The sequence below is a fragment of the Streptomyces sp. NPDC050743 genome (assembly GCF_044456925.1).
GTDB lineage: Bacteria > Actinomycetota > Actinomycetes > Streptomycetales > Streptomycetaceae > Streptomyces.
Window position 1 is genome coordinate 57,672 of the sequence record NZ_JBITGJ010000015.1, and the last position, 90,046, is coordinate 147,717.

75 protein-coding genes, 1 tRNA gene and 6 pseudogenes (1 of these 82 running past the window's edge) are annotated in these 90,046 nt (G+C 71.2%); 37 read left to right on the forward strand and 45 right to left on the reverse strand.

What is annotated here, in order from left to right; genetic code table 11:
* On the forward strand, nucleotides 1-149 hold the 3' portion of the coding sequence (locus ACIBJF_RS17555; protein ID WP_351803625.1) for a DUF6158 family protein. It extends 109 nt beyond the left edge of the window; the window shows 149 of its 258 coding nt (coding positions 110-258); the start codon falls outside the window, past its left edge; the stop codon is at nucleotides 147-149.
* Between the two features lie 62 nt (nucleotides 150-211).
* Here the strand turns inward: ACIBJF_RS17555 and ACIBJF_RS17560 are convergent, their stop codons facing one another.
* Genes ACIBJF_RS17560 through ACIBJF_RS17575 form a run of 4 tightly spaced genes read right to left on the reverse strand, consistent with a single transcriptional unit; the run spans nucleotide 212 to nucleotide 3,590 of the window.
* Nucleotides 212-754, reverse strand: a complete 543-nt coding sequence (locus ACIBJF_RS17560) for a type 1 glutamine amidotransferase domain-containing protein (RefSeq protein WP_356311900.1) — start codon at nucleotides 752-754, stop codon at nucleotides 212-214.
* Nucleotides 703-1,401, reverse strand: coding sequence for a diguanylate cyclase (locus ACIBJF_RS17565; RefSeq protein ID WP_399174581.1), 699 nt, complete (start codon nucleotides 1,399-1,401; stop codon nucleotides 703-705). The genes ACIBJF_RS17560 and ACIBJF_RS17565 overlap by 52 nt, the downstream gene beginning before the upstream one ends.
* Entirely contained in the window at nucleotides 1,398-1,775 is a 378-nt protein-coding gene (locus tag ACIBJF_RS17570; protein ID WP_399174582.1) for a DUF2795 domain-containing protein, read from the reverse strand. Before ACIBJF_RS17570 ends, ACIBJF_RS17565 begins: the two co-directional genes overlap by 4 nt.
* 18 nt (nucleotides 1,776-1,793) lie before the next feature.
* Nucleotides 1,794-3,590, reverse strand: coding sequence for a thiamine pyrophosphate-requiring protein (locus ACIBJF_RS17575; protein ID WP_399174584.1), 1,797 nt, complete (start codon nucleotides 3,588-3,590; stop codon nucleotides 1,794-1,796).
* Between the two features lie 387 nt (nucleotides 3,591-3,977).
* Here ACIBJF_RS17575 and ACIBJF_RS17580 point away from each other — a divergent pair, with 387 nt between their 5' ends.
* The 3 genes from ACIBJF_RS17580 (at nucleotide 3,978) to ACIBJF_RS17590 (ending at nucleotide 7,354) form a co-directional block, all read left to right on the forward strand.
* Nucleotides 3,978-4,691 carry a hypothetical protein gene (locus ACIBJF_RS17580; RefSeq protein WP_399174585.1) on the forward strand — a complete coding sequence of 238 codons (714 nt, stop codon included), beginning with the start codon at nucleotides 3,978-3,980 and terminating at the stop codon, nucleotides 4,689-4,691.
* Nucleotides 4,692-4,982: 291 nt separating this feature from the next.
* On the forward strand, nucleotides 4,983-6,239 hold the full coding sequence (locus tag ACIBJF_RS17585; protein WP_399174586.1) for an aminotransferase class I/II-fold pyridoxal phosphate-dependent enzyme: 1,257 nt from the start codon (nucleotides 4,983-4,985) through the stop codon (nucleotides 6,237-6,239).
* On the forward strand, nucleotides 6,236-7,354 hold the full coding sequence (locus ACIBJF_RS17590) for an MBL fold metallo-hydrolase (protein WP_399174587.1): 1,119 nt from the start codon (nucleotides 6,236-6,238) through the stop codon (nucleotides 7,352-7,354). Before ACIBJF_RS17585 ends, ACIBJF_RS17590 begins: the two co-directional genes overlap by 4 nt.
* Before the next feature lie 12 nt (nucleotides 7,355-7,366).
* Here ACIBJF_RS17590 and ACIBJF_RS17595 read toward each other — a convergent pair whose 3' ends face one another.
* Together ACIBJF_RS17595 and ACIBJF_RS17600 are read right to left on the reverse strand one after the other, a co-directional pair.
* Nucleotides 7,367-7,984, reverse strand: a complete 618-nt coding sequence (locus tag ACIBJF_RS17595) for a DedA family protein (protein WP_399174588.1) — start codon at nucleotides 7,982-7,984, stop codon at nucleotides 7,367-7,369.
* A 14-nt stretch (nucleotides 7,985-7,998) separates the two neighbouring features.
* Nucleotides 7,999-8,772 carry an MBL fold metallo-hydrolase gene (locus tag ACIBJF_RS17600; RefSeq protein WP_399174589.1) on the reverse strand — a complete coding sequence of 258 codons (774 nt, stop codon included), beginning with the start codon at nucleotides 8,770-8,772 and terminating at the stop codon, nucleotides 7,999-8,001.
* An 84-nt stretch (nucleotides 8,773-8,856) separates the two neighbouring features.
* On the opposite strand from ACIBJF_RS17600, the gene ACIBJF_RS17605 reads away from it, so the two are divergent.
* Nucleotides 8,857-9,294 (forward strand): hypothetical protein, encoded by a 438-nt coding sequence (locus ACIBJF_RS17605; RefSeq protein WP_399174590.1) that lies wholly within the window; start codon nucleotides 8,857-8,859, stop codon nucleotides 9,292-9,294.
* 39 nt (nucleotides 9,295-9,333) lie between these two features.
* On the opposite strand, the pseudogene ACIBJF_RS17610 reads toward ACIBJF_RS17605, so the two are convergent.
* A pseudogene (locus ACIBJF_RS17610) lies at nucleotides 9,334-9,456 on the reverse strand (Clp protease N-terminal domain-containing protein); the annotation flags it as partial.
* A 365-nt stretch (nucleotides 9,457-9,821) separates the two neighbouring features.
* On the opposite strand from ACIBJF_RS17610, the gene ACIBJF_RS17615 reads away from it, so the two are divergent.
* From ACIBJF_RS17615 to dnaK, 5 genes are all read left to right on the forward strand, one after another.
* On the forward strand, nucleotides 9,822-11,996 hold the full coding sequence (locus ACIBJF_RS17615; protein ID WP_399174591.1) for a phage holin family protein: 2,175 nt from the start codon (nucleotides 9,822-9,824) through the stop codon (nucleotides 11,994-11,996).
* 80 nt (nucleotides 11,997-12,076) lie between these two features.
* Nucleotides 12,077-13,138 (forward strand): MoxR family ATPase, encoded by a 1,062-nt coding sequence (locus ACIBJF_RS17620; protein WP_366487786.1) that lies wholly within the window; start codon nucleotides 12,077-12,079, stop codon nucleotides 13,136-13,138.
* An 86-nt stretch (nucleotides 13,139-13,224) separates the two neighbouring features.
* Nucleotides 13,225-14,958 (forward strand): hypothetical protein, encoded by a 1,734-nt coding sequence (locus ACIBJF_RS17625; RefSeq protein WP_399174651.1) that lies wholly within the window; start codon nucleotides 13,225-13,227, stop codon nucleotides 14,956-14,958.
* An 82-nt stretch (nucleotides 14,959-15,040) separates the two neighbouring features.
* A complete protein-coding gene (locus ACIBJF_RS17630) occupies nucleotides 15,041-15,466 on the forward strand; it encodes an OsmC family protein (RefSeq protein WP_055709926.1) in 426 nt (141 codons plus the stop codon).
* 136 nt (nucleotides 15,467-15,602) lie between these two features.
* A complete protein-coding gene (gene dnaK / locus ACIBJF_RS17635; RefSeq protein ID WP_399174592.1) occupies nucleotides 15,603-17,471 on the forward strand; it encodes a molecular chaperone DnaK in 1,869 nt (622 codons plus the stop codon).
* A gap of 63 nt (nucleotides 17,472-17,534) precedes the next feature.
* Here dnaK and ACIBJF_RS17640 read toward each other — a convergent pair whose 3' ends face one another.
* The 5 genes from ACIBJF_RS17640 to ACIBJF_RS17660 form a co-directional block, all read right to left on the reverse strand.
* Nucleotides 17,535-17,942, reverse strand: a complete 408-nt coding sequence (locus tag ACIBJF_RS17640) for a hypothetical protein (protein ID WP_399174593.1) — start codon at nucleotides 17,940-17,942, stop codon at nucleotides 17,535-17,537.
* On the reverse strand, nucleotides 17,939-19,648 hold the full coding sequence (locus ACIBJF_RS17645) for a right-handed parallel beta-helix repeat-containing protein (protein ID WP_399174594.1): 1,710 nt from the start codon (nucleotides 19,646-19,648) through the stop codon (nucleotides 17,939-17,941). The genes ACIBJF_RS17640 and ACIBJF_RS17645 overlap by 4 nt, the downstream gene beginning before the upstream one ends.
* A gap of 158 nt (nucleotides 19,649-19,806) precedes the next feature.
* Nucleotides 19,807-20,616, reverse strand: a complete 810-nt coding sequence (locus tag ACIBJF_RS17650) for an SAM-dependent methyltransferase (protein WP_399174595.1) — start codon at nucleotides 20,614-20,616, stop codon at nucleotides 19,807-19,809.
* Nucleotides 20,617-20,652: 36 nt separating this feature from the next.
* The gene (locus tag ACIBJF_RS17655) at nucleotides 20,653-21,516 is read right to left on the reverse strand and encodes a helix-turn-helix domain-containing protein (RefSeq protein ID WP_399174596.1); all 864 of its coding nucleotides are present in this window, start codon (nucleotides 21,514-21,516) and stop codon (nucleotides 20,653-20,655) included.
* Nucleotides 21,517-21,610: 94 nt separating this feature from the next.
* Nucleotides 21,611-22,441 carry a helix-turn-helix domain-containing protein gene (locus tag ACIBJF_RS17660; protein ID WP_399174597.1) on the reverse strand — a complete coding sequence of 277 codons (831 nt, stop codon included), beginning with the start codon at nucleotides 22,439-22,441 and terminating at the stop codon, nucleotides 21,611-21,613.
* Between the two features lie 42 nt (nucleotides 22,442-22,483).
* Here ACIBJF_RS17660 and ACIBJF_RS17665 point away from each other — a divergent pair, with 42 nt between their 5' ends.
* The 3 genes from ACIBJF_RS17665 to ACIBJF_RS17675 all read left to right on the forward strand — a co-directional run bounded on the left by ACIBJF_RS17665 (nucleotide 22,484) and on the right by ACIBJF_RS17675 (nucleotide 24,762).
* Nucleotides 22,484-23,605, forward strand: coding sequence for an ADP-ribosylglycohydrolase family protein (locus ACIBJF_RS17665; protein ID WP_399174598.1), 1,122 nt, complete (start codon nucleotides 22,484-22,486; stop codon nucleotides 23,603-23,605).
* A 93-nt stretch (nucleotides 23,606-23,698) separates the two neighbouring features.
* On the forward strand, nucleotides 23,699-24,007 hold the full coding sequence (locus tag ACIBJF_RS17670) for a 4a-hydroxytetrahydrobiopterin dehydratase (RefSeq protein ID WP_356311923.1): 309 nt from the start codon (nucleotides 23,699-23,701) through the stop codon (nucleotides 24,005-24,007).
* Between the two features lie 5 nt (nucleotides 24,008-24,012).
* Nucleotides 24,013-24,762 carry a class I SAM-dependent methyltransferase gene (locus ACIBJF_RS17675; RefSeq protein WP_399174599.1) on the forward strand — a complete coding sequence of 250 codons (750 nt, stop codon included), beginning with the start codon at nucleotides 24,013-24,015 and terminating at the stop codon, nucleotides 24,760-24,762.
* A 74-nt stretch (nucleotides 24,763-24,836) separates the two neighbouring features.
* Here the strand turns inward: ACIBJF_RS17675 and ACIBJF_RS17680 are convergent.
* Nucleotides 24,837-25,597: pseudogene (locus ACIBJF_RS17680) on the reverse strand (phytanoyl-CoA dioxygenase family protein).
* 144 nt (nucleotides 25,598-25,741) lie between these two features.
* On the opposite strand from ACIBJF_RS17680, the gene ACIBJF_RS17685 reads away from it, so the two are divergent.
* Together ACIBJF_RS17685 and ACIBJF_RS17690 are read left to right on the forward strand one after the other, a co-directional pair.
* Complete coding sequence (locus ACIBJF_RS17685; protein ID WP_399174601.1) at nucleotides 25,742-26,650, forward strand: class I SAM-dependent methyltransferase; 909 nt, start codon at nucleotides 25,742-25,744, stop codon at nucleotides 26,648-26,650.
* Nucleotides 26,651-26,742: 92 nt separating this feature from the next.
* Nucleotides 26,743-27,444: an SDR family oxidoreductase gene (locus ACIBJF_RS17690; RefSeq protein WP_399174602.1), complete on the forward strand. Its 702-nt coding sequence runs from the start codon at nucleotides 26,743-26,745 to the stop codon at nucleotides 27,442-27,444.
* A 13-nt stretch (nucleotides 27,445-27,457) separates the two neighbouring features.
* Here the strand turns inward: ACIBJF_RS17690 and ACIBJF_RS17695 are convergent, their stop codons facing one another.
* Nucleotides 27,458-28,165 (reverse strand): glycoside hydrolase family 75 protein, encoded by a 708-nt coding sequence (locus ACIBJF_RS17695; RefSeq protein WP_399174603.1) that lies wholly within the window; start codon nucleotides 28,163-28,165, stop codon nucleotides 27,458-27,460.
* A gap of 210 nt (nucleotides 28,166-28,375) precedes the next feature.
* Between ACIBJF_RS17695 and ACIBJF_RS17700 the strand changes: the two genes are divergently transcribed.
* Both ACIBJF_RS17700 and ACIBJF_RS17705 read left to right on the forward strand, forming a co-directional pair.
* Entirely contained in the window at nucleotides 28,376-28,987 is a 612-nt protein-coding gene (locus ACIBJF_RS17700; RefSeq protein WP_399174604.1) for a hypothetical protein, read from the forward strand.
* 300 nt (nucleotides 28,988-29,287) lie between these two features.
* Nucleotides 29,288-29,745: pseudogene (locus tag ACIBJF_RS17705) on the forward strand (transposase); the annotation flags it as partial.
* Between the two features lie 144 nt (nucleotides 29,746-29,889).
* Here the strand turns inward: ACIBJF_RS17705 and ACIBJF_RS17710 are convergent.
* The 3 genes from ACIBJF_RS17710 to ACIBJF_RS17720 form a co-directional block, all read right to left on the reverse strand.
* On the reverse strand, nucleotides 29,890-31,296 hold the full coding sequence (locus tag ACIBJF_RS17710) for a low temperature requirement protein A (protein WP_399174605.1): 1,407 nt from the start codon (nucleotides 31,294-31,296) through the stop codon (nucleotides 29,890-29,892).
* A 585-nt stretch (nucleotides 31,297-31,881) separates the two neighbouring features.
* Nucleotides 31,882-32,079: a hypothetical protein gene (locus tag ACIBJF_RS17715; protein ID WP_399174606.1), complete on the reverse strand. Its 198-nt coding sequence runs from the start codon at nucleotides 32,077-32,079 to the stop codon at nucleotides 31,882-31,884.
* Between the two features lie 250 nt (nucleotides 32,080-32,329).
* The gene (locus ACIBJF_RS17720; RefSeq protein WP_399174607.1) at nucleotides 32,330-33,166 is read right to left on the reverse strand and encodes an aldo/keto reductase; all 837 of its coding nucleotides are present in this window, start codon (nucleotides 33,164-33,166) and stop codon (nucleotides 32,330-32,332) included.
* A 315-nt stretch (nucleotides 33,167-33,481) separates the two neighbouring features.
* On the opposite strand from ACIBJF_RS17720, the pseudogene pqqA reads away from it, so the two are divergent.
* The 7 genes and pseudogenes from pqqA to ACIBJF_RS17755 all read left to right on the forward strand — a co-directional run bounded on the left by pqqA (nucleotide 33,482) and on the right by ACIBJF_RS17755 (nucleotide 43,456).
* Nucleotides 33,482-33,649: pseudogene (gene pqqA, locus ACIBJF_RS17725) on the forward strand (pyrroloquinoline quinone precursor peptide PqqA).
* Complete coding sequence (locus tag ACIBJF_RS17730; RefSeq protein ID WP_399174608.1) at nucleotides 33,646-33,771, forward strand: hypothetical protein; 126 nt, start codon at nucleotides 33,646-33,648, stop codon at nucleotides 33,769-33,771. Before pqqA ends, ACIBJF_RS17730 begins: the two are co-directional and overlap by 4 nt.
* Nucleotides 33,772-33,904: 133 nt before the next feature.
* The gene (locus ACIBJF_RS17735) at nucleotides 33,905-35,116 is read left to right on the forward strand and encodes a glycoside hydrolase family 105 protein (protein WP_399174609.1); all 1,212 of its coding nucleotides are present in this window, start codon (nucleotides 33,905-33,907) and stop codon (nucleotides 35,114-35,116) included.
* Complete coding sequence (locus ACIBJF_RS17740) at nucleotides 35,113-35,898, forward strand: Tat pathway signal sequence domain protein (RefSeq protein ID WP_399174610.1); 786 nt, start codon at nucleotides 35,113-35,115, stop codon at nucleotides 35,896-35,898. The genes ACIBJF_RS17735 and ACIBJF_RS17740 overlap by 4 nt, the downstream gene beginning before the upstream one ends.
* A 13-nt stretch (nucleotides 35,899-35,911) precedes the next feature.
* Nucleotides 35,912-39,157 carry a glycosyl hydrolase family 28 protein gene (locus tag ACIBJF_RS17745; RefSeq protein WP_399174611.1) on the forward strand — a complete coding sequence of 1,082 codons (3,246 nt, stop codon included), beginning with the start codon at nucleotides 35,912-35,914 and terminating at the stop codon, nucleotides 39,155-39,157.
* On the forward strand, nucleotides 39,154-41,403 hold the full coding sequence (locus tag ACIBJF_RS17750) for an alpha-galactosidase (protein WP_399174612.1): 2,250 nt from the start codon (nucleotides 39,154-39,156) through the stop codon (nucleotides 41,401-41,403). The genes ACIBJF_RS17745 and ACIBJF_RS17750 overlap by 4 nt, the downstream gene beginning before the upstream one ends.
* A gap of 22 nt (nucleotides 41,404-41,425) precedes the next feature.
* On the forward strand, nucleotides 41,426-43,456 hold the full coding sequence (locus ACIBJF_RS17755) for a PQQ-dependent sugar dehydrogenase (RefSeq protein WP_399174613.1): 2,031 nt from the start codon (nucleotides 41,426-41,428) through the stop codon (nucleotides 43,454-43,456).
* 16 nt (nucleotides 43,457-43,472) lie between these two features.
* Here ACIBJF_RS17755 and ACIBJF_RS17760 read toward each other — a convergent pair whose 3' ends face one another.
* Complete coding sequence (locus ACIBJF_RS17760; RefSeq protein ID WP_399174614.1) at nucleotides 43,473-45,299, reverse strand: AMP-dependent synthetase/ligase; 1,827 nt, start codon at nucleotides 45,297-45,299, stop codon at nucleotides 43,473-43,475.
* A 366-nt stretch (nucleotides 45,300-45,665) separates the two neighbouring features.
* Nucleotides 45,666-46,532 (reverse strand): LysR substrate-binding domain-containing protein, encoded by an 867-nt coding sequence (locus ACIBJF_RS17765; protein ID WP_399174615.1) that lies wholly within the window; start codon nucleotides 46,530-46,532, stop codon nucleotides 45,666-45,668.
* A 134-nt stretch (nucleotides 46,533-46,666) separates the two neighbouring features.
* Between ACIBJF_RS17765 and ACIBJF_RS17770 the strand changes: the two genes are divergently transcribed.
* Nucleotides 46,667-47,713: a bile acid:sodium symporter family protein gene (locus ACIBJF_RS17770; RefSeq protein ID WP_399174616.1), complete on the forward strand. Its 1,047-nt coding sequence runs from the start codon at nucleotides 46,667-46,669 to the stop codon at nucleotides 47,711-47,713.
* On the opposite strand, the gene ACIBJF_RS17775 is transcribed toward ACIBJF_RS17770, so the two are convergent.
* Both ACIBJF_RS17775 and ACIBJF_RS17780 read right to left on the reverse strand, forming a co-directional pair.
* On the reverse strand, nucleotides 47,663-49,540 hold the full coding sequence (locus ACIBJF_RS17775) for an exo-alpha-sialidase (protein ID WP_399174617.1): 1,878 nt from the start codon (nucleotides 49,538-49,540) through the stop codon (nucleotides 47,663-47,665). The genes ACIBJF_RS17770 and ACIBJF_RS17775 overlap by 51 nt on opposite strands.
* A 129-nt stretch (nucleotides 49,541-49,669) precedes the next feature.
* Nucleotides 49,670-50,587, reverse strand: a complete 918-nt coding sequence (locus ACIBJF_RS17780; RefSeq protein WP_399174618.1) for a zinc-binding alcohol dehydrogenase family protein — start codon at nucleotides 50,585-50,587, stop codon at nucleotides 49,670-49,672.
* 128 nt (nucleotides 50,588-50,715) lie between these two features.
* Here ACIBJF_RS17780 and ACIBJF_RS17785 point away from each other — a divergent pair, with 128 nt between their 5' ends.
* Nucleotides 50,716-51,153, forward strand: coding sequence for a MarR family winged helix-turn-helix transcriptional regulator (locus ACIBJF_RS17785; protein ID WP_399174619.1), 438 nt, complete (start codon nucleotides 50,716-50,718; stop codon nucleotides 51,151-51,153).
* A gap of 19 nt (nucleotides 51,154-51,172) precedes the next feature.
* Nucleotides 51,173-51,700, forward strand: coding sequence for an isochorismatase family protein (locus tag ACIBJF_RS17790; RefSeq protein WP_399174620.1), 528 nt, complete (start codon nucleotides 51,173-51,175; stop codon nucleotides 51,698-51,700).
* 182 nt (nucleotides 51,701-51,882) lie between these two features.
* On the opposite strand, the gene fdhD is transcribed toward ACIBJF_RS17790, so the two are convergent.
* From fdhD to ACIBJF_RS17815, 5 genes are read right to left on the reverse strand one after another with little or no spacing between them, the layout of a single operon-like run.
* Nucleotides 51,883-52,731: a formate dehydrogenase accessory sulfurtransferase FdhD gene (gene fdhD, locus ACIBJF_RS17795; protein WP_399174621.1), complete on the reverse strand. Its 849-nt coding sequence runs from the start codon at nucleotides 52,729-52,731 to the stop codon at nucleotides 51,883-51,885.
* A gap of 7 nt (nucleotides 52,732-52,738) precedes the next feature.
* Complete coding sequence (locus ACIBJF_RS17800; RefSeq protein ID WP_399174622.1) at nucleotides 52,739-53,599, reverse strand: 2Fe-2S iron-sulfur cluster-binding protein; 861 nt, start codon at nucleotides 53,597-53,599, stop codon at nucleotides 52,739-52,741.
* On the reverse strand, nucleotides 53,596-55,413 hold the full coding sequence (locus tag ACIBJF_RS17805; RefSeq protein WP_399174623.1) for an NADH-ubiquinone oxidoreductase-F iron-sulfur binding region domain-containing protein: 1,818 nt from the start codon (nucleotides 55,411-55,413) through the stop codon (nucleotides 53,596-53,598). Before ACIBJF_RS17805 ends, ACIBJF_RS17800 begins: the two co-directional genes overlap by 4 nt.
* Nucleotides 55,414-55,417: 4 nt before the next feature.
* Nucleotides 55,418-57,337, reverse strand: a complete 1,920-nt coding sequence (locus ACIBJF_RS17810; RefSeq protein WP_399174624.1) for a molybdopterin oxidoreductase family protein — start codon at nucleotides 57,335-57,337, stop codon at nucleotides 55,418-55,420.
* Nucleotides 57,334-58,305, reverse strand: a complete 972-nt coding sequence (locus tag ACIBJF_RS17815) for a 2-dehydropantoate 2-reductase (RefSeq protein WP_399174625.1) — start codon at nucleotides 58,303-58,305, stop codon at nucleotides 57,334-57,336. The genes ACIBJF_RS17810 and ACIBJF_RS17815 overlap by 4 nt, the downstream gene beginning before the upstream one ends.
* 227 nt (nucleotides 58,306-58,532) lie before the next feature.
* On the opposite strand from ACIBJF_RS17815, the gene ACIBJF_RS17820 reads away from it, so the two are divergent.
* The 4 genes from ACIBJF_RS17820 to ACIBJF_RS17835 all read left to right on the forward strand — a co-directional run bounded on the left by ACIBJF_RS17820 (nucleotide 58,533) and on the right by ACIBJF_RS17835 (nucleotide 61,854).
* Nucleotides 58,533-59,870: an OFA family MFS transporter gene (locus ACIBJF_RS17820; protein WP_399174626.1), complete on the forward strand. Its 1,338-nt coding sequence runs from the start codon at nucleotides 58,533-58,535 to the stop codon at nucleotides 59,868-59,870.
* Entirely contained in the window at nucleotides 59,845-59,973 is a 129-nt protein-coding gene (locus tag ACIBJF_RS17825; protein ID WP_399174627.1) for a hypothetical protein, read from the forward strand. The genes ACIBJF_RS17820 and ACIBJF_RS17825 overlap by 26 nt, the downstream gene beginning before the upstream one ends.
* Nucleotides 59,974-60,111: 138 nt before the next feature.
* Nucleotides 60,112-61,059: a beta-ketoacyl-ACP synthase III gene (locus ACIBJF_RS17830; protein WP_399174628.1), complete on the forward strand. Its 948-nt coding sequence runs from the start codon at nucleotides 60,112-60,114 to the stop codon at nucleotides 61,057-61,059.
* Nucleotides 61,060-61,176: 117 nt separating this feature from the next.
* Entirely contained in the window at nucleotides 61,177-61,854 is a 678-nt protein-coding gene (locus ACIBJF_RS17835) for a GntR family transcriptional regulator (protein ID WP_399174652.1), read from the forward strand.
* Between the two features lie 154 nt (nucleotides 61,855-62,008).
* Here ACIBJF_RS17835 and ACIBJF_RS17840 read toward each other — a convergent pair whose 3' ends face one another.
* Nucleotides 62,009-63,334 carry an RNA-guided endonuclease InsQ/TnpB family protein gene (locus ACIBJF_RS17840; RefSeq protein ID WP_399174629.1) on the reverse strand — a complete coding sequence of 442 codons (1,326 nt, stop codon included), beginning with the start codon at nucleotides 63,332-63,334 and terminating at the stop codon, nucleotides 62,009-62,011.
* A gap of 27 nt (nucleotides 63,335-63,361) precedes the next feature.
* Here ACIBJF_RS17840 and tnpA point away from each other — a divergent pair, with 27 nt between their 5' ends.
* Nucleotides 63,362-63,793, forward strand: a complete 432-nt coding sequence (gene tnpA / locus ACIBJF_RS17845) for an IS200/IS605 family transposase (protein ID WP_399174630.1) — start codon at nucleotides 63,362-63,364, stop codon at nucleotides 63,791-63,793.
* A gap of 158 nt (nucleotides 63,794-63,951) precedes the next feature.
* On the opposite strand, the gene ACIBJF_RS17850 is transcribed toward tnpA, so the two are convergent.
* From ACIBJF_RS17850 to ACIBJF_RS17870, 5 genes are all read right to left on the reverse strand, one after another.
* Complete coding sequence (locus ACIBJF_RS17850; RefSeq protein WP_399174631.1) at nucleotides 63,952-65,361, reverse strand: OFA family MFS transporter; 1,410 nt, start codon at nucleotides 65,359-65,361, stop codon at nucleotides 63,952-63,954.
* A 1-nt stretch (nucleotide 65,362) separates the two neighbouring features.
* Nucleotides 65,363-66,727 (reverse strand): MFS transporter, encoded by a 1,365-nt coding sequence (locus ACIBJF_RS17855; RefSeq protein ID WP_399174632.1) that lies wholly within the window; start codon nucleotides 66,725-66,727, stop codon nucleotides 65,363-65,365.
* Between the two features lie 124 nt (nucleotides 66,728-66,851).
* A complete protein-coding gene (locus ACIBJF_RS17860; RefSeq protein WP_399174654.1) occupies nucleotides 66,852-68,996 on the reverse strand; it encodes an acetate--CoA ligase family protein in 2,145 nt (714 codons plus the stop codon).
* A 4-nt stretch (nucleotides 68,997-69,000) separates the two neighbouring features.
* On the reverse strand, nucleotides 69,001-70,233 hold the full coding sequence (gene frc, locus ACIBJF_RS17865; protein ID WP_399174656.1) for a formyl-CoA transferase: 1,233 nt from the start codon (nucleotides 70,231-70,233) through the stop codon (nucleotides 69,001-69,003).
* A gap of 11 nt (nucleotides 70,234-70,244) precedes the next feature.
* On the reverse strand, nucleotides 70,245-71,927 hold the full coding sequence (locus tag ACIBJF_RS17870; protein WP_399174633.1) for a thiamine pyrophosphate-binding protein: 1,683 nt from the start codon (nucleotides 71,925-71,927) through the stop codon (nucleotides 70,245-70,247).
* Between the two features lie 234 nt (nucleotides 71,928-72,161).
* Here ACIBJF_RS17870 and sucC point away from each other — a divergent pair, with 234 nt between their 5' ends.
* The 4 genes from sucC (at nucleotide 72,162) to ACIBJF_RS17890 (ending at nucleotide 76,139) form a co-directional block, all read left to right on the forward strand.
* Entirely contained in the window at nucleotides 72,162-73,292 is a 1,131-nt protein-coding gene (gene sucC, locus ACIBJF_RS17875; RefSeq protein WP_399174634.1) for an ADP-forming succinate--CoA ligase subunit beta, read from the forward strand.
* A gap of 11 nt (nucleotides 73,293-73,303) precedes the next feature.
* Nucleotides 73,304-74,185, forward strand: a complete 882-nt coding sequence (gene sucD / locus ACIBJF_RS17880) for a succinate--CoA ligase subunit alpha (RefSeq protein ID WP_399174635.1) — start codon at nucleotides 73,304-73,306, stop codon at nucleotides 74,183-74,185.
* A gap of 112 nt (nucleotides 74,186-74,297) precedes the next feature.
* Nucleotides 74,298-75,878, forward strand: coding sequence for an aldehyde dehydrogenase family protein (locus ACIBJF_RS17885; protein WP_399174636.1), 1,581 nt, complete (start codon nucleotides 74,298-74,300; stop codon nucleotides 75,876-75,878).
* Between the two features lie 176 nt (nucleotides 75,879-76,054).
* Nucleotides 76,055-76,139 (forward strand) — tRNA-Leu (locus ACIBJF_RS17890).
* A gap of 141 nt (nucleotides 76,140-76,280) precedes the next feature.
* On the opposite strand, the gene ACIBJF_RS17895 is transcribed toward ACIBJF_RS17890, so the two are convergent.
* From ACIBJF_RS17895 to ACIBJF_RS17905, 3 genes are all read right to left on the reverse strand, one after another.
* Entirely contained in the window at nucleotides 76,281-77,606 is a 1,326-nt protein-coding gene (locus ACIBJF_RS17895; protein ID WP_399174637.1) for a recombinase family protein, read from the reverse strand.
* A 343-nt stretch (nucleotides 77,607-77,949) separates the two neighbouring features.
* Complete coding sequence (locus tag ACIBJF_RS17900; protein ID WP_399174638.1) at nucleotides 77,950-78,075, reverse strand: hypothetical protein; 126 nt, start codon at nucleotides 78,073-78,075, stop codon at nucleotides 77,950-77,952.
* Nucleotides 78,076-78,381: 306 nt separating this feature from the next.
* Nucleotides 78,382-78,675, reverse strand: coding sequence for a helix-turn-helix domain-containing protein (locus ACIBJF_RS17905; protein WP_399174639.1), 294 nt, complete (start codon nucleotides 78,673-78,675; stop codon nucleotides 78,382-78,384).
* Between the two features lie 873 nt (nucleotides 78,676-79,548).
* Here ACIBJF_RS17905 and ACIBJF_RS17910 point away from each other — a divergent pair.
* Nucleotides 79,549-79,819, forward strand: a pseudogene (locus ACIBJF_RS17910) (4-hydroxy-2-oxovalerate aldolase); the annotation flags it as partial.
* Between the two features lie 78 nt (nucleotides 79,820-79,897).
* Here ACIBJF_RS17910 and ACIBJF_RS17915 read toward each other — a convergent pair.
* From ACIBJF_RS17915 to ACIBJF_RS17960, 10 genes and pseudogenes are all read right to left on the reverse strand, one after another.
* Nucleotides 79,898-80,602: a hypothetical protein gene (locus ACIBJF_RS17915; RefSeq protein WP_399174640.1), complete on the reverse strand. Its 705-nt coding sequence runs from the start codon at nucleotides 80,600-80,602 to the stop codon at nucleotides 79,898-79,900.
* A 4-nt stretch (nucleotides 80,603-80,606) separates the two neighbouring features.
* Nucleotides 80,607-80,930 carry a hypothetical protein gene (locus ACIBJF_RS17920; RefSeq protein WP_399174641.1) on the reverse strand — a complete coding sequence of 108 codons (324 nt, stop codon included), beginning with the start codon at nucleotides 80,928-80,930 and terminating at the stop codon, nucleotides 80,607-80,609.
* Nucleotides 80,927-81,187 (reverse strand): annotated as a pseudogene (locus tag ACIBJF_RS17925) (acetoacetate--CoA ligase); the annotation flags it as partial. The pseudogene ACIBJF_RS17925 and the gene ACIBJF_RS17920, both read right to left, overlap by 4 nt.
* 195 nt (nucleotides 81,188-81,382) lie before the next feature.
* On the reverse strand, nucleotides 81,383-81,691 hold the full coding sequence (locus tag ACIBJF_RS17930) for a hypothetical protein (RefSeq protein ID WP_399174642.1): 309 nt from the start codon (nucleotides 81,689-81,691) through the stop codon (nucleotides 81,383-81,385).
* A gap of 667 nt (nucleotides 81,692-82,358) precedes the next feature.
* A complete protein-coding gene (locus tag ACIBJF_RS17935; RefSeq protein ID WP_399174643.1) occupies nucleotides 82,359-83,798 on the reverse strand; it encodes an SLC13 family permease in 1,440 nt (479 codons plus the stop codon).
* Nucleotides 83,795-84,724 (reverse strand): NAD(P)-dependent oxidoreductase, encoded by a 930-nt coding sequence (locus tag ACIBJF_RS17940; RefSeq protein ID WP_399174644.1) that lies wholly within the window; start codon nucleotides 84,722-84,724, stop codon nucleotides 83,795-83,797. The genes ACIBJF_RS17935 and ACIBJF_RS17940 overlap by 4 nt, the downstream gene beginning before the upstream one ends.
* Before the next feature lie 90 nt (nucleotides 84,725-84,814).
* On the reverse strand, nucleotides 84,815-85,675 hold the full coding sequence (locus ACIBJF_RS17945) for a ketose-bisphosphate aldolase (RefSeq protein ID WP_399174645.1): 861 nt from the start codon (nucleotides 85,673-85,675) through the stop codon (nucleotides 84,815-84,817).
* Nucleotides 85,675-87,132: a four-carbon acid sugar kinase family protein gene (locus tag ACIBJF_RS17950; RefSeq protein ID WP_399174646.1), complete on the reverse strand. Its 1,458-nt coding sequence runs from the start codon at nucleotides 87,130-87,132 to the stop codon at nucleotides 85,675-85,677. The genes ACIBJF_RS17945 and ACIBJF_RS17950 overlap by 1 nt, the downstream gene beginning before the upstream one ends.
* Nucleotides 87,133-87,176: 44 nt before the next feature.
* A complete protein-coding gene (locus tag ACIBJF_RS17955) occupies nucleotides 87,177-87,875 on the reverse strand; it encodes a FadR/GntR family transcriptional regulator (RefSeq protein WP_399174647.1) in 699 nt (232 codons plus the stop codon).
* A 704-nt stretch (nucleotides 87,876-88,579) separates the two neighbouring features.
* Nucleotides 88,580-90,046: recombinase family protein (locus tag ACIBJF_RS17960; RefSeq protein WP_399174648.1), on the reverse strand; the 1,467-nt coding region annotated here is incomplete at its 5' end.

Genomic DNA, 90,046 nt, shown 5'->3' on the forward strand with positions numbered 1-90,046 from the left:
TGCGGACCCACAACGAGCGCATGGCGCAGCTGGAGGGTGAGTATCTGCGCCGCAACCCGCGCCGTCTGGTCAGCGCGGGCCGCACCCGTGAGGGCGCCCGGGAACGGCGGTGCGGCGAGGCGGCGACTCCGGAGGCGACCGGCACCTGAGCGGCCGGGCCGGCACAGGGGCCGGCACAGGGAAGGGCCGGCCCCTCGCGGCAAGCGGCAATTCAGCCCGCCTCACCGGCGAACACGTGCAGGAACGCGTCGCAGAACGCCTTCAGATCGTCCGGCTTGCGGCTGGTCACCAGCTGATTGGACCCGTGGTCGCAGATCTTCACCCGCTCGTCCACCCAGGTGCCGCCCGCGTTGCGGATGTCCGTCCGCAGACTCGGCCAGGACGTCAGCACCCGGCCCCGTACGACGTCCGCCTCCACCAGCGTCCACGGGGCGTGGCAGATCGCGGCGACCGGGCGGCCCTGGTCGAAGAAGTCCTTCACGAACGCCACGGCCTTGTCGTCCATGCGCAGGAAGTCCGGGTTGGCCACCCCGCCGGGCAGCACCAGACCACCGAACGACCCGGCCGACGCCTCGCCGACCACCTCGTCCACATCGAACGTGTCCGCCTTGTCGAGATGGTCGAACGCCTGGATCTTCCCTGGTGCCGTCGACACCAGCACCGGCTCGTGCCCGGCGTCGGAGGCCGCCTTCCACGGCTCGGTCAGCTCGACCTGCTCCACACCCTGGGGCGCCGCGAGAAACGCGATGCGCATGACTCTTCACTCTCCTTCCCTGCCTTGCCCTGCCCTGCCTTCCAGGTGCGCCGCCGGGCCGCCCGCCGGCAGCGCAGCAGCTCCTCGCCGTACGGCAGCACCACGCACAGCCCGATCGCGAGGCCGATCCCGGTCAGATAGCCGGGCGACAGCGGGCGCCGGCGCTTTCGCAGCCGCCAGGCGTCCCTGTCTCCGCCGCCGCCCCGCACCAGCGACCGCACCTGGTCGGCGTGCAGGCACATCAGCGAGGCGAGCGCGCCGAACGGCAGCGACTCCAGGAAGCTGTGGATGTGCTGCTCGACCGGCCTGACCTCCCGGTCGCTGTCGACGGCCGTACGCACGTCCCACAGCGCCGTCGCCTCGTGCACCGCGGCCGCCCCGAGCTGCACGCTCAGCAACAGCGGATTGATCCGGTAGCGCAGGGTCAGCGCGATCGGCAGCCCGACCTCGGCCATCATCAGTGAGTGGATCAACGACTCCTTCGTCCCCGAGGTGTCCTCGATCCGGGTGCGCCGGTGCATCAGCCAGTCGGCGAGCCCCGGCACGAACCAGCCGGGCAGCAGCCCGTACAGCATGAACCGGGTGGTCGCGACGTCGACGTCGACGCCGGCCCCCCTCGCGATATCGGCCGCCTGGTCCTCGCTCATGCGCCGCCCGCCAGCGCCTCGGCCAGCTGCTGCACGTTCGCGTAGCGCGCCGTGTGGGGCAGCCCGGCCACCGCGTCGACCAGTGCGGTCGGCGCGTTCTGCCGGCGCAGCGTCCGGGCCAGGTCACGGGCGGTCGCGGGGAACGAGCCACGGCTCAGGGTGCGGGCCAGCTCCGACCGCACCCGCTCCAGCGACGCCGGAGAGCCGAGGCCGCCCACGGGCCCGCTCCAGACCTCCGGGTCGTCGTCCGCGGCCGGCTCCGGGTCGTGCCACTCCTCCACCCGTGTCGGGTGGCCGGACCTCAGCAGTCCCTTCAGCTCGTGTTTCATCTCATCGTCCCGGTGGACGTTCAGCCGGTCACTGCCTCGCTGCATGGCTACCTCCACAGGGGGCTAGTTCTTGTCCTTGCCGGGCAGGAACTCCTGCATCTTCGCCTTGAAGCCCTGCTTGACCACCGACTTGCGGTCGGTATCCCCCCTCAGAATCGACGCCGCCGTCGCCTCCATCTGCTCCCAGGTCGCGTGCGGCGGGATCGGCGGCACGGCGGGGTCGGTGAGGAACTCGATCACGCACGGGCCGTCGGCCTCCAGAGCCGCGCGCCAGCCCGCCTCCACGTCCTCGGGCTTCTCCACCCGGACGCCGGTCAGACCCAGCGAGCGGGCGAACGCCGCGTACTGCACGTCCGGGATCGCCTGCGACGGCAGGAACGACGGGGCGCCCTCCATGGCGCGCATCTCCCAGGTCACCTGGTTCAGGTCCTGGTTGTTCCACACGCCCACCACCAGCCGCGGATCCGACCAGCGGTCGCGGTACTTCGCCGCCGTGATCATCTCCGCCAGGCCGTTCATCTGCATCGCGCCATCGCCGACCAGCGCGAACACCGGCCGGTCCGGATGCGCGAACTTCGCGCCGATCGCGTACGGCACACCCGGCCCCATCGTCGCCAGCGTCCCGGACAGCGAAGCGCGCATGCCCGGCCGCATCGTGATGTGCCGCGCGTACCAGTTGGCGACCGAACCGGAGTCGGAGGTCAGGATCGCGTTCTCCGGCAGCAGCGGATCCAGCGCGCGGGCCACGTACTCGGGATTGATCGGATCGGCCGACAGACCGGCCCGCCGCTCCATCGTCTCGTGCCAGCGCCGCACGTTCGCGCACACCGTGTCGTACCACTCACGCCCGCCCCGGTCGCTGTTCAGCAGCGGGATCAGCCGGCGCAGCGTCGCCTTCGCGTCGCCGACGAGGTTCACCTCGTACGGGTAGCGCATTCCGATCATGTGCGGGTCGATGTCGATCTGCACGCCGCGCGCCTTGCCGAAGTCCGGCATGAACTGCGTGTACGGGAACGACGACCCGATTGTCAGCAGGGTGTCGCAGTCCCGCATCAGCTCGTACGACGGCCGGCTGCCCAGCAGCCCGATCGGCCCGGTGACGTACGGCAGTTCGTCGCTGAGGACGTCCTTGCCGAGCAGGGCCTTCGCGACCCCGGCGCCGAGCAGTTCGGCGATCTCCTGCACCTCCGCGACGGCACCGGCCGCGCCCTGGCCCACCAGGATCGCCACCTTGTCGCCAGCGTTCAGCACGTCCGCCGCCCGGCGCAGCGCCTCGTCCGTCGGGGTCATGGAGTACTCGCTCATGCCCATGCTGGACGGCACCATCTTGAACTCGTGCGTCGGCGGCGAGTAGTCCAGTTCCTGCACGTCACCGGGGATGATCAGGGCGGTCGGGCAGCGCCGGGCGTAGGCGGTGCGGATCGCCCGGTCCAGCACGTTCGGCAGCTGCTCGGGCACCGTGACCGTCTCCACGAAGTCCGAGGCGACGTCCTTGTACAGCGTGTGCAGATCGACTTCCTGCTGGTAGGAGCCGCCCATCGCGCTCCGGTTGGTCTGGCCGACGATCGCCAGCACCGGCACGTGGTCGAGCTTGGCGTCGTACAGACCGTTGAGCAGATGGATCGCGCCCGGTCCCGATGTCGCGGCGCACACCCCGATACGGCCGCTGAACTTCGCGTATCCGACGGCCTCGAACGCGGACATCTCCTCGTGCCGGGACTGGATGAACCGCGGCCGGTCCTCGGCCCGGCCCCAGGCGGCGAGCAGCCCGTTGATGCCGTCGCCCGGATAGCCGAAGACCTGTTCCACATCCCAGGCGCGCAGGCGCTCGAGGATGTGGTCGGAGACCTTGGTGCTCATGGAGGGACCTCCCCAGTGGGGTGCGAAGCGGACGATCCGGTCAGCACATACCGAGTCACCTGCACCGGGGACGGAAAACCTCTCCGGCGCGTGGACGCGAGACCGCCGGGGCGGCGGTGCGGGTGGCGGAGCGTGCCGGAGCCGCGACCGGCCACCGTTTGTCACCCGGCCGGGCGCGCCCGTCCCGCGAATGGGGTCCGGCCGCGCGCGCGGCGGCGCCGTGCGGGCTGTGATGGCAGCGAGGGCACGCCCTGTGCCCCGTACCCGTGACGCCGTAGGGGCTGCGCCCCCGCACCGCCGTACCGGTGCTCGACGTACTGCCCGCTGTACCGGCGTCCGGCGTACCACCGCCGACCGATCCGCCGTGTCTGCCGAGGAGCCCGTCCCATGCGCCGCACCGCCCGTGCCCTGTCCGTCGCCTTCGTCGCCGGGGCCGTGCTCGCCCTGGCCGGGCCCGCCGCCACCGCCGACGTGGGTCCCGGCACTCCGTACCCGCCCCCCGTCACCGCTCCGACGGTCGTCCCCGACGTGGGTCCCGGCACTCCGTACCCGCCCCCCGTCACCGCTCCGACGGTCGTCCCCGACCCGTGCGCCGCGCCACAGCAGTGCGCCGACCCCCTCCCCGGCCCCGCCGCCACGTGCCGGCCCGGCGAGCCCTGCCAGGACGGTGCGGGGTGCAAGCCGGGGGAGGTGTGCCCGAGCGATCCGGGCTCGGGGTGGTGCAAGCCGGGTGAGGTGTGTCCGAGCGGCCCGAGTGCGGGGTGCAGGCCGGGGGAGGCATGCCCGACCGGTCCGGGGCCGGCGTGCGGGCCGGGGGAGGCGTGCCCCGACGACGGCCACCGGTGCGCGCCGGGCCGCTACGAGCCCTGCCTCGCCGGTCGCCCCTGCGGCGACCCCGACGGCCGGCAGGCCCACGGCACCGACGGCTGCGACCCGCCCACCGTGCAATACGGAGTCGAGGCCGGGACGGGAGGCAGCTTCACCGACTCGGTCCCGGCCCTCGCCGTCGGCGCCGCCCTCATCGCCGCGGCCTGCGGCGGAGCCGGCTACCGGCTGTACGGCGCCCGGCGCGCCGCGGGAGGCCGGTCCACGGACGCGTGACCGGGGCGGCCCCCGTCACGCCCATGGAGTGACGCCCGGCGGGTACACACCTTCCCGAGGGCACCGGCACCGGGCCCCCACACCGACGGACAGCACAGGCCACGGACGACACCGACCGCCGGCGCAAGCCCCGGCAACCCCACAACCCCCACAGCCCAGGCGACACGGCAGAGGCCGGTGACGCGCCCCCACCCCACGCTCCACATCGCAGCCCACGACGACACAGTCCGCCGGCCCGGCCACCCGGCCAGGACCGGCGGCACACGGCACCAGGACCGCGCGGAGGCGGACATGCGGCGGACGGACCCCGAGGGCCACGGCCCCGTCCGCTACGGCCCGCCCCTGCCCGGCGACGGCCTCCCCGTGCTCCCCGAACTCACCGCGGTGCTCGCCGCCGCGGCGAGCCGCGCCGACGCCCAGCCCGTCGGCGGCGCCCCCGCCCTCCTCGAAGCGGCCTGCGGCTACTGGACCCGGCGCGGACTGCCCACCGTCCCCGACCAGGTGGCCGCCGGCCCCGGCGCCCCCGCGCTGCTGCTCGCCCTCACCGCCGCCCTCGCCGGCGACGGCGCCGACATCCTCGTACCGCGACCCTGCGCCGCCTGGTGGGCGCCGTACGCCCGGGTGCTCGGCAGGCCCGCCTACCATGTACCCACCCCCGCCGAGAGCGGCGGCGTCCCCGACCCCTACGCCCTGCTGGAGACCGTCCGACGGGTCCGTGCCGAGGGCGGCGAACCGCGGCTGCTCGTGCTGTCCGTCGCCGACGACCCCACCGCCACCGTCGCCCCGCCGGAACTGCTGCACGAGACGGTCGAGGCCGCCACCGCCGAAGGGCTGCACCTGGTCAGCGACGAGACCTGGCGCGACACCCTGCACGACCCCCACGACACCGTGCTGCTCAGCCCCGCCGAGATGCGGCCCGACCGGGTCACCGTCGTCACCGACCTCGCCGGATCCCTGCTGCCGGCCGGCTGGCCCGCCGCAGTCGCCCGCTTCCCGGCCGCCGAACCCGGCCGGCAGCTCCACGCGCGCGTGCTGGACATCCTCACCGGGCTCGACGCCCGCATCGCCGCGCCGGTCGCCGCCGCGGCCGGCTACGCCCTCGACGAGCCCACGCCCGTCACCGAGCGCCGCGAGGCCGCCGTACGACTGCACGCACGCGTGGCCGCCGCCGCGCACGCCGCCGTCGTCGCCGGCGGCGCGCTCGCCCGCCCCCCGCAGGCCGGCCGCCACCTGTACGCCGACCTCGGCCCGCTGCGCGAAGCCCTCGCCGAACAGGGCGTCGGCGACGCCCAGGAATTGGAGGACCTCCTCACCGCCCGGCTCGGCATGCCCGCACCCGGCGGCCACCGCTTCGGGGACGACCTGGGGGCACTGCGCGTACGACTCGCCACGGGGCCCCTGCTGGGCGGCACCGACGAGGAACGCGCGGAATGCCTCACCTCACCCGCGCCGTTGGAACTGCCGCATGTACAACGCGCGTTGATCCTCTTGACGTCGGTCCTCGACGATCTCCGCGACGACGCTCAGCGAAGGGGGCATCCTCGATGAGGCAGCAGACGCATGAGACCGAGACGCACCAGCCCGAGACGCACGAGCCCGGATCGACGACCAAGACGGCTGCGACGGCCATGGCGACCGCCCCGGCCGCATCGACTCGCTCCACCGGCATCCCGACGCCCCTGGCGCCCCCTTTCCCCCCGCTGGCCGAGCCCCGTCCGCTCGGCGAACACCGTGTGTGGCCACGTACCTTCCACGACCGGCTCACCGCCCCCCTGCCCGGCCTCAAGGCCCTCGCCCGCTTCGCTCGCGAAGGCGCCGTACGCCCCGGTGCCGAAGGCCTCGCGGACATACCCCGGCTTCCCTGCGCTCCCGCCCCGCTGCCCCGCGTCGACACCCGCACCCTCGCCGTCACCTGGGCCGGACACGCCAGCTGGGTGGTGCGGATCGGCGGCCTGACCGTGCTCACCGACCCCGTCTGGTCCCGCCGCATCCTCGGCACCCCGGCCCGTATCACCCCCGTCGGCGTCGCCTGGGACACGCTGCCCCGCGTGGACGCCGTCGTCATCAGCCACAACCACTACGACCACCTCGACGCGCCCACGCTGCGCCAACTCCCGCGGGACACCCCGGTGTTCGTGCCGGCCGGCCTCGGCCGCTGGTTCCGTCGGCGCCGCTTCACCCGCGTCACCGAGCTGGACTGGTGGGAGGGCGCCGAACTGTCCGGCGTCCGTTTCGACTTCGTCCCCGCCCACCACTGGTCCAAGCGCACCCTCACCGACACCTGTCACAGCCTCTGGGGCGGCTGGGTGCTCACCGACTCCGACGGACAGCGCCTCTACTTCGCCGGCGACACCGGCTACGGCCACTGGTTCTCCCGCATCGGCCGCCGCTACCCCGGCATCGACCTCGCCCTCATGCCCATCGGCGCCTACGACCCCCGCTGGTGGCTCAGCGACGTCCACTGCGACCCCGAGGAAGCGGTCCAGGCCACCCTGGACGTGGGCGCCCGCCGTATGGCCCCCATGCACTGGGGCACCTTCATCCTCTCGGCCGAGCCGGTCCTGGAACCGCTGACGAGAGTGCGGGCGGCCTGGGAGAAGGCGGGACTGGAGCGGGAGGACCTGTGGGATCTGCCGGTGGGGGCTTCGAAGGTGCTTGAGTGAGGCGCCCCTGCGCTAGCGGAACCGCCGCACCACACCCGGCATCGCGCTGATCACAACGGTCAGCGCGACCGCCACCACAACCCCCTCCCACGGCTCCTCGAACAGCGAACCCCCCAAAATCCCGATCACCTGGTAGGTGGCCGCCCAGGCCAGACACGCAGGCATGTTTCCCCGAGCGAACCGCCTGAGCGGCCACTCCGCCATCAGGCAGGCCAGCATCACCGGTATCCGCCCCGCGGGGACGAGCCGGGACAACACCAGCACGGCGACCCCGTGTTCGGCCAGCTTCTGCCTCGCCGACGCCAGCCGCGCGTCCGGCGCCCGCGACCGTATCGCCTCCAGCCACCGCGACCCGTTCCGCGACCGCATCCCGCGCCGCCCCAGCCAGTACAGCGCGGCATCTCCCAGGAAGGCCGCGAGCGACGCCGTGACGAACACCAGAGCCAGCGAGAACGGCGCCGTCTGATGGAAGGCCACCACCGCCGCCGAACTCACCAGCGCCCCGGTCGGCACCACCGGGACCAGCGCCCCGATCAGCACCAGCAGGAACAGCGACGGATACCCGATCGCCTGCTGCGTCGACTCCGGCGGCACCGTCGACGTGGTGGACGCGGCGGCCAGCACCGCCACGGAGGCCGGCCACCTCACCGTGCGACCTCCAGCCGCACACTCTCGCCGTGCCCCAGCTTGTGCACCGCCACACCCGGCGTCGCCACGGCCGCGAGCCGCACGAACTCGTCCCCGGGCGCGTGGAACTCGTGCGGGCGCACGGCGTCCATTCCGATCGGCCAGTACGTGCCGTAGTGCACCGGCACGGCCGCCCGCGGCGCCAGCCGCGCCAGCGCCTGCGCCGCCCGCCCCGCGTCCAGATGCCCCTCACCGAGGTACGGCCCCCAGCCGCCCACCGGCAGCAGCGCCACGTCCACCGGCCCCACCCGCTCGGCCATCGCGTCGAACAGCCCGGTGTCCCCGGCGAAGTACGTCCGTGCCTCGCCCTCCACGACATAGCCGAGCGCGGGCGAGCGGTGCGGGCCCACCGGCAGCCGCCGCCCGTCGTGCCGTGCCGGCACCACCCGGACCAGCAGCTCACCGATCCGCACCTCGTCCCCGGGCACCACCTCGGTCACCCGCAGATGGCGCAGCCGGCGCAGACCGGGCACCGCCCGTGGTGCGCCCCGGGGCACGAGCAGGCGCGTGCCCGGGGCGAGCTCCGCCAGCGAGGGCGGATGCAGGTGGTCGGCGTGCAGATGGGAGACGAGCACCACGTCCGCGCGACGGGCCTCGGCCGGCGGCACGGCACCCCGGCGCCGGCGCAGATGAGCCAGCCAGCGCGCGAACAGGGGATCGGTGAGTACACGTATGTTCGCGTCCTGGACCGTGCAGGTGGCGTGACCCCACCAGGTGATCTCCGCCGGCACCCTCTTCGCCTCCTTCACGTGACTCCCCGAAGCCTACGGGCAGGAGTAGGGTCGGCGGCGAAACCCGGAGGTGAGGGGGACGCCATGGGACAGCTGCGGGGTACCTCCGACACGCCCGCGCCCGCGCCGGTGCGGGTCATCGCGATCGCCAGCCTGACGCCGCTGGAGGAACTGGAAGCGGACCCCTTCCTCGTGGACTCCCGCAGCCAGCACGCCATGTGCGCCCGCTGGGCCGCCGAACGCGGGTACGTCATCGCCCGGGAACTCCTCGTCGGCGGACTGCGCTTCGACCACGGCGCGCTGTGGGACGGCGTCCGGCCGGGAGTGGACGTGTTCGTCGCGCCCAGCCTGCGCGTACTCCAGCGGGCCCTGTCCTCGGTCGAGGCGTTCACCGCCGAGTGCGCGCGCCGGGGCGTGCGCGTGGAGACCGTCGGGCGGGCCGAGCCGTCGTACGACGCCCAGATGAAGGCCTGCGTCCACCGCCGGCTGTCCATGCCGACGGCCGGCTACGACGGCCGCTAGCGTCCGCGCCCTGTCCTGGCGCCGGGTCGCGGTGTCCGCTCCCGAAGTGGCCGGGACCCGCACCGCGACGCCTTCCTCGTCGGCGAGAACGCCCATGAGCAGATGCTCGGTGTCGACGACCCGGTGCCCGCGCGTGGCGGCCTCGCGGGCGGCCGGCTCCAGGGCTTCCTTGGCGCGGGTGGTGAAGGCGGGCCGGGGAAGCGGAAGGCTCCGGGGCCGAAGGCGTCGTCGGCGCGACGCCGGATCCCGGCCACGTCGATGTCGAGGGAGGCGAGGGGGTCCTCGGCTGCCTGGCCACCGGTCGCGGCCACGCCGGTCTCGGCCGGCAGCCGCTCGGTCGTCCGCGCGCCTGCCCCAGCTCCGGGCCGTGCCGACCCTGTGGTTCTCGTACGCGTCAGTGCTCCTTGCTGTCGCCTTGCGCCCGCTCGCGTGCTTGTCATGGACCGACTGCCTGGTCCTTGCCGGTGACCCGGCTCGCCAGTCGGGCGGCCGGTGAGTCGTCCACCGTCATGGTGTCAAGGCCCGGTATGACAAGGTGGAGCGAGGCCCGGGCGTCGAGCGGGGCGGGACGTGAGGGGGGACAAGGCGTGCGAGGCGTACGGTGGCGGCGGGTGGCCAGTCAGGTCGGACGCAGCGTCGCCGTATGGGCGGTCTCCACCCTCACCATGCTGGTCCTCGCCGGGCTCCTGCCCGACTTCCAGCTCCAGTCCGCCGACGGTGACAGCGCCACCCGCATCGCCGTCACCGCCGCGCTCGGCGCCGGTGCCTTCGGTGTGCTGTCGGCCGTGGTGTGGCCGCTGCTCGTCCGGCTCCTGCTGCTCGTACCCGCCCTCGTGCTCGGCCTGCTGGTCTTCTTCCTCAACGGTTCCCTGCTGCTGCTCGCCCTGCGCATCAACCCCTCCGGTCATGGCGAGGCGGCTCCCGAGACCGCCGTCATCGTGGCCGCGGTGATGTCCGCCGTGGCCTCGGCCACCGGCGCGGCGCTCGCCGTCCGCGACGACGAGACCTACCGGCGCCGCCTGCACCGCCTCGCCGCCCGCCGCCGCAGATCCGACCCGCCCTGCCCCAGCACCCCCGGCCTCGTCTTCGTCCAGCTCGACGGCGTCGGCCACGACGTCCTCGCCGACGCGGTCCGCAAAGGGCTGATGCCTACGGTCGCGCGCTGGCTGGGGATGGGTGACGGCATACAGCCGACCGGCGACGGCCTGCGGCCGACCCACCGCCTCACCCCCTGGCGCACCGACTGGTCCAGCCAGACCGGTGCCAGCCAGCTCGGCATTCTCCACGGCAGCACCTTCGACATGCCGGCCTTCCGCTGGTACGAGAAGGACCGCGGGGAGGTGATGGTGTGCAATCGGCCGACGAGCGCCGCCGAGCTGCAGCGCCGCGCCATCCTGCATACGGGCGACGGCGGACTGCTCACCGTGGACGGTGCCAGCCGTGGCAACCTCTTCAGCGGCGGCGCCGGTGAACAGGCCCTCGTGCTGTCCATCGCGGCCCGCCGCCGCAGCCGGGAGAACCGTTCCCGCGCCGGGTACTTCGCGTATTTCTCCGACCCCGCGGGCGCCGTCCGCACCGCCCTGTCCTTCGTCGCCGAGGTGGTCCGCGAGATCGGCCAGTCCACCCGCGCCCGGATGCGGAGACAGCGCCCCCGGGTGAGCCGCGGCGGGCTCTACCCGCTCGTCCGCGCCTTCGCCACCGTCGTCGAACGGGACGTCGTCGTCGCGGCGGTGATGGGCGACATGCTCGCCGGCCGCACCGCCGTCTACGCCGATCTCGTCGCCTACGACGAGGTCGCCCACCACTCGGGTCCGCGCAGCCAGGACGCGGAGAAGGTCCTGCAGCGCCTCGACCGCTCCCTCGCCCTCCTCCAGCGGGTCGCCGAGCACGCCCCCCGCCCGTACCGCATCGTCGTCCTGTCCGACCACGGGCAGAGCCCCGGCGAGACCTTCCGCTCCCGCTACGGCCTCACCCTCGGCGACCTGGTCCGGGCCGGCTGCGGGCTGCACGTGCCGCGCAGGGCCGAACACACGCACAGCGGTGCCGAGGCCCGTGCCGCCGTCCGGGCCGCGCTGCGCCGGCCCGTGGAGGAGAAGAGCGAGCAGCACCACCCGGCCCCCGGCTCCGAGCCGATCGTGCTGGCCTCCGGCAACCTCGGCCTGGTGTCCTTCCCGGACGTCCCGCACCGCATGACCAAGGAGGAGATCGACGCCCGCCACCCCGCCCTGCTCACCACCCTCGCCAACCACCCCGGCATCGGCTTCCTGCTGGTGCGCAGCGCGGAGCACGACGGCGTGGTGCTGGGTGCCTACGGCGCCGAGATCCCGTTGGCCCGGCTCGACGACCAGCCCGGCCCGCTGGCCCGGTTCGGTCCCGGCGCCGCCGACGCCGTCCGCCGTACCCACTCCTTCCCGCACACCGCCGACATCATGGTGAACTCCGCCCTCGACCCCGCCGACGGCGAGGTCCTCGCCTTCGAGGAACAGATCGGCTCCCACGGCGGCCTCGGCGGCGCCCAGTCCCACCCGTTCCTGCTCTCGCCGACGGAGCTGTCCGCACCGGCCGACGGCGAGGAGGAACTGACCGGCGCCGAGCAGGTGCACGAGGTGCTGCGCCGCTGGCTGGGCGAGCTGAACGGACCCCAGGTCCCGCTGACCGACGACACCGGCGCCGACGACACCGACGACGAGCGGGCCGCCTGAAATTCGGCTGCGCCCACCCCGCCGGACACCCAGACTGTTCGAGTCGTAGACCACTCGAAGACCCGCAAGGATGTCCAGCGTTGCAGGCTGCCGTCACCGTCACTCCCGCCCGCGTCCCCGAACTCCTCCTCGGCCTCGCCACCGTCCGGCCCGTGTTCCTCTGGGGCGCCCCCGGCATCGGAAAGTCGTCCCTGGTGCGGGAGTTCGCCGACTCGCTGGGCCTCGAGTGCGTGAGCCTGCTCGGTACGCAGCTCGCCCCCGAGGACCTGATCGGCGTGCCGCAGATCCGCGACGGGCGGTCGGTGTTCTGCCCGCCGGAGACGATCGCCCGGGACGAGCCGTACTGTCTGTTCCTGGACGAGCTGAACGCGGCCACCCCGGATGTGCAGAAGGCGTTCTACTCGCTGATCCTCGACCGCCGCATCGGAAACTACGAGCTGCCCGCGGGGTCCATCGTCATCGGCGCCGGGAACCGGGCCACCGACAACGCCCTCGCGCGTCCGCTGGCCTCCGCCCTGGTCAACCGGCTCGCCCATGTCCATCTGGAGGTCTCCGCCACGGACTGGCTGGCCTGGGCCGCCGGAAACGGCATCCACCCGTGGATCCTCGATCACCTCACCGACCGGCCGGACCACCTGTGGTCGAAGCCGCCGAAAACCGAGGAACCGTTTTCCACGCCGCGCTCCTGGCACATGCTCTCCGACGCCCTGCACTCCTTCGGCGCCGAACTGGACGAGCCGACGCTGACCGTCCTCGCGCACGGCACGCTCACGCCCGCGCACGCGACCGCGTTCTGCGGTTACGTCAAGGTCGTGCGCAGCCGGTTCGGGATCGAGGCGATCCTCAAGGGCGACGCCCGCTGGCCGCACCGCATGCAGGACCGGGACCTGCTGTACTACCTCGCCGAGTCGTTCCGCGGCCGGCTCGTCAAGGAACTGCCCGCCAGCAAGGAGCACATGTCGGCGAACGGCCGGCAGATCGCCTACCGGGCCAAGTCGCTGCTGGTGCAGCTCGCCGAGATCTCCGTGGAGGTCGCCCAGACCGTCATCGCCTCCGACACCGACGGCAACCCCGTGCTGCCCTCGTGGTTCCTGGTCGAGGCCGCCCGCGACATGCCCCGCCTGGTGGAGGCCCGACGGTGAGCCGCACCGGGCCGAAGAAGACGGAAACGAAGAAGACGGACCAGAAGAAGAAGCGCGACCTGGCCGGTGAGGCGTTCGCCGAGGGCATGCGGCTGCTGCGGGCCAACCCCGCCCTCGCCGCCGTCGACTTCAGCACCTGCCGCAGCGAGACCTGCACCTTCGCCCCGCACGAGGGCCTGCTCGTCGTCGACTCCGACGCCACCGTGCACGCCCACCCCGACCGGCTCGCCGACCCCGGCGCCTGGGCCTGGGCGCTCGCGCACGCCGCCCTCCACCTCGGCTTCGGGCACCTCCCGGCCGCCAAGGGCCGGCGCGAGCAGCCCGACCGGTACGACCTGGCCGCCCGCTGTGTCGTAGTGAACCGTTTTCTGCTCGGTTTCCCCCTCGGCACCACCCCCGAGGACCTGCCCACCAGCTATCCCGACGGAGACGAGGAACGGCTCGCCGCGCGCTGGCGGGCCCACGGCCTGCCGCCCGCCTACGAGCGCTGCGGCACCGCCGGCGGCGCGCCCGACCAGGTGCTCACCGAATGGCATGCCTGGCAGGGCCCCGTCCCGGACCGGCAGCTGGCCTTCGCCACCGCGCTGACCCGGACCGTGTCCGCCGCGATGGACATGGCCGGCGGCCGCCGGGACTCCCTCGACGGCGAGCGGCTCCCGCAGCGCCCCTGGGAGCGGGCCCTGAGCTGGTTCGTCTCCTCCTACCCGCTGCTCGGCGGCATCGCCGCCGGCGTCGAACTGGTCGCCGACGCCGAACTGGCCCGCGCCCACGGCATCCAGATTGCCGCCGTCGACCCCGAGGCCGGCGAGATCTACATCAACCCGCTGCGCACCTTCGACACCGAGGAGTGGCGGTTCGTCCTCGCCCACGAGATGCTGCACGCCGCCCTCCGCCACGGCGACCGCTGCGGCCCCCGCGACCCCTACCTGTTCAACGTGGCCTGCGACTACGTCATCAACGGCTGGCTGGTCGAGATGCAGGTCGGCACCATGCCGGAGGGCCTGCTGCACGACCCGCGGCTCGCCGGCCTGTCCGCCGAGGAGGTCTACGACCGCATCGCCGGCGACCTGCGCCGCGTCCGCCGCCTGGCCACCCTGCGCGGCAAGGGCACCGGCGACGTCCTCGGCGCCCCGCTCGGCCCGCCCGGCACCTACGTCGACCTGGACGAGTTCTACCGGCGCGGCCTCAGCCGCGGCCTCGACCTGCACCAGGCGCAGGAGCGCGGCTTCCTGCCCGGCGGCCTCGTCGAGGAGATCCGCGCGCTCAGCCATCCGCCGCTGCCCTGGGACGCGCGACTCGCCCGCTGGTTCGACGAGTTCGTGCCTCGCCCGGAGCCCGTCCGGTCCTTCGCCCGCCCGGCCCGCCGGCAGGCGTCCACCCCCGACATCCCGCGCGCGGGCCGCTGGTTCCCGCCCGAGGAGGTGGCCCGCTGCACCTTCGGCGTCGTCCTCGACACCTCCGGCTCGATGAACCGCACCCTGCTCGGCAAGGCGCTCGGCGCGATCGCCTCCTACGCCGAGGCCCGGGACGTACCGGCCGCCCGGGTGGTGTTCTGCGACGCCGCCCCGCACGACGCCGGCTATCTCCCGGTCACCGAGATCGCGGGCCGGGTCCGGGTGCGCGGGCGCGGCGGCACGGTCCTGCAGCCCGGCGTGGACCTGCTGCACCGGGCCGAGGACTTCCCGCCCGCCGCACCGGTGCTGGTGATCACCGACGGCTGGTGCGACGTACTGCGGGTGCGGCGTGAGCACGCCTATCTGATCCCGCAGGGAAGTCACCTCCCGTTCACGCCGCGTGGGCCGGTCTTCAGAGTGCGATGAGCCCCGATGTGATCGGATAGGGGCACGGAAAACCCCCGTAACGGGATCTCACGTCACGGGACCCGACGCGAAAGGAACCATCGTGGCCACCACGCGCACCGCGCACACCGTCTGGGAAGGCAACCTGCTCCAGGGGCACGGCGTCGTCACGTTCGACTCCTCCGGCATCGGCGAGCAGCCGGTGTCGTGGCCGTCGCGCGCCGAGCAGGCCAACGGCAAGACCAGCCCGGAGGAGCTGATCGCCGCCGCCCACTCCAGCTGCTTCTCCATGGCCCTCTCGCACGGTCTGACCGGCGCCGGCACCCCGCCCACCCGGCTGCAGACCAAGGCCGACGTGACCTTCCAGCCGGGCGAGGGCATCACCGGCATCCACCTCACCGTGCGCGGCGAGGTGCCGGGCCTGGACGCGGAGGGCTTCGCGTCGGCCGCCGAGGACGCCAAGAAGAACTGCCCGGTCAGCCAGGCCCTGGCCGGTACGACCATCACCCTGACGGCCGAGCTGGCCTGACGCCCGTACGGCCCTCGATGCCGCGTCCCGCTCCAGGGGCGCGGCATCGCCGTGTCCGGGTACCCGGTTATTGACAGCGCCGCGGGCACGTCCTGTGCTGGGAGTGCGGCAGCGCCCGGGCGGAAGGGGACGGACCATGGCACGTGCGGTCGGGATCGATCTCGGGACGACGAACTCGGTGGTGGCCGTCCTGGAGGGCGGCGAGCCCACCGTCGTCACCAACGCGGAGGGTGCGCGCACCACACCGTCGGTGGTGGCGTTCGCGAAGAACGGGGAGGTGCTGGTCGGCGAGGTCGCCAAGCGGCAGGCCGTGACCAACGTGGAGCGCACCGCCCGCTCGGTGAAACGGCACATGGGTGATGCTTCCTGGCGGTTCCCCGAGCAGGGTTCCGTCGACGGCGGCCGCCTGCGTGCGCAGGAGCTGTCCGCGCGGGTGCTGCAGAAACTGAAGCGGGACGCGGAGGCCTACCTCGGCGAGGACGTCACGGACGCGGTGATCACCGTACCGGCGTACTTCGACGACACCCAGCGGCAGGCCACCAAGGAGGCCGGTGAGATCGCCGGCCTGAAGGTGCTCAGGATCATCAACGAGCCGACCGCCGCCGCCCTCGCCTACGGCCTGGACCGGGGCGACGAACAGACGGTCCTGGTGTTCGACCTCGGCGGCGGCACCTTCGACGTGTCCCTGCTGGAGATCGGCGACGGCGTCATCGAGGTGAAGGCCACCAACGGCGACACCCACCTCGGCGGCGACGACTGGGACCAGCGGATCGTCGACCACCTGGTGAAGCGGTTCAAGGGGAGTTACGGCATCGATCTCGGCACCGACAAGATGGCGGTGCAGCGGCTGCGCGAGGCCGCCGAGAAGGCCAAGATCGAGCTGTCGTCGTCCTCGGAGACCTCGATCAACCTGCCCTACATCACCGCCTCCGCCGAGGGCCCGCTGCACCTGGAGGAGAAGCTGACGCGCGCCCAGTTCCAGGAGCTGACCGCCGACTTGCTCGACCGCTGCAAGAAACCGTTCCACCAGGCCGTACAGGACGCCGGGATCCAGCTGTCCGCGATCGACCACGTCATCCTCGTCGGCGGCTCCACCCGGATGCCCGCCGTCACCGACCTGGTCCGCGACCTCACCGGCAAGGACCCGCACAAGGGCGTCAACCCCGACGAGGTGGTCGCCGTCGGCGCCGCCCTGCAGGCCGGTGTCCTGCGCGGCGACGTCAAGGACGTGCTGCTGCTCGACGTCACCCCGCTGTCCCTGGGCATCGAGACCAAGGGCGGCATCATGACCAAGCTGATCGAACGCAACACCACGATCCCCACGCGCCGTTCGGAGATCTTCACCACCGCCACCGACAACCAGCCCTCGGTCGGCATCCAGGTCTACCAGGGCGAACGCGAGATCGCCGCCTACAACAAGAAGCTCGGCGTCTTCGACCTCACCGGCCTGCCGCCCGCCCCGCGCGGCGTCCCGCAGATCGAGGTGGCCTTCGACATCGACGCCAACGGGATCATGCACGTCTCCGCGAAGGACCTGGCCACGGGCCGCGAGCAGAAGATGACGGTCACCGGCGGTTCCGCCCTGCCCAAGGACGACATCGACCGCATGATGCGGGAGGCCGAACAGTACGCCGAGGAGGACCGCAAGCGCCGCGAGGCCGCCGAGACCCGCAACCAGGCCGAGCAACTCGTCTACCAGACCGAGAACTTCCTGCGGGAGAACCAGGACCGCGTCCCCGCCGACACGCGCGGCGAGGTCGAGACGGCCGCGGCGGAACTGAAGACCCTGCTGGAACAGAACGCCGACACCACCGCCCTGCGCACCGGTGTGGAGAAACTCGCCACCGTCAGCCAGAAGATGGGGCAGGCCATGTACGCGTCCGCCTCCGCCGGCGACCAGAGCGCACAGGAGAGCGCGAGCACGCAGAACACGACCGACGCGGACGGCGTGGTCGACGCGGAGATCGTGGACGACGAGCCCGACAGCAAGGGCGGAGCCGCCTGACACCGCCCGGCCGGGGGCACCTGGGGCCCGCCCGATACCGGCCCGCAGGGGGCGTTCCGGCGTTCACATGAGCGCGGTCAGGTTTCTGATCGCCTCGTGTGCCCATTCCTGCGCGCCCGCCTCCACCCCGGCCGCGGCACCCGTGGCGACCGGGGCAAGCGCCCCCTTGAGGCCGTTCAGCGCACGCCGCAGCCGGCCCGGCTCGGGCCCCCCGGGCCCGCTGATCTCCGCGAGGACCTCCTCGGCCGCGGCCTCGGCGTCCACCCGGTCCTGCTCCGCGAGGCCCGCCTGCGGCAGCTGCCGCACCAGCTCGCCCACGAGCCGGGCGAGCGCCTCGACATCGGGTGCGGCCGCGGTGTCGTTCCGCTGGTTCTGGGTGACGGTCTGGTTGCCCCAGGCGATCTGGCTGCCCGAGACCGGTCCGTGGAACTGCGGACCGCCGTGCGCGTCCCGCGGCTGCGGGTCGGTCATGAGCCGGCTCCGTCCTGTGTGGTCTGCTGCTGGATGACGTGGGTGTTGCCGAAGGCGACCTGGGAGTGCGTGATCGCGCCGGTGAAGACCGGGGCGTTGTAGTTGTTGACGACGGTCGCCGGCGGGGGAGCGGCCGGCTCGGAGAACTGCTCGGCGACACGCAGCGAGGAGTCGAGCGAGACCAGGTCGACGCGGCCGTTGTGCTGGACGGCCATGCCCTCCGGCGCGCCCGTCACAATGCAGTCCACCAGCCGGCCGCCGCTCGTCCCCTGCACCGACACGGCCACCCGGCCGCAGTCGGCGAACCGGCTCCCGGCGACGTCCAGATACGCGGAGTCCGTGGCGCCGAGGCCGGGTCCGTCCGGGCCGGTGACGGACAGGTTCCGGGCGAACAAGGTCGTTCTGCCGATGACGAGGACGCCCATGCCCATCTCGGCGACCTCGCAGTCCTGCACCCGCAGCGTGGACTCCTCGACGGCGGCGAAACCCACGACCCCGCGCCGCGCGGTCACCCCTCTGACCGTGACCCGCGACTGCCCGCCCGCGGCCACGGACCCCATGGTGCAGTCCTGGAACCGGCCGCCGGTCACCTCGGCCGTGGTACCGGCGTCGCCCTGTGTCTCCAGGCCCGCCGTGCAGCGCTCGACCCGCACGTCCTCGAAGACGGCCGAGGATCCCTCCCTGACCCGCAGCGCGACGCTCGGCAGGTTCTCGACGTCGATCCGGCGGAAGCGCGCCCGGGACTTGTCGACGACCGCGACACCGACGTTGCCTCCCACGATCCGGCAGCCCGACACCGCCGGCGCGCCGCCCCGCGTCACGAACACCGACACCGTCCGGGCGTCGACCACCTCGCAGTCCTCGAACGTCCCCAGGCCCGCGTCCGCGACGTTGATGCCCGTGTCCCGGCAGTCGGTGAACACACAGTCGCGGACGACGGGATCGCTGCCGGTCGTCGCCGCGACCCCGTGCTCGGCGTCGCTCACCCGGCAGCCCCGCATCAGGCCCCGGGACTGCCCGGTGAACAGCACGCCCTCGGCCTGTACGGCGCTGATCACGCAGTCCGTCACGGTCATCTCCGCCCGCGTGTCCGCGCACACGGCCGCCTGCCCGGTGCCGGACAGCTGACATCCGGCGAGATCGGCCCGGGCGTCGCTGACCCGCACCCCGTGGATCCGGCTGCCGGTGAACCGGCTGTCGCGGAGGGCGACTCGGCCGCTCTCGATCACCGCGAGCGCGTTGTCGGCGGCGTCGGTGAACCGGCACCGTTCCACACTCCCCGTCGCCCCGGCGAACAGCACCCGCCCGTACCGGAATTCGCTGTCGGTCAGCGTGGCAGCCGTGTCCCGCCGGGCGTGCAGACAGACACCGCCATGCGCCCGGACCGCCACCCGGTCCAGTACGAGGGTGCCCGCGTGCAGGTCGACGACGTCCGCGTCCCGCCCGACCAGCTCCAGACCGCGCACCACCACCGACCCCGCGGCATCCAGCACGGTGCCCCGGACCGGGTTCACCACCACGGAGCCGGGTTCACCGCGCGCGGCGAGCTCGACCTCGCCCCGTACGGCCAGGAACTCCGGGTAATGTCCGGGCTCGATCTCCACCCGCACCGGGCCGCGCCGGCCGGCCGCCGCCCGCAGCGCGGACCCGATGTCCGGATAGGTGCCCCACCGCCCGCGCGGCGCGACCACGAACCGCTTCACCATGCCCGCATTCCCCCGCCGCGCTGATCGATGGCGCCGTCCGCTCGCGGCGACCGATGCTACCGGAGCACTCGCCCCCCGGCCGTCGCCGACCGCAGGCCCAACTGCCGTGGATTCCGGGCACGATGGACCGCATACGGCCGGACACGGACCCGTACGGGTCAGCGCTTGACCGCCACTCCCGCGTACACCGGCACGACCCCCTCCGCCTGGGCCGCCACGTCCACCGGCTCCGGGCGCCAGCCGTACACCGGGATGACGCCGGGGCCGAGCAGCTCCAGGCCGTCGAAGAAGCGGGAGAACTCGGGGATCCTGCGGGGGTGGAAGGGCGTGCCGCTCCTGCGGAACAGCTCCGCCGCCCTGGCCACCCCCTCGGGGCTGAGGTCCTGGGTGACCTGGGTCAGGAGCAGGAAGCTGCCCGGGGCGAGCTCGTCGACGTACCGCTTGACCAGCCCGAACACATCGTCCTCCTGGTCGCCCAGGTAGTGCGTGAGCGCCACCAGGGACAGCGCGACCGGGCGGCCGAAGTCCAGGGACTCGCCCGCCAGCCGCAGGATGGTGCCGGGATCGCGGACATCGGCGTGGATGTAGTCCGTGCTGCCCTCGGCGGAACTCTGCAGCAAGGCCTCGGCGTGCCGCAGCACGATCGGGTCGTTGTCCGCGTACACCACCCTGGACTCCGGGGCCACGCCCTGCGCGACCTGGTGCAGGTTGGGCTCGGTCGGGATGCCGGTGCCGATGTCGAGGAACTGCCGTACGCCCGCCTCGGCCGCCGTGCGGACGGCCCGGTGCATGAACCGGCGGTTGGCGCGCGCCCCGCGCACCACCGTGCCGTCCACGGCGAGGATCTTCCGGGCCAGCTCCTCGTCCACCGGGTAGTTGTCCTTGCCGCCCAGCCACCAGTCGTACACCCGGGCGGGATGCGGGCGGCTGGTGTCGATCGGCGTGGGCGTGGCATCGGGTGCGGTCATACGGCTGTTCCCCCAGGGATCGGTCCGGTCAGGGCGTCACAAGGTCGAGCGGAACTCCCGCAGCAGCGTCCGGGTGCGCTGTGCCGACGCGGCGCGGGCCGTCATGTGGTCCAGCACCTCCAGATGCGCGGCCACCTCGCGGCGGGAGTCCAGGTAGAGGGCGCCGGTCAGGTACTCGGTGAACACCATGTCCGGCAGCTCCGGCTCGGCGAACCGGAACAGCGTGAACGGCGCGTACGTCCCCGGATGCGGGCCTGCCGCGAACTCGGCGACCTGGAGGGTGACCCGGTCCCGCTCGGCGTACTCCAGCAGCCGGTCCACCTGCTCGCGCATCACCTCGCCGCGCATGCTCACCGGGCGCCGCAGCACCGTCTCGTCCATGATCACCCACAGGTGGGGCGGGTCGTCCCCCTCCAGCAGTCGCTGCCGTTCCATGCGCAGCGACACATGCCGTTCCACGCTCTCGGGCGAGGTCTGCCCGATCGTCCCGGCCTCCAGCACCGCCCGCGCGTAGTCCTCCGTCTGCAGCAGACCTGGGATGAAGTGCGGCTCGTAGGAGCGGATGATCCGGGCGGCGCCCTCCAGGCTGACGTACAGGCTGAACCAGTCGGGGAGCACGTCGTGGAAACGCTGCCACCAGCCCGGCTGGTTCGCCTCCTCGGCCAGCCGCACGAACGCGGCCGCCTCCTCCTCGGGCACCCCGTAGGTGTCCAGCAGGACCTGCACGTAGGGGATCTTGAGCGCGACCTCGGCCATCTCCATCCGCCGTACGGTCGCCGACGCCACCCTGAGGACCTTGGCGGCCTCCTCCCGGCTCAGACCCGACGCCTCGCGCAGTTCCTGCAACCGTTTGCCGAGCACCACTTGCCCCACGGTGGGCGCAGCCCGCCGCTCACTCACGCCACGCCCTCCCCTACGCGCCGAAGTACCCGGGCAGTCTGCCATGTGATCCTCTCTCGCACACGAGTCCGATGGGATCCGGTGGCCGGAGCGGTCAAATGGCCAGCGTCTGCAGGTACTTGGCGGTCGCCGGGTCGGCCGGCAGGAACGTCTCGATGGCCAGCTCGGCGACCGTGACGTCCATCGGCGTGTTGAACGTGGAGATCGACGACACGAACGACAGCACGCGGCCGTCGTGCTCGATGAGCAGCGGCAGCGCGAAGTACGGGACGGGCTCGGCCGGTTCGTCACCCCGTGCGTCCTCCGGCACCGGGTAGGCGGCCACCTCGTCGTACAGGGCGCGCAGTCGGTCCGAGCGCTGCAGGGCGATCTGCCGCTCCATCTGCGCCAGCAGATGCCCACGCCACTCGCGCAGATTGCGGATGCGCGGTGCGAGACCCTCCGGATGCAGGGTCAGCCGCATCGCGTTCGGCGGCGACAGCAGTGTCTGCGGCACGCCGTCCAGCAGCATCATGATGCCGCGGTTGGCGGCGACGACCGTGTAACCGGCGTCGACCACCAGCGCCGGATAGGGCTCATAGCCCTGGATGAGGCGTTCCATGCCGTCGCGCAGCGCGTCCAGGGCCGGGTCGTCCAGCGGGGTCTCCGGATAGCGCGGGGCGTAACCGGCCGCCAGCAGCAGTGCGTTGCGCTCGCGCACCGGCACGTCGAGGTGTTCGGCGAGCCGCAGCACCATCTCCTCGCTCGGCCGGGACCGGCCGGTCTCGATGAAGCTGATGTGCCGGGACGAGGAGTCGGCGCGCAGCGCCAGCTCCAGCTGGGAGATCCGGCGCCGCTCCCGCCAGGCGCGCAGCAGCGGGCCGACGCCCTTGTCGGCGGCGGGGGCGGTGGCGGACGCGGAGGGACCGGAAGCGACAATGGCCATACGTCCGACCGTAGTCGAGGAGTTGCTGAGGAGTTGCTTGCGTTGAGCGCGAACGAGCCGTGGTCGAAACCGTGGCGGACCTCGTCCGCCCAGGCGTCCCTTCAGGCCTCGGCCGTCTACCGGGCCAGGGTCCGCGGCTGTCTCCTCGGCGGCGCGGTCGGTGACGCGCTCGGCTATCCCGTGGAGTTCGCCTCCCTGGACCGGATCCGCGCCACCCACGGTGCGCGCGGCGTCACCGGTTTCGTCCCCGGCGCGTACGGCGCGATCGGACTGATCAGCGATGACACCCAGATGACCCTGTTCACCGTGGAGGCACTGATCCAGGCCCACGCACGGCAGCGCGAGAAGGGCATCGGCGGCGCCTGGCCGCTGCTGCTGCGCCAGGCGTACGAGCGCTGGCTTCAGACCCAGTCGAAGCCCGGCCCCGAGCAGCCGGCACCCGAGCAGCCCGGCGCACCGGCCGGCGGCCTGGTCACCGAGGCCTGGCTGTACGCCCGCCGCGCCCCCGGCAACGCGTGCCTGTCCGGCGTGGCCCAGATGTACGCGCCCGACCCGGCGCTCCCGCTGGACGGCACACCGGGCGAGGTCAACCCCGACTCCAAGGGCTGCGGCACGGTCATGCGCTCGGCGCCCTTCGGCCTGGTCGCCTCCGCCGAGGAGGCCTTCGCCATGGCCGCGCGCGGCGCCCAGATCACCCACGGCCACCCCACCGGCTACTACGCGGCCGGCGCGCTCGCCGCGATCGTGGCGCACCTGGTCGGCGGGGAGTCCCTGGAGGGGGCCGTACTGCGCACGCTGCGGCTGCTGGAGCGGCACCCCGGCCACACGGAGACCACGGCCGCCCTGCGCGCCGCCCTGGACCTCGCCGCCGACGGGACACCGACGGCCGAGAAGGTGGAGTCCCTGGGCGCGGGCTGGGTCGCCGAGGAGGCCCTCGCCATCGGCGTGTACTGCGCGCTCGCCGAGCCCGTTGCCGAGCGGGCCCTGCCGCTGGCCGTCAACCACTCGGGCGACAGCGACTCCACCGGCTCGATCTGCGGCAACCTGCTCGGCGCGCGCGACGGCGACACCGGCCTGCCGCACGCCTGGGTGTCCCGGGTGGAGGGCCGGGACCGGATCGCCGCGCTCGCCGACGACCTCGCGGCGGAGTGCGCACACGGCTGACGCGGCCGGCCTCGCGGTGGCGTGGGCACACGCCTGACGTGGCAGGCTGAACCCGTACCCCGTGTTCCCGCCGCCTCGAAGGGAGATTCGGCCATGGCCGTCGAACCGCTGTCGCAGAAGGAGATCGAGGACCGGCTCGCCGAGCTGCCCGGCTGGTCGGTCGACGACGCCGGCCGGCTCACCCGCTCCTACCGCCTCGGCTCGCATGTCGCGGCGGCGGCGCTGGTCATGCACATCGCCGCCGTCCAGGACGAACTGGACCACCACTCCGACCTCACCCTCGGCTACAACACCGTCTCCCTCGGCGTCCACACACACAGCGCGGGCGGCGCACTCACCGAGAACGACTTCGCGCTCGCCCGCAGGGTGGAGGACCTCGCCCCGGGTCACCAAGCACACTGAGGGGCGTGCTCGACTACGACAAGGAAGCCGACGCCTATGACGCGTCCCGCGGCGGCGAGGCCCGCGCCGCGGCGGCCACGCAGGCGGTGCTCGGCCTGATCCCCGAGACAGCGGGCCGACTCCTCGACGTGGCCTGCGGCACGGGCATCGTCACCCGCCGGCTGGCCGCCGGCCGTCCCGGGCTGCGGGTGACGGGCGCCGACCTCACCGCCGCCATGGTGCACACGGCGGCTGCCCGGCTGCCGGGCGCGATCGTACGGGCCGACAGCCGCCGGCTGCCGTTCGGCACCGGCACCTTCGACGCGGTCACCAGCATCTGGCTGCTGCACCTGTTGCAGGACGCCGAGGACGTCCGCGCGATCGTCGCCGAGTGCGCCCGGGTGCTGCGGCCCGGCGGGGTCTACGTCACCACCGTCGACAAGGCCGCGGCGCACGACGTCGGCAGCGACATCGACGCCGTTCTCGCCGCCCGTCCGCGCCGCCCCGCGCGGGACGCCGCCGCCACCGTCACCGCGCACGCCGTCCGGCACGGACTCCGGCCGGCCGGCGGCACCGTGTTCCCCGGCGTCGGCCAGGGCCGCAGCCCCCGCGCCACCATCGCCGACCTGCGCCGCGGCTGGTTCACCCAGCTGCCACCGGGCGAGCCGCGCACCGAGGAGTTCGCCGCGCGCCTGTCCCGCCTCCCGGACCAGGACCGCCCGCGCCCGGACCCGGTGTTCGCGGTGCGCGCGTTCCGCAAACCGATCGGGGGCTGACGGCGGGGGAGGGGGCACCCCGTGGCCGGCACCGCCATCGCCGACGACCCGGTGACCTCCGCCGGGGTCGGCCCCTACCGGCGCAGACCCCGGCGGATCGCCAGCTCCACCGGCGAGTACCCGCCGTGCGGCTCCAGGTCCAGGGGCACCGCCGGATACAGCGGCGGCTGCGCCATGAACCGCGGCCGGGTGCCGTGGTGCGGCTGGGCCGCGTGCACCAGGAACGGATGGCAGAGGTAGACGTCACCGGGGCGGCCGGTGGCGTGGGCGAGCGGGCGGTGGGCCGTGGCCCGGTCCAGCCGGGGACCCAGGTCCAGGATGGACACGCCCGCCTCGCCGTACGGCTTCAGCAGTTTCGGCACGTCCCGGTGCGAGCCGACCCGGATCCGCGTGGCGGCGTCGGCCTCGGTGACCTCGCTGAACAGGAACAGCATCAGCAGGGCGCGGTCCCGTGAGCGCAGGTTGGCGAAGTACCAGCTCTCGCCCTCGGGGAGATAGCTGCCTTCGATGTGCCAGCCGGCGTCGTCCGGCTCCTCGGTGTGCGGGAAGCGGAGCGGGAACGTGCCCAGCGAACGGCGCGGCGCCCATCGGCCCTTGCCGACGAGCCGATCGAACGCCTCGTGCAGCACGGGGGAGTTGGCCGCCGCGTCGAACGGCTCCTGGGCCATGTCCCCGACCCACACCACGGGATCTTCCAGGTGCCGGGATCATCCGGGTCGTAACCGGTTTCCCGCCACAGCAGCCGGGCGCAGTCCTCGGCGACAGGGGCCGGAACCGCACCGTCGATCTTCACGAAGCCGTCGTCGAGGAAGCGCCGCACCAGTTCGTCGTCCACGGAGCCCCATGCTGGCTCCGTGCCCGCTCCGGCGCACCCGGTTTTCTGCCGCACCGGCACCTTTTTTGCGGCACCGGCAACGAAAGTGGCGTCTCCCCGTGCGCCGTCGCACGCTGGCCGCATCCGAGCGAGAGGCTGAGCGACATGGCACACGACCACCAGGCCCACCACGGGCACTCCACACAGCATGGCCACGGTCACACCCACGGCGGCGACGTGGACTGGGCCGCGATGGCGGCGCTGCTGGAGGCGGAGGCCGAGGTGTCTGCCCCGGCGTACGCGCGCGCCCTGGCCTGGCTGGGCCAGGAGGTGACCGAGCCCGGGCTGATCGTGGACGCGGGCAGCGGGCCCGGGGTGATCGCCTGCCTGATGGCGGAGACGTTCCCCGGCGCGCGGGTGGTCGCCGCCGACGCCGCCGAACCGCTTCTGGAGCGCGCCCGGAGCCGGGCCGCCCGCCAGGGCGTCGCCGACCGCTTCGACACCCTCGTCGGCGAACTGCCCGAATCCCTGGTGGAGTTGGACTATCCGGTGGACCTGCTCTGGGCCAGTCGCAGTCTGCACCACCTCGGTGACCAGAGGGCCGCGCTGGCCGCGTTCGGCGCCCGGCTCGCCCCCGGCGGCACGCTGGCCATCCTGGAGGGCGGCCTGCACGCCCGCTATCTGCCCCGCGAGATCGGCTTCGGCCGACCCGGACTGCAGGCCCGCCTCGACGCGGCCCAGGAGGAACGCTTCGCGCGGATGCGCGCCGAGCTGCCCGGCGCGGTCACCGAGACCGAGGACTGGCCCGCCCTGCTGACCGCGGCCGGCCTGAAGCACACCGGCACCCGCAGCTTCCTGCTCGACATCCCCGCCCCTGTCCCGGACCGGACCCGCGCCTTCGTCGCCGCGTGGCTGACCCGCACCCGGGACATCCACGCCGACGCCTTGGACGCCGAGGACCGGTCCACCCTCGACCGTCTCCTCGACCCCGCCGATCCCGGCAGCGTCCACCGGCGCCCCGACGTATTCGTACTGGCGGCGCACACGGTGCACCGGGCGGTACGGCCGGCCTGACCGGGCGGAACCGGCCGCGACACCGGGCACTTGACTTGGAGAGTGCTCCAAGTGATGGACTCCCGGTCTCACCGAGACACAGGGGGACTCACATGAACGACTCTCCGGTCGCACTCGTCACCGGCGGCGCCACCGGCATCGGCGCCGCCGTCGCCCGGCAGCTGCTGGCCGCCGGTCACCGGGTCACCGTCACCGGCCGCACCGAGGCCCGGCTGCGGGACTTCGCCGACGGGCTCGGGAACCCCGGCGAACTGCTGACGGTCGCCGGCAACGCGTCGGCGTTCGACGACGTACAGGATGCCGTCGACCGTACGCTCAAGGCATACGGTCGACTGGACACCGTCGTCGCCAACGCCGGCTTCGCCACCCACGACACCGTCGCCGAGGGCGACCCGGCCGGCTGGACCGAGATGGTGCTCACCAACGTCCTCGGCCCGGCCCTGCTCATCCGGGCCTCCGTGGAGGCGCTGAAGGAGTCCCGCGGCCGGATCGTGCTCGTCGGCAGCGTCGCCGGTTTCGTGAACACCCCGGGCAACCTCTACGGCGCCACCAAGTGGGCGGTCACCGGGCTCGCCGAGAACACCCGGCGCCAGGTCACGGAGTTCGGGATCGGTGTGACGCTGGTCGCCCCCGGCCGGGTGGAGACCCCGTTCTGGGACGGGCTCGGCAGCCTGCCGCCGGGACACCTGCTGACCGCCGAGCAGATCGCCGACTCGGTGGTCTGGGCGATCCGGCAGCCGGCCGGGGTCGACGTCAACACCGTGGTCGTACGCCCGCTGGGCCAGCCCAACTGACGTACGCCGCCGGTCAGTTGTTCGCGATGAACTGCTTGGCCAGCTGGTTCCCGAGAGAGACCGCGGCGCTGTGGCTCTCGATGGGGGAGACCTTGGAGTTCTTGAACAGGATGTAGGTCACGCCCGAGTCGGCGCCGCCGGTGGCCGGGTCGGGGTCGATGCCGAGCGCCTTGGCGGTGGCGTACGACGCCTCACCGATGATCTTGGTGGGGCCGGTGTCGCCGACGACGGCGTACTCCACCTTGTTGTTGTAGATGACCGCGACCACGCCGCCGCCCTTGATGCCTGCGCCGGAGTAGTTCCAGATGCTGCTGGAGCTCGGGACCACCACGTACGGGAGCGACTCCGCCTTCAGCGGCTTGCCGTCGGACTGGTGGAAGGCGGTGTCGTCCTGGTACCAGGGGTCGCGGTCCTCGTTGCAGTTGGTGGTGCGCTGGCCGTCGCAGTCGATGTCCATGTCGGCCTTCCAGAACACCGCGCCGTTCTTGCCGCACACGGGGACCGTGGCCGACGTCTCGTCGTCGGTCTTGTACTTGCCGTTCGATATCTGCGAACACGACCTCACCTTGGCGAGCAGATCTGCCGCACTGACCGAGCCCTCCTGGGCGGAGGCCGGAGCGGTCCGCGCCGCCGACCCGGCGGACGCGTGCGCGGGCAGCATTCCGGCGGCGAGCAGGGCGGCCCCGGAGGCCGCGGCAAGGGTCAGGGTTCGAAGGCGCACTGTGGGGGCCCTTCTGTTAGGAAAGTTTCCTTACCAGGTGCCGTACACGGTGGACCCGTCTGCATGTCCGCGTCAAGCCTCGGGTTGCGAGCTCACAAATGCTATGCGTATTGCGGTGATTTGAGACCGTGGCAAAACTGTAGAAGACCACTTTTCCGGATATGTCTGCCGCGTCGATCGGCAGGGTCACCGCTCCGGGAGGCGAGGCGCATGTTCGTACGCACGGTGTACGCGACCGGCGATCCGGCGCAGCTGGGCACGGCCGTGGGGGCCCTGAACACGCGGGGGCACGACCTGCTGGAGGAGCGGCCCGGGTATCGGGGGGCGGGTGTCTTCGTCGACCGTGACCTCGGCAAACTGCTCACGGTCAGCTGGTGGGAGTCCGTGGACGCGCGCCGCAACAGCGACGAGGTGATGAGCGCCCGGCGGCCGGAGCTGCTGCAGCCCTTCGCGGGGACGGTCGCCGTCGAGAACTACGAGGCCGTCGTCTTCCACCGCGCGCACCGGCCCGTCACGGGCGGCGGGCTGCGGGTCACCCGGCTCGAGTTCGACCCGCCGGACGCGGATCTCGCCGCCGACACCTTCCACGCCGGCGTGCTGCCCCGGCTGGACGTCCTGCCCGGTTTCGCCGGCGCGGCCCTCTTCCTGGACCGCGAACGCGGCCGCGGCATGTCGGGCGTCCTCTTCGCCGACCGCGTGTCGCTCGCCGCGTCCCGGTCCGGGCAGGCGATGATCCGCCGCGAGAGCGCGGCCAAGGCACATGTGAGGGTGGTCGCCCTGGAGGAGTTCGAGGTCATCCACGCGGACGTGCGGGGCGACTGAACGCGAAGCCGCGCGGACGCGCGGACGCCTGGGCCGACCGGGCGGCGGGGCCGGCGTGGCCGGGCCTGCGCGAGGCCGCGTTCCGGGCCGGTGCGGGCTCGATGCACCGGGTGGCACCGGGGTGTGAACCGGCACCGGGGTGTGAACCGGCACCGGGGTGTGGACCGGCACCGGGCGGGCGCAGGCGTACGGCCCGAGGCATCCGAAGCACCGTAGTGCTGTGACCGGGAAGGTTCGCCGGGTTGGTGGCTGGGGCGGTTGGATGGGCGGTCACGTTCGTTTCGATCGCTGGAGGTGCGAGTGGCCGAGCCTGTCCGTGTACGCCGACTGACCGACCAGGAAGGACAGAAGCTGCAGCAGATCGTGCGCCGGGGCAGTACCAGCTCGGTGCGCTACCGACGCGCGATGATGCTGCTGGCCTCGGCCGGCGGGAACCGCGTCCCGGTGATCGCGCAGCTGGTCCAGGCCGACGAGGACTCGGTGCGGGAGGTGATCCACCGGTTCAACGAGATCGGCCTGGCCTGCCTGGACCCTCAGTGGGCGGGAGGCCGTCCCCGCCTGCTGAGCGATGACGACGAGGACTTCATCATCCAGACGGCCACCACCCGCCCGGCCAAGCTCGGCCGGCCCCCTTCACCCGCTGGTCGATCCGCAAACTCGCTGCCTACCTGCGGAAAGTACATGGACGCGTGATCCGGATCGGCCGGGAAGCGTTACGGTGCCTGCTCCGGCGCCGCGGGATCACCTTCCAGCGCACGACTATGCGGTCAGAGCACCAGCCAACGGGTCTTACAAGATTTTCGTAACCGGTGTCGCTGGCGCGGGCATCAGCTGAGCAGGATGCGTTGGCGCAGGAGTGGGAGGCCTGGGCGACCGTACATCTGCCGCTTGATCATTCGACGTCATGGCCTGGCCGTGTCGTTGTCCAGGGCCGCGCGGCGTGCCACGGCAACGGCCCAGGGGATGCCGAGAAGGACGACGAGTACGACGGCGAGAACCAGCGGTGTCGGGCGTGCCGGGCCGAGTGCCACGGCGGCCAGTGCCATGACGAGGCAGGTGCGGACGACCGGCAGGTACCGCCCGCGGTCCCGGTGCCAGACCTCCAGGCCTGTCACCAGGAGCATGGTCAGCGACAGCACCATCGCGACGCCCGCGCACAGCACCCAGGCCGTCGCGGCGGGGGTGCGGAGGTCGTGTGCGTGCCCGACCAGGCTGACCATCGCGGCTCCCATGGCGGCCACCGTCCCGGTGAGCGGCAGATGGGTGAACATCCACTGGACGGTCACCACGCGGGTACGTCGGGGCCGGTAGTGCCCGGCGAAGTCGAAATACGTCCACCACGCGCCGAATCCGACCAGGACGGCCACCAGCGCGACAGACAGGTTCAGGGCGCTGATCGGCTCGTCGGACAGGCCGGTCACCACGCCAGTGACCACCTCGCCGAGCACGATGATGACGAGCAGCGCGAACCGTTCCCTGAGCGCGTCGGTGAACCACAGGATCTCCGGCTGACTCTGCGGGAACAGGGCGATCACGACTGCGACCTCGACCAGGGACGAAGCCGCCAGCAGCCCCCAGACCAGCAGGCGGGCGCCGGGCGAAAGGAAGGCGCTCGCGAGGAGGACCACCGCGCACCCGGCCGTCATGGTCACGTACAACCGGTTGGGCACGCGCCACCCCGGGGGGTTGCGGCGTCCCGCCAGCATCCAGATGATGGCCAGCACGGCGAACAGGATCCCGGCGTCGATGGCGAACCTGGCTCCGTTCGCCCCGCCCACCTTGGGGATGAACGCCCCCAGCGGGACCAGGACGAAGATCTGCACCAGGACCAGGACACGGGTCCGCGCGTCCTCCCGGCCGTGCAGTTCATGGTGGACGGTGCCGTTGAGCCAGGCGATCCACACCAGCGCGAACACCGCGGCGAACTCGCCCACCCCCGACCAGCTGAGATGCTCGGTCAGGTGGTGGGCGGCCTGTCCCACCAGCACGACGACCACCAGGTCGTAGAAGAGCTCCAGCGGGCCGACCACACGTTGCTGCCGCTGCTCCCCGGGGCCGCGCGGCGGCTGCCACAGTCGGTGGCCCTTGCGCTCGGTCATGTCAGCCGGTCGGGCGCTGCCGTGCGAGGCCCCAGAGCCCGCCCACAGCCCGGCGGCGCTTGCCCGGCCGAGCGCGTACCGGGCCGCTCCGGCGTTGCCGGCCAGGAGGTGCGGCAGCTCGGTACGGGCGTCGGCGGACGCCGCGGCCGCGCACCGGCCGGCCGAGCTGCGGACTCGGGGCGTAGCTGCTGTTCCATGACTTCTCCCCACGTGAGGAGCCAGGGGAGGATCCCGTCAGGCGACTTTTTCGATAGTCGGACATTATTGCCGAATTTCCTTCGACCACGGCAAGAGGCTCCGGGTGCGCGAGGACGTGTTGAGTTGGAGCGCGAGCGCGCTACGTACCCAACCCGCCCGCGATGCGCTGGGAGGTGAGCCGGGCCTGATCGCGGATCCGGGCCGATGCCATGTGCGGGCGGTGCGGTGACGGACGCCGCGTCGGCGAGGATGGCGGTTGCCGGGAACCGGCACCCGGGGGGTTGTGAGGTGCTGTCCCAGGGTGTCGTCCAGGAAGGTCCGCGGATGCTCCGTATGACCAGGGTACGAGGTGTTCCGTCCGCGGGTGACGGGCGCGCTGGTGCTGCATTTCCCGTGGCCTGTGTCCGAGGGGTTCTGCCGGTGCGCACTGAGTGGTCGCAGGGGGCGCTGAGGGTCCTGCGCTCCGTCCGGTTCCGCCGGTACCTGCTCGGCCAGGGGACGTCGTTGTTCGGCGACAGTCTGCTGCCGTTGACGATCTCGTTCGCCGCGTTGCAGGTCGCCGGGCCCGGCGGATTGGGTGTGGTGCTGGCTGCGAACTCAGTAGGTACGAACCATTGCGAAGTGGCCCCATGCGGTCTCCGCCAGCCCGAATATGAGCCCGCCCGCCATACCGAGCCCGAGCCCCGCCGCGAGCGCGCTCACGACATCGAGCCCGACCATCCAGGTCGCGAGCGCGACCGCAAGGCCGACCGCGAGCCCGATCGCGAGGAATGCGCGGCGGTCCGAGGCATGCACCTGAGCTTCGGCTCCGCACAGACACACTCCTGTCCGCCTTCGCCAGCGTCTGACCACTGGCTTGTTCGACCAGAACGCACCAAGTCCCTGCGCCCCTTGACGACCTAGACGCCTGAGGTGTCTATGCGGTCACAGCACTAGGCACCGCAGGTAAGGCGCATGGCGCGCCGGGTGGCCGTCCTCGAACGGCACACGGCCGCCCGCCCCGTCGCTCGGACGGGACGCGCGGCCGTGTGCTGCGCGGTGGACGTCAGCCCATGTCGAAGGTGGCCGGGTCGGGGCCCAGACGCCGGTCCTCGTTGAGCGCGCTGATCGCCGCGAGGTCCTCGTCGTCCAGGCTGAAGCCGAAGACCTCGATGTTCTCCTTGATCCGGGACGGCGTCACGGACTTCGGGATCACGATGTTGCCGAGCTGGATGTGCCAGCGCAGCACCACCTGGGCCGGGGTGCGGCCGTGCTTCTGCGCAATGGCGACGACGGCCGGCACCTCCAGCAGGCCCTTGCCCTGGCCGAGCGGCGACCAGGCCTCGGTCGCGATGCCCTGCTCGGCGTGGAACTCACGGGCGGCGTGCTGCTGCAGATGCGGGTGCAGCTCGATCTGGTTGACCGCCGGGATGACGGAGGTCTCGGAGATCAGCCGCTCCAGGTGCTCGGGAAGGAAGTTGGACACGCCGATGGCCCGGACCCGGCCGTCGGCGAGCAGCTTCTCGAACGCCTTGTAGGTGTCGACGTACGTGCCACGGGCCGGCAGCGGCCAGTGGATCAGGTACAGGTCGAGGTAGTCGAGACCCATCTTCCGCAGCGACGTGTCGAAGGCGCGCAGCGTCGCGTCGTACCCCTGGTCGCTGTTCCAGAGCTTGGTGGTGACGAAGATGTCCTCGCGGGACACGCCGGAGGCGGCGATCGCCTTGCCGGTGCCCTCTTCGTTGCCGTAGATGGCCGCGGTGTCAATGCTGCGGTATCCGGCCTCCAGCGCCGTGGCGACGGCCCGCTCGGCCTCGTCGTCCGGCACCTGCCACACGCCGTAGCCCAGCTGGGGCATCTCGACGCCGTTGTTGAGGATGATCGGGGGGACCTTGCTGCTCACGAGCCTCTTGATCCTTAGGTTGTCGACAGGTGGTACTCCCATCGTCAACGATCACGCGCCGTGCCGCATTCCTGACGGCGCGATCCGCCTCGACTGACCGGTCAGTCAGCCCATGAAGTGGAGATTGGCCGGAAACGCATCCGACGTTTTCGGTCCGGACCATTGACCGGAGCCCTTCGTCCCGCAACTCTGTATCGCGCCACCGGACGCGTCACTGAACCCGGTGCATACACGTGAACGGGTCCTGACCAGGCCGCGTTCCCCCTCCTGCTCTCTTCTGAGACTCCCCACCCTCAGGAAAGCGAGTACGCACCCATGACCGAGAGCGCTTCCCTGCCTGTCTTGACGCACCGCTCCGTCCCCGAGACATCGGATGAAAAGGTCTGGAAAAGCCCTGGTTAGCACGTCGTGGAGACGGCGCTGGAGGTGACCGCGTACGCGCTCGCCGGCCGTCGGCCGCCCGAGCCGCCCCCGGCCGCATGACCGCGGCACCACCGGAACCCGACGGCCGCGCCGCCTGGCCGGCCGCCGAGTTCACCGAGCGGCTGCGCGCGGTCACCGCGACGCGCTACCACGACCGGCACCCCTTCAACCAGCGGATGTGAGCGGCAAGCGTCTGCCGGCAGGTGGTGGACGCCGGTCCGCCCTGTGGCGAACCGGCCTTCCCTGCCCTGCTCCGCAGGATCTTCGTTTCCTCCCCGGCCTGAAGGCCGGGGCATCCACGAAGGAGAGCCCCTGATGAGACGCCGACGCCTGCGGGCCGCGCTGACCGCGGCCGCGCTCGCCACCGCCATCCTGGCCGCGCTGCCCGCCGCCGTACCTCCGGCGAGCGCCGCCCCCGCACCCTCCGCCCCGGCCGCCGCGCCTCGCCCCGCCGCCGCCCGCGACTGGTCCACGGCCGTCGTGGACTCCACCATGGCGCGCTACACACCGGCCACCATCGGCGGCTGGTCGTACCCCGTGGGCCTGTATCTCTACGGTCAGTACCTCGTCTACCGGCGCAACCACGACCCTCGCCTGCTCACCTACATCAAGGCCTACGTCGACCGGTTCGTGCACGGCGACGGCACGATCGACCAGTCCTTCAACAGCCTCGACAGCATGCAGGCGGGCCGACTGCTGGTGCTCCTGCACCACGAGACCGGCCAGGACCGCTACCGCAAGGCCGCGCGGAAGATCCGCGACCGCCTGAACAGCTATCCGCGCACCTCCGACGGCGGCTTCTGGCACGCCGACACCAGCAGCCGGGCGCACCAACTGTGGGCGGACGGCGCCTACATGGTGAACCCGTTCCTGGTCGAGTACGGCAGGGAGTTCGGCGACAGCGCGTACACGAACGCCGAGGCTGCCGAGCAGTTGTCCGTCTACGGCGGTCATCTGCAAGTGGCGAACGGCCTGTTGCGGCATGCCTACGACGAGTCGAAGTCGGCGAGCTGGGCCGACCCGGCCACCGGGCTCGCCCCGGAGCACTGGTGCCGTGCCGTCGGCTGGTACGCCATGGCACTGGTGAACGTCCTGGACGCGATCCCCGCCGACCAGCCCCGGCGTCCCCGACTGCTCGGCATCCTCCGCACGCTGGCCTCGGCGCTGGAGAAGTACCAGGACCCGGCGTCCGGGCGCTGGTTCCAGGTGATCGACAAGAGCTCCCGGCCGGACAACTGGACCGAGACCTCGTGCTCCAGCATGTTCACCTACGCCCTTTCCCGAGGCGCCCAACAAGGCTACCTGGACCCGCACTTCAAGGCGGTCGCCCGGCGCGGCTACGAGGGCGTACTGGCCCGGCTGTCGGTCGGCGCGGACGGCCGTACGAACCTGGCCGACATCTCCGTGGGCACCAACGTCGGCGACTACGCGTACTACGTCGGCCGCACCCGGGCCACCGACGACTTCCACGGGCTCGGGGCCTTCCTGATCATGAACGAGCAACTGCGAGGTGATCGAGTGTCATGAGCACGCCCAGAAGAGCCGTACTCGGTGCCGCGCTCGGCGGTGCCGCGGTGGCCGTGACCGGCCTCCCGGCCACCGCGGCCCACGCCGCCTCCTGGCAGCTGAAGTGGTCGCCGTCGGCGCGCACCGACGGGCTCGGCGCCTTCGAGACCGTCGAGGACGACCGCGCGCACTCCCACCCGGCCGGCCATCCGCACATCCACGCCACCGGCGACAACTGGCGCTTCGACATCCACACCGTCGACCGGGACACCTCCACCGACCGCCAGCGCCAGGAGGTCACCGGCCTGCGCACCGGCGCCGACAGCCTTCTGAAGTGGACCGAGGGCCAGACCTGGCGGCTCACGTACTCGATGTACATCCCGAGCACGCTGAAGGCCACGACCACCTTCACGCACATCATGCAGTTGAAGCAGCCCGGCACCGGTACCTCGCCGATCGCCGTGCAGTCGCTGCGGCGTGTGGATGGCGTCCAGACCATCGAGTTGCGGCTCGCGATCGACGACATCCTCGTCGGCCGTACGAACCTCGACCCGCTGCACGACAAGTGGACCGACGTCAACTTCCAGATCAAGGTCGGCAACGGCTCGGCCGGTTCCGTCCGCTGGATCCTCAAGAGCGGCTCCACGACCGTCATCGACAAGTCGAGGTCCGGTGTCGACACCTTCCTCGCCGACCGGGTGCGCCCGAAGTGGGGCATCTACCGCTCCCTCGGCGACACCTCCGGATCCCTGCAGAACACCTACCTGCTGCTCACCAACCTCCGCGGCTACCAACTCGCCTAGAGGAGCCGGTCTCGTGAAACCCGCCATCGCCGACCCGAGAAGGGCGGCGGCGATCGTCCAGTGCGTCCTCGCCGTCGTCCTCGGCCTCACCCACCCCGCCGCCCTCGCGGCCCCGCAACCCGCCACGCCGCACCGGGCGACCGTGTACGACGTGCGCGACTACGGAGCCAAGGGCGACGGCTCGACCAACGACACCCCCGCCATCGACAAGGCCATCACCGCGGCCAACGCGGCGGGCGGCGGCACCGTCCGCTTCCCGGCCGCCACCTACAAGTCCAAGAACACCATCCACATGAAGAGCCATGTGACGCTCCAGGTCGACAAGGGCGCCACCCTCCAGGGCTCCTCCGCCGGCACCTACGACCCGCCCGAGTCCAACCCGAACGACAAGTACCAGGACTACGGGCACAGCCACTTCCACGACGCGATGATCTACGGCGACCGGCTGACCGACATCGGTTTCACCGGCGGCGGGGTCATCGACGGCGCCGGCAACCTGATCACCGGCAACCCGAAGTCCGGCCAGGCCGACAAGATCCTGTCGCTGACCCGCTGCGACGGGCTCCGCCTCGGCGACGGCCTCACCCTGCGGCGCGGCGGTCACTTCGCCGCCCTGATCAACGGCTGCACCAACGTCGTCTCCGACCACCTGACCATCGACACCGCGAGCGACCGCGACGGCTGGAACGTCATCTCCACCACCGACGTGACGATCACCAACGCGCACATCGCGGCCAACGACGACGCCCTGGTCTTCAAGAGCGACTACGCCCTCGGCGCCAAACTCCCCAACGGCCATGTGCGCGTGAGCGATTCGGTGCTGTCCGCGCGCTGCTGCAACGCCCTGATGTTCGGCTCCGAGACCTGCGGCGACTTCTCCGACTACCAGTTCGAGAAGATCCGTATCGAGGGCGCCGACAAGTCCGGGCTCGGCATGGTCTCCATGGACGGCGCCAGGATCTCCGACGTCCACTACCGCGACATCACCATGACCGACGTCCACTCACCGATCATGGAAAAGATCGGCACGCGCAAGCGGTGCGGCAACAGCCCGGGCGTCGGATCGATCAGCGACATCACGTACGACGACATCACGGCCACCGGCAACAGCCCCTCCTTCAGCCCGACCCTGTGGGGCGAGGACGGCCACCGCATCAGCGACGTCACCTTCAACCATGTCGACATCACGGTCCCGGGCGGCAACGGCACCATGTCCACCGGTGTGCCGAGCAACGACCCGAAGGACTACAACCCGAAGAGCATCGGGACCCGGCCGGCGTACGGCTGGTACCTGCACAATGCCGACGGCATACAGTTCACCGACAGCAGCGTGCGGTATGCCGCCGACGACCGACGGCCCGCCCTCATCGCCAACGCGGCGAGCGGCATCCGGCTGACCCGGTTCACGGCGCAGAAGGGCGGCGACTCACCTCACGACCTCGGCTTCCAGTCCGTCACCGGCTACTGCGTCAGCGACAGCCACACCACCGACGGCGGCGCCCTGCGCGTGTCGGCGAGCGGATCCAGCCGGAACTGCGCGGCACAGGTACGCCCCCGCGACGTCGAGAACCCCCGCCAGGCCTTCCTGCGCGCCTCCGTCGGCGGCCTGTTCCTGCACTGGGGCCTGCGCACCGCCCCCGCCCACACCAGCTGCGCCGCCTGGGAGAAGGACGTCACCAGCGGCGGCTGGACGCCCGACTACTGGGTGCACGAGGCCCAGAAACTGCACACGCAGTACATCGTGCTGGCGACCTTCCACAGCCGGCTCGGCTACGCCCGCCCCTGGCCGTCGAAGATCCCCGGTTCCTGCTCCACCAAGCGGGACTTCCTCGGTGAGCTGATCAACGCCGCCAAGGCCAAGGGCATGAAGGTCATCCTCTACATGACCGACGACCCCCAGTGGCACGACGAGGGCGGCCACGAATGGCTCGACTCGGCCGCCTACTCCACCTACAAGGGCGAGAACGTCGACCTGACCACCCGCGACGGCTTCGGGCGGTTCTCCTACGACAACTTCTTCGAGGTCATGGACCGTTACCCGGACCTCGGCGGCTTCTGGATCGACAACGACAACGCGTACTGGGAGAGCCACAACCTCTACGCGCAGATCTATCAGAAGCGCCCGAACTACACGCTGAGCAACAACAACGAAGACACGCCGATCATGGACATGATCAGCAATGAGCAGAAGACGGGGATGACGCCCGCCTACGACTACCCGCAGGCGGTCTACACCGCGCAACCCCGCCTGACCGAGGCCGACTTCAAGCTGCCGTCGACCGGCGCCTGGTGGTACGACGGCTCGAACCCGACCGTCGACAAGATGCTCACCCTCGGCCGGCTGATCACCAACGCCGGCTCCTCGGTGAAGGCACTCATGGCGGAGACGGCCCAGGTCAACGGGAAGTTCCCGGCGAACCAGGCCGACTTCAACAACTTCGCCAACTCCTACCTCGACAAGATCTGGGAGTCCCTGCACGGCACCGAGGGCGGCGGCTACCTGTACGGCGGCCTCAAGCCCGGCTTCTGGAACGACGGCGCCCACGGCGTCACCACCGTCGCCAAGGACGACCCGAACCGGCAGTACATCCACGTGCTCACCCCGCCGAGCACCGCCACCCTGCGCATCCGCGACAACGGTTACCGCATCGCCTCGGTCACCAACCTCCGCACCGGAGCGCCGGTTTCCTGGTCGCAGTCCGGCGGGGTGCTCACCCTCAGCGGTCTCGGCGGCTGGGACCCGTACGACACCGTCTTCAAGGTGATCACCGCGGGCCGCCAGGGCATCGCGACCGGCGTCCAGGTCACCGCCGACGCGTCCGCGAGCGGCCACCCCGGCTCCGCCGCCGGCGACGGCGACTACCTCACCTACTGGGACAACGGCAAGACGCTCCCCGTGAACCTCACCTTCGACCTGGGAGCGGCGAAGAAGGTGCGGTACATCGGGCTGAACCAGCGCGAGGACTCCGTCGCCTACGCGCGCTCCGCCACCGAGCAGTCCGCGCGGATCAAGGCCTACAAGGTCTACCTCAGCGACGACGGCAAGAACTGGGGCAGCCCGGTGCGGACCGGTCAACTCCCCAGCGTCCGCGGGATCCAGGGCATCGACCTGACCGCGACCACGGCCCGCTACGTCCGCCTCGAGGTCGACTCCACCTGGGCCGCCTCCAGCGACACCACCCGCTACCAGCGGCTGCGGATCGACGAGGCCTGGATCGGCACCTCCTACGCCACACCCGCCCCGAAGGGACGTCCATGACCCGGCTCAGAACCCTGACGACGGCGGCGGCCGGGCTGCTCGCGGCCGCCGCGGTGCCCCTCGCCGGCACCGCCCACCCCGCGGCCGCTTCCGACAACGGCCAGTCGATCCGCCCCGCCATGGGGTGGAGCAGCTGGAGCTTCGTACGCCGTCAGCCGACCGAGGCGAAGATCGAGGCACAGGCCGACGCGCTGGCCTCCAGCGGCCTGAAGGACCACGGCTTCGTCTACGTCAACCTCGACGACTTCTGGCAGAAGTGCGACGCCAACGGCTTCGCCGTGGACGCCTACGGCCGCTGGGCCGTCGACACGGCCAAGTTCCCGGACGGCATCAAGGCCCTCGCCGACCACGTCCACTCCAAGGGCCTGAAGTTCGGCTTCTACGTGACGCCCGGCATCGCGAAGAACGCCGTGCTGAAGAACACGCCGATCGAGGGGACCCCGTACCACGCGAAGGACATCGCGGACACCTCGAAGACCGAGAAGAACTACAACTGCAAGAACATGTACTCCATCGACTACTCCAAGCCGGGCGCCCAGGAGTTCGTCGACTCCTGGGCCAGGCAGTTCGCCTCCTGGGGAGTCGACTACCTGAAGATCGACGGCGTGGGCAGCCAGGACGTCCCCGACGTCCAGGCCTGGGACAAGGCGCTGCGCGCCACCGGACGGCCCATCAACTTCGCGCTGTCCAACAACCTTCCGATCGCCGACGCGCCCACCTGGCGCAGGCTCGCCAACAGCTGGCGCACCCAGGGCGACGTGGAGTGCTACTGCGGCCCCGGCTCCAACGGCAGCGGTTATCCGCTCACCGACTGGTCCCACGTCTCCAAGCGCTTCGACTCGGCCGCGTCCTGGCAGCCGTACGCCGGCCCCGGCGGCTGGAACGACCTGGACTCGCTGGAGATCGGCAACGGCGACCAGGTGGGCCTCACGGCCGACCAGCGCCGCTCCCACTTCACGCTGTGGGCGATGGCGGCGGCCCCGCTACTGCTCGGCACCGACCTCACGCACCTGGACTCCGTCGACAAGGCGATGCTCACCAACGACCGGCTGATCGGCGTCGACCAGGACGGGGTCGCGGCGAAACGGATCGTGAACAGCGGTGTGAAGCAGGTCTGGAGCAAGCGGGAGAGCGACGGCGACTACGTGGTGGCCCTGTTCAACACCGGAACCTCCGGCAGCGCCACGGTCACCGTGAACTGGTCCCAGGTCGGCTTCACCGGCTCCGGTGACGTCACCGACCTGTGGTCCGGCTCCCACAAGGGCACGGTCACCGGCTCCTACAGCGCGACCCTCCGCCCCGGCGAGACCCGGCTCGTCCGGGTCAGGCCCACCGCCGCCGCGAAGGAACGCGCGGCGTCCCCCGGCATGGCCGTCGCCCCGTACGAGTACCTGGGCTGGGGCGATCCGCCGGACCCGACCAAGGTGATGTCGGCGACCGGCGTCAAGTGGTTCACCCTCGCCTTCGTCCTGTCCGACGGCACCTGCAACCCCAAGTGGGACGGCACCCGGCCGCTGACCGGCGGCACCGACCAGTCGGCGGTCGACCGCATACGATCCGCGGGCGGCGATGTGATCGTCTCCGTCGGCGGCTGGAGCGGCGCCAAGCTGGGGGAGAAGTGCTCCAGCGCCTCCGCGCTGGCCGGCGCCTATCAGAAGGTGATCAACGCGTACAGGCTGAAGGCGCTCGACATCGACATCGAGAACACCGAATGGTCGAACGCCACCGTCCGCCAGCGTGTCGTGGACGCCCTGAAGACCGTGGAGGCGAACAATCCCGGCCTGAAGACGGTCATCACCTTCGGCACCACCAGCAGCGGCCCCGACGCGACCGGCGTCGACATGATCAAGCGCGCGGCGAGGTCCGGCCTGGCGAACGACGTCTGGTGCGTCATGCCGTTCGACTTCGGCGGCGGCACCACGAACATGGGCACCCTCACCACCCGGGCCATGGAGGGCCTCAAGGCCAGGGTCGAGGCGGCCTACGGCTACGACGACGCCACCGCCTACGCCCACATCGGGCTGTCGTCGATGAACGGCAAGACGGACGACTCCGGTGAGCGCGTCCGCGTCGCCGACTTCCGGACCATGCTCGCCTACGCCCGGCAGCACCACATCGCGCGCCTCACCTACTGGTCCGCCAACCGCGACCGCCCCTGCGGCTCCGGCATCGACGGCGACTCCTGCAGCGGCGTGTCGCAGCAGCCGTACGACTACCTCAAGGTCTTCACCCAGTACACGGGCTGAGGGGAAACAAGGGAACACACCCATGCATCTCGGAAGAGTTCTGCCGTACGGCCTCGCCGCGGCCCTCGCGCTGCCCCTGGCCGGCCTGAGCCAGGGCACCGCCCTCGCCGCCACCGACTACCAGGCCGAGGACGCCCTGATCTCCCAGGGCACCGTCGCCACCAACCACACCGGCTTCACGGGCACCGGATTCGTCGACTACACCAACGTCAAGGGCTCCTACGTGGAGTTCACGGTCGGCGCCACCGCCGCCGGGCCCGCGTCGCTCACCCTGCGATACGCCAACGGCACCACCGCCGACCGGCCGATGGACCTGTCCGTCAACGGCACCGTCGTCGCGCCCGCCGTCTCCTTCCCGGGCACGGCCGACTGGAACACCTGGGCGGCCAGGACCGTCAACGTCACGCTGAAGGCCGGCAGCAACAAGATCCGGGCGACGGCGACCACGGCGAACGGCGGCCCCAACCTCGACCGCGTGAGCCTCGGCACGCCGGCCGACACCCAGGCCCCCACCCGCCCCGGGCAGCCCTCCTGCTCGGACATCGGCGAGGACCGCCTGACCCTGTCCTGGGGCGCGTCGACCGACGACGCGGGCGTCGCGGCGTACGACCTCTACGAGCACGGCAACAAGATCGGCGAGGCGGCGGGCGACGCGACCTCGAAGGCGCTCACCGGGCTCGCCCCGAACACCACCTACGACCTCACGGTCATCGCCCGGGATGCGGCCGGCAACACCTCGCCCGCCAGCCCGGTCGTCGACTGCACCACCAAGCCCAGCTCCGACACCACACCGCCGACGGCACCCGGCGCATTGCACACAGCCGACATCACGTCGAACACGGTCGACCTCACCTGGGGCGCCTCCACCGACGACCGCGCCGTCACCGCCTACGACGTGCGCAGCGGCACGACCGTCTACAAGACCGTCACCGGCGGTACGTCCACCACTCTCGGCGGGCTCGCCTGCGACAGCCCGTACAGCCTGAACGTCGTCGCCCGTGACGCCGCCGGCAATGTCTCCGCACCGAGCAACACGGTCTCCTTCACCACCAAGGCCTGCGCCACCGACGGCGGTGTCCCGTCCTCGATCGCCACGCTCTCCACCGGCTGGACCATCCCCTGGGGCACCTACTGGATGCCGGACGGCCAGTCCGCCCTGGTCACCGAGCGCGACGACTTCCGGGTGTGGAAGCTGACCAAGAGCGGCACGAAGACGCAGGTGGGCACGGTGCCCAACGCCGTCACCACCAACGGAGAGGGAGGTCTGCTCGGCGTCGCCGTCGACCCGAAGTGGGAGACCGACCACTTCGTCTACTTCATGCACACCGCGTCCGAGGGCAACCGTGTGGTCCGCATGACGTACGACGGGACGAAGCTCGGCGACTACAAGGTCCTGCTCCAGGGCATCAAGAAGAACCGCTACCACAACGGTGGCCGCCTCGCCTTCGGCCCCGACGGCTACCTGTACGTCTCCACCGGCGAGGCCCAGCAGCCCGACCTCGCGCAGGACAAGAACTCCCTCAACGGCAAGATCCTGCGCATGACCACCGATGGCAAGCCGGCCCCCGGCAACCCCTTCGGCACCTACGTCTACTCCTACGGCCACCGCAACCCTCAAGGCCTCGCCTTCGACCGCAACGGGCGGCTCTGGGAGGCGGAGTTCGGCAACAGCTCCAAGGACGAACTCAACCTGATCAAGCCCGGCGCGAACTACGGCTGGCCCACCTGCGAGGGCAGCTGCGACGTCGCCGGCATGACCAACCCCAAGGCCACCTGGAACGTCTCCGAGGCCTCGCCGAGCGGCATCGCCATCGTCCGCAACGTCATCTACATGGCATCCCTGCGCGGCGAACGCCTCTGGCGCGTCCCCATCAACGGCGACACCGAGAGCGTCGGCACACCGAGCGCGTACTACGTCGGCACCTACGGCCGGCTGCGCACGGTCACCAAGGTGCCGGGCGCCGACCAGCTGTGGCTGTCCACCACCAACTGCGACAACAACGGAGGTGCCGCCGACGGGTCGGACAGGATCTTCAAGGTGACGATCAGCTGACGCCCCATCAGCGGGCTCACGTGCGGTAGAGGGCCTCGACCTCGTTGCCGTACGCCTTCTCGATCGCCTTCCGCTTCAGCTTCAACGACGGCGTCAGCAGGCCGTGTTCCTCGGTGAACGGCTGCGCCAGGATGCGGAAGGTACGGATCGACTCGGCCTGGGAGACGAGGGTGTTGGCGGCGACCACCGCCCGCCGCACCTCCGTCTCCAGGTCCGGGTCGCGCACCAGCTGGGCCGGGGTCATCCGCGGCTTTCCGCGCATCTGCAGCCAGTGCTCGACGGCCTCCTGGTCGAGGGTGACCAGGGCGGCGATGTAGGGGCGGTCGTTGCCGACGACGATGCACTGGTTGACCAGCGGATGCTCGCGGACCCGCTCCTCCAGCACACCGGGGGAGACGCTCTTGCCGCCGGAGGTCACCAGGATCTCCTTCTTGCGGCCGGTGATGGTCAGATAGCCGTCCTCGTCGAGCGAACCGAGGTCGCCGGTGGCCAGCCAGCCGTCGTGCAGGGTCTCGTCGCTGGCCTTCGGGTTGTTCAGATAGCCCTGGAAGACGTTTCCGCCGTACAGCCAGATCTCCCCGTCGTCGGCGATGTGCACGGTCACGCCGGGAATGGCCTGGCCGACGGTGCCGTAGCGGGTGCGCTCGGGCGGGTTGGCGGTGGCCGCGGCCGTCGACTCGGTCAGGCCGTAGCCCTCGTAGATCTGCACACCGGCGCCCGCGAAGAACAGCCCCAGCCGGCGGTCCATCGCCGAACCGCCGGACATCGCATTCCGTATACGACCGCCCATCGCCGCGCGGACCTTGGAGTACACGACCTTGTCGAAGAACTGGTGCTGCATGCGCAGCCCCGCCGACGGGCCGGGCCCGGTGCCCCACGCCTTGGCCTCCACGGCCTCCGCGTACTTCACCGCGATGTCCACCGCCTTCTCGAACGGCCCCGACCTGCCCTCCTTCTCCGCCTTCCGGCGGGCCGCGTTGAACACCTTCTCGAAGATGTACGGCACCGCGAGGATGAAGGTCGGCTTGAACGCCTGCAGGTCGGGCAGCAGGGCGGCGGCGTTCAGCTGCGGCTGGTGCCCGAAGCGGACCCGGCCGCGGATCGCGGCGACCTCCACCATCCGCCCGAAGACGTGCGCGAGCGGCAGGAACAGCAGGGTGGAGGCCTCGTCGTCCTTCTTGGTGTGGAACACCGGCTGCCACCGCTGGATCATCGTGTCCGCCTCGTACATGAAGTTGGCGTGCGAGAGGACACAGCCCTTGGGGCGGCCGGTGGTGCCCGAGGTGTAGATGATGGTGGCGACCGAGTCCGGGGTGACCGCCTGCCGGTGCCGGTGCACCAGCTCGTCGTCCAGATGCGCCCCGGCGTCGTACAGCTCCTGCACACAGCCCGCGTCCAGCTGCCACAGCTGGCGCAGCTGCGGGAGGCGGTCGATGACCGTGGCGATGGTCATCGCGTGGTCCTCGTACTCCACGATCGCCGCGGACACCTCGGCGTCGTAGAGCATCCAGAAGCACTGCTCGGCCGAGGACGTGGGGTAGACGGGCACCACCTGGGCGCCGATCGACCACAGGGCGAAGTCGAAGAGGGTCCACTCGTAGCGGGTGCGGGACATGATGGCGACGCGGTCGCCGAAGCGGATGCCGCGCGCCAGCAGGCCCTTGGCGAGGGCCATGACCTCGTCGCGGAACTCGGCGGAGGTCACCTCCCGCCACTGCCCGCCGGCGTCCTTGCGGCCGAGAGCGACGTGCGTCGGGTCCGTCAGGGCATGCTCGAACACCACGTCGGCCAGACCGCCCACCGGCGGTGCCGTCGTGAGCGGCGGGTTGGTGAACTCGCGCAAACCTCGCTCCCCGATCCTCGCTGCTTGGTCACGCCCGTGACGCTCGGCACAGCGCGGTGAAAGCTACCCCACGCCGTCACCCGGCGGGAGGGGGCCGGAAACCGAGCAAACCTCACGTTTCCCCCGGACAGTGACCGGAAAATGCCCGTACAAGGGGAAGGGCCGGACACAATACTGACGGGTCAGTAAGTTTCGGTGCCGTAATCTCCACCGAATCTGTACGCGGCGATTACGGCCCACACCGTACCGATCGCCCCATACGCGGCGCGGGCCTGACCGGCGGATGTACGCCGGCGAGGGCGCCGCGCCTTGGTCTCCGACGTGCCCGATGGCCCGCTGACGGCCGCGGCACCGGGCCAGGAGACGTCAGCTGCTCCGCCGCAGCCGCTCCCCGCCCGCCAGGACGGCCGTGGCCAGCGCGTGCGCCGCCTCCTCCGCCGTGCCCCGGCGGCGGCCGTGGACCAGCACGAAATCGACCTTGCCCAGGTCGGGCAGCCCGGCGCGGTCCGGCAGGCGGAACAGGCCGGGCGGGATCAGGCGCCGGGAGTGGGCCATCACGCCGAGCCCGGCGCGGGCCGCCGCGATCAGGCCGCTGAGGCTGCCGCTGGTGCACACGATCCGCCAGTCGCGGCCCTCGCGCTCCAGGGCCTCCAGCGCGCGGGCCCGGGTGATGCCGGGCGGCGGATACACGATGAGCGGGACGGGCCGGTCCGTGTCCAGGCGCAGCCGCTCGGCGCCGATCCACACGAGGTCGTCGCGCCAGACCAGTTCGCCCCGGGGGTCCTCCGTGCGCCGCTTGGCCAGCACCAGGTCCAGCTTCCCTGCGGCCAGCTGCTCGTGCAGGGTGCCGGACAGCTCGACGGTCAGCTCCAGGTCGACCTCCGGATGGTCGTAGCGGAAGCCCTCCAGGATCTCCGGCAGCCGGGTGAGCACGAAGTCCTCGGACGCGCCGAACCGCAGCCGGCCGCGCACCCGGGTGCCGGTGAAGAACGCCGTCGCCTGCTCGTGGACCTGCAGGATCCGGCGGGCGAAGCCCAGCATCGCCTCGCCGTCCTCGGTCAGCTCCACCGAATGGGTGTCCCGGGTGAACAGCTGCCGCCCGGTCGCGTCCTCCAGCCGGCGCACATGCTGGCTGACCGTGGACTGGCGCAGCCCCAGCCGGCGCGCGGCCTGCGTGAAGCTCAGCGTCTGGGCGACCGCCATAAAAGTGCGCAGGTGCGTGGGGTCGTACACGGTCCGAGCTTATCGGGAATCGTGATGACAGTCAGAGTGGTATGCCGGATTCCCGATCGACGCTTCGAGGAGGAAGATGAACGGGGGCCTGCGCGCCCGCGACGGAACGAAAGCAAGAGATCAACCGGAGCACCGTGAAACGCCTGAGCTGGCCGAGCTGGATGCCGATCGACCCGTACATCGTCCTGCTGCTGGGCACGGTGGGGCTCGCCGCGCTGTTCCCGGCGCACGGCACCGGCGCGGACGTGGCCTCGGGCGCGTCGACGGCCGCGATCGCCTTCCTCTTCTTCCTCTACGGCGCCCGGCTCTCGACGAGGGAGGCGCTGGACGGGCTGCGCCACTGGCGGCTCCATGTCACCGTGCTGGTCTGCACCTTCGTCCTCTTCCCGGTGTTCGGGCTGGCGGCGCGCGGTCTGGTGCCGGTGCTGCTGACCCAGCCGCTCTACCAGGGGCTGCTGTTCCTGACGCTGGTGCCGTCCACGATCCAGTCGTCCATCGCGTTCACCTCGATCGCCCGCGGAAACGTCCCGGCGGCGATCTGCGCGGGCTCCTTCTCCTCGCTCATCGGCATCGTCGTCACCCCGCTGCTGGCGGCCGGGCTGCTCGGCAACAGCGGGGGCGGGTTCTCCGCCGACTCACTGGTCAAGATCGTGCTCCAGCTGCTGGTGCCGTTCCTCGCCGGGCAGGTGCTGCGCCGGTGGATCGGCGGCTTCGTCGCCCGGCACAGGAGGGTGCTCGGGCTGGTCGACCGCGGCTCGATCCTGCTGGTCGTCTACACCGCCTTCAGCGAGGGCATGATCCGGGGCATCTGGCACCAGGTCAGCCCCGCCCGGCTCGGCGGGCTGCTCGCCGTCGAGGCCGCCCTGCTCGCCGTGATGCTCCTGCTGACCTGGTACGGCGGCAAGGCGCTCGGCTTCGGCCGGGAGGACCGGATCGCCATCCAGTTCGCCGGGTCGAAGAAGTCCCTCGCCTCCGGGCTCCCGATGGCCAGCGTCCTGTTCGGCGCCCACGCCTCGCTCGCCGTGCTGCCGCTGATGCTCTTCCACCAGATGCAGCTGATGGTGTGCGCGGTCATCGCCAAGCGCCGGGCCCGGGACCCGCGGGAGGTCCCGGGCGCTGGCGTCGGCGCGTCAGCCGCTCACCTGGTCCAGGGGCAGCCACAGGACCGTGTCCTTCGGTGACCTGAGCGCCTTCGGGTCCGACAGTTCCGCGTCGGTGAGCGCCCGGTCCCAGACGTGCACCTCGTCGATGGCGCCGGTGAAGAAGGCCCGGCTGTCCATCCGCTGACCGATGTGCACGCCGAAGGGCGAGTTGCGGCTGACGGACCCCGGTATGTCGGCGACGGACCACTGCGTACCGTCGACGAACAACGTCAGCCGGCCGTCGCCCCGGCGCAGCACGAGGTGATGCCACTGGCCGTCGTTGTACGCGGCGTCCGTGCGCACAAAGGTGGTCTGCGGCGCGATCGCCCCGTCCCGCACCGTGATCAGCCCCTGTATGCGGTGGTTCGCCGGCTCCCCGCGCAGCCACACCTGCGGCTGGGTGGTGCCGATCCCGCCCATCCACAGCAGTGGCTGCTCGCCGGTCGTGGCCGTGTACCGGAACCACAGGGACGCCGTGAAGTCCTTCGTGCCCAGCGGCAGCTCGGTACGGAAGGGCAGGCGTACGGCGTCGTCGGTGCCGTCGAACCGCAGCGCGCCGCCGAACACCCCGTCCGTCTCCTCGGCGCCGCCGAGCACCGCGGCCGGGCGGGCGTGCGGGGCGAGGTCGGCTGTGACCGGGTCGGGGCCGCGGCGCGGGGCGAGCCAGTCCTCGGTGAAGCGGGCGAAGCGGATCTCGTCGCGCGCGTCCACCGCGCCGCCCTCGTAGATCAGGCCCACCGTGTCCGCGTCGGCGCGCACCAGGTCGGAGTAGCCGGACCAGTCCGTGGTGACGACGGTGCCGCGGTCCACGCTGTCCCAGGTGCGGCCGCCGTCGTAGGAGGAGCGGATCATCATGGTGCGGCGCCGGTCGGGGTCGGCGGGGCAGGCGAGCAGAAGACGGTCGCCCACGCGCAGCATCGAACCCTGGACCTGCGGGGTGTACAGGTCGGGCAGGTCGCGGAAGGGCGCGGTGAAGCTGTCGCCGCCGTCGCGGCTGACCGCCTCGGTGCGGTGACCGAGGTCGGTGCCGTCCTGTTCCCGGCCGCTGACCAGGACGGAGCCGTCCTGGCGCTCGGCGGGGGTCAGCTCGGACGGCTTCTGCCGGAAGGTGCCGTCGTCGGCGATGGGCCAGGTGTCGGTGGCGCCGATCCGCCAGTGGCCGCCGTGGTCGTCGCTCACGATCAGCGCCGCGTGGTTGGCGGTGACCCGGCTGCCGTCCCAGGTCTCGGTGTTGACCCCGAAGACCAGCCGGCCCGCGTACCGGCCCCGGGTGAGCTGGATGCCGTGCACCGGCCCGGTCGCGTACCAGGAGTTCCAGCCGGCGGGCAGGATCTCCGGGCTCAGATCGCGCGGCACCGACCAGGTCCGGCCGTCGTCGTCGCTGTACTGCAGGTGCGGGGTGCGGTCGCAGGGGACCGAGCAACTGGCGCTGTCGGTACGACCGGTGTTGTACGTCTCCGCGAGCCAGACCCGGCCCGTTGCGCGGTCCACGATCGGCGCCGGGTTGCCGTGCGTGTCACCGGCGCCCTCGTTGACCACCTGCAGCGGGCCCCAGGTGCGGCCGCCGTCGGTGGAGCGCTTGACGACGATGTCGATGTCGGCGGCGTCGCCGCAGTTGAGGACCCGGCCCTCGGCGAACGCCAGCAGGGTGCCGTCGGTCGTCTTCACGGTCGCCGGTATGCGGAAGCAGGCGTAACCGGGGTCCTGGGACGCCTTGAAGAGGATCTGCTGCTCGAACTCGGGGTCGTTTGCGGGGGACTGAGCGTGTGCCGGGTGGGGGGTTGCCAGCGGCACCAGGAGCAGTGCCGCCGTGGTGAGGGCGGTGGCGAGTACGGCTCTGAGACGGGCGCGAAGACCTGACGGCATGTGCGACTGCCCTTCGTCGGCGGACATCCGGACATCCGGACATCCCACGTCCAACGTGCGCCCCATCGACGGTAGTTGGGGCAAGGTCGCCTCACAAGAAGCGTGCAGCACAAGGAGCCCGCGAAGGGCCTACGGGCACAGCACGACCTTGCCCAGGTTGGCCCGCCGCTCGATCACCTCGTGTGCCTTGGCGGCGTCCTCCAGCGCGAACCCGGCGTGCACGGCGGGCTTCAGGGAGCCTTCGGCGAACAGCCGCCACAGCTCCTGGCGCCACCGCTCGTACAGGTCCGGCCGGCCGCGGGCGATCACGGCCATCTGGAACCCGATCACGGACTTGGCGCCCACCAGCAGGTCGTACGCCTGGACGGTGCCGCCGCCGGAGCTGTAGGCGACGAGGCGGCCGTGCGGGGCCAGGGCGGCGAGGGCGGGGGTGAGCAGGTCGCCGCCGACGGCGTCCAGGACGCAGTCGACGGGATCTCCCCAGCTGCCGTCGCCGTAGCGGACACAGTCGTCCGCGCCGAGCGAGCGGACGAACTCCGCCTTGCCGGGGTCGGACACGGTCCCCACCACCCGTCCCGCACCCCGCGCCCGTGCCAGCTGCACGGCCAGGTGGCCGACCCCGCTCGCCGCCGCGGTGACCAGCACGGCCTCGCCCGGCACCGGGCGCGCCGCCTCCAGCGCGCCGAACGCCACCAGGCCGCTGCGCACCAGTGCGACCGCGTCCACGGCGTCGGCGCCGTCCGGTACCGATGAGGCCATGGCCTCGTGCAGCAGGGCGAAGTCGGCGTACCCGTGCCCGAAGCACAGCCCGGTCACCCGCTCGGCCGGCCGGAAGCGGGTCACGCCCTCGCCCACCGCCACCACCTCGCCGGCGATCTCCCCGCCCAGCGGTATCGGCCCGGCGGCCTCGGTGACCTTGCGGACCACGGGCAGGGTGATCCCGACCGCCGCGCAGCGCACCAGCAACTCTCCGGGGCCGGGCTCGGGGACGGGGGCCTCCTCCAGGAACAGCGGGCCGCCGGTCGACTCATAGCGGACGCGACGCATCGCACACACCTCCACGCCGGGCGCACCCGGCGCCTCGATCGTTGGGGACACCCATGAATTCGTTGGGAGCCCCAACGGTAGCGGAGGTTCATGGGGAATCCCAACGATTTCTCGGTTAGGCTGCCGGCATGGCCGAAGCACCCCTGCCCGCGATCCGCTCCCTGCCCAGCTGGCTCCTCGGCCGCGCCGCCGCCCGGGGCCGCTCCCTGGTCGCCGACGCCCTCGCGGCCGAGGGGCAGAAGATGTGGCACCACGTGGTCCTCTCCGCCGTGCGCGACCTCCAGCCCGTCGCCCAGGCCGACCTGGGCCGCAGTGTGGGCCTGGATCCCAAGGACCTGGTCGGCGTGCTCAACGACCTGCAGGCCGCCGGCCATGTCGTGCGCGCCCCCGACCCCAGGGACCGGCGCAAGAACGCCGTGTCCCTCACCGACGACGGCGCCCGCCTCCTCGTGCGCTGCGAGAAGGCGGCCCGCGAGGCCAACGACGAGCTGCTCGCCCCGCTGTCGGCCGCCGAACGCGATCAGTTCACGGGCCTGTTGATCCGGATTTCCGGCACGGACGGCTGACGGCGGCTAACGTTCCGTCATGACCGCAGCTCCCGTCCTCGATCCGCAGCGCACCGCCCTGGTCCTCGTCGACCTGATGGAACGCATCGTCGCGCTGCCCCTGGAACCCCGCAAAGGCACCGAAGTACTGAGCACCGCCGAGGAGTTGGCACACGCCTTCCGCACCGCCGGGGCACCCGTCGTCCTCGTCCGGGTCGAACGCCCCTCGGTCGCCGAACAGCCGCCCGGCAGCTCACTCGTGCCCGGCCTCGCCCGGAGCGGCGACCTGGAGGTGGTCAAGCGGACCATCGGCGCCTTCCAGGGCACCGGCCTGGACGAACGGCTGCGCGAACGCGGCGTCACCACCCTGGTGTTCGGGGGCATCGCCACCAACCTCGGCGTGGAGTCCACCGCCCGCGCCGCCGCCGACCTCGGCTACGACCTGGTCTTCGTCGAGGACGCCATGGCCGCGTTCACCGCCGCCGAGCACGAGGCGTCCGTACGGCTCGACTTCCCCCGGCTCGGCACGGTGGTGACCGCCGCCGGCGTACGCCTCAGCCCCGCCTGACCGTGTGCCGGTGACCGACGCGGAACCGGACCAGGCCTGCCGGCCCGGGCGGTGGGACGCCGCTCACCGCCGATCACGGCGTTCGCCGAGACGGCGCAGTCGCTCGGCCGAGGCGGGGCCCGGCGGCGCAGGGGGCGCTCCCCGCCGGCCGGGGCCCCGCCGCCGTGCCGCGGGGAGGCACCTCAGCCCTGGGCGGCCGTCTCCCGCAGGGCGATGCGGTCCTCGCCCGCGTACACGTTCATCGAGCTGCCCCGCAGGAAACCCACCAGCGTCAGCCCTGTCTCCGCGGCCAGGTCCACCGCCAGCGACGACGGCGCCGACACGGCCGCCAGCACCGGGATGCCCGCCATCACCGCCTTCTGCGCCAGCTCGAACGAGGCCCGCCCGGACACCAGCAGGATCGCCCGCGACAGCGGCAGGTCGCCGTTCTGCAGCGCCCGGCCGACCAGTTTGTCGACCGCGTTGTGCCGGCCCACGTCCTCCCGTACGTCCAGCAGCTCGCCGTCCTCGGTGAACAGCGCCGCCGCGTGCAGGCCCCCGGTCCGGTCGAACACCCGCTGGGCCGCTCGCAGCCGGTCGGGGAGGCTCGCCAGCAGTTCCGGGGCGACCCGGACCGGGGGAGTGTCGGCGATCGGGAAGCGGGCCGTCGTGCGTACGGCGTCCAGGCTGGCCTTGCCGCACAGGCCGCACGAGGAGGACGTGTAGACGTTCCGCTCCAGGGTGAAGTCCGGCAGGGCGACGCCGGGCGCGGTCTTCACGTCGACCACGTTGTAGGTGTTCGAGCCGTCCGCCGTCGCACCCGCGCAGTAGACGATGTTCTGCAGGTCGTCCGCGGTCGCCAGCACACCCTCGCTGACCAGGAAGCCGGCCGCCAGCGCGAAGTCGTCGCCCGGCGTGCGCATGGTGATCGCGAGTGGCTTGCCGTTCAGGCGGATCTCCAGGGGTTCCTCGGCGACGAGTGTGTCCGGCCGGGTGGAGAGCGCCCCGTCCCGGATGCGGAGGACCTTGCGTCGTTCCGTGACTCGTCCCATGTCCTGATCAGCCCCGGTTCTGTACGTGCTGGTAGCCGAAACGGCCCTTGATGCAGAGATTGCCGTGGGTCACCGGGTTGTCGTGCGGCGAGGTGACCTTCACGATCTCATTGTCCTGCACATGGAGCGTGAGGGTGCAGCCCACTCCGCAGTACGCGCACACCGTGGACGTCCGCGTCTGCCGGGACTCGTCCCAGGTGCCCGCCGCCCGCATGTCGAACTCCGTCTTCGGCGCGAGCGCCCCGGTCGGGCACACCTCGACGCAGTTCCCGCAGTACACGCACGCCGAGTCGGTGAGCGGAGCGTCGTGCTCGACGGCGATCCGGGCGTCGAATCCGCGCCCGGCGACGGAGATCGCGAAGGAGTTCTGCCACTGGTCGCCGCAGGCGTCGACGCACTTGTAGCACAGGATGCACTTGCCGTAGTCGCGTACGTACAGCTCGTTGTCGATCCTGGGCTGCTCGTTCACCCGGGCCGCGTCAGGGCCGAAACGGTCCGGCTTCGCCTCGTACTCCTTGATCCACTCGGCCGCCCTCGGGGTGGTCGACAAGTCGACTGAGGAGGCGAGCAGCTCCAGGACGATCTTCCGGCTGTGCCGGGCGCGCTCGGTGTCGGTACGGACCTCCATGCCGGGCTCCGCCGTGCGCGAGCAGGCCGGCACCAGCGTCCGCGAGCCCTCGACCTCCACCACGCACACCCGGCAGGCGTTCTTCGGGCGCAGCGTGTCGCCCTGGCACAGCGTCGGGATGTCCTTCCCCGCGGCCCGGCAGGCGTCCAGGACGGTCGAGCCCTCCGGGACCCGCGCGGGCTCGCCGTCGACGGTGCACTCCAGCAGCCGGCGCGGGATCCCCAGCGGTGTGACGGTCATGCGTACGCCCCCAGACGGTCGATGGCGGATTCCACGGCGTTCCAGGCGGTCTGCCCCAGACCGCAGATCGAGGCGTCCCGCATCGCCCGGCCGACCTCCCGCAGCAGGGCGATGTCGTCGGCGGCCGCGGCCCCGGTCCGCTCGGCGATCCGGCGCAGCGCCTCCTCCTGCCGGACGGTCCCGACCCGGCACGGCACGCACTGCCCGCAGGACTCCTCCCGGAAGAACTCGGCGATCCTGAGCAGCAGCCGGGGCAGCGGCACGCTGTCGTCGAAGGCCATCACCACGCCGGAGCCGAGCGTGGTGCCCGCCTGACGGGTGCCCTCGAACGTCAGCGGGATGTCCAGCTCGTCGGGCCGTACGAACCCGCCCGCCGCGCCGCCGAGCAGCACCGCCCGCAACCCCTCCCGGACGCCGGCCAGTTCGAGCAGCTCGCCGAGCGTGGCGCCGAAGGGGAGTTCGTAGACACCGGGCCGCGCCACGCTCCCGGAGACGCAGTACAGCTTCGGCCCGGTCGACCGCTCGGTGCCGATCGCCGCGTACGCCGGGGCGCCCATGGTCAGGATCGGCAGGACGTTGACCAGCGTCTCGACGTTGTTCTCGACCGTCGGCTTGCCGAACAGCCCCTTCTCCACCGGGAACGGCGGCTTGGAGCGCGGCTCTCCCCGGTAGCCCTCGATGGAGTTGAACAGGGCAGTCTCCTCACCGCAGATGTACGCCCCCGCGCCCCGCCGGATCTCGATGTCGAAGGCGTAGCCCTGGCCGAGGACGTCGTCCCCGAGGAAGCCACGCGCGCGTGCCTGCCCGATCGCGTGCTCCAGGCGGCGCAGCGAGCGCGGGTACTCGCCGCGCAGATACAGGTAACCCTTGTGGGCGCCGGTCGCGTACGCCGCGATGGTCATCGCCTCGACCAGCGCGTACGGGTCGCCCTCCATCAGCACGCGGTCCTTGAAGGTGCCCGGCTCGGATTCGTCGGCGTTGCACACGAGGTAGTGCGGGTGGTCGGGCTGGGACGCCGTGGCCTGCCATTTGCGGCCGGTGGGGAAGGCGGCGCCGCCGCGGCCGACCAGGCCGGAGTCGGTGACCTCGCGGATGACTCCGGCCGGCCCGAGCGCGAAGGCCCGGCGCAGCGCGGCGTAACCGCCGTGCGCGCGGTAGTCGTCCAGGGAGGCCGGATCGACGACCCCGACCCGCCGCAACAGCACGAGGTCCGCCCGGCCGGCCTGGGGCACCGCCATGGCCGCCGGAGGTTCCTCCGGTGCCGAGTCGGGCGAGCGGGCCGCGCGTACGGCCTCGTCCACGGTCGCCGGTGCCGCCACCGCCGTACGCACCGGATCGCCCGCCCTGACGGCGAGGGCCGCCGGGGCGCGCTCGCACAGGCCCAGGCAGGGGCTGCGCTCGACGCCGACCCCGCCGCCGAGACGTTCCTCCGCACCGGCGCACAGCGCGTCGGCCCCGGCGGCCGCGCAGGCCAGGTCGGTGCACACGTGCAGCACGGTCGCCGGGCGGGGCTTCATGGAGAACATGGCGTAGAAGGTGGCGACGCCGTAGGCCTCGGCCGGCGGCACGGTCAGCCGGCGGCACAGATAGCCGAGGCCGCCCTCGCTGATCCAGCCGACCCGGTCGCTGAGCGCGTGCAGCCCCGGCAGCAGCAGATCGCGCCGGTCCCGGGCCGCCCGGCCGCCGCGCGCCCACCTCAGGTCGGCGTCGCTGCGGTCGGCGCCCTCCCAGGAGGACTCCGGCGGGCCCAACAGGGCGTCCACGGCAGCCCGTTCCTCGTCCGTCGGCTTGCTGTCGCCGAAGTGCAGGTCCACCAGGTCACCTCACGATGGTCGCGACGGGCAGCTTCTCGATGCGGATCGCCGACGCCTTGAACTCCGCGGTCCCCGCGATCGGGCAGTTCGCCTCGATCGTCAGCTGGTTGGTGTCCACCTCGTCGGGAAAGTGCATGGTCATGAAGGCCAGGCCGGGCCGCAGCGCGGTGTCGATCCACACCGGCGCCACCACCGACCCGCGCCGCGAGGTGACCCGCACCTCCTCGCCGACCACGACCCCGTACCGCTCGGCGTCCTCCGGGCACAGCTCGACGTACTCGCCGCGGCGCAGCGGGGAGGCGAAACCGCCGCTCTGCACACCGGTGTTGTACGAGTCCAGGCGCCGCCCGGTGGTCAGCCGGATGGGGTACTCCTCGTCGGTGAGATCCACCGGCGGATCGTGCTGCACCAGCCCGAACGGCGCGGGCACACCCCGCGTGTCGGGGTCGGACTCCCACAACCGGCCGTGCAGGTATGTCGGTTCGAGCCGGTCCGTGCTGGGGCAGGGCCACTGGATGCCCCGGTGCTCCTCCAGCCGCCGGTACGTCATCCCGTAGTGGTCCGGGGAGACCGAGCGCAGCTCGTTCCAGACCGCCTCCGCGTCCGCGTACTTCCAGTCGTGGCCCAGCCGGGCCGCCAGCTCGCAGATGATGTCGATGTCCTCGCGGGCCTCCCCGGGCGGGGTGACGGCACGCCGTACCCGCTGCACCCGGCGCTCGCTGTTGGTGGTCGTGCCCTCGGTCTCCGCCCACCCGGCGGTCGCCGGCAGCACGACATGCGCCAGCTCGGCCGTCCTGGTGAGGAAGATGTCCTGCACGACGAGGAAGTCCAGCGCGCCGAGCCGCCGTACGGCCTGCTCGCTGTCGGCCTCCGACTGCGCCGGGTTCTCCCCGATGCAGTACACCGCCCGCAGACTCCCCTCCTCCATCGCCTCGAACATCTCCGTCAGGTTCAGCCCGTAGTGCGGCCGGATCACGGTGTCCCACGCCGACTCGAACTTCAGCCGGACGTCCGCGTCGAGGATGTCCTGGAAGCCGGGCAGCCGGTTGGGGATCGCGCCCATGTCGCCGCCGCCCTGCACGTTGTTCTGCCCGCGCAGCGGCTGCAGTCCCGAGCCGAAGCGGCCGACGTGGCCGGTGAGCAGGGACAGGTTGATCAGGGCGCGGACGTTGTCGGTGCCGTTGTGGTGCTCGGTGATGCCGAGCGTCCAGCACAGCTGGGCACGCTCGGCACGGGCGTAGGCGTGCGCCAGCTCCCGGATCGCGCGGGCCGGCACGCCGGTCACCTTCTCGGCGAGCGACAGCGTCCACGGCTCGACCAGCGCGCGGTACTCCTCGAAGCCGGTGGTCGCCCGCTCGATGAACGCCTCGTTGGCGAGGCCGGCCCGGATGATCTCGCGGCCGATCGCGTGCGCCATCGGGATGTCGGTGCCCACGTTCAGCCCGAGCCAGCTCTCCGCCCACTCGGCGGTGGAGGTGCGCCGCGGGTCGACGGCGTACATCCGGGCGCCGTTCCTGATCCCCTTCAGCACGTGCTGGAAGAAGATCGGGTGCGCGAAACGCGCGTTGGACCCCCACATCACGATGACGTCGGTGTGCTCGATCTCCTCGTACGACGACGTGCCCCCGCCGGAGCCGAACACCGCCGACAGGCCCGCCACGCTCGGGGCGTGACAGGTCCGGTTGCAGGAGTCGACGTTGTTGGTGCCCATGACGACCCGGGCGAACTTCTGCGCCACGTAGTTCATCTCGTTGGTGGCGCGGGCGCAGGAGAACATCCCGAACGCGCCCCGGTTGCGTTCCAGGCCCCGGGCCGCCCGGTCCAGCGCCTCCTGCCAGCTCGCCCGCCGGAACGGTTCGTCGCGGCTGTCCCGGACCAGCGGGTGGGTCAGCCGGGTGTAGGTCTTCGGTTGCCGTTTCCTCATGCGGCGCTCCTCAGCGCGAGCAGGTCCGAGATGGCGTGCACGGTGCGCAGCGTGGGCACCTCGACGCCGGTGATCTCCGCGAGTTCGACGACGGCCGCGAGCAGCACGTCCAGTTCCAGCGGCTTGCCGCGCTCCAGGTCCTGGAGGGTGGAGGTGCGGTGGTCGCCGACGCGCTCCGCGCCCGCGAGCCGGCGCTCGACGGAGACGCCGACCGTGCAGCCGAGGGCCTCGGCGACCGAGAGCGTCTCGCGCATCATCGTCTCGATGACCCGGCGGGTGCCGCCGTGCAGACACATCTGCCGCATGGTGGCGCGGGCCAGGGCGCTGATCGGGTTGAAGGAGATGTTCCCGAGCAGCTTGACCCAGATGTCCCCGCGCAGGTCGGGCTCCACCGGGCACTTCAGGCCGCCGGTCCGCATGGCCTCGCCGAAGTCCGCACAGCGCGCGGAGATGCTGCGGTCGGGCTCGCCGATGGAGAACCGGGTCCCCTCCAAGTGCCGTACGACGCCTGGCCCTTGGAGTTCGGTGGCGGCGTAGACGACACAGCCGACGGCCCGCTCGGGGGCGAGGACACGGCTGACCGCGCCGTCCGGGTCGACGCTTTCGAGGCGGTGGCCGTCGTAGGGGCCGCCGTGCCGGTGGAAGTACCACCAGGGGATGCCGTTCTGCGCGGCCACCACCGCGGTGCGCTCGTGCAGCAGCGGCGCGATCAGCGGCCCGCACGCCGCGTACGCGTTGGCCTTCAGGCCGAGGAAGACGTAGTCCGCCGGGCCGACCTCGCCGGGGTCGTCGGTGGCGTGGGGGTGCGCGGTGAAGTCGCCGCGCGGGCTGAGCACACGTACTCCGTGCTGCCTCATGGCCGCCAGATGCGGTCCACGGGCGATGAGATGCACATCGGCGCCTGCGCGGTGGAGCGCGGCACCGACGTAGGCGCCTATGGCGCCGGCGCCGAGAACTGCCACTTTCACGGGAGCACTCCGTTCGGTTTGAGGGATACCGCGGAGGTGGGAGAAGGGGCCGACCGACGCGAGCCGCTCACCGGCTGAATCCTGTCGACGAAATATTGTCTACAGTATGGAATGACCCTCGGCAAGGGTTCGCGCGGCGACCGTTGAACGCAGGGTGGATACCGTTCACCGCATACGGTCGACCGCACCCTTCTCAACTCACGCTCCCCGCCCTAGCGTCCGCGGGCATGAGCAGCCCCCCTCTCGCACCCCCGGGCTGGAGCCGCTGGCTCGTCCCGCCCGCCGCCCTCTCCGTCCACCTGTCCATCGGACAGGCCTACGCCTGGAGCGTGTTCAAGCCGCCGCTCGAATCCGCGCTCCATCTCGACGGCACCCAGAGCGCGTTGCCCTTCCAGCTCGCGATCGTGATGCTCGGCCTGTCCGCCGCGTTCGGCGGCACGCTCGTAGAGCGCAACGGGCCCCGCTGGGCCATGACCGTGGCCCTCGTCTGCTTCTCCTCCGGCTTCCTGATCTCCGCGCTCGGCGCCCAGACGAAGCAGTACTGGCTGATCGTCCTCGGCTACGGCTTCGTCGGCGGGATCGGCCTCGGCATCGGCTACATCTCGCCCGTCTCCACCCTGATCAAGTGGTTCCCCGACCGGCCCGGCATGGCCACCGGCATCGCCATCATGGGCTTCGGCGGCGGCGCGCTGATCGCCTCCCCCTGGTCGGCGCAGATGCTCTCCTCCTTCGGCACCGGCCACTCCGGGATCGCCCTCGCGTTCCTGGTGCACGGTCTGGCGTACGCCCTCTTCATGACGCTCGGCGTGCTCCTCGTCCGCGTGCCCCGCGGAAACACGCCCGGCGCGAGCGCGAGCGGGCCGGGCTCCGCCGCCGGTGTGCAGGTATCCGCCAACAGTGCGCTGCGCACCCCGCAGTTCTGGCTGCTGTGGATCGTGCTCTGCACCAACGTGACCGCCGGCATCGGCATCCTGGAGAAGGCCGCCCCGATGATCACGGACTTCTTCGCGGACAGCTCCACCCCGGTGTCGGCCTCCGCCGCCGCCGGTTTCGTGGCACTGCTGTCGGCGGCCAACATGGCCGGCCGGATCGGCTGGTCGTCCGCCTCCGACCGGATCGGCCGCAAGAACATCTACCGCTGCTACCTCGGCGTCGGCGCGCTGATGTACCTGCTCCTCGCGCTGTTCGGGGACTCGGCGAAGCCGCTGTTCGTCCTGTGCGCCCTCGTGATCCTCTCCTTCTACGGCGGCGGCTTCGCGACGGTCCCCGCCTACCTGAAGGACCTCTTCGGCACCTATCAGGTCGGCGCCATCCACGGCCGGCTGCTCACCGCCTGGTCCACCGCGGGCGTCCTCGGGCCGCTGATCGTCAACTGGATCGCGGACCGGCAGAAGGACGCCGGGAAGCACGGTCCGGCGCTGTACGGGCTGTCGTTCGGCATCATGATCGGCCTGCTCGTCGTCGGCTTCGTCGCCAACGAACTCGTCCGTCCCGTCCACACCCGCCACCACCACGTCCCCGCCCAGAGGGAGGCCGCAGATGCCCAGCGACAGCAGCCCGCCTAGCCGGCGGGGCCTGATCGCCCTCGCCTGGCTGTGGGTGGGAGCCCCCCTCGGCTACGGCGTGTACGAACTCGTGCAGAAGGCGACGCAGCTGTTCACGCGGTGAACGCCCGGGCGTCCGAGGGTGTGAGGGAAGCCGACAACTCGGGCGCCCGATTCCTGTGGCTTCACCTGCCGTCGTACCCGTGGGTCACTGATCAGACTGGTGGATCCCGCTACCCACGGCCACGAGGGGACTCCCGCCATGAACGGCTCGCGCATCGCCGCCATCGGTCACTATCAGCCCGCCCGGGTGCTCACCAACGAGAACCTGGCCGGCATGGTCGACACAAGCGACGAGTGGATCCGCAGCCGGGTCGGCATCCGGACCCGGCACATCGCCGGTCCCCACGAGCCGGTCGACGAGCTGGCCGCGCACGCCGCCGCCAAAGCCCTCGCCGCCGCCGGTCTGACCCCCGGCGACATCGACCTCGTCCTGGTCGCCACCTCCACGGCCATCGACCGTTCCCCGAACATGGCGGCCCGGGTCGCGGCCCGGCTCGGCATCCCGCGGCCGGCCGCGATGGACGTCAACGTGGTGTGCGCCGGCTTCACCCACGCGCTGGCCACCGCGGACCACACCGTCCGGGCCGGCGCGGCCACCCGTGCGCTGGTCATCGGCGCCGACAAGATGTCCGACGTCACCGACTGGAGCGACCGCACCACCTGCGTCCTGGTCGGCGACGGCGCCGGGGCCGCCGTGGTGGAGGCCTGCCCGGCGGGTCAGGAGCCGGGGATCGGGCCGGTGCTGTGGGGATCGGTGCCGGAGATGGGGCACGCCGTGCGGATCGAGGGCACCCCACCGCGGTTCGCGCAGGAGGGGCAGAGCGTCTACCGCTGGGCCACCACCCAGCTCCCGGCCATCGCCCGCAGCGCCTGCGAACGGGCCGGCGTCGCCCCCGAGGACCTCGCCGGGGTCGTCCTGCACCAGGCCAACCTGCGCATCATCGAACCGCTGGCCGAGAAGCTCGGCGCCGTCAACGCCGTCGTCGCCCGCGATGTCACCGAATCCGGCAACACCTCGGCCGCCAGCATCCCGCTCGCCTTCTCCAAGCTGCTCGAACAGGGTGCGCTCAGCGCGGGCGACCCGGTGCTGCTGTTCGGCTTCGGCGGCAATCTGTCGTACGCCGGGCAGGTCGTACGCTGCCCATGAGTGACGAAGGGGACGCCATCAGGGCTGGATTTTGTGCACCGTAGACTGTAGACAAAAGACAATCGATACTGAGCGTCCAGCGTCCACACGCCAGACCTGCCCAGGAGGGGGACCGTGATGTTGTCGACCGGACTGCCGCAGGGGGCGGTACCGAAGCTGGAACGCCCCGGACCACTGCGCGAACGCGTCTACGAGGCACTGCTGGAGCTCATCACCACCCGCGCGCTGCAGCCCGGCCAGCATCTGGTCGAGAGCGAGCTCGCCGGACACCTCGGCGTCTCCCGGCAGCCGGTGCGCGAGGCGCTGCAGCGGCTCAACACCGAGGGCTGGGTCGATCTGCGGCCCGCCCAAGGCGCGTTCGTGCACGAGCCGACCGAGGAGGAGGCCGACCAGCTGCTCACGGTCCGCACCCTGCTGGAGGCCGAAGCGGCCCGGCTCGCCGCCCTGCACGCCGACGCCCCCGGAGTCGGCGCGCTGGAGGAGCTGTGCGCCGAGGGCGAGAAGGCCGTCACCGCCGACGAGGTGGACCACGCCGTCGCCCTCAACGCGGCCTTCCACGCCAAGGTCATGGACCTCGCGGGCAACGCCGTCCTCGCTGAACTCGCCGCCCAGGTGGACCGCCGGGTCCGCTGGTACTACACCCCGGTGGCCCGGCAGCGCGGACGCCAGTCGTGGATCGAGCACCGGGAACTGATCACCGCGATCGCCCAGCGCGACGAAGAGAGGGCCGCCTTCCTGATGCGCAACCACACCGAACACACCCGCCGCTCCTACCACGAGCGCAACGGCTCCTGATCACACCGGCTCGTCCGCCGGCCGACCCATCGCCCGGTCCGCCGCGCAGGACCGGGACTCCACCGCCAGCATGACCACCAACACGGCCACCAGCAGCAGGAGTTCGCCTTGAAGTTCTCCCCTCTCTTCGCAAGCTCAGGAAGGGGATTCCCGCCTACCTTGCGGCGACAGGCTTGACGGTTCTAGCCGCCTTACGACCGCGCCTTCCGGCGGCCGGGACCTCCACTATGACGTGGCCGATCCGGTACAGGTGCAAGATGTTCCGGGCTGCGTTCCAGTCGGCGTTGCACTGGAAGTCGCAGTCGGGGTTCTTGCACATGAACGTGGCCTGGTCTTCCCTGCTGCCGGGGACGGTGAATCCGCATGCTGAGCAGTGTCGGGAGGTGTTCGGGGCGGGAACCTTGACGAGCCGGCCGCCGTAGCGCCTGAGCTTGTACGTCAGCATAGTGACCGTGCGTCCCCACGCCTCTTGTGCGATGGAGCGGTTGAGGCCGGCCTTGGCTTTGACGTTCTTGCCCGGCTCCTCGGTGGTGCCCCGAGCGGACTTGACCATGTTCGTGATGTTGAGCTGTTCGACCACGATCACGCCGTACGTACGGGCGAGGTAGGTGGTCGTGTGGTGCTGCCAGTCCAAGGCTCGTCGCGTGGCTTTTGCTCGGAGCTGCTTGATCTGGTCGTAGGTGTGCTGCAAGCGGCGGGAGGTCTTCTCCCCCTTCTTGCGAAAACTCTTGCGGTGTGCGGCCTGCCGCTCCAGCTTGAGGAGTCTGGCCTTCTCCTTCGGGGTGAGCCACTTGTCCCGGTCGGCGGTGCCGTCCGGCAGGCGCGGGGGACGCCCGTGGTCCTGGTGGTCCTTGTTGGACAGGGCGAGGGGGATGTTCACTCCGGCGTCGATGCCGACTTCCGGGCCCTGGTGGGGTTGCGGCTTGGCTTCGAGGGTCTGGACGCGGAAGGCGATGTGCCAGCCGAGCGCATCTTTCACCAGCCGGGCGCCGGTGATCCGGTTATCGGTGTTGGCTCGCCTGCCCACGGGGAGGTCTTTGGTCCAGCGGAAGCGGACGCGGCCGATCTTCGGCAGGTTGACCATGCCCCAGCGACGGTGGACGCGGACGATGTTCAGGTCACGGCCCTGCGGGATGTCCACGGACATCACCGTGCGGAACCGGTCCTTGAAGTTCGGCTCGTCCGTCCGGCCTTCCCAGCAGTTCACCCAGGCGCGGAAGTATGTCTTCAGCACCGCCTGGGATGCCTGCGCGGGCAGCTTGGCGAGGAAGTCGAGGTCTTTGCGGGCTTCCCGTATCGCCGCGTCGGCGGCGGCGAGGGTCCGCTTGTCCTTCGGCATCATCTGCCACCAAGCGTGCAAACAGTTCCACATAGTGCGGGCCGCATGTGCCTGGTCGTCAATGACCCGGACCTCGCCAGGGCTGAGTGCCAGTCGGGCACGGTGCCCGAACTGCCGCTTCTCGAGGCCGAGTTCAGTCATGTTGATCACTATCTTACATTTGGGTTTATGTCGCCACGCTGGAATCCGAATCCCGACGTCAGAACCGGACATCACGTCGTCTATAACCTTCACGTCCACTTGGTGTTCGTCACCAAGTACCGGCGTAAGGCGTTCACCGACGAGATGCTGACGCGCTGCGAAGAGCTCATGCGGGAGGTCTGCGCGGACTTCGAGGCCGACCTGAAGCAGTTCAACGGCGAGCACGATCATGTACACCTGCTCGTGCACTACCCGCCGAAGGTTCAGCTCTCCAAGCTGGTCAACTCCCTCAAGGGAGTTTCCGCCCGCCTGCTTCGCAAGGAGTACGACGCGCACGTGCGCCGGTACCTGTGGGGCGGACACTTCTGGTCCGGCTCGTACTTCGCCGGAAGCTGCGGCGGGGCGCCGCTGACCGTCGTACAGCAGTACATCGAGCGGCAGCAGCGCCCCGTGGGCTGAGGTATACAGTGCCGACCCGTGCTCACGTGCGGGTCAGAGCGGGCTTGAGATGGCCTTCACCACCGCCCTGAAAGGCGGCGCACTGGCCAAGATCAAAAATAGAGGCGGAACATCCGGAAGGCGTGCCCAGGACGCCGGCCGCCTCCGCGCCACCGGCCTCAGGCGGTCGGCTGCGTCCTCGGTGCCGGCACGGCCTTCTCGGCCGTGTCCCGGCCCGGCTGGCGCAGCAGCAGCGCGATGGCCGCGGCCACCATCGACACCCCGCCGGCCAGCGCGTAGGCCCCGTTGTAGCCCCAGGCGCCGACCACCATCGAGCCGAGGCCGCCGCCGAACAGGCCGCTGATCAGTTTGCCGCTGTACACCAGGCCGTAGTTGGTGGCGTTGTAGTTCTCGCCGAAGTAGTCCGGGGTCAGTGCCGCGAACATCGGGTAGAAGGCGCCGCCGCCGAAGCCGGAGAGGAAGGCGAAGAACAGGAACAGCCACTCGCTCTTCATGTCACCGGCCCAGATGACGCCGAACTGGGCGAGCCCGAGCACCACGATGACGAAGACCAGGGTCGTCTTGCGGCCCCACCGGTCCGACAGCCAGCCGACGGCGGCCCGTCCCACGCCGTTGATGACGGCCATCACGCCCATCGACGAGGCCGCGACCAGCGGGCCGAAGCCGACCTTCTTGGCGAAGTCCACCTGGAAGGAGATCCCGAAGATCGACACTCCGGCGGTCATCACCACGGTGATCCACATCAGCGGGAGCATGCCGGTCCGGATGGCCTCCATGGGCGTGAACTGCCGTACGGCGGGCGGGTTCTTGGCCAGACTGGCGGCGCTCTTGGTGTTCCCCGAGACCGACAGCGGGTCGATGTCGGCCGGCCACCAGTTCTTCGGCGGGTCCTTGAAGAAGAACGCGCACACGGCGACGACGATCAGCACGTACACGCCGATCAGGTCCAGCACCTCGTTGTAATTGCCGGTGTCGAAGGCGTAGTTGAAGATGAAGATGAACGGCAGCGAGCCGTAGGCGAAGCCGCCGTTGACGAAGCCGGTCTTCGCGCCGCGCCGCTCCGGGAACCACTTGCCGACCATGTTGATGCAGGTCGCGTAGATCAGCCCGGAGCCGACACCGCCGACGACACCGAAACCGAGGATCGCCAGGAACACGTTGTCGAGGTGGGACAGCGCCAGGAAGCCGAGCAGACACATCGCGGCGCCGACGTACATCGCGCGACGCGCGGTGAGGATGCCCCGCTCGCGCAGCCAGCCCGCCGGGAAGGCGATGCCGGCCTGGAAGAACACCCAGATGCTGAGGATCCAGAAGGTGTTGGACTGGGTCCAGCCGTGCGCCTCGGACAGGGTGTCCTCGGCGGAGCCGTAGGCGTACTCCGAGACGCTGATGGCCATCATCGATATCCACGGCAGGTACACCATGAACCTGCGCGAGTGGCCGAGGATGTCGCGGTCCGTCTCGCCGATGCGGTAGACCCGCCCCCGGGAGTCGGTGACTTCGCGGTAGGAGCGGTTCGCCGCGCCGGGATCGGCCGGCGTGTTCCGAGTTGTGGGATCAGCCGTCATGTCAAGCCATCTCCTCGCCGAGGGGGTGGGGATTGGGGACGATGCGCCGGACGCTGAGCCTGCCCGGCGCTTTGAGGAACAGCGCCACTGCGGCGCAGGCGAGCCCGGTGCAGCCCGCCAGGAGCGATGCGGCGTGCGGGTGCCGGGCGGCGTACCCGGCCGCCCCTGTGCCGCAGCCGGCGGCGACCGGCAGGAGCCAGGCGCCGGTGAGCAGTCCGTGGACGCTCGCGTGGTGGTTCTCACCGAAGTGGTCCGCGGCCAGGGCGGTGACCAGCGCGAGCGCCGTCACGCCGGCGGCCGCGGTGGCCGCCGCGCAGCCGAGGAGGGTTACGCCGCTGCCCGTGCGAGCCGCGATCAGCACGCCGAACTGTGCGGCGCCCAGCAGCAGACAGGCCGCGATCAGCGCGGTGCGCCGCCCCGAGCGGTCCGACAGCGCCCCGGCCACGGCCGCCGCCGCGCCGCCCGCGACGGCCGCCCTCCACACCAACTCCGGGTTGATATCGAACAGTTGGGCATAGTGGACCTGCAGGACGAGGCTGAGCACGGTGTTACCGGCCGCGCCCAGCAGGCAGAGCCACATCAGCCACAACACCGGGCTTTGGGCCGCCTGTTGAAGGGTGAGGTGGCGTACGGCGGGCGGGTTCTTGTCGCGTGCGCGCCGGGCGATCGGATCCGGCGGCACGGAGAGCGGATCGGGATGCGGCGGCCACCAGTTCCGCGGCGGGTCCCGGAAGAGGCGGCCGGCGCCGGCCACGGCCAGGGATCCGGCGACGCCTGCGGCCGTGAGCAGCACCTGTGGGTCTGCGTCCGCGACCGGACGGAGGAGAAACGGTAGGGCCCCGACGGCGAGCCCGCTCGCCACCAGCCCCGTCGGGCCGCCCCGCCGCTCGGGCCACCACCGGCCCGGCAGCGTCAGACAGGTGGCGTGCACCAGTCCGGCCCCGGCACCGGCGCACACCGCGAAGGCCAGCCGGGCCAGGCCGAGTCCGGGGGCGAGGGCGAGCGCCAGGTACCCGGCCAGGGTGCCGAGCGCTCCGGTCGTCATGGCCGCGCGGGCGGGGAGCCGGCCGCTCTCCCGCAGCCGCCCGGCCGGAACGGCGACGGCCGCCTGGGCGAGCGCCCACAGGCCGGCCGGCCAGTACAGGTCCCCGCCCCACTGGTGGGCGGCACGGAGACCGGCCTGCGCCGCGACGAACGCGTACGCGGCGCCACTGATGCCCGCCATGCCCACCCAGGGCAGGACGACCATCCAGATCCGGCCACGGCCCAGCAGTTCGGCGTCGCTCTCGCCGACCCGGTACACGCGGCCCCTGCGGTCCCTCACCTGCCTGCACAGCACGGAGGCGGGAGGGTCGATGGTTTCCATCTCGCGGCTTGCACCCCTTGCGTCGAAAGTTCTGGCCAGCGCCCCCTGTCCATTGCCTTTCGTGCGCGCGCGGGTCCCGGGGCCGGCCGACGCGCACCGCCGGCCGGCCCCCGCGTCACTCACCTCATGAGCCACCCCCCAGAAGTCCCGCCGCCCGCGCCCACCGGTACTTCGCGCCGAGCACGGCCACCGGCTTCTCGGTCGTGTACGGGTAGGCCACGACGCCCCGCTCGAACAGGTACTGGCAGGCCTCCTCGACCTCGACGTCCCCCGCGAGGGACGCCACGACCGGCTTCTCGATGCCGCGCTCGCGGAACTCGGCGACCACGCGCGCCGTCAGCTCGGCGAACACCATCGGCGGGGTGACGATGGTGTGCCAGTAGCCGAGCACCAGCGCGTGGATCCGCGGGTCCTGAAGTCCGAGCCGGATCGTCGCCTCGTACGTCGACGGCGGCTCGCCCCCGGTGATGTCGACCGGGTTGCCGGCCGCGCCGAACGGCGGGATGAACCGGCGGAACGCCTCGTCCAGGTCGGGCGGGATCTCCATCAGGGACAGCCCGTTGTCGGTCACCGCGTCCGACAGCAGCACGCCGCTGCCGCCCGCGCCGGTGATGATCACGACGTTGTCGCCCTTCGGGGCGGGCAGCACGGGCAGGGCGCGGGCGTACTCCAGCATGTCGTTCAGGCCCGGCGCCCGGATGACGCCCGCCTGCCTGAGGATGTCGTCGTACACCGCGTCGTCGCCCGCGAGCGCGCCCGTGTGCGAGCCGGCCGCCTTCGCGCCCGCCGCCGTTCGGCCGGCCTTCAGGACCACCACCGGCTTCTTCGGCACCGTGGCCCGCGCCGCCGCCACGAACGCCCGGCCGTCCTTGAGGTCTTCGAGGTGCATGGCGATGCACTCGGTGTGCGGGTCCTCACCGAACCAGGTCAGCAGGTCGTCCTCGTCCAGGTCCGACTTGTTGCCGAGGCCGACGATCGCCGACACGCCCGTCTTCGTGGTGCGGGCGAAGCCGAGGATGGCCATGCCGATGCCGCCGGACTGCGAGGTCAGCGCCACCGGGCCCTTGACGTCGTACGGCGTGCAGAACGTGGCGCACAGGTCCTGCCAGGTGGAGTAGTAGCCGTAGATGTTCGGGCCGAGCAGACGGATCCCGTGCCGCTCGGCGATCTCCACGATCTCCGCCTGGAGTTCGTGCTCGCCGGTCTCGGCGAAGCCGGAGGGGATGAGGACGGCGTTGGGGATCTTCTTCCGTCCCACCTCCTCCAGCGCGGCTGCCACGAACTTGGCGGGAATGGCGAAGACGGCCACATCCACCTCACCGGGAACGTCCGTGACACTCTTGTACGCCTTGCGGCCCAGAATGTCATCGGCCTTGGGATTCACCGGGTGGATCTCCCCGGAGAAGCCGCCGTCGACGAGGTTGCGCATGACCGAGTTGCCGATCTTGCCCGCCTCGTTGGACGCGCCGATGACGGCGACGGAGGACGGCTGCATCAGCCGGCGCATGGACGTGAGGATCTCGTCGCGTGTGTACGTCTTCCTCGGCACCGGCTGCTTCTCGGCGAGGATCACACGGATGTCGGCGGCCACCGCGCCGTGGGGGGTCGCGATCACCGGGTTGAGGTCCACCTCGGCGATCTCCGGGAAGTCCGCGACCAGGTGGGAGACCCGCCGGATCTGTTCGGCCACCGCCCACCGGTCGACGCCCGCCTGCCCGCGCACCCCGCGCAGGATCTCCGCCGACCGGATGGAGTCCAGCATCGACAGCGCTTCGTCGGCCGTGACCGGCGCCAGCCGGAACGTCACGTCCTTCAGCACCTCGACCAGCACCCCGCCGAGCCCGAAGGCCACCACCTTCCCGAAGGTCGGGTCGGTGACCGCGCCGACGATGACCTCCTGCCCCTGGGGCAGCAGTTCCTGCACCTGCACGCCCTCGATCCGGGCTGCGGCGTCGTAGGCGCGGGCGTTCTCGACGATCCGGCAGAACGTGGCCCGTACGTCCGCCGCGCCCTCCACGCCGACCACGACACCGCCGGCGTCGGTCTTGTGCAGGATGTCCGGCGAGACGATCTTCATGACCACCGGCCCGCCGAAGCGTGCCGCCGCGGCCACCGCCTCGTCCACGTCCGTCGCCAGCTCCTCGCCCGGTACGGCGATCCCGTACGCGTCGGCGATCACCTTGCCCTCGGGCGCGGTGAGTGCCGTACGGCCCGCGGCGCGCACCGAGTCGAGGAGCGCGCGCACCCGCAGCTCCCGGTCCTCTGCCATCACGTCAGATCACTCCGTTCGACTTCAGCAGGCGCAACTCCTCGTCACCGAGGCCGAGTTCGCCGACGTAGACCTCTTCGTTGTGCTCGCCGAGCAGCGGTGAACTTTTCACCTCGACGGGGGAGTCGGAGAGCTTGAGCGGGCTGCCGACGGTGACGAACTCGCCGCGCTCGGGGTGCGGGACGCGCACCACCATCTCGTTGGCGGCCAGCGACGGGTCCTCGATGATCTCCTTGGTGGAGAGGATCGGCCCGCACGGGATGTTGTGCGCGTTCAGCTTCTCCAGCACCTCCCACTTGGGGAGGGTGGACGACCACTCCTCGATCAGCTGGAACATCTTGTTCAGCTTCGGCAGCCGGGCCTCGGGGGTCGCCCACTCGGGGTCGTCGGCGAGTTCCGGCCGGCCGATGAGCTCGCTGATCGGCTTCCAGCCGACCGGCTGGACGATGACGTACACGTAGTCGTTCGGGCCGCCCGGCGCGCACTTGACCGCCCAGCCGGGCTGGCCGCCGCCGGAGGCGTTGCCGGAGCGCGGCACCTCGTCGCCGAAGTCCTCGTTCGGGTACTCGGCGAGCGGTCCGTGCGCCAGGCGCTGCTGGTCGCGCAGCTTCACCCGGCACAGGTTGAGCACGGCGTGCTGCATGGCGACATTGACGCGCTGGCCGCGTCCGGTGCGCTCACGCTGGAAGAGTGCCGCCAGTATCCCGGCTACTGTATGCACCCCGGTGCCCGAGTCACCGATCTGCGCTCCCGTCGCCAGCGGCGGCCCGTCCTCGAAACCGGTGGTCGACATCGACCCGCCCATGGCCTGCGCGACGACCTCGTACGCCTTGTAGTCGGTGTACGGCCCCTCGCCGAACCCCTTGATGGAGGCGTAGACGATCCGGGGGTTGATCTCCTTGATGCGGTCCCAGGTGAACCCCATCCGGTCGATCGCGCCCGGGCCGAAGTTCTCGACCATGACGTCCGAGCGCCGGATCAGCTCGGTGAGGATGTCCTTGCCGCGTTCGGTCTTGGTGTTCAGGGTGATGCTGCGCTTGTTGCAGTTGAGCATCGTGAAGTAGAGGGAGTCGACGTCGGGCAGGTCCCGCAGTTGCTTGCGGGTGATGTCGCCGCTCGGCGCCTCCAGCTTGATGACGTCGGCGCCGAGCCAGGCCAGCAGCTGGGTGGCGGAGGGCCCGGACTGGACGTGGGTCATGTCCAGGACGCGGATGCCGTCGAGTGCCTTGGTGGTCACCTTGGGTCCCCTCACTTGTACATGGTCTGGTTCATGGTTCCGGGGGCGTACGCGTCCGGGTCGACCCAGACGTTGATGAGCGACGGCTTGCCCGACTCGCGGGCCCGGCGCAGCGCGGGGCCGATGTCGGCGGGGTCGCGGACCTCTTCGCCGTAACCGCCCAGCATCTGCGCGAACTTGTCGTAGGCGACGTCGCCGAGGGTGTTGCCGACCCGCTCGCGCTCCTTGCCGTACTTGGCGGCCTGGCCGTAACGGATCTGGTTCATCGAGGAGTTGTTGCCGACGATGCCGACGAACGGCAGGTCGTAGCGGACCAGGGTCTCGAAGTCCCAGCCGGTGAGGGAGAAGGCGCCGTCCCCGAAGAGGGCGACGACCTCCTTGTCCGGGCGTGCCTGCTTGGCGGCGAGGACGAAGGGGACGCCGACGCCGAGTGTGCCGAGCGGGCCCGGGTCCATCCAGTGGCCGGGCGACTTGGGCTGGACGACCTGCCCGGAGAAGGTGACGATGTCGCCGCCGTCGCCGATGTAGATCGAGTCCTCGGTGAGGAAGTCGTTGATCTCGCTGACGAGGCGGTAGGGGTGGATGGGCGACGCCTGCGACCTCAGCTGCGGCAACCGCTTCTCGATCGCCGTCTGCTCGGCCGCGCGCAGCTCGTCCAGCCATTCCTTGCGCTTGGCGGCGCCCCCGTTGAGGCGTCCGGAGGCCGCCTCGGCGACGGACTTCAGGACCAGTCCCGCGTCGCCGACGATGCCGAGGTCGATGTCGCGGTTCTTGCCCACCGTCCGGTAGTCCAGGTCGATCTGGACGACCGTCGCGTCGGGGGAGAGGCGCTTGCCGTAGCCCATGCGGAAGTCGAACGGCGTGCCGACGATCACGATGACGTCGGCGTTGGAAAAGGCGTATCGCCGCGAGAGCTGGAAGTGGTGCGGGTCGCCGGGTGGGAGGGTGCCGCGGCCGGCGCCGTTCATGTACGCCGGGATGTCGAGGGTGCGCACCAGCTCGATGGCCGCCTCGGTGCCGCGGGTCGTCCACACCTGGCTGCCCAGCAGGATCGCCGGTTTCTCGGCGTGCAGGAGCAGGTCGGCGAGCCTCTCGATCGCCTCGGGATCGCCGGCCGAGCGGGTGGAGGCACGGTAGGCGCCGGCCTTCGGCACCCGCGCCCTGTCGGCCGGCACCTTCGCGTCCAGGACATCGCGGGGGATCTCCAGGAAGGAGGGGCCGGGCGCTCCGTGGTAGCACTCGCGGAACGCCATCGACACCATGTCGGCGGCGCGGGCGGTGTCCGGCACGGTCGCCGCGAACTTGGTGATCGGCGTCATCATGTCGACGTGCGGCAGGTCCTGCAGGGACCCCATCTTGTGCTGGGTGAGCGCCCCTTGGCCGCCGATCAGCAGCATCGGGGACTCCGCGCGGAAGGCGTTGGCGACCCCGGTGACGGCGTCGGTCGTGCCGGGACCCGCGGTGACCACCGCGCAGCCCGGCCTGCCGGTGATCCGGGCGTAGCCGTCGGCGGCGTGCGCGGCGACCTGCTCATGGCGTACGTCGACGACTTCTATGCCCTCGTCGACGCAGCCGTCGTAGATGTCGATGATGTGGCCGCCGCACAAGGTGTAGATGCGGTCGACCCCCTCGGCCTTCAGCGCCTTGGCAACGAGATGACCACCGGAGATCACGTCCTGGGTGTCGTCGGGCATGGCGAAGTCCTGTCCCTTTCGTAGGGGTTGAGCGGCTCGCGTGCACTGCATACGGACAGCCGACGAGCTGTATGCAGTAGATTGCATACAGTCGACGAATACTGTATGAAGCTTGTTATCCCGCATCCCGTGGGTGGTGTCCAGGGGGCGAACACACTTTTCGGTCATCGGAGTCCGGCCTCTTTCGGTCAGTGCCGGGCGGACTCGCGACGGCCTCGCAGACAGGAGCCGCACATGGACCTGTACGAACACCAGGCACGGCAGCTCTTTCAGGAACACGGCATTCCCGTGCCGCAGGCCGAGGTCACCGACTCGTCCAAACAGGCCCGCGAGATCGCCCGCCGGCTCGGCGGCCGGGCCGTGGTCAAGGCACAGGTGAAGACCGGCGGGCGCGGCAAGGCGGGCGGAGTCAAGTTCGCCGCCGACCCCGCCGCGGCGGAGCTGACCACACGCCAGATCCTCGGCATGGACATCAAGGGCCACCGGGTCGGCACGGTGATGCTGGCCGAACCGGTCGACGTCGCCGAGGAGTTCTATGTCTCCTACGTCCTCGACCGCACCGCCGGCGGCTTCCTCGCCATCGCCTCCGCCCAGGGCGGCATGGAGATCGAGGAGGTGGCGGCGACCCGGCCGGAGGCGGTGGCGCGGATCCCCGTCGACCCGGCCGAGGGCGTCACGTCCGCCAAGGCCGGGGAGATCGCGCGCGCGGCCGGGCTGCCCCCGCAGACCGTCGACGTCCTCGTGCGGCTGTGGCAGGTGCTGATCCGCGAGGACGCCCTGCTGGTCGAGGTCAACCCGCTGGTGCGCACCGCCCAGGGACGGATCCTCGCCCTCGACGGCAAGGTCACCCTGGACGACAACGCCCGCTTCCGGCAGGCCCGTTGGGGCGAGCGGCACGAGGAGCACCAGGACCCGCTGGAGGCGGCCGCCGCCGAACGCGGCCTCACCTACGTCAGGCTCGACGGGGAGGTCGGGGTCATCGGCAACGGCGCGGGCCTGGTCATGTCCACCCTGGACGTGGTCGCCGGCTGCGGCGCCCGCCCCGCCAACTTCCTCGACATCGGCGGCGGGGCCTCCGCGCAGGTGATGGCCGACGGCCTGTCGGTGATCCTCTCCGACCCGGCGGTGAAGTCCGTCTTCGTCAACGTCTTCGGCGGGATCACCGCCTGCGACGCGGTCGCCGAGGGAATCGTGGCGGCCGTCGACACCGTCCGGCTGACCAAGCCGCTCGTCGTCCGCCTCGACGGCAACAACGCCGCACGCGGACGCGCGATCCTCGGCGAGCGCGCCCATCCGCTCGTCGAACAGGCCACCACCATGGACGGCGCCGCCCGCCGGGCCGCCGAACTCGCCCACACCGCCTGAGGAGCCGGGACATGGCCATCCACCTCACCAAGGAGAGCAAGGTCCTCGTCCAGGGCATGACCGGGGGCCAGGGCATGCGGCACACCCGGCGCATGCTCGCGGCCGGCACGAACGTCGTCGGCGGGGTCAACCCGCGCAAGGCCGGGCAGACCGTCGACTTCGACGGGCAGGCCGTCCCGGTCTTCGGCTCGGTCGCCGACGGTATGCGGTCGACCGGCGTCGACGTCACCGTCGTCTTCGTGCCACCCGCCTTCGCCAAGGCCGCCGTCATCGAGGCCGCCGACGCCCGCATCCCCCTCGCCGTCGTCATCACCGAGGGCATCCCGGTCCACGACACGGTCGCCTTCACCGCCCACGCACGGCGCACCGGTACCCGGATCGTCGGCCCCAACTGCCCCGGCCTGATCACCCCCGGCCAGTCCAACGCCGGCATCATCCCCGCCGACATCACCAAGCCCGGCCCCATCGGCCTGGTCTCGAAGTCGGGCACGCTGACATACCAGCTCATGTACGAGCTCCGCGACATCGGCTTCTCCACCTGCGTCGGCATCGGCGGCGACCCCGTCGTCGGCACCAGCCACATCGACTGCCTGGCCGCCTTCCAGGACGACCCCGACACCGAACTCGTCGTCCTCATCGGGGAGATCGGCGGCGACGCCGAGGAACGCGCCGCCGCCTACATCCGCGAACACGTCACCAAGCCCGTCGTCGGCTACATCGCCGGGTTCACCGCGCCCGAGGGCCGGACCATGGGCCACGCCGGCGCGATCGTCTCCGGCTCCGCCGGCACCGCCCGCGCCAAGCAGGAGGCCCTGGAGGCGGCCGGAGTCCGCGTCGGCCGCACCCCGACGGAGACGGCCCGCCTGGTCCTGGACACCCTCCACGCGGGCTGAGCCGCTCCGGCCCCCATCGAGCCCTACTCCCTCCCCAACCAACCTCGAGCCCCCCGCCCCCCTGGAGTCACCCCACCCCGCCCCGACCGTGCACCGAGAGCGGAGCCGACGTATGACACCCACCCTCACCCCGAACCCGCCGCCCCCGAACCAGCCGACCCCCGGGCTCCTGAAACCCGGCACGGCCTACGCCGACGCCTGGCGGCGCTGTCTAGCCGCCGCGCCGGAGGCCTTCCGGGACGACCGTGTCCTCAATCTCTGGGGTGCCGAATGGCGGGCCGACGGACGGACGCTCCCGGCGACCACCCCCGTCGACGGCACCCCGATCGCCGGCGCCCCGCGGCTCGACGGCGACACCGCCCAGCAGGCCGTACGAGCGGCCCTCGACCAGCACCGCGCCTGGCGGCACATCCCGCTGCCCGAACGCCGGGCGCGGATCGCCGCCACCCTGGACGCGCTCACCGCACACCGCGACCTGCTCGCCCTGCTGCTCGTGTGGGAGATCGGCAAGCCCTGGCGGCTCGCCCTCGCGGACGTCGACCGGTCGATCGACGGCGTGCGCTGGTACGCCGATGGCATCGAGCCCATGCTCGCCGGCCGGAGTCCGCTGGACGGACCCGTGTCCAACATCGCCAGCTGGAACTACCCGATGAGCGTGCTCGTGCACGCAGCCCTCGTGCAGGCCCTGGCTGGCAACGCCGTGATCGCCAAGACCCCGACCGACGGCGGGGTGGCCTGCCTCACCCTGGCCATGGCGCTGGCCGCCCGCGAGGGGGTGCCGGTCACGCTGGTCGGCGGCAGCGGCCGCGAGCTGAACGAGGCACTGGTGCGGGCGCCGGAGATCGGCTGTGTGTCCTTCGTCGGCGGCCGCGACACCGGGGCCGGCGTGGCCACCGCCGTGGCCGGTCTCGGCAAACCGCACATCCTGGAACAGGAGGGCCTGAACACCTGGGGCATCTGGGAGTTCTCCGACTGGGAACGGCTCACCGCCCTGATCCCCAAGCTCTTCGACTACGGAAAACAGCGCTGTACCGCTTACCCGCGTTTCGTCGTGCAGCGTTCCCTGTTCGACGCGTTCCTGGCGGCCTACCTCCCCGCGGTCCGCTCCGTCCGCGTCGGCCACCCCCTCGCGGTCGCGGACCCGGCCGACCCGCTGCCCGAGCTGGACTTCGGCCCGCTGATCAACGCGGCCAAGGCCAAGGAGCTCACCGACCAGGTCGCGGAGGCGGTCGACCGGGGCGCCGTACCGCTGTACCGCGGCCGCCCCGACGACACACGGTTCCTGCCGGGTCAGGACACTTCCGCCTACGTCCACCCGGTCACCCTCCTCAACCCGCCGCCGTCCTCCCCGCTGCACCACGCGGAGCCCTTCGGGCCCGTCGACACGATCGTCCTGGTGGACACCGAGGCCGAGCTGCTGGCCGCCATGAACGCGTCCAACGGCGCCCTGGTCGCCACCCTCGCCACGGACGACCGGGCCACCTACGACCGGCTCGCCCCGCAGATCCGCGCCTTCAAGACCGGGCACGGCGTCCCCCGCTCCCGCGGCGACCGCGACGAGCTGTTCGGCGGGTTCGGCGCCTCCTGGCGGGGTGCCTTCGTCGGCGGCGACCTTCTGGTGCGCGCCGTGACCCGGGGGCCGGCGGGGGAGCGGCTGCCCGGGAACTTCCCGGAGTACCAGCTCATGCCCTGACCCTCACGGCGGGTACACAGGATCATGCATTCTGTACACCACCGCCGACCCAGGCGGCCCGGCCCCGCGCCGGGCCGCCCCAGGGGACGGATACGCAGGTGAAACGCACTCCGAAACCTTGGTATTGTTGTCCATGTCGCCGCCGGGAACACCCCCGGCAAGGCGGCAGACACCTAGTCCGGGTGGCGGAATGGCAGACGCGCTAGCTTGAGGTGCTAGTGCCCTTTATCGGGCGTGGGGGTTCAAGTCCCCCCTCGGACACAGAGTTGCCCCACGGAGCCCGGTTTCCGGGCAGGGGACATTGGCACCCGTTCCGGCTCCCGGCCGGGGCGGGTGTTCGTCGTTGCGGTGCCTTCGGCCTGGCCTCTCCCTTCGCCGGCGTTTCGGTGGGCCTTGTTTTGGTCAGCTGATGGTGATCCTTTCTGCCTGGGGTGTGTTCGCGGTCAGGGTCCTGACCGCGGGGTCGTACGTCAGGGTGATCTCCTCGCTGCGGAGATGGGCAATCGCCTGGGTGGGTGTGGGGTGCACCGCGTAACGGCTCACGGACGCCGACCCGGGGCGCCCCAGGCGGCTGGTGAGGCGGAGGTACAGGGCTGGCAGGTGCGGCAGAACCTGGTCTTCGCGCAGGTAGGCGTTGGGAGCGCGACCGGGGTCAGGCTGGGTGGCGCTGGTGTGACCGTGGCGGCAGCGGTAGCCGGGACGGTGGTGGGTCCAGTGGGACTCCATGCGTCGGCCGCAGATGCCGCAGCACAGCAGTCCTGCCAGGAGATAGGTGTGCCCGGATGTGGTCTCCCGGCGGATGCGGAGGTTCTGGACGGTGATGAAGTCGGCCTCGCTGACCAGCGCCGGATGGGCGGGCCGGGTGGAGATGATCCAGTCAGTGGGGGAGTTCCAGCGTATGACGTCGCGGTGGCCGAGGGTGGTGTTGGCGGGGTCGATCAGGTCGTGGTCGGTGCGCTGACGGTTCCAGACCTGTCGGCCGGTGTAGCGCGGATTGGCGAGGATCGCCCGGACCGTGTTCAGCACCCAGCGCTGCCCTTCTCGGTGCGGGTTCCGCACGGGGTCGGCGGCTGCCGGACAGGGGATGCCGGCGTCGTTGAGGGCGCGGGTGATGCGGGCGATGCTGTGTCCGTCCAGGCGCTGGGTGAAGATCCAGGAGACGATCGGCCCGCACTCGGGGTCGGTGTCCAGGCGCTGTATGCGTACGCCGCGGCGCGCGAGGGCCCGGTTGGGGTGCGGTCCGGCGTCGACGAGGCGGTAGCCATAGGGCGGTCGGCCGCCGAGGTAGCGGCCCTGGTCGCGGGTCTGCACGGTCATCGCGGCGCGGGTGCGGATACGGGCGCGGGCGATCTCCCGTTTGGACAGGATGCCGAGCAGGATCATCAGCTCCTCCTGACCCGCCGTCTGCGGATCCACGGCCCCGCCCAGTTCCGGCACCCACACCTCGACGCCGTAGTGGGCGAAGAGCGGGGCCATGGTCGCGAACTGGTTGCCGTAGAAGGCCCGTTCACTGGAGCCGATGACGATTGCGTCGAAGTCCCGGTCGGGGTTGGCCATCGCGGCGAGCAGGGCCGCCGCGTCAGGTCGGCGCGCCCAGGGGATGGTGCGGCTGCGCCCGGTGTCGAAAAACTCGGCGACGATCCTTCCGTGTCCGGCCACCAGGGCCTGGGCGCGCAACGCTTGCCAGGCGCGTGACGTCTCCGGGTCCTGGTGGTCCTCGGTGGACACCCGGCCGTAGAAAGCAAACCGCGTACCACTGGCGGGCGACGCGCCAGCGGGGGAGGAGCAGGGAGTCCAGCTGCGGGCCCAGTCCGCCACAAGAGCCTGAGACGCAGCGGGATCCTGGGTGTCCCCGACCGTCTGGTGGGACGCTGCTGTCATCGGCGCCTCCCCACAGCCGTCGTGCCCGGCCTTGCCGTGGACATGCCCAGACAGGGTGGCACGACGAACCGAGATGCGGCATGTTGACCCGAACGAGTGAAGATCGGTGGTCTAACGCTGACGCTGCAAGCCGCCGTTGGTTCCTCGCTCTGGCTGGAATCGGCACGGCAGTTCTCGGCTTGCTGCCGGACTATGCAGTCGGCTCCTGGGGCGCCGCGCGAGAGGTGCGCGGACGTTCGGTGACCTGTTCGATGAGGCCCTGCGTGGACAGGGTGACGAGCGCGTTGGCGACGGCACCGGACGAACGGTCGATCACACGGCTGATCCTCGTGGCGGTGAAGAATTCACCGGGATGGGCGTTGAGGTGCTCGATAACAAGCTGCCGGAGGGCTCCACGGGCAAGACGCCTACTTCCGCCGGGCCAGTCGGTCGCGGGTGTGGCGGCATTCGGTTGAAGCTGCGGGGCACTGGGCAGGTGTCGGAGCGTATGAGGCAGTCCGCTTCGATGCCGACGCGTCGGATTTCTCGTCGGTGCCATGAGCAGTGGGCTCGTACGGTTCCCTCGTCGGGTGGCTGCCGTCCGGGGCTGGTGCAGCCGCGCGGGGTGCGGTGATTGCCTGCGCTACGAGTCCCTCACGAGCGCCGGGTTGTGCGAACGTCGGGGCCGGGGTGGTGTGGGTGGCGTGCCACAGGTCGGGGCGGCGATCGGGGCCGTTCTGATGCCTCGGTTGCGGTGGGCGAGATTTCGCTCTTCGAGGGTGACGAGGGCCTTGAAGGTGCTGGAGCGGGCGGTATCGGAGGCTTCGGCGATGTCGTCGACAGTGGCCGGGTCGGTGAAGGCGACGAGCTGGGTGTAGACGTGGATGATGGCGGGGGATAGTCCCGTCAGTTGGTCGCTGATCGTGGTGTCGGGCATGAAGAGGGCCTCGCTTCCCGAAGGGCTTGAGGGGAGGTCCCCGGCCGGGACGCGGTCCGTGGGGGCCGCTCGTGTCGCCGGCGCGTGCGCATCGCGAGTGTTCCGGACGGACAGGGCCGATGCATGGGATCGCGGTGGTCTGCGTGATCCCGCTTGGCGCGTCGGCCGCGACCATGGACGCTCGGACGCGGGCATGTAGTCAAGCGCAGGTCAGCCGTTCGTGTCCGCCCCCATTATCGGCGCGCTGTTCGGAAACGGCTGGCGTCGAACGACCGTCGTCGCCCGAGTTACGACAGCGGCGACCCGGTTTTGCCAGCAGGTTCTTGGCCTGCTGGTGGTAAACGCCTGACCTCGCTCCTGACCTGCGACAAAGAGTGGAAACGTCGAGTGCCAGGCTGATTCGGTCCGCACCTGGTCCGGATCTTGATGAGTGGTACGTGGTGCTAGCGAGTGGGCCGCGGTACCACATGGCACAGGTTGTAGAGACCGTCTCCGGGCGTCCACGTCAGTCCAGGGCGGGCGCGTAACAGCAGGTCAGGTATCGCGGTCCGGGGGAGTCGAGATAGTTGGTGACAGACATGTGAGAGGGCCGGTGAGAGCTGCGTTCGACGGCAAGCTCCTACAGGCGCGGCCGGCGGGGGCTTCCGGGCGGGTGTGCTGCAGCTCCGGCGTCGGCACCGCTGCCCGCCAGGTTCTCCTCCCTGCGCCCTCGCGTCGAGTGCTCGGCAAATCCGGCCGGGGCCCTTGGCGACCAACAGTCATAGCCTTCGCCCCTGCAAAGTCGAACGCTCCGGGAGGCGTCTGAGGCGATGCCTGCCCCCGCCGAGAGGCGCACAGGCTTCTCCTCCGCAGGCTGTTCATGGTCGCGGAAGCTGCGACCTGTTCCGCCTGATGGACGCTGCCGACCGACATCGTCCGCCCCCTGCAGGCCCGCGAGGTGCGGGTGGACCGCGAGACGCTCGCCCTCGGGTACGCGGGCGTGTACTCCGGTTTCCTCCGGCATGCCGTTGCCGCGGTGCGCCGTCACGGCCTGGACACCCGGGCGATCCTTGTCGAAGCCGGCCGGCGCAGGATGGTCGGCGGCCAGGCGGGCATGATCACGGACATTGCGCTCGACCTCGCGGCGGCCGGTTGCGTCGACTGACGCGAGTGATCCGTGCGGTGGCTGTGGCGGCCCGGGGCCGGTGCCACCGCTGTCCACGTCAGCGGACGGACGGCGATGTCAGCAGCTCGTGTCGGCGTCACCTTCGTCATTCGGAGGGTCTCCCTGTCTCCTGCCGCCCGGAGGGGAGCCGTCCCCGTGCTCTTCCAGCAGTTCGAGGAGCGCGGCATCCGCTCTTTTCCGGTCTTCCTTCGTCAGCTCGACCGGTGCGTTGTTGTAAACGGTGTAGCGATCTGGATGGATGATGTTGGCGGCCCTAAAGCTGAACGTCAGCAGGGGGCGCCACCCCTTGCGGTGGCCGACCCGCACCTGTATCTGGGCCTTGTAGTCACGGGCCTCCGGGAGGAATCCGGAAAACGGTGCCTCGAACTCGAGGAAGAGCTGTTGCGCTTCTCTGCCGGGCACGACGAATCCGGCGGGCAGCTTCGCCTCCTCGTCCGGCCCCGGTTGGAGCCGGGACGGGGAGGACACCCACAGGAGGGGCAGATGAGAGGCGGGCTCATCAGGGAAGGTGATGATGAGGTCCTGCACGACGATCGGTTTGGGACCGGTGTTGTGCAGGACGAGCGGCAACCGTAGGCGTGCCGTGGAACCGTGGACGATCGCCGCGAAGGAATGAGGCTCCCACGCCTGCACGCGTCCCTGTCGGGCGTTGAGCCACCAGAACGACGCGACGGTGAAGAGCAGTGCGCAGACTGATACCACACTGGCGCCGGTAAGCGATGAGGACGCGATCTGATCCGCCGCGACCATCAGCGGAACCACAGAGTCAGTCTGCCAGCCCCGCCGTGGGCTCGCTAACAGGGCGAGTGGCCGCCGACAGTCTCCCGGAACGGGTCAGAGGCTGGCGAGGAGTACGAGATACCAGGCGATCAGGGCCGCGCATGTCACCGCGGGGAGGAGTTTGGTCAGCCCGTCGCCCCACGCCGATGGCGCCCGCCAGCTCCAGCCCCCCGATGACCCGGTAAGCCGCAGTGGTGAAGCTGCCGTGGGCGGCCAGCTCGGGCATCGGACCCAGGGCCAGAATCTTGGCCACGCCCAGCAGGGCGAAGATCAACGCGATGAAACAGGTCAGCGAGGCGGAGAGGATCACGAGACGCCCTCGGGGGTGCGCGGACAAGGGGCCTGGCGGCGTTCGGCGCCCAGGCCGGCGAAGTAGACGATCAGGTCGGGGTTGTCGACCGCCGCGGGGTTGAGGACCTGGTCGGCGGGGGCGCCCTGGAGGAGGCGTTTGACCGGGACCTCAAGCTTCTTGCCGGTTCTCGTGTGCGGGATGGCCGGTACGGCGAGGATCTCGTCGGGGACATGGCGGGGGGAGGCGCCGGTGCGGATCGCGTCACGGATCCGGTCGCACGGGGACTCGCATCACGCGCTCCAGTAGACGCTGCGCCGGGACGGCGAGCCCGCTGGGCGGCTGGGGCGTGGTAAGGCTGGCGCGGGTGTCCGACAGAGCACGCAGGGTCTCGTGGACGTGCACGCTGAGCTGACTGTGCCTGTCGATCGCGTCCAACTGCTTGTGCAGCGTGCTCTGCGCGTCGGGCTTGCTCAGGGCGACGATGGGGCCAGTACGAGGGTGTAGTGGGCGGTCGCGCCGCCGAGGTGGGCGGCTGCCCTGCTGAGCGGTTCGACTCGAGCCTGGTCTGCGGCATCGGCGTGGTTGCAGGCCAGCCCGAATTGGGCGTCGCCAGCCGCCCGGGCAGTGAGGTGACAGAGCAGGTCGATGTGCCGCAGCACTGTGAAGACGCTGCCGGAAGGGGCGGTGAGGGGATGGTCAAGCAGGTCGACGAGGACGGCGTCCAGCGCTTCCTGCACGGTCATGTCGTCGAGGTCGGCTGGCTCGTAGGTGTGCAGCACGGGCTCCTGGGTGGATGAGGTGGCAGGCGAAGGGGCGTGACGCGACGGGTGCGAGGTGCCCGGTCGGGGTCCAGGTCTTCGGTTCTTTCGTCTGACCGCGGTGGTGGGTGCGCCGTCGTGGTCGTTCGCCGCCGAGGTACAGCGTGTCCAGCTACTTCTTGATCTTGCGGCGGTTGGCGTGGGCCAGCTGAAAGGCGAGCAGGATCGTTTGTGCCGCGATGCCGCGGATGCGGCGGGAGCCGGCCGACTCGATGCCTCGGCGAGAGGGTTCTTGGCGCGGGCTTGTAGCCCATGGCCCGTACAGGGAGAATCACCGCACCGGCCAGCCCCGTGGGCCGAACACCATCCCGGCGGTGAGGCGCTCTGGGACCTGACTCTGCCACACTGCGACTGGTACTTCGCGTGCATCGCTGCCGTCACCGGCTATGCGCTCCTCGAAGCGCACAGGACATGGTCAGCCGGTCGCCAGCCTGGGTATCCAGGGTCGAGGGAGCGTTTGAAGCGGGCAAGAGGTCTCCGTGTCGTCGCGCACGACCTGGTGGAAAGCGCCGATCCAGAACAGCGCCTCGCCCTCGCCCCGCACACCACGCAACGCACAGGGTGCCCGCCTCGGCCACCGAAGGCCGGGGCAGGCACCCCCACGTTCACCGATCCGCGCGGTGGAAGGTCACACCAGTGGCCACAGCGCTGCGGTGAGGGCGAAGCCCATGAGGCCCATGGCGGTCGTCTGGACCGTCCACGTCCGCAGGCCGGTGGCGACGTCGAGGCCGACGAGCCTGGTGAACATCCAGTACCCGGCGTCATTGACGTGCGAGAGCGCCAGGGCGCCCGCACCCATCGCCAGCGCCACCAGCGACAGGTGACTCGGCGACAGGTCAGCTCGGTGCAGCAGGGGCGTGAGTATGCCCGCGGTGGTGATGAGCGCGACGGTCGCCGAACCCTGGGCGGCGCGCAGCGCAAGGGACGTCAGGAACGCCAGCAGCAGGACGGGCAATCCGGTGCGCTCCAGGACGTCGGCGACCGCGTTGCCGATGCCGGTGGCGACCAGCACCTTCCCGAAGACACCGCCGGCGCCCGCCACCAGGATCACCGCCGCGACGGGCGGCAACGCCGAACCCATCACCTCGGCGATGCGTGCCCGGTCCCAGCCGCGCCGGGCCCCGAGGAAGTAGGCGCACAGGCCGAGGTCGATCAGCAGCGCCACCATCGGGGCCCCGACCACGGTGAGCACGGACCGCAGGACCGAGTCCGCGGCGAGGGTGTTCTGGCCGACGGTGCCGAGGAGGATCAGCAGGATCGGCAGGACGATCAGAGTCAGCACCATGCTGAAGGACGGCGGGCGCACGTCGGTACCCGGCACAGCCGGCTTGGTCAGGACCGCGGTGCCGTGGCCTTGCGGCGCCACGCTCCCGGTGGTCTTTGCCGGGGCGGGCGTGTCCTCGGCGGTGCCCGGGTCGCCGTGCACCTTGGCGTGCACCGCCGGATCCATCGGGTACTCGCGGCGCGTGAGGCGGCGGGAGAGCAGATAGCCGAGCAGGCTCACCACCGCCGTGATGGGGATGCCCATCAGCAGGACCAGCCCCTGACTGGCGCCGATCGCCTCGATGGCCGCGACCGGGCCGGGGTGCGGCGGCAGGAAGGCGTGCACGGTGAGCATCGCGGCGCCCATCGGCAGCGCGTAGACCAGGAGCGGCTTGCGGGCAGCACGGGCGACGCCCTGCGCGATCGGCATCAGGATGATCAGGCCGACCTCGAAGAACACCGGGATCCCCAGGATGAACCCGGCGACGGTCAGCGCGAGAGCGGTGCGGCGGGTGCCGAACTTGTCGATGAGCGCGTGCGCGAACGCATAGGCACCGCCGGAGAGTTCGATGATCCGGCCGACCATCGCGCCGAGGGCGATGATGGTGGCGATGTGCCCGAGCGTGGAGCCCATGCCGTCCTCGATGGTCTTCACCAGGTCGGCGGCGGGCACGCCCGCGGCGAGCGCGACGCCGATGCTGACGACCATGAGGGCGACGAAGGGCTGTACCTTGCCCTTCAGGATGAGCAGGAGCAGGGCCGCGACTCCGGCGACGGCGATGATCAGAAGGCTGCTGTTGCTCATCGTCCCGCCCCCTCCGTACCGTCCGGCGCCTTCGGGGAGAGCACGGTGACGACAGAGGAGTCGTCGTGCGTGCCGAGCCCGGCGCCTTCCCCGAGCAGGTAGAGCTGCTCGGCGGCGGCGGCCAGCGGCACCGGCACATGGGCGTCCTTCGCGATACCGGTCACGATGCCCATGTCCTTGACGAAGATGTCGAGCCGCGACTTGACCTCGGGCTCGGGGCCGTCCTCGTACGTCTGGACCATGCGCGGTCCGCGGTCGGCGAACATGAAGGAGCCCGCGGCGCCGTGCTTGAGGCTCTCCACCACTGTGGCCGGGTCGAGCCCGAGTCCGCGGGCGAGTGCGATCGCCTCGGCCGCCGCGGCGATGTGCACGCCCGCCAGCAGCTGGTTGACCGCCTTGAGGGCCTGCCCGTCGCCGGGCCGCGGTCCGACGACGGTGAGCGTCGAGGCGAGCAGGTCGAGGACGGGCCGGGCCGCCTTCAGCGCGACGTCGTCGGCTCCCACGACGATCAGCAGGTCGCCCTCGCCGGCCCGCACCGGGCCGCCGCTGACCGGCGCGTCCACGGTCAGCACACCGCGCTCGGCTAGCCGTCGGGTGGTGGCGCGCGCCGCCTCGGGACCGACGGTGCTGGTCAGCACAACCACCGAGTCCGGGCGGAGCGTTTCCACCGCGCCGTGTTCGCCGAACAGCGCGCCCTCGACCTGGGCCTGGTCCCGGACGGCGAGGACGACGACGTCGGCCTCGCGGGCGGCCTCGGCCGGGGACGCTGCGTCGCGGGCCCCTTCCGCAGCGAGTGAGGCCCTGCGGTCGGCCGCGATGTCGTAGACGGTGACGGGAAGCCCGCCAGTCAGTCGCCGGGCCATGGGCGTACCCATGGCGCCGAGGCCTATCACGGCTGTGTGGGGACGAGGGCGGGGAGACATCATTGTCCTCCAGGGGAGAAGAGGGTGGGAGGTGTGTCGCGGCTCGGGAAGGGCCGCGACGGATGAGTGGGGCCGCGGGGACGGCGAGCGGTGTCAGGAGCCCAGGCCGTCAGGGGGCGTCAGGCGCGCGATGACCTCCAGCGCTGCGGCGGTCACCGCATCGCGTCCCGCCGCCCACACGGAGACCACATCCGAGCCGGGCAGAGCGCCCGGGAGGGTCGTGCGGACGGCTTCCAGGAAGGCGCGCCGCAGTTCGGCGTTGACGTTGACCTTCGCGACACCACGGGAGAGGGCGCCGTGGAGCTGTTCGACGGGCAGGCCGCTGGCGCCGTGCAGGACCAGCGGCACCGGTACGGCCTCGTGGATCGCAGCCAGGCGCTCCAGGTCGAGGCGTATTGGATCCTTGGTGAAGCCGTGGACGTTGCCGACCGCGACGGCAAGAGCGTCCACGCCCGTCGCGGCCACGAACTCGGCCGCCTGTGCGGGGTCGGTCATCGCCGCGGTCCGGGCGACGGCGTTCGTGGAGACGTCCTCGTTGCCCGCGAGGGCCCCGAGTTCGGCCTCCACCCAGGCGCCGTGATCGCGGGCGCGGCGTGCCGCCTCGCGGGTCAGGGCGATGTTCTCCGCGAAGGGAAGGTGGGAGCCGTCGACCATGACGGAGGTGTAGCCGGCCCGGAGGCAGGCCGTGATTTCCTCCAGGTCCCGGCTGTGGTCGAGATGCACGCCCAGGTGGGCGGGGGAGTTTTCGGCGGCGTCCAGTGCCAGCCGCATCAGCGCCTGACGCCCGGCGTGCTTGAAGGGACTCGAGCCTGCCTGGATCAGCACGGGCCGTCCGGCGGCCTCGGCGGCGGCCGTGATGCCCTGGACCGTTTCCAGGTTGTACGCGACGAATCCGGGCAGCGCCCGCCCCTCCGTCGCGGCCCGCTTGAGGGCGTCGGTTCCGTGCAGCAGCATCATGCGCTCCTGAGCAGGTCGAGGGTGTCGGCGAGGGCGTCGTCACTGCCGACGTTCCCGGCGAAGACGATGTAGGGGATTCCGGCGGCGGGGCCGTCCACCGGCTCCCACAGCGAGACGATGCCGGGCAGGAGCGTGCCCCGCGCCCAGGCGCGGCGGATCCTCAGCCCATGGGTGGCGGTGTCGCTGGAGGTGATGCCGCCCTTGGCGATGACGAATGCAGGTCGGCGGGCCTCGTTGACCCGGCGCACGGCCTTCACGAGCGCCGCCGAGACCCGACGCGAGATCGCCAGGCTGTCGTCCGCGTCGGCACCCGTCACCAGCGTGCGCGAGGTGCGGATCACCGCGTCGGAGGACTCGAGTGCCGAGGCGGCGGCCGCTGCGACCTCGGTGATGTGGGCGTCGCGCCGCTCCTCGTCGAATAGGAGGGCGACGTCGAGCTCGAACTCGGTGATCCCGCCGCGTTCCCGCAGCCGGTCCAACTGCCGTGTCGTCAGCGACACATGGGAACCGACGGCGATGAGTCCGTGCGGGCTGTCCCCCCGCAGTCGGTGCAGTTCCGTCGGCGTCAGGGGCGGCCGACCGGACTGGCCTGCGCGGGCCCGCACGAAGGACGGCCCCACCCGGTACAGCAGCCGCGAGCCCTTCTCCTCCGCTTCGGCGAGAGCCAGGGCCAGCACCCGCAGGTCGTCGTCGCAGACCGCGTCGACCACGGCGGTACGCCCGTCGCGCAGCGAGGAGAGCATGCGCGCCGTGTGCTCCGGGCCACCGCCCCGCAGGTCGTCGAGCGTGATGCGCAGCACTTCGTCCGCGGGTACACGACCGTCCGTCTTCTCCTCGACCCACTCGGGCAGCGAGGAACTGCGATAGCCGAAGGTGGCGTCGCGGGCAAACTCGCTCTCGCCGACCGGCAGCAGCCCGTCCGTGGTGCGCATCCAGTGGCGCGAGCCGACGGTCAGCCGGCCCGCCTCGATGTAGGCGGGGACCAGCACGATCCCGTCCGGGGGGCCGATGCCCAGTTCGGTGAGCTCCTCCGCGAGGACGTCGGTCTCCAGGGGGAAATGGCCGCGCAGGGTCGAGTCGCCCCGGCTGGCCAGCACGTAACCCGTGCCTTCGGCCTCCGACGCTTCCTGAAGGGCGCGCACTACCTCGCGGTTGCGGGCGGCGGCGTCCTCCGGCGACAGGCTGCGGGTGTTGGTGAGCACGAAGAAGGCGGAGCTGTCCTGGCGCAGCGCCCAGCGCAGGTCGTCCACCGTCCAGGAGGTCAGCACCGGGACGTCGGCGACGGTCTGGGTGCCGGTCGGATCGTCGTCGAGGACGACCAGACGGGGCCCTGAGGAGATACGGGCGGCCACCTCGTTGGCGGTCACCTTCCGGACCGGGGGCAGTCCGTCCAGCACTTCGTGTTCGGGCACCGGCGTGCCGGGCCGAGTGGGGGCGGAGCGGGAAAGGGGCATGACGCATTCCTGGGCTGAGCTGGGAGATGGGGGAAGGCGGAACATCAGTCGCCGTCCCGCTTGATGACGTGGGTGCGCAAGTCGTCCGCGGTCTGGTTCATATGGGCGTCCATTGCGGTACGCGCCGCTTCGGGGCTTCCCGATTCCAGTGCGGCCAGCACCGCCGCGTGATGCGCGATGGCGTTGTCACGGATCTCCGAGACGGCCGAGGTCTCCCGGCGGCCTTCAACGAGCAGCGGACCGAATGGCTCGAACAGCAGCGGGACGAACAGGTTGCCCGTCGCCCGCATCACTGTGTCGTGGAAGTCGATGTCGGCCTGCACGAACTGCTCGGTGTCACCGGCTTCGGCGGCCTCGCGCATGACGGCCAGATGCTGCCGCAACGCGTCCAGGTGCTCCTCGGTACGGCGGGAAGCGGCCAGCTCGCAGGCGCCGTTCTCGATGAGGCGGCGCGCCTCGATCAGCCGCTCGGACAGGGCACCGCTGGACGTGCGCGACGCCGCGCGCACCACCGGCTCCAGGGCCGTCCACCGGTCCGGCGGGTTGACGTAGGTGCCCCGACCGCGCACCACCCGGACAACGTTCTGCGCGCGGAGTTGCTTGACCGCCTCGCGCACGGTCAGGCGGCTGATCCCGCCCTGCTCCGAGAGCTCGCCCTCCGGCGGGAGGGCGGAGTCCGGCGGGTACCGGCCGTCGATGATCGCGGTGAGCAGCTGCTCCGCGAGGTCGTCTGAGAGCGACATGGGGACACCTCACGTTCAGATGACATCAGACATCAGACATCAGACATCTGATGTCTACTGTTTGGAAACAATGACAGTCAGAGAGGGGCGCGTCAATACTCGGCGCAGTGGCGTCGAACGGGTGCTTCACTTCTAGTGCGCTTTCCATCGCTCAAACGAGCATCCGGGGCGAGCAGACCTCATGCGTGAGCCCGGTCGATCTCAGGCGTCGGCGGATCGTGGCCGTTCCGCAGGGTCCGGTGATGTTGTTTCCGGCGGCCTGCGGGGTGTCTTCGTGTCGTCGCCCCAGTCGCGCTCGCCCGGGAATCGATGGTCCCCGCGCTCGGGTCGGCGTTGCGGCCGCAGCGCGTGCGCGTGCTGTGCCCGGGTTCGCACACTTCGCGGACATTGATGTTCGCGGTGCTGGTTGCCTAGTACCTCGTTCTCCTTCACGGACATGGCCGGTACGAGCGGCTCACCATGGCGGTGGGAAACGATCTGCGGGTTCGCGGGAAGGATCACCGAAGGGCCGGAGCAGCGCCTGACGAGTGCGTTCCGTCGGTTCCCCCTATGAAGCACCGCGCCTTCCCAGCCCCCAACGGCGGCATGCATCGCGGCGGACCAGCGCCGCCGCGATCGTCTCCATGACCTTTTGACGTCCCCTGCTCTGGAAGGTCGGTGATCCCCCGACGATGGGTCGTCGAGATCTGTCAAGCACAGTGCACTCATGGAGTCTGTTGCTCTGCGGTCCCTGCAGTGTCGGTCCAGATTCGGCGGCTGTACCAGCCTGGCGGACGTGTCCGGCGTTCGCGTAGTTCGGCGAGCTCTCGCTGGTCGGCGTGGGCGATGAGCCTGTGTGGCCAGCAGCTTTCCCGGCGGACGGTGATCCATCCGCGGTTGATCCAGGCGTAGAGGGTGGAGGTCGTCATGTCGAGCTCGGCGGCCAGGTGTTTGAGCCACCATTCATCGGGGTCGGGTTCCTCGCCGGGTGGGGCGGGGCGGTGCCGGTGAACGCGGCCGGCGAGGCAGTCCAGGCGGCGCATGAGGTCGTGGACGGTGGCTGCGGAGATCCGCTTGCCGCCCTTGGCGGGCCGAAAGCCCTCGGCTTCGAGGTGGTCGGCGATCCTGCTCGCGCCGATGCCCTGGCCTGCGAGTTCGCGGATCCGAGTGGTCAGCTGCGGGTAGTAGCTGAGCTGTTGAAGCCGCTGGACCGGGCGGACAACCTCGCCCATGGTCGTGGTTCCGCCGGCCCAGACGATGGCGACCTGGACTCGCTCGCTGGTGCCGAGCACGGTGACGACGACCTTGTCGACGACCGCGCGGACGACTTCTTTGCGGTCGGCGGGTGTGGTGCTCTGCGCGTGCCACAGGCCCTCGATATCGCCGGCCAGAGCGGTGATGGTCTCCCGCTCGGCCGAGGTGAGGGTGCGGGGGCTGCTGCGGGTGAAGCGGTCGTACTCCTCCTGGAGCCGCTGCTGGGCGGCGAGCGCGTCCTCCCACTCCTTCTCCAATTGCCGGACGACCAGGCGGTTCTCCGGTTCGGCGAGGTGGTGGCTGCGGCGGGCGCGGTCGGCCGTCTGCGCGGCGCGTTCGAGTCGCAGTGACCACAGTCGCTCCAGCTCGGCCCGCTCGGCCAGGACCTGGTCGGCGGCGTGCAGGGACACCTCGACGGCGGCGGGCGTCAGCGCTGCGAGGAGCTGTTGCTCGACGAAGGCGTCCACGCAGGCGGAGTTGAGTAGTTGGCAGTTCTTCTGTGCTCCGTAGTTGGTCGCGTCCCGGCAGCACACGTACTCGGGCAGGGCCTTGCTGTGCTGCGTGTGGTAGCGCATGGTCATGCGCCTGTTGCAGCGTCCGCAAAAGACCAGGCCCGTCGCGAGGGCGGGGCCGCCCCGGACAGAGCCCATCGCTTCGGCGACAGCGCGGTTGGACGCCAACTTCGCCTCGTTCGCCTCGAACTGGGCGATGGTGATGTAGGCGGGCAGGACGTTCGGGATCATCACATGCCATCCGTCCCGGGAGCGGACGACCCGTCCGGTGCCGGGGCGGGTCGGGTCCTGGCGGCGCGAGTCGACCCGGCGCCGCCCGTAGGCGTAGATGCCGGCATAGGCGGGGTTGTGCAGCAAGGTTTGCAGCGTCATCCGGTTCGGCCTTCGCCACTCCAGGGTGCCCTTGTCCGGTCCCTCGCGCAGCCG

Excerpts from the sequence above, each read along its gene's own strand:
- ACIBJF_RS17950 (WP_399174646.1), bottom strand. The coding sequence starts at position 87,132 with ATGCCCCTTTCCCGCTCCGCCCCCACTCGGCCCGGCACGCCGGTGCCC.
- ACIBJF_RS17575 (WP_399174584.1), bottom strand. The coding sequence starts at position 3,590 with ATGAGCACCAAGGTCTCCGACCACATCCTCGAGCGCCTGCGCGCCTGG.
- ACIBJF_RS17640 (WP_399174593.1), bottom strand. The coding sequence starts at position 17,942 with ATGACCGACCCGCAGCCGCGGGACGCGCACGGCGGTCCGCAGTTCCAC.
- ACIBJF_RS17840 (WP_399174629.1), bottom strand. The coding sequence starts at position 63,334 with ATGACTGAACTCGGCCTCGAGAAGCGGCAGTTCGGGCACCGTGCCCGA.
- ACIBJF_RS17700 (WP_399174604.1), top strand. The coding sequence starts at position 28,376 with ATGTTCGTACGCACGGTGTACGCGACCGGCGATCCGGCGCAGCTGGGC.
- ACIBJF_RS17730 (WP_399174608.1), top strand. The coding sequence starts at position 33,646 with ATGACCGCGGCACCACCGGAACCCGACGGCCGCGCCGCCTGGCCGGCC.
- dnaK (WP_399174592.1), top strand. The coding sequence starts at position 15,603 with ATGGCACGTGCGGTCGGGATCGATCTCGGGACGACGAACTCGGTGGTG.
- ACIBJF_RS17645 (WP_399174594.1), bottom strand. The coding sequence starts at position 19,648 with ATGGTGAAGCGGTTCGTGGTCGCGCCGCGCGGGCGGTGGGGCACCTAT.
- ACIBJF_RS17780 (WP_399174618.1), bottom strand. The coding sequence starts at position 50,587 with ATGCGTCGCGTCCGCTATGAGTCGACCGGCGGCCCGCTGTTCCTGGAG.
- ACIBJF_RS17755 (WP_399174613.1), top strand. The coding sequence starts at position 41,426 with ATGCATCTCGGAAGAGTTCTGCCGTACGGCCTCGCCGCGGCCCTCGCG.
- ACIBJF_RS17775 (WP_399174617.1), bottom strand. The coding sequence starts at position 49,540 with ATGCCGTCAGGTCTTCGCGCCCGTCTCAGAGCCGTACTCGCCACCGCC.
- ACIBJF_RS17940 (WP_399174644.1), bottom strand. The coding sequence starts at position 84,724 with ATGATGTCTCCCCGCCCTCGTCCCCACACAGCCGTGATAGGCCTCGGC.
- fdhD (WP_399174621.1), bottom strand. The coding sequence starts at position 52,731 with ATGGGACGAGTCACGGAACGACGCAAGGTCCTCCGCATCCGGGACGGG.
- ACIBJF_RS17935 (WP_399174643.1), bottom strand. The coding sequence starts at position 83,798 with ATGAGCAACAGCAGCCTTCTGATCATCGCCGTCGCCGGAGTCGCGGCC.
- ACIBJF_RS17625 (WP_399174651.1), top strand. The coding sequence starts at position 13,225 with ATGCGGCTGCTGCGGGCCAACCCCGCCCTCGCCGCCGTCGACTTCAGC.
- tnpA (WP_399174630.1), top strand. The coding sequence starts at position 63,362 with ATGTCGCCACGCTGGAATCCGAATCCCGACGTCAGAACCGGACATCAC.
- ACIBJF_RS17820 (WP_399174626.1), top strand. The coding sequence starts at position 58,533 with ATGAGCAGCCCCCCTCTCGCACCCCCGGGCTGGAGCCGCTGGCTCGTC.
- ACIBJF_RS17905 (WP_399174639.1), bottom strand. The coding sequence starts at position 78,675 with ATGCCCGACACCACGATCAGCGACCAACTGACGGGACTATCCCCCGCC.
- ACIBJF_RS17750 (WP_399174612.1), top strand. The coding sequence starts at position 39,154 with ATGACCCGGCTCAGAACCCTGACGACGGCGGCGGCCGGGCTGCTCGCG.
- ACIBJF_RS17615 (WP_399174591.1), top strand. The coding sequence starts at position 9,822 with ATGACAAGGTGGAGCGAGGCCCGGGCGTCGAGCGGGGCGGGACGTGAG.
- ACIBJF_RS17825 (WP_399174627.1), top strand. The coding sequence starts at position 59,845 with ATGCCCAGCGACAGCAGCCCGCCTAGCCGGCGGGGCCTGATCGCCCTC.
- ACIBJF_RS17650 (WP_399174595.1), bottom strand. The coding sequence starts at position 20,616 with ATGACCGCACCCGATGCCACGCCCACGCCGATCGACACCAGCCGCCCG.
- ACIBJF_RS17585 (WP_399174586.1), top strand. The coding sequence starts at position 4,983 with ATGCGGCGGACGGACCCCGAGGGCCACGGCCCCGTCCGCTACGGCCCG.
- sucC (WP_399174634.1), top strand. The coding sequence starts at position 72,162 with ATGGACCTGTACGAACACCAGGCACGGCAGCTCTTTCAGGAACACGGC.
- ACIBJF_RS17660 (WP_399174597.1), bottom strand. The coding sequence starts at position 22,441 with ATGGCCATTGTCGCTTCCGGTCCCTCCGCGTCCGCCACCGCCCCCGCC.
- ACIBJF_RS17785 (WP_399174619.1), top strand. The coding sequence starts at position 50,716 with ATGGCCGAAGCACCCCTGCCCGCGATCCGCTCCCTGCCCAGCTGGCTC.
- ACIBJF_RS17605 (WP_399174590.1), top strand. The coding sequence starts at position 8,857 with ATGGGACAGCTGCGGGGTACCTCCGACACGCCCGCGCCCGCGCCGGTG.
- sucD (WP_399174635.1), top strand. The coding sequence starts at position 73,304 with ATGGCCATCCACCTCACCAAGGAGAGCAAGGTCCTCGTCCAGGGCATG.
- ACIBJF_RS17835 (WP_399174652.1), top strand. The coding sequence starts at position 61,177 with ATGTTGTCGACCGGACTGCCGCAGGGGGCGGTACCGAAGCTGGAACGC.
- ACIBJF_RS17735 (WP_399174609.1), top strand. The coding sequence starts at position 33,905 with ATGAGACGCCGACGCCTGCGGGCCGCGCTGACCGCGGCCGCGCTCGCC.
- ACIBJF_RS17885 (WP_399174636.1), top strand. The coding sequence starts at position 74,298 with ATGACACCCACCCTCACCCCGAACCCGCCGCCCCCGAACCAGCCGACC.
- ACIBJF_RS17860 (WP_399174654.1), bottom strand. The coding sequence starts at position 68,996 with ATGGCAGAGGACCGGGAGCTGCGGGTGCGCGCGCTCCTCGACTCGGTG.
- ACIBJF_RS17685 (WP_399174601.1), top strand. The coding sequence starts at position 25,742 with ATGGCACACGACCACCAGGCCCACCACGGGCACTCCACACAGCATGGC.
- ACIBJF_RS17790 (WP_399174620.1), top strand. The coding sequence starts at position 51,173 with ATGACCGCAGCTCCCGTCCTCGATCCGCAGCGCACCGCCCTGGTCCTC.
- ACIBJF_RS17670 (WP_356311923.1), top strand. The coding sequence starts at position 23,699 with ATGGCCGTCGAACCGCTGTCGCAGAAGGAGATCGAGGACCGGCTCGCC.
- ACIBJF_RS17580 (WP_399174585.1), top strand. The coding sequence starts at position 3,978 with ATGCGCCGCACCGCCCGTGCCCTGTCCGTCGCCTTCGTCGCCGGGGCC.
- ACIBJF_RS17955 (WP_399174647.1), bottom strand. The coding sequence starts at position 87,875 with ATGTCGCTCTCAGACGACCTCGCGGAGCAGCTGCTCACCGCGATCATC.
- ACIBJF_RS17850 (WP_399174631.1), bottom strand. The coding sequence starts at position 65,361 with ATGACGGCTGATCCCACAACTCGGAACACGCCGGCCGATCCCGGCGCG.
- ACIBJF_RS17830 (WP_399174628.1), top strand. The coding sequence starts at position 60,112 with ATGAACGGCTCGCGCATCGCCGCCATCGGTCACTATCAGCCCGCCCGG.
- ACIBJF_RS17945 (WP_399174645.1), bottom strand. The coding sequence starts at position 85,675 with ATGCTGCTGCACGGAACCGACGCCCTCAAGCGGGCCGCGACGGAGGGG.
- ACIBJF_RS17810 (WP_399174624.1), bottom strand. The coding sequence starts at position 57,337 with ATGAGGAAACGGCAACCGAAGACCTACACCCGGCTGACCCACCCGCTG.
- ACIBJF_RS17565 (WP_399174581.1), bottom strand. The coding sequence starts at position 1,401 with ATGAGCGAGGACCAGGCGGCCGATATCGCGAGGGGGGCCGGCGTCGAC.
- ACIBJF_RS17855 (WP_399174632.1), bottom strand. The coding sequence starts at position 66,727 with ATGGAAACCATCGACCCTCCCGCCTCCGTGCTGTGCAGGCAGGTGAGG.
- ACIBJF_RS17590 (WP_399174587.1), top strand. The coding sequence starts at position 6,236 with ATGAGGCAGCAGACGCATGAGACCGAGACGCACCAGCCCGAGACGCAC.
- ACIBJF_RS17870 (WP_399174633.1), bottom strand. The coding sequence starts at position 71,927 with ATGCCCGACGACACCCAGGACGTGATCTCCGGTGGTCATCTCGTTGCC.
- ACIBJF_RS17740 (WP_399174610.1), top strand. The coding sequence starts at position 35,113 with ATGAGCACGCCCAGAAGAGCCGTACTCGGTGCCGCGCTCGGCGGTGCC.
- ACIBJF_RS17800 (WP_399174622.1), bottom strand. The coding sequence starts at position 53,599 with ATGACCGTCACACCGCTGGGGATCCCGCGCCGGCTGCTGGAGTGCACC.
- ACIBJF_RS17570 (WP_399174582.1), bottom strand. The coding sequence starts at position 1,775 with ATGCAGCGAGGCAGTGACCGGCTGAACGTCCACCGGGACGATGAGATG.
- ACIBJF_RS17560 (WP_356311900.1), bottom strand. The coding sequence starts at position 754 with ATGCGCATCGCGTTTCTCGCGGCGCCCCAGGGTGTGGAGCAGGTCGAG.
- ACIBJF_RS17690 (WP_399174602.1), top strand. The coding sequence starts at position 26,743 with ATGAACGACTCTCCGGTCGCACTCGTCACCGGCGGCGCCACCGGCATC.